Source organism: Paraburkholderia sp. SSBN10T (genome assembly GCF_056619545.1).
Genome location: NZ_JBWQQI010000027.1, coordinates 1 through 110,908, shown reverse-complemented (window position 1 = coordinate 110,908; position 110,908 = coordinate 1). Strand labels below are relative to the sequence as shown.

Annotated in this window: 89 protein-coding genes and 1 riboswitch; of the genes, 63 read left to right on the top strand and 26 right to left on the bottom strand. The window is 62.2% G+C overall.

The annotated features are described in order from the left end of the window. The 5 genes from AC1ECK_RS31245 to AC1ECK_RS31225 form a co-directional block, all read left to right on the top strand. Positions 1 to 1,087: dihydroxy-acid dehydratase domain-containing protein (locus tag AC1ECK_RS31245; protein ID WP_480326218.1), on the top strand; the 1,087-nt coding region annotated here is incomplete at its 5' end. A 277-nt stretch (positions 1,088 to 1,364) separates the two neighbouring features. Further along, positions 1,365 to 2,573, top strand: coding sequence for a porin (locus AC1ECK_RS31240; RefSeq protein WP_480326216.1), 1,209 nt, complete (start codon positions 1,365 to 1,367; stop codon positions 2,571 to 2,573). Positions 2,574 to 3,102: 529 nt separating this feature from the next. After that, positions 3,103 to 4,095: a TRAP transporter substrate-binding protein gene (locus AC1ECK_RS31235; RefSeq protein ID WP_480326214.1), complete on the top strand. Its 993-nt coding sequence runs from the start codon at positions 3,103 to 3,105 to the stop codon at positions 4,093 to 4,095. Between the two features lie 171 nt (positions 4,096 to 4,266). Then, positions 4,267 to 4,746 (top strand): TRAP transporter small permease, encoded by a 480-nt coding sequence (locus tag AC1ECK_RS31230; protein ID WP_480326212.1) that lies wholly within the window; start codon positions 4,267 to 4,269, stop codon positions 4,744 to 4,746. A gap of 6 nt (positions 4,747 to 4,752) precedes the next feature. Next, the gene (locus AC1ECK_RS31225; protein ID WP_480326210.1) at positions 4,753 to 6,105 is read left to right on the top strand and encodes a TRAP transporter large permease; all 1,353 of its coding nucleotides are present in this window, start codon (positions 4,753 to 4,755) and stop codon (positions 6,103 to 6,105) included. A 91-nt stretch (positions 6,106 to 6,196) separates the two neighbouring features. Here AC1ECK_RS31225 and AC1ECK_RS31220 read toward each other — a convergent pair whose 3' ends face one another. Beyond that, on the bottom strand, positions 6,197 to 7,009 hold the full coding sequence (locus AC1ECK_RS31220) for an NAD-dependent epimerase/dehydratase family protein (RefSeq protein ID WP_480326208.1): 813 nt from the start codon (positions 7,007 to 7,009) through the stop codon (positions 6,197 to 6,199). Between the two features lie 492 nt (positions 7,010 to 7,501). On the opposite strand from AC1ECK_RS31220, the gene AC1ECK_RS31215 reads away from it, so the two are divergent. From AC1ECK_RS31215 to AC1ECK_RS31140, 16 genes are all read left to right on the top strand, one after another. Beyond that, on the top strand, positions 7,502 to 8,146 hold the full coding sequence (locus AC1ECK_RS31215) for a response regulator (protein WP_480326206.1): 645 nt from the start codon (positions 7,502 to 7,504) through the stop codon (positions 8,144 to 8,146). A 307-nt stretch (positions 8,147 to 8,453) separates the two neighbouring features. Further along, positions 8,454 to 8,999 carry a fimbrial protein gene (locus tag AC1ECK_RS31210; RefSeq protein ID WP_480326204.1) on the top strand — a complete coding sequence of 182 codons (546 nt, stop codon included), beginning with the start codon at positions 8,454 to 8,456 and terminating at the stop codon, positions 8,997 to 8,999. 95 nt (positions 9,000 to 9,094) lie between these two features. Then, positions 9,095 to 9,871 carry a fimbrial biogenesis chaperone gene (locus AC1ECK_RS31205; protein WP_480326202.1) on the top strand — a complete coding sequence of 259 codons (777 nt, stop codon included), beginning with the start codon at positions 9,095 to 9,097 and terminating at the stop codon, positions 9,869 to 9,871. A gap of 36 nt (positions 9,872 to 9,907) precedes the next feature. After that, on the top strand, positions 9,908 to 12,724 hold the full coding sequence (locus AC1ECK_RS31200; protein WP_480326200.1) for a fimbria/pilus outer membrane usher protein: 2,817 nt from the start codon (positions 9,908 to 9,910) through the stop codon (positions 12,722 to 12,724). 35 nt (positions 12,725 to 12,759) lie between these two features. Next, the gene (locus AC1ECK_RS31195; protein ID WP_480326198.1) at positions 12,760 to 13,278 is read left to right on the top strand and encodes a fimbrial protein; all 519 of its coding nucleotides are present in this window, start codon (positions 12,760 to 12,762) and stop codon (positions 13,276 to 13,278) included. Between the two features lie 25 nt (positions 13,279 to 13,303). Then, positions 13,304 to 15,301, top strand: coding sequence for a DotU family type IV/VI secretion system protein (locus tag AC1ECK_RS31190; protein ID WP_480326196.1), 1,998 nt, complete (start codon positions 13,304 to 13,306; stop codon positions 15,299 to 15,301). Positions 15,302 to 15,515: 214 nt separating this feature from the next. Further along, on the top strand, positions 15,516 to 16,049 hold the full coding sequence (tssB, locus tag AC1ECK_RS31185) for a type VI secretion system contractile sheath small subunit (protein WP_480326194.1): 534 nt from the start codon (positions 15,516 to 15,518) through the stop codon (positions 16,047 to 16,049). Positions 16,050 to 16,095: 46 nt separating this feature from the next. Beyond that, complete coding sequence (gene tssC / locus AC1ECK_RS31180; protein WP_480326224.1) at positions 16,096 to 17,598, top strand: type VI secretion system contractile sheath large subunit; 1,503 nt, start codon at positions 16,096 to 16,098, stop codon at positions 17,596 to 17,598. Between the two features lie 118 nt (positions 17,599 to 17,716). Beyond that, positions 17,717 to 18,199, top strand: coding sequence for an Hcp family type VI secretion system effector (locus tag AC1ECK_RS31175; protein WP_480326192.1), 483 nt, complete (start codon positions 17,717 to 17,719; stop codon positions 18,197 to 18,199). 141 nt (positions 18,200 to 18,340) lie between these two features. Beyond that, positions 18,341 to 18,886 (top strand): type VI secretion system lipoprotein TssJ, encoded by a 546-nt coding sequence (tssJ, locus tag AC1ECK_RS31170; protein ID WP_480326190.1) that lies wholly within the window; start codon positions 18,341 to 18,343, stop codon positions 18,884 to 18,886. Positions 18,887 to 18,891: 5 nt separating this feature from the next. Next, positions 18,892 to 20,241: a type VI secretion system baseplate subunit TssK gene (gene tssK, locus AC1ECK_RS31165; RefSeq protein WP_480326188.1), complete on the top strand. Its 1,350-nt coding sequence runs from the start codon at positions 18,892 to 18,894 to the stop codon at positions 20,239 to 20,241. Beyond that, positions 20,238 to 21,572, top strand: a complete 1,335-nt coding sequence (gene tssL / locus AC1ECK_RS31160; protein ID WP_480326186.1) for a type VI secretion system protein TssL, long form — start codon at positions 20,238 to 20,240, stop codon at positions 21,570 to 21,572. The genes tssK and tssL overlap by 4 nt, the downstream gene beginning before the upstream one ends. 12 nt (positions 21,573 to 21,584) lie before the next feature. After that, positions 21,585 to 25,517, top strand: coding sequence for a type VI secretion system membrane subunit TssM (gene tssM / locus AC1ECK_RS31155; RefSeq protein WP_480326184.1), 3,933 nt, complete (start codon positions 21,585 to 21,587; stop codon positions 25,515 to 25,517). 35 nt (positions 25,518 to 25,552) lie between these two features. Continuing rightward, entirely contained in the window at positions 25,553 to 28,123 is a 2,571-nt protein-coding gene (locus AC1ECK_RS31150) for a type VI secretion system Vgr family protein (RefSeq protein ID WP_480326182.1), read from the top strand. Between the two features lie 90 nt (positions 28,124 to 28,213). Next, the gene (locus AC1ECK_RS31145) at positions 28,214 to 28,480 is read left to right on the top strand and encodes a PAAR domain-containing protein (RefSeq protein WP_480326180.1); all 267 of its coding nucleotides are present in this window, start codon (positions 28,214 to 28,216) and stop codon (positions 28,478 to 28,480) included. Between the two features lie 16 nt (positions 28,481 to 28,496). Beyond that, positions 28,497 to 31,922, top strand: a complete 3,426-nt coding sequence (locus tag AC1ECK_RS31140) for an RHS repeat-associated core domain-containing protein (RefSeq protein ID WP_480326178.1) — start codon at positions 28,497 to 28,499, stop codon at positions 31,920 to 31,922. On the opposite strand, the gene AC1ECK_RS31135 is transcribed toward AC1ECK_RS31140, so the two are convergent. The 8 genes from AC1ECK_RS31135 to AC1ECK_RS31100 form a co-directional block, all read right to left on the bottom strand. Beyond that, positions 31,827 to 33,227 carry a GlcNAc-transferase family protein gene (locus AC1ECK_RS31135; RefSeq protein ID WP_480326176.1) on the bottom strand — a complete coding sequence of 467 codons (1,401 nt, stop codon included), beginning with the start codon at positions 33,225 to 33,227 and terminating at the stop codon, positions 31,827 to 31,829. The two genes, AC1ECK_RS31140 and AC1ECK_RS31135, sit on opposite strands and share 96 nt — an antisense overlap. A 35-nt stretch (positions 33,228 to 33,262) precedes the next feature. Beyond that, positions 33,263 to 34,285, bottom strand: coding sequence for a fimbrial protein (locus tag AC1ECK_RS31130; protein WP_480326174.1), 1,023 nt, complete (start codon positions 34,283 to 34,285; stop codon positions 33,263 to 33,265). Positions 34,286 to 34,361: 76 nt separating this feature from the next. Continuing rightward, positions 34,362 to 35,444, bottom strand: coding sequence for a type VI secretion system protein TssA (locus AC1ECK_RS31125; RefSeq protein ID WP_480326172.1), 1,083 nt, complete (start codon positions 35,442 to 35,444; stop codon positions 34,362 to 34,364). 14 nt (positions 35,445 to 35,458) lie between these two features. Then, positions 35,459 to 36,505, bottom strand: a complete 1,047-nt coding sequence (tssG, locus tag AC1ECK_RS31120) for a type VI secretion system baseplate subunit TssG (RefSeq protein ID WP_480326170.1) — start codon at positions 36,503 to 36,505, stop codon at positions 35,459 to 35,461. A gap of 2 nt (positions 36,506 to 36,507) precedes the next feature. Next, positions 36,508 to 38,388, bottom strand: a complete 1,881-nt coding sequence (tssF, locus tag AC1ECK_RS31115; protein ID WP_480326168.1) for a type VI secretion system baseplate subunit TssF — start codon at positions 38,386 to 38,388, stop codon at positions 36,508 to 36,510. A 1-nt stretch (position 38,389) separates the two neighbouring features. Continuing rightward, positions 38,390 to 38,908 carry a type VI secretion system baseplate subunit TssE gene (gene tssE, locus AC1ECK_RS31110; RefSeq protein ID WP_480326166.1) on the bottom strand — a complete coding sequence of 173 codons (519 nt, stop codon included), beginning with the start codon at positions 38,906 to 38,908 and terminating at the stop codon, positions 38,390 to 38,392. Continuing rightward, complete coding sequence (locus tag AC1ECK_RS31105) at positions 38,905 to 39,741, bottom strand: type VI secretion system accessory protein TagJ (protein ID WP_480326164.1); 837 nt, start codon at positions 39,739 to 39,741, stop codon at positions 38,905 to 38,907. Before AC1ECK_RS31105 ends, tssE begins: the two co-directional genes overlap by 4 nt. After that, the gene (locus AC1ECK_RS31100) at positions 39,725 to 40,489 is read right to left on the bottom strand and encodes a TagK domain-containing protein (protein ID WP_480326162.1); all 765 of its coding nucleotides are present in this window, start codon (positions 40,487 to 40,489) and stop codon (positions 39,725 to 39,727) included. The genes AC1ECK_RS31105 and AC1ECK_RS31100 overlap by 17 nt, the downstream gene beginning before the upstream one ends. 317 nt (positions 40,490 to 40,806) lie before the next feature. Between AC1ECK_RS31100 and tssH the strand changes: the two genes are divergently transcribed. Further along, a complete protein-coding gene (gene tssH / locus AC1ECK_RS31095) occupies positions 40,807 to 43,491 on the top strand; it encodes a type VI secretion system ATPase TssH (protein ID WP_480326160.1) in 2,685 nt (894 codons plus the stop codon). Positions 43,492 to 43,536: 45 nt separating this feature from the next. On the opposite strand, the gene AC1ECK_RS31090 is transcribed toward tssH, so the two are convergent. Beyond that, positions 43,537 to 46,911, bottom strand: coding sequence for a hybrid sensor histidine kinase/response regulator (locus AC1ECK_RS31090; RefSeq protein WP_480326158.1), 3,375 nt, complete (start codon positions 46,909 to 46,911; stop codon positions 43,537 to 43,539). 449 nt (positions 46,912 to 47,360) lie between these two features. Here AC1ECK_RS31090 and AC1ECK_RS31085 point away from each other — a divergent pair, with 449 nt between their 5' ends. The 3 genes from AC1ECK_RS31085 (at position 47,361) to AC1ECK_RS31075 (ending at position 51,090) form a co-directional block, all read left to right on the top strand. Next, the gene (locus tag AC1ECK_RS31085; RefSeq protein WP_480326156.1) at positions 47,361 to 48,344 is read left to right on the top strand and encodes a LysR substrate-binding domain-containing protein; all 984 of its coding nucleotides are present in this window, start codon (positions 47,361 to 47,363) and stop codon (positions 48,342 to 48,344) included. 140 nt (positions 48,345 to 48,484) lie between these two features. Next, positions 48,485 to 49,456, top strand: a complete 972-nt coding sequence (locus AC1ECK_RS31080; protein ID WP_480326154.1) for an ABC transporter substrate-binding protein — start codon at positions 48,485 to 48,487, stop codon at positions 49,454 to 49,456. 521 nt (positions 49,457 to 49,977) lie between these two features. Next, positions 49,978 to 51,090, top strand: coding sequence for a porin (locus AC1ECK_RS31075; RefSeq protein WP_480326152.1), 1,113 nt, complete (start codon positions 49,978 to 49,980; stop codon positions 51,088 to 51,090). Between the two features lie 164 nt (positions 51,091 to 51,254). Here the strand turns inward: AC1ECK_RS31075 and AC1ECK_RS31070 are convergent, their stop codons facing one another. After that, entirely contained in the window at positions 51,255 to 52,298 is a 1,044-nt protein-coding gene (locus tag AC1ECK_RS31070) for an ABC transporter substrate-binding protein (protein WP_480326150.1), read from the bottom strand. A 464-nt stretch (positions 52,299 to 52,762) separates the two neighbouring features. Here AC1ECK_RS31070 and AC1ECK_RS31065 point away from each other — a divergent pair, with 464 nt between their 5' ends. The 14 genes from AC1ECK_RS31065 to AC1ECK_RS31000 all read left to right on the top strand — a co-directional run bounded on the left by AC1ECK_RS31065 (position 52,763) and on the right by AC1ECK_RS31000 (position 69,560). Then, complete coding sequence (locus tag AC1ECK_RS31065) at positions 52,763 to 53,770, top strand: LysR substrate-binding domain-containing protein (protein WP_480326148.1); 1,008 nt, start codon at positions 52,763 to 52,765, stop codon at positions 53,768 to 53,770. 383 nt (positions 53,771 to 54,153) lie between these two features. After that, positions 54,154 to 55,194, top strand: a complete 1,041-nt coding sequence (locus tag AC1ECK_RS31060; protein WP_480326146.1) for a Bug family tripartite tricarboxylate transporter substrate binding protein — start codon at positions 54,154 to 54,156, stop codon at positions 55,192 to 55,194. 136 nt (positions 55,195 to 55,330) lie between these two features. Beyond that, a complete protein-coding gene (locus AC1ECK_RS31055) occupies positions 55,331 to 56,194 on the top strand; it encodes an amidohydrolase family protein (protein ID WP_480326144.1) in 864 nt (287 codons plus the stop codon). Positions 56,195 to 56,423: 229 nt separating this feature from the next. Then, positions 56,424 to 58,463: a tripartite tricarboxylate transporter permease gene (locus AC1ECK_RS31050; protein ID WP_480326142.1), complete on the top strand. Its 2,040-nt coding sequence runs from the start codon at positions 56,424 to 56,426 to the stop codon at positions 58,461 to 58,463. Between the two features lie 130 nt (positions 58,464 to 58,593). Next, complete coding sequence (locus AC1ECK_RS31045) at positions 58,594 to 59,121, top strand: carboxymuconolactone decarboxylase family protein (RefSeq protein WP_480326140.1); 528 nt, start codon at positions 58,594 to 58,596, stop codon at positions 59,119 to 59,121. A gap of 145 nt (positions 59,122 to 59,266) precedes the next feature. Next, positions 59,267 to 60,517 carry an MFS transporter gene (locus AC1ECK_RS31040; protein ID WP_480326138.1) on the top strand — a complete coding sequence of 417 codons (1,251 nt, stop codon included), beginning with the start codon at positions 59,267 to 59,269 and terminating at the stop codon, positions 60,515 to 60,517. Between the two features lie 335 nt (positions 60,518 to 60,852). Then, positions 60,853 to 61,827 carry an ABC transporter substrate-binding protein gene (locus AC1ECK_RS31035; RefSeq protein WP_480326136.1) on the top strand — a complete coding sequence of 325 codons (975 nt, stop codon included), beginning with the start codon at positions 60,853 to 60,855 and terminating at the stop codon, positions 61,825 to 61,827. A gap of 73 nt (positions 61,828 to 61,900) precedes the next feature. Continuing rightward, positions 61,901 to 62,926 (top strand): amidohydrolase family protein, encoded by a 1,026-nt coding sequence (locus AC1ECK_RS31030; RefSeq protein ID WP_480326134.1) that lies wholly within the window; start codon positions 61,901 to 61,903, stop codon positions 62,924 to 62,926. A gap of 56 nt (positions 62,927 to 62,982) precedes the next feature. Beyond that, positions 62,983 to 63,876 carry an amidohydrolase family protein gene (locus AC1ECK_RS31025; RefSeq protein ID WP_480326132.1) on the top strand — a complete coding sequence of 298 codons (894 nt, stop codon included), beginning with the start codon at positions 62,983 to 62,985 and terminating at the stop codon, positions 63,874 to 63,876. Next, complete coding sequence (locus AC1ECK_RS31020) at positions 63,873 to 64,730, top strand: HpcH/HpaI aldolase family protein (RefSeq protein WP_480326130.1); 858 nt, start codon at positions 63,873 to 63,875, stop codon at positions 64,728 to 64,730. Before AC1ECK_RS31025 ends, AC1ECK_RS31020 begins: the two co-directional genes overlap by 4 nt. After that, positions 64,731 to 66,281 carry an acetolactate synthase large subunit gene (locus tag AC1ECK_RS31015; protein ID WP_480326128.1) on the top strand — a complete coding sequence of 517 codons (1,551 nt, stop codon included), beginning with the start codon at positions 64,731 to 64,733 and terminating at the stop codon, positions 66,279 to 66,281. A gap of 27 nt (positions 66,282 to 66,308) precedes the next feature. Beyond that, the gene (locus AC1ECK_RS31010; protein WP_480326126.1) at positions 66,309 to 67,205 is read left to right on the top strand and encodes a type 2 periplasmic-binding domain-containing protein; all 897 of its coding nucleotides are present in this window, start codon (positions 66,309 to 66,311) and stop codon (positions 67,203 to 67,205) included. 148 nt (positions 67,206 to 67,353) lie between these two features. Further along, entirely contained in the window at positions 67,354 to 68,664 is a 1,311-nt protein-coding gene (locus tag AC1ECK_RS31005) for an MFS transporter (protein ID WP_480326124.1), read from the top strand. A 151-nt stretch (positions 68,665 to 68,815) separates the two neighbouring features. Next, positions 68,816 to 68,972: riboswitch (FMN riboswitch) on the top strand. A 69-nt stretch (positions 68,973 to 69,041) separates the two neighbouring features. Next, complete coding sequence (locus AC1ECK_RS31000) at positions 69,042 to 69,560, top strand: 6,7-dimethyl-8-ribityllumazine synthase (protein ID WP_480326122.1); 519 nt, start codon at positions 69,042 to 69,044, stop codon at positions 69,558 to 69,560. A gap of 61 nt (positions 69,561 to 69,621) precedes the next feature. On the opposite strand, the gene AC1ECK_RS30995 is transcribed toward AC1ECK_RS31000, so the two are convergent. Beyond that, entirely contained in the window at positions 69,622 to 70,392 is a 771-nt protein-coding gene (locus tag AC1ECK_RS30995) for a DeoR/GlpR family DNA-binding transcription regulator (RefSeq protein WP_480326120.1), read from the bottom strand. Positions 70,393 to 70,677: 285 nt separating this feature from the next. On the opposite strand from AC1ECK_RS30995, the gene AC1ECK_RS30990 reads away from it, so the two are divergent. From AC1ECK_RS30990 to AC1ECK_RS30955, 8 genes are all read left to right on the top strand, one after another. Next, positions 70,678 to 71,538 (top strand): transketolase, encoded by an 861-nt coding sequence (locus AC1ECK_RS30990; RefSeq protein ID WP_480326118.1) that lies wholly within the window; start codon positions 70,678 to 70,680, stop codon positions 71,536 to 71,538. Then, positions 71,531 to 72,505: a transketolase family protein gene (locus AC1ECK_RS30985; protein WP_480326116.1), complete on the top strand. Its 975-nt coding sequence runs from the start codon at positions 71,531 to 71,533 to the stop codon at positions 72,503 to 72,505. The genes AC1ECK_RS30990 and AC1ECK_RS30985 overlap by 8 nt, the downstream gene beginning before the upstream one ends. 63 nt (positions 72,506 to 72,568) lie before the next feature. After that, entirely contained in the window at positions 72,569 to 73,366 is a 798-nt protein-coding gene (locus tag AC1ECK_RS30980) for a GolD/DthD family dehydrogenase (RefSeq protein ID WP_480326114.1), read from the top strand. An 85-nt stretch (positions 73,367 to 73,451) separates the two neighbouring features. Further along, positions 73,452 to 74,480 (top strand): ABC transporter permease, encoded by a 1,029-nt coding sequence (locus tag AC1ECK_RS30975; RefSeq protein WP_480326112.1) that lies wholly within the window; start codon positions 73,452 to 73,454, stop codon positions 74,478 to 74,480. A 100-nt stretch (positions 74,481 to 74,580) separates the two neighbouring features. Then, a complete protein-coding gene (locus AC1ECK_RS30970; RefSeq protein ID WP_480326110.1) occupies positions 74,581 to 75,522 on the top strand; it encodes a substrate-binding domain-containing protein in 942 nt (313 codons plus the stop codon). An 11-nt stretch (positions 75,523 to 75,533) separates the two neighbouring features. Then, on the top strand, positions 75,534 to 77,015 hold the full coding sequence (locus AC1ECK_RS30965) for a sugar ABC transporter ATP-binding protein (protein WP_480326108.1): 1,482 nt from the start codon (positions 75,534 to 75,536) through the stop codon (positions 77,013 to 77,015). 18 nt (positions 77,016 to 77,033) lie between these two features. Further along, positions 77,034 to 78,524 carry an FGGY family carbohydrate kinase gene (locus AC1ECK_RS30960; RefSeq protein WP_480326106.1) on the top strand — a complete coding sequence of 497 codons (1,491 nt, stop codon included), beginning with the start codon at positions 77,034 to 77,036 and terminating at the stop codon, positions 78,522 to 78,524. A gap of 36 nt (positions 78,525 to 78,560) precedes the next feature. Then, positions 78,561 to 79,349: a glucose 1-dehydrogenase gene (locus tag AC1ECK_RS30955; RefSeq protein ID WP_480326222.1), complete on the top strand. Its 789-nt coding sequence runs from the start codon at positions 78,561 to 78,563 to the stop codon at positions 79,347 to 79,349. 52 nt (positions 79,350 to 79,401) lie between these two features. On the opposite strand, the gene AC1ECK_RS30950 is transcribed toward AC1ECK_RS30955, so the two are convergent. The 10 genes from AC1ECK_RS30950 to AC1ECK_RS30905 are packed head-to-tail and all read right to left on the bottom strand — an operon-like array spanning position 79,402 to position 88,581. Further along, the gene (locus AC1ECK_RS30950; RefSeq protein ID WP_480326104.1) at positions 79,402 to 80,172 is read right to left on the bottom strand and encodes an SDR family NAD(P)-dependent oxidoreductase; all 771 of its coding nucleotides are present in this window, start codon (positions 80,170 to 80,172) and stop codon (positions 79,402 to 79,404) included. 19 nt (positions 80,173 to 80,191) lie between these two features. Then, the gene (locus tag AC1ECK_RS30945) at positions 80,192 to 81,283 is read right to left on the bottom strand and encodes a glycerol dehydrogenase (protein ID WP_480326102.1); all 1,092 of its coding nucleotides are present in this window, start codon (positions 81,281 to 81,283) and stop codon (positions 80,192 to 80,194) included. A 6-nt stretch (positions 81,284 to 81,289) separates the two neighbouring features. Further along, complete coding sequence (locus AC1ECK_RS30940; RefSeq protein ID WP_480326100.1) at positions 81,290 to 81,955, bottom strand: HAD family hydrolase; 666 nt, start codon at positions 81,953 to 81,955, stop codon at positions 81,290 to 81,292. Continuing rightward, the gene (locus tag AC1ECK_RS30935) at positions 81,952 to 83,457 is read right to left on the bottom strand and encodes a xylulokinase (protein ID WP_480326098.1); all 1,506 of its coding nucleotides are present in this window, start codon (positions 83,455 to 83,457) and stop codon (positions 81,952 to 81,954) included. The genes AC1ECK_RS30940 and AC1ECK_RS30935 overlap by 4 nt, the downstream gene beginning before the upstream one ends. Before the next feature lie 49 nt (positions 83,458 to 83,506). Further along, positions 83,507 to 84,454, bottom strand: coding sequence for an electron transfer flavoprotein subunit alpha/FixB family protein (locus AC1ECK_RS30930; protein ID WP_480326096.1), 948 nt, complete (start codon positions 84,452 to 84,454; stop codon positions 83,507 to 83,509). A 13-nt stretch (positions 84,455 to 84,467) separates the two neighbouring features. After that, positions 84,468 to 85,217: an electron transfer flavoprotein subunit beta/FixA family protein gene (locus AC1ECK_RS30925; protein WP_480326094.1), complete on the bottom strand. Its 750-nt coding sequence runs from the start codon at positions 85,215 to 85,217 to the stop codon at positions 84,468 to 84,470. Continuing rightward, positions 85,214 to 86,143 carry an MBL fold metallo-hydrolase gene (locus AC1ECK_RS30920; protein ID WP_480326092.1) on the bottom strand — a complete coding sequence of 310 codons (930 nt, stop codon included), beginning with the start codon at positions 86,141 to 86,143 and terminating at the stop codon, positions 85,214 to 85,216. The genes AC1ECK_RS30925 and AC1ECK_RS30920 overlap by 4 nt, the downstream gene beginning before the upstream one ends. Continuing rightward, entirely contained in the window at positions 86,134 to 86,907 is a 774-nt protein-coding gene (locus AC1ECK_RS30915; protein ID WP_480326090.1) for an SDR family NAD(P)-dependent oxidoreductase, read from the bottom strand. Before AC1ECK_RS30915 ends, AC1ECK_RS30920 begins: the two co-directional genes overlap by 10 nt. Positions 86,908 to 86,965: 58 nt before the next feature. Continuing rightward, positions 86,966 to 87,937: a shikimate dehydrogenase family protein gene (locus tag AC1ECK_RS30910; protein ID WP_480326088.1), complete on the bottom strand. Its 972-nt coding sequence runs from the start codon at positions 87,935 to 87,937 to the stop codon at positions 86,966 to 86,968. Next, positions 87,934 to 88,581 (bottom strand): glucose-6-phosphate isomerase, encoded by a 648-nt coding sequence (locus tag AC1ECK_RS30905; protein ID WP_480326086.1) that lies wholly within the window; start codon positions 88,579 to 88,581, stop codon positions 87,934 to 87,936. The genes AC1ECK_RS30910 and AC1ECK_RS30905 overlap by 4 nt, the downstream gene beginning before the upstream one ends. Positions 88,582 to 88,842: 261 nt before the next feature. Between AC1ECK_RS30905 and AC1ECK_RS30900 the strand changes: the two genes are divergently transcribed. The 5 genes from AC1ECK_RS30900 to AC1ECK_RS30880 all read left to right on the top strand — a co-directional run bounded on the left by AC1ECK_RS30900 (position 88,843) and on the right by AC1ECK_RS30880 (position 94,871). Continuing rightward, a complete protein-coding gene (locus AC1ECK_RS30900; protein WP_480326085.1) occupies positions 88,843 to 90,273 on the top strand; it encodes an FAD-binding oxidoreductase in 1,431 nt (476 codons plus the stop codon). 90 nt (positions 90,274 to 90,363) lie between these two features. After that, positions 90,364 to 91,341: a sugar ABC transporter substrate-binding protein gene (locus AC1ECK_RS30895; RefSeq protein WP_480326083.1), complete on the top strand. Its 978-nt coding sequence runs from the start codon at positions 90,364 to 90,366 to the stop codon at positions 91,339 to 91,341. A gap of 65 nt (positions 91,342 to 91,406) precedes the next feature. Then, positions 91,407 to 92,915, top strand: a complete 1,509-nt coding sequence (locus AC1ECK_RS30890; RefSeq protein WP_480326081.1) for a sugar ABC transporter ATP-binding protein — start codon at positions 91,407 to 91,409, stop codon at positions 92,913 to 92,915. Positions 92,916 to 92,933: 18 nt separating this feature from the next. Next, positions 92,934 to 93,932: an ABC transporter permease gene (locus AC1ECK_RS30885; protein ID WP_480326079.1), complete on the top strand. Its 999-nt coding sequence runs from the start codon at positions 92,934 to 92,936 to the stop codon at positions 93,930 to 93,932. A gap of 81 nt (positions 93,933 to 94,013) precedes the next feature. Further along, positions 94,014 to 94,871: an SIS domain-containing protein gene (locus AC1ECK_RS30880; RefSeq protein WP_480326077.1), complete on the top strand. Its 858-nt coding sequence runs from the start codon at positions 94,014 to 94,016 to the stop codon at positions 94,869 to 94,871. Between the two features lie 29 nt (positions 94,872 to 94,900). Here the strand turns inward: AC1ECK_RS30880 and AC1ECK_RS30875 are convergent, their stop codons facing one another. Together AC1ECK_RS30875 and AC1ECK_RS30870 are read right to left on the bottom strand one after the other, a co-directional pair. Then, complete coding sequence (locus AC1ECK_RS30875) at positions 94,901 to 96,235, bottom strand: SUMF1/EgtB/PvdO family nonheme iron enzyme (protein ID WP_480326075.1); 1,335 nt, start codon at positions 96,233 to 96,235, stop codon at positions 94,901 to 94,903. A gap of 132 nt (positions 96,236 to 96,367) precedes the next feature. Next, positions 96,368 to 97,024, bottom strand: coding sequence for a helix-turn-helix domain-containing protein (locus AC1ECK_RS30870; protein ID WP_480326073.1), 657 nt, complete (start codon positions 97,022 to 97,024; stop codon positions 96,368 to 96,370). Between AC1ECK_RS30870 and AC1ECK_RS30865 the strand changes: the two genes are divergently transcribed. Next, the gene (locus tag AC1ECK_RS30865) at positions 97,008 to 97,154 is read left to right on the top strand and encodes a hypothetical protein (protein ID WP_480326071.1); all 147 of its coding nucleotides are present in this window, start codon (positions 97,008 to 97,010) and stop codon (positions 97,152 to 97,154) included. The two genes, AC1ECK_RS30870 and AC1ECK_RS30865, sit on opposite strands and share 17 nt — an antisense overlap. Positions 97,155 to 97,321: 167 nt before the next feature. Here AC1ECK_RS30865 and AC1ECK_RS30860 read toward each other — a convergent pair whose 3' ends face one another. Continuing rightward, entirely contained in the window at positions 97,322 to 97,786 is a 465-nt protein-coding gene (locus AC1ECK_RS30860) for a universal stress protein (RefSeq protein WP_480326069.1), read from the bottom strand. Between the two features lie 313 nt (positions 97,787 to 98,099). Between AC1ECK_RS30860 and AC1ECK_RS30855 the strand changes: the two genes are divergently transcribed. The 3 genes from AC1ECK_RS30855 (at position 98,100) to AC1ECK_RS30845 (ending at position 100,980) form a co-directional block, all read left to right on the top strand. Beyond that, positions 98,100 to 98,789, top strand: coding sequence for a FadR/GntR family transcriptional regulator (locus AC1ECK_RS30855; RefSeq protein ID WP_480326067.1), 690 nt, complete (start codon positions 98,100 to 98,102; stop codon positions 98,787 to 98,789). 144 nt (positions 98,790 to 98,933) lie between these two features. Beyond that, entirely contained in the window at positions 98,934 to 100,448 is a 1,515-nt protein-coding gene (locus tag AC1ECK_RS30850; RefSeq protein WP_480326220.1) for an MFS transporter, read from the top strand. A gap of 202 nt (positions 100,449 to 100,650) precedes the next feature. After that, positions 100,651 to 100,980: a helix-turn-helix domain-containing protein gene (locus AC1ECK_RS30845; protein ID WP_480326065.1), complete on the top strand. Its 330-nt coding sequence runs from the start codon at positions 100,651 to 100,653 to the stop codon at positions 100,978 to 100,980. Here the strand turns inward: AC1ECK_RS30845 and AC1ECK_RS30840 are convergent. After that, positions 100,964 to 101,668: a helix-turn-helix transcriptional regulator gene (locus AC1ECK_RS30840; protein WP_480326063.1), complete on the bottom strand. Its 705-nt coding sequence runs from the start codon at positions 101,666 to 101,668 to the stop codon at positions 100,964 to 100,966. The two genes, AC1ECK_RS30845 and AC1ECK_RS30840, sit on opposite strands and share 17 nt — an antisense overlap. Before the next feature lie 884 nt (positions 101,669 to 102,552). Between AC1ECK_RS30840 and AC1ECK_RS30835 the strand changes: the two genes are divergently transcribed. The 7 genes from AC1ECK_RS30835 to AC1ECK_RS30805 all read left to right on the top strand — a co-directional run bounded on the left by AC1ECK_RS30835 (position 102,553) and on the right by AC1ECK_RS30805 (position 110,724). After that, positions 102,553 to 103,494, top strand: coding sequence for a dihydrodipicolinate synthase family protein (locus tag AC1ECK_RS30835; RefSeq protein ID WP_480326062.1), 942 nt, complete (start codon positions 102,553 to 102,555; stop codon positions 103,492 to 103,494). 12 nt (positions 103,495 to 103,506) lie between these two features. Next, positions 103,507 to 105,087, top strand: a complete 1,581-nt coding sequence (locus AC1ECK_RS30830; protein WP_480326060.1) for an aldehyde dehydrogenase (NADP(+)) — start codon at positions 103,507 to 103,509, stop codon at positions 105,085 to 105,087. A 119-nt stretch (positions 105,088 to 105,206) separates the two neighbouring features. Further along, entirely contained in the window at positions 105,207 to 106,139 is a 933-nt protein-coding gene (locus tag AC1ECK_RS30825) for an SMP-30/gluconolactonase/LRE family protein (RefSeq protein WP_480326058.1), read from the top strand. A gap of 294 nt (positions 106,140 to 106,433) precedes the next feature. After that, positions 106,434 to 107,612, top strand: coding sequence for an extracellular solute-binding protein (locus AC1ECK_RS30820; RefSeq protein WP_480326056.1), 1,179 nt, complete (start codon positions 106,434 to 106,436; stop codon positions 107,610 to 107,612). Between the two features lie 192 nt (positions 107,613 to 107,804). Next, entirely contained in the window at positions 107,805 to 108,884 is a 1,080-nt protein-coding gene (locus AC1ECK_RS30815) for an ABC transporter ATP-binding protein (protein WP_480326055.1), read from the top strand. After that, positions 108,881 to 109,759, top strand: coding sequence for an ABC transporter permease (locus AC1ECK_RS30810; RefSeq protein ID WP_480326053.1), 879 nt, complete (start codon positions 108,881 to 108,883; stop codon positions 109,757 to 109,759). Before AC1ECK_RS30815 ends, AC1ECK_RS30810 begins: the two co-directional genes overlap by 4 nt. Continuing rightward, a complete protein-coding gene (locus AC1ECK_RS30805) occupies positions 109,759 to 110,724 on the top strand; it encodes an ABC transporter permease (protein ID WP_480326051.1) in 966 nt (321 codons plus the stop codon). Before AC1ECK_RS30810 ends, AC1ECK_RS30805 begins: the two co-directional genes overlap by 1 nt. Positions 110,725 to 110,908 lie beyond the last annotated feature (184 nt).

Sequence of the window (110,908 nt, the reverse complement as noted above, 5' to 3'; positions counted from 1 at the left end):
TGCCTCGATTCCCGCACCCGATTCGCGCCATGCGCAGATGTCGGCGAAAACCGGCATGCGCATTGTCGAGATGGTGTGGGAGGACCTGAAGCCGTCGGACATCATCACAGCCGGCTCGATCGACAACGCGGTGACGACGTGCCTGGCGCTGTCGGGCTCGACCAATGCGATCGTGCACATGATCGCGCTGGCGCGCCGCGCGGGCATCGACCTGACGCTGGAGCGCTACGACGCCATCTCGCGGCACACGCCGGTGCTGGCGAACATCCGCCCGACCGGCGCGTACCTGATGGAGGACTTCTTCTACGCGGGCGGGCTGCAGGCGATGCTGGCCGAGCTGGGCGAGCTGATCGACCGCACGCAGAAGACGGTGAACGGACGCACGATCGGCGAGAACCTCGAAGGCGCGCAGATCTTCAATGACGACGTGATCCGGCGGCGGGCGACGCCGCTGCTGCCGGACAATGGCCTGGCGGTCTTGCGCGGCAACATCGCGCCGGACGGGGCGGTGATCAAGCCGGGGGCGGCCGATCCGAAACTGCACGTGCACACGGGGCGGGCGGTGGTGTTCCGGGACTACAACGACATGGCGGCGCGCATCGATGACGAGGCGCTCGACATCGACGAGAACTGCGTGATCGTGCTGCAGCATGCGGGTCCGGTAGGCGCGCCGGGGATGCCGGAGTGGGGCCAGTTGCCGATACCGAAGAAGCTGCTGCAAAAGGGCGTGCGCGACATGCTGCGCATCTCGGATGCGCGCATGAGCGGCACGAGCTACGGCGCGTGCGTGCTGCACGTGGCGCCGGAGTCGTTCATCGGCGGGCCGTTTGCGCTGGTACAGGACGGCGACCTGATTGAGCTCGACGTGCCGCAGCGCAGGCTGAACGTGCTGGTGCCGGACGAGGAACTGGCGCGCCGCAAGGCCGCGTGGGTGGCGCCGGCGCCGCGCTTCACGCGAGGCTACGGAGCGATGCACCAGGTGCACGTGATGCAGGCCAACAAGGGGTGTGACTTCGACTTCCTGCAGCGCGACGGTGCAAACGGAGCCGGTAGCTGCAGCAGCGCGGTCGAGCCGGAGATTCACTGAGTTAGCCGTGCGGCTGTTCGAAGCACAGTGCCTCAAACAGCCGCGATAGCCTCGAAAGGCATTCGGGAAAAGCGGGTTTTCGCAGCACGTTTTTAGCAGTCAGACCGCGCGCAGGAGACCAGGCGGCGAAGCAGATGATAAGGACTGCATATCTGACGATCGGCATATCGACGGATGTGTAGCGACCAGAGCGATAACTGGGTGCCGGATGGTGGCCAGGCAATTTCGTGCGGCATGACGTGCCGCCATAACTCCAACGACAACAAAGGATGATCAGATGAAAAAGAGTTACAAAGATGCCGGGTTAGCCGTCGCCGGCATGGCAGCCATGCTCGCTACGGGTGGAGCTTTTGCGCAGAGCAGCGTAACCCTGTATGGGATCGTGGATACGGGAGTGGGCTATCTGAGCAGCCAGGCGCCCTCGACCGGTGCGACCAAAGGCGGGCAATCGGTGGTCAAGATGCTCGAAGGGGTCTGGGGCGGCGAGCGCTTCGGCTTCAAGGGAAGTGAAGATCTGGGTGGCGGCACGAAGGCGATTTTCCAGCTCGAAGAAGGTTTCAACGCCGACACTGGGGCGCAGAGCAAATCCGGCCTGATGTTTAATCGTGCTTCCTGGGTAGGCCTGACCAATGCGACCTACGGTACGTTCACCGCAGGACGCCAATACACGCCGTACTACAACATGCTCGCGCAGTACGGCCCGACCCCGTGGCTAACCGGCGCCTTCGGCACCCATCCGGGGGACCTCGACGCACTCGATACCGACTACCGCATCAACAATTCGCTCCTCTACACCTCGCCGACTTTTGGCGGTCTGAAGCTGAGCGGCATGTATGCATTGGGTGGCGTGGCCGGCAGCTTCAACGCCGGGTCGACCTGGAGCGTAGGCGCGCAGTATCAGGCGGGTGCGGCTGGCATCGGCGTCGGCTTCGCACGCTTTAACAATGCGACGAGCGGCGGCGGCGCCTGGAGTTCCAGCTCGACGGCCTACTCGGGCACGGGTGAGCAGGGCGAGTCGAGCATCACGAACGGCTATCAGAATGCAGCGGCACAGCAGCGCTTCGCCGTAACGGGTGGTTATCAGTTCAACTCGCAATGGGATGTTTCGGCATCCTACTCGAACGTGCAATACATTGCTGGTCCCAATTCCGGCTTCTCGACGACGGCGATCTTCAATACCGGCGGTGCGGTGCTGCACTATCGCCCGGTCGTGTCGTGGGATCTCGCTGCGGGGTATAGCTACACGCGCGCCACGCAGGCAAATGGCGTCCAGGATGCCGCGAGCTACCAGCAGATCAACCTGACCGAAGTCTATAACCTGTCCAAACGCACGCGTATCTACGTGCTGGAAGCATTCCAGCGCGCCAACGGCCAGACTATCAACGGCGGCAAGGTCGTCACCGCGACGGCGGCCATCGGCGAGCAATCGGCTGCGTCGAGCCGCAGCCAGTTTGCGGCGACCGTGGGTATCAATCACCAGTTCTGATGCGGTAGCAAGGCGAGGGTGGCGGCGTTGGATGACACCGTCGCCCTTGCATCAAGACTTGCCGGCTCGTGGCAGGTGGTCAGCATAACTTGCGTGCTGCCTCCCGATCGGAATTCAGGACCTGCTCGTCCTTGTTCCAATCTGTAAGACATCAAGCGGTTTCGTCTGAGCGTTACCAGGCAATGACTGGATGCCAAACGATGCCGCCGGAGCCCCGCCGGGACTGGCCAGATCCCCCGTGAAACGCGTTTTCTGTGTCCTTGATCATCAACCTGAAGTACGGGTATGTCCTGGGCCGCAGCAGAGGAAGATATCAATACAATCCCATCTTGTCTTACAACATGGCGGCTTGTGCCTGGTTGTAAATCAGCAGGGGATAGATCGTAGCGACTGTGCCCATTCGAGAGTGAGGCAGGTATGTCAGTCCAACGCCGGCAGCCGTAGAGCGATTCAAGGTAGGGAATCCGGTGCAGGTTCGAATCGCGACAGACACAGTCGATTGATGATTCATATTTGAGGAGATCACACGATGAAAAAACGTTTCGCCCTGACCGGTGTGTCGACGATGGTAGCCGCCTCGCTTCTCGCGCTCAGCGCTGGTGCAGCGCAGGCACACGTCTTCCGTGTTGCCGACGTGCATAGCGACACCTTCCCGACCACCATGGCGCTGAAGTATATGGGCGATGAACTTGCGAAGGAGACGAACGGCCAGGATACCGTGAAAGTCTTCGGCAACAGCGCGCTGGGTTCGGAAAACGATACGATCGACCAGGTCCGGATCGGCGCGATAGACATGGTTCGCGCCAATGCCGCAGCGTTCAACGACATCGTGCCCGAATCGATGATCCCTTCGCTGCCGTTCCTGTTCCGCGACGTCAATCACTTCCGCAAGGTCATGTACGGCCCGGAAGGCCAGAAGATCCTTGACGCCTTTGCAGCGAAGGGCATGATTGCACTCACGTTCTACGAGAGCGGCGCGCGCTCGATCTATGCCAAGAAGGCCATTCACTCGCCGGCCGACATGAAGGGTCTCAAGGTGCGCGTGCAACCTTCCGATCTGATGGTTGACGAAATCAAGGCGATGGGCGGCACGCCCACGCCGATGCCCTTCGCGGAAGTCTATACGGGATTGAAAACGGGGCTGGTCGACGCGGCCGAGAACAACATTCCGTCGTATGTAGAAACCAAGCACTACGAAGTGGCGACGCAGTTTTCCGAAACCGAGCATTCGATGACGCCGGAAGTGCTGGTGTTCTCCAAGAAGATCTGGGACACATTGACTCCGCAAGAACAGACCGCGATCCGCAAGGCGGCGGCCGACTCGGTGCCTTACTACGTCAAGTTGTGGACGGCGCGCGAGAGCGAGGGCGTCACGACCGTGACCAAGGCGGGGGTGACGATCACGCCGGCCGCGCAGATCGACCGCGCCGCGTTCGTCAAGGCGATGCAGCCGGTATGGGCGAAGTATGAAAAGACGCCGGAGATGAAGCAGATCGTCAACGAGATCGAGGCGACCCAGTAAACCGTTCTCATAGCTAGCGCTGCCGGAAACCCTTGCGGAGCAATCTCGGGGTTTCCGGCGTTTGTCGTTGGCGGTCGTGTTGCTGATGAGTTTAGCGGCGTGTCTGCAGCGGTGTGCCGGCAGCTTCGTGTGAGCAGTCGCGGCTGCCCTGGAATGTACGAGGAAGAATAGATGAACTTCGTGAAACGCCCGCTCAGGGTGCTCGCTCGCATCGTGACAGTGGTGGCGGCGATTTGCCTTGCTGTGTTGACCGTGCTGGTGATGTATAGCGTGGTGATGCGTTATGTCTTCGACGACGCGCCCGACTATGTCGAACCGATTGGCCTGTTGCTGGTTCTCGTCATCGCGTTTTTCGGCGCCGCCCTGAAAGTGCGCGATGGCGGCCATATCGGCCTCGATTCGCTGGTCAAGAAGCTGCCGCCGAAAGGTCAGGTGGCGATGGCCGTGTTTCAGCAGCTTTGCGTGGCGGCCTTTTCGATTGCGGTGTGTTTCGGCGCATGGAACATGGCAATGACGACGTTCAGCGACCAGATTCCAATTCTCGGCTTGCCGGAAGCCGTCCGCTACGCGATTCCATTCACCGCCAGTGCCTGCACCATTCTCTTCTCAATCGAACATCTATTGGAACTCTTCGCGCGGAAGCGGGCGTGATCAATCATGGAACTTTTGATTCTTACTATCAGTTTTCTCGTCTTCCTCCTGCTCGGGGTTCCCGTTTCGTTTGCGTTGGGGCTGTCATGCATTCTGACTTATCTGCATGAAGGCCTGCCGGCGGCGACGGCCATCCAGTCGATGGTGTCGGGCATCAACGCGTTTTCGTTCCTCGCGGTTCCGTTCTTTATTTTTTCGGGAGAACTGATGTTGCACGGCGGGATCGCCGACCGCATCCTGCGCTTTGCCCAGGCGACGGTCGGACACTTCCGCGGTGGCCTCGGCATGGCCAATGTCGTCGCCTGTACCCTGTTCGGCGGAGTGTCCGGATCGCCGACCGCCGATACCTCGGCGATGGGCGGGGTAGTCATTCCGTTGATGAAGCGCGAGGGCTATAGCGCGGCTTACGCGGTCAACGTCACGACCCACGCCTCACTGGCGGGTGCGCTGATGCCGACCTCCACCAACATGATCATCTATGCGCTTGCCGCGCAGGGGATCACCGGGATTGTGGCCGGACAGTCGGTGAGCGGCGTATCGATCGGCGATCTGCTGTTTTCCGGCCTGATTCCGGTGCTGTGGGTGATGGGGTTCGTGCTGCTCGCCGCGTACTGGCAGGCGGTTCGCTACAGGTTCCCGCGCCGTCCCGATGGTTCGTCCGAACTGCCGAAATTTCCCGGCTGGTTCATGGTGGCGAAGACTTTCGTCGGCGCATTGCCAGGTCTTCTCGTTATCCTGATCATTCTGACCTGCGTGGCCAAGGGGATTGCAACCGCAACCGAGGCAGCTGCAATTGCCGTGGCGTATTCGCTGGTGCTGACCTTCGTCGTGTATCGCACGATGACGCTGAAGAAGCTTTCCATGGCGTTAGCCCGTGCAACCCGGACCACGGGCGTGGTGCTGCTGTTGATCGGCGTGTCGAACATGCTCCGCTTCCAGATGGCTTACCTGGAAATTCCGGACGCGATTCAACACCTGCTTGAACATGCAACGACCATCCCCTGGTTGATGCTGCTCTACATCAACATTCTTCAGGTGTTCCTCGGCACGTTCGTCGACATGGCGGCGCACATCCTGATCACCACGCCGCTGTTCCTGCCGATGGCGATGCACTACGGCGTGGGTCCCGTCCAGTTCGGCATCATGATTCTGCTGAACTGCTCGCTCGGCCTCGTTCACCCCCCGATCGGTTCGGTGCAGTTCATTGGCTGCGCGATTGGCGATGTGTCGATCGGGGAAACGACAAAGATTGCCTGGCCGTACTACCTCGCTATTTTCAGCGCGATCAATATTGTCACTTACGTGCCGATGTTTTCGACGTGGTTGCCGAGCCTGATCAACGGCCATCCGGTGTTCTGATTCGCTAGCGAAGAAGCCTCGCTTCGCAACACCGCTGTGCCGGTGCAACTCAGCATGGCCGCGTCGTTTCACGCGGCCATGCTGTCAGGCGTTAGCGCTGCGGATTCCTGCGCTCTTGCGGGGTGAAATCGAAGCTGGCGAAACTGCCGCCCTGATACCGTTGGGCGGTTGCATCGAGCGGGTTGGTTTTGGCGAGAATCTCCGCGGCGTAGTCTTCGGCGTTCTGGCGCGGCTGATAGCCGAGGCGTGCGGCATCGGCGTTGTCCCAGTAGCTGCGCGTATTGTTGGAGACGCCCCAGACCACCTGATAGCCGAGATCGGGCACGTTGATCGACTGTTCGATCAGATGCAGCAGATCTTCGAAGCCAAGCCACGTGCTCAGGTGACGGAACTCCGTCGGTTTCTCGACGCAACTGCCGATGCGGATACACACGCTTTCGATGCCGTGCTTGTCCCAGTACATCCGTGCGAGCGCTTCGCCCCAGACCTTGCTCAAACCGTAAAAGCCGTCCGGGCGGAAGTCGCAGTCGAGCGCGAGCTTGTCCTCCACAGGATGCATGCCGATGGCGTGATTGGAACTCGCGAAGATGATGCGGCGTACGCCGTGGCGGCGCGCGCCCTCATATACTTCGACGAGTCCGCGCAGGTTGTTCTCGATGATTTCGGGCAGTGGACGCTCGACGCTGGTACCCGCCATATGGATCAGCACGTCGACACCGGCCATGAGCCGGTCGACCACGGCCGGGTCGCGCAGGTCGCCGTGCATGACGTCTTCGCCGGCAACGAGCGGCTCCAGTGGACGCGAACCCGCCGCCGAACGCAGGTTGGCTCCGCGTTCGAGCAGGGCTTGGCGCAACACACGGCCAAGCTGGCCCGCCGCGCCGCTCAATGCAATTTTTTTCACAGGTCTCATCCTTGTCCAGTGTCTGAGCCAATCATTTCGATTGGCTGAAAAGTTGTCAAGCAAGCGGAATTTTAGCCGGGTTTTCTCCTGGCATAAACAAGAATGCCTGACGATGCATCTCGCCTCACAAGCAGAGAGTATGGCGTTCAGCGTCGATGCTCGTGCTGTCATTTGGCCTAGCTGAGCACTTTGAATCATCCTTGAACGCGGCGTTTCGGTCGGTCATGCCTCGAAGGGGGCGGTTCTATTCGCTACTCATGCAGGAATCCATATCACGACACTGTCTTCCAGTTTTGCCTACCTTATTGCGGTACATCCAGATGACTCGCGTTCTTTCGAATTTATTCGATATCTGTTCGTCGCCGGCTTTTGCATAGTCCACCGAAGTAGAAAAGACTGAATTGGTGAACCCGCAAGAGCCCAGGTTGCAATGCGACTGCAACAGCAAAGACGGAGGCGGCCGTTTCACACCGACCTGACCGTGGAGCGCAAATGAGGAAAATAAGAGTAGGTGTCGCCGACGATCACCCGCTCATTCTGCAGGGCGTTAAGCATCTTCTTCTGTCCAGTCTGGACATGGAGGTCTGCTTTCAAAGCGAGTGCATCGGAAAATTGCTCGACTTGCTGATCGAGATCCCGGTGGATGTTCTCATTTGCGACTACGAATTCGCGGGAGATCCGTACGCGGACGGTCTCAACCTGCTCGAGCGGATCCAGCGCATCGCTCCTGCAACGCGGATCGTGTTCCTGAGCTCGCATACTTCCGCATACATCGTTTCCGCGGCGCTAGACGCGGGCGCGGCCGGTTTCGTCGGCAAGGGGCGCGAGGACTTCGCGAATCTTGCAGACGTCGTTCGTGCGGTAAAGGGCCGAGGCGTCTACTTGCCTGGCTCGCTTGCGAACAAGCTGTTGTCCACAACGGGCCGCGCAGCGAGACGTGATACCCGTCTGGGTGGACTATCGGAAAAAGAGGCGACCGTTGTACGCATGATTTGCGACGGACTGTCGATAGGCGCTATCGCCGAGCGGCTGAAGCGCAGCCCGAAAACGGTTAGCAATCAAAAGAACGCTGGCATGAAGAAGCTCGGCGCAAAAAACGATGTCGAACTCGCCACGATCATGCGCGAGTTGTATTGAGCGAAATTCTTTGCAGCCTTCTGTTTTAAGACATGCGTTTCCAGTTTTTTGCTGATCTTTTCTGAAATTTTCTGTAGTTGTCCTCCTTGTTTTTCCTGTTCCCCGCTCACCGACTGTCATTGTCAGCCGGCGTGGCGATCTTCCTTTGTTGCCGTAGGTTTATCCAGGTCAGGCGCAATTTTGGGTATTGGCCCATTCACAGCGGTTCAGGCCGGCGGCATCATCCCTGTGCCTTGAAGACTTCTGGATGCCTCCGGATTCACAAGGGTTTGTAGTCTCGAACTTGGAAAAAATAGGAGTTGGATCAATGAGAAAGCAAGTCGCGCAACTGATGATCGCGTTGATGGGAGTGTCGGTGGCGCCGATGGTTTTTGCACAGGCCACGGAAGGTGCGGGCAAGGTCACGTTTAACGGTCAACTGATCGATGAAACCTGTGTGATCAACGCCGGCGATGAGGACAAGACGGTCACGCTGCCGACTATCTCGACGAAGTCGCTGGCCGCGAGTGGTGACACAGCAGGTTCGACGATGTTCACGATTTCGGTTTCGCAATGCCCGGCGACGATGAACGAGGTCGCTTCGCATTTCGAAACGACCAGCATGGATCCGGCAACTCGCAACGCGACGAACGTGGCAACGGCGACGCCGGCTGCCAACGTGCTCGTCCAGTTGCTGGAAAACGACGGCACGACTCCGCTGCTGCTCGGCAGCACGGGTAATTTCGTGGCGATCACGGGTTCGGGTGCTGCGCGTGGCGCAACGATGAGCTACGGCGGTCAGTACTACGCAACGGACGCAACCACAGCCGGTAACGTGACGGCTATCGTCCGCTACACGTTGGCTTACAACTAAGCCCTCAAAAGCTGAGTGGATCTCGGGCTGTTCCCTTAAATGGGAGGCAGCCCGGGGCGCAGTTCGTGTGTCCCGGTCAACTGGAATAGATTCGCATGCGTTCGATGAAGTCCCGTATTCTCGCTGTTGCCGCAGTCGTATGCGGCGTAACCGCCTTTGCCGCGCAGGCCGCTATTACCATTACAGGGACGCGCGTGGTTTACCCGGCTCAAAGCCGTGAAGTCAATGTTCGCCTGAACAATGTCGAGGATCGACCGGTCCTGGTTCAGGCATGGCTGGACGATGGCAATGCCGATGCCGCACCGAATGAGATCAAGGTGCCTTTCATGCTGCTGCCGTCGGTATTCCGGGTCGAGCCTCATCGGGGGCAGGCACTGCGCATCATGTTCACGGGTGCGGACATGCCGAAGGACCGCGAGTCGATCTACTGGCTAAACGTGCTGGAAATTCCGCCCAAACCCAAGTATGCGGACGAGCGCAACATGATCCAGCTCGCATTTCGCACGCGCATCAAGATGTTCTATCGGCCAGCATCGCTGGCCGGCGATCCGACTGTGGAGCGCGCCAGGCTCAAGTGGCATGTCGTGTCGAACGACAAGGGTGAGAACGTTCTTCAACTGGAAAATCCTTCGCCATACTACATTTCGATCGGAAAACTCGAACTGGATTCGGGTGGCAGGAAGATTTCCCTAAAACCTGATATGGCACCGCCATTCGGGCACGTCGACTTCGTGTCGCAATCGGGCAAGCTCGATATCAAGGCGCCAACAACGGTTTCTTACACGGTCTTGAATGACTTCGGCACAGAGGTCAAGGATTCAGCGCAGCTCGATGATGGCGTGCAGAAAGCTGAAGTACAGAAAAACCAATAACTGGGTTACCGAATGTCTGGCGTCCGAGATAGCAATATGGTGATCAGGCCAGTGTGCGGCCGACCTCCCTTTCGATGTCATCTATTGGCGTGGGCTGCGATTCTGGCGTCGGGGTGCTGGGCGTTGCCAGCCAGTGCCGCCGTAGACGCTTGCGAGGTCGACGGTTCCGAAGCGAACGCGGTTGGCAATTGTGTGCCGCACGAGCTGCTGCAAACGGTCGCCACCTCCGATGCGATGCCTGCCGAGGCTCCTGCGATCCGGTTGCCCGACGCGGCGCCCGTCGAGCCTCCTCAGGAAGTCGAGTTTAATCCGGCGTTCTTCACGGGCAGCGTCGCCGATCTGTCGCGCTACACGCACGGCAATCCGGTAGCTCCTGGTTTGTACCCACTCGATCTGTCCGTGAACGGCAAAGGGCGTGGGCGCTTCGAAGTTCTGTTTCAGGCGGTGCCGGGCTCGGATGTTGCCGCGCCGTGCTTCACGCTGTCCAGCCTCGACCGGATAGGAGTCGATTCCGATCGCGTAATTAAACGGCTCAACGAAGCGCAAACGGACGGCACGAACATTTCAGCGTCTTCGTCGTTGTGTGTTCCGTTGTCGCAGTCCGTGCCGGGATCGGTCGTGTCGTTCAATACATCCGATCTGAAGCTCGATCTGACGATTCCGCAGATCGAGATGCGCAAGGAAGTCGCCGGGTACGTCGATCCTTCGCGATGGGACAACGGCATCAATGCCGGTTTCCTGCAGTACAGTTTCTCCGGCTACACGAGCCACCAGAATAATACCGGCACGGATCTGGGCAGCGTCTTTCTCGGCCTGCAAACCGGGATCAACATCGACGGCTGGCGTCTTCGCCAGTGGTCCACGACGAACTGGCAAAACCGCTCGGACTCGGCCCATTGGCAAAGCGTCGCACTGTTCGCGCAGCATGACGTTACGGCGCTCAAGAGCCAGTTGACGCTTGGCGACAGTTCAACGAGCGGCGATGTTTTCGATTCCTTCAACGTGCGTGGCGTACAGCTTGCCAGCGACGATCGCATGTTGCCGGACTCGATGCGCTCGTATGCGCCGGTCGTGCGCGGCGTGGCCGACACGAATGCGCGCGTCACGGTGCGCCAGAACAACGTCATTGTGGCCGAGACCAGTGTGCCGCGAGGTCCGTTTGAGCTCAATGACCTGCCGGCGACCGGCTATGGCGGCGACCTCCAGGTGACCGTGACGGAATCGGATGGACATCAGCGAACCTTTCTCGTACCGTTTGCTTCGGTACCGCAGTTGCTGCGACCAGGCGTGTCGCGCTTTAATGTGACTACCGGCATCTATCGCGACACGCTGCTCGACGTCCATCCGTGGGTGGCGCAGGCTATCTATCAACGCGGTCTCACGAATCTGCTGACCGGGTATGCGGGCGGCCAGTTTTCTGAGGGTTATTGGGCCGGTCTCATTGGCGCCGCGCTCAATACCGAGCTAGGCGCTCTTGCGCTCGACGTGACTGCGGCCAGGGTGAACCTGCAGGGCATGTCCGGTGGAAATCCCGGCTACAGCACGCGGATCAGCTATAGCAAGATGCTTCCCGGGCCGAATACGAATTTTTCGGTCGCTGCGTACCGCTATTCGACTTCGCGCTTCTACAGCCTGCGCGATGCAATCCAAGCGCGCAACGGCACGGGGGGCAACGCGAACCTGTATGACTACCGTACGCGTAGCCGCCTGCAGTTGAATATCAATCAGCCGATCGGCTCGTCGAGTTCGATCTATGTCGCGGGCAGTTCACAGAACTATTGGGGCTCGGGGAAAGGCTACGACCTCCAGTATCAGGTTGGCTTCAACAGCTCGCACAAGCGGGTTGGCTATTCGCTGTATGCGCAACGCACGCGTCGGCAGAACTCGCAGATCAGTACGCAGGTTGGCGTGAACCTCACTATTCCGCTCGGCCGCGCCGACTCCAACAAGCGTCATGCGTTCGACTACCTGACCACTAATTTGTCGCGCAGTTCGGGCGGCGACAGCACGATCCAGACGACGGCTTCGGGCAACACGAGTGGCCCCACGCCGGTCAGCTACGGCGTCAACGGGTCGCGGATCATGTCGGGCGACAGCCGGACTGTGTCCACGGGTGCCTATGCGATGTACCGCGCACCGTTCGGCACGTACAACGGCAATGCGTCGATCAGCAACCAGACGCGTCAGGCGGCAATCAACGCCGACGGTGCACTGGTCGTACACAGTGGCGGTTTGACAATGAGCCCGCCGCTTGGTCAGGCGTTCGCGCTGGTCGAGGCGAAGGACGCGGAGGGCGGCTGGGTCATCAATGGCCAAGGTGCGCGAATCGACGGCAACGGCTATGCGGTGGTGTCGTCGCTGATGCCTTACCGCGTCAATACGGTGGCGCTCGACCCAAGCGACGTTCCCGTCGACGTCGAACTGGGCAACACGAGCGAGGAAGTGGTGCCGCGCGCCAATTCGCTCGTGAAGGTCAAGATCTCGACCGTACAGGGCAAGCCGATATTCGCCGAGGTCGAGGACGTCAGGGGTCATGCATTGCCGATGGGCACGGAACTGTTCGACGAATCCGGGAAATCGGCGGGTATTGTCGGCCAGGGTGGCCTCGCCTACCTGCGCGGCCTCGAAGGCCACGGCAAGTTGCGCGCCCGCTGGAGCACGGACCAGACTGATGAGTGCGTGATGTCCTACGCCATTCCGGACGACGGCGGCACCGGCAAAGAGCATTTGTCAAACGTGGCACACATCAAGCTGAGCTGCGACCCGTCGCTGATCTGGGCTCCATCCGCGAAAAGTGCTGCGAATCATGCTTCGGGCTCGAAGATTGCACCGTTCATGGGGGCCGGTAGATGAGGAATATTGTGAACTGCTTCCGGATTGCCGGCCTGATGTTTGGTATGGCAGCCTGCGCGATGCTTGCGCCGCTTGGCGCCATTGCGCAGACGTCCCCTTCAGTCACGCTCAATTTCACCGGCACCTATACCGCGACGACTTGCGCGGTCAGCTCGAACGACTTGACGGTGACGCTGCCAACTCTCTCGACCCGTTCCCTTTCCTCGGCTGGGGTAACCGCGGGCGCCACGGTATTCAACATCTCCATGCAATGCCCGAGCGGAGTGACGGGCGCGCGCGTGTATTTCGAAAGCGGCGGGGCGACTGACCCGACCACCGGCAATCTGAATCCGCAGGCCGTGAGCGGTTCGGCGTCGGCGACCAATGTGCAGGTCATGCTCGCCAACGTGGACGGTACGCCGATCAAGGTCGGCGATCGGAGCACGATGCAAGTCATTCCGATCACGTCGACAGCCCCGACGTCGGCTAACTTCATAGCGAGCTACTACGCAACCGGGCAGGCCACTGCCGGTGTGGTGAACACTTTCGTGACTTACGTCGTCGAAGTGCCCTGATAACGCATGGCAGCACTCAGGTTCGATGATCTCCGATTCACCCGTCACACTCTTACGCGCCACGGCGCTGCATGTCGCATTGCTGTCCAGCGGCGCCTCGATACCCGCGGTCCATCTCTGGCGAGCGCGCTGCATCACACTTGTCGAGGAACTGCGACAGGCCATGCAGGACGCGGAATCTCCGAAGACGGATCTCGACGAAGTGAGCCTTGCGCAATGCGTGTTGCTCGACGAGTTGACGTTGCGCTTGCTGCCTTCGGAGAGCCGTGGCGAGTGGCTGCGTGAACCGTTGCAGGTGCGCTTTCATGGCGTGCAAGACGGCGCTAAACGGGTCTGGGAACGCATCGACTCGTCGCTGCGCAACGGGCGTCAAGACCGCGCCGCGTTGGAGCTGTACGGGATCGTGCTGGACTTGGGCTTTGACGGTGGCCGCGATGACACGGACGCGTACCGCCTGCGCATGAGGTCGATGCTGGACCACGGCGCGCAGGCCGTCGCGTTATCCATATACGGGCAACGGCGCAAAGGACTCGAGAACGAAGCGATTCAGTTGGAGGCCGCGCGCGAACTGCCTGTCGTCCTCGTGGCAGGGCCTTATGCCGCAGCGGCGTTCGCGAGCGATCGAAGGTCTCGTCAGAAGGGTGCCGTTCTACGGCGCAACGGCGATGCGACGTGGCTGCTCGTCGAGACGCCGGAGGAACTGGCCGCCGCGATGACGACGGTGCAGGAGTCGCACCAGCGCTTGCCGGACGCCGTGCTGATACCTGTCATTCCTGACGGCAATTTAGACGAGGCCGCGATGCGCCGCGAGTTTTTGCAATGGCGGCACGCGCTCGACGAGAGCTCGCGCTTCCGCGCGTGTGTGCTGCCTTGCTACGTCGCAATCTGCGCTCGCCTCCGCGTGCACAGCGGTAAAGACACGAGGCCGCTTTGGTTCGGTAACCTGATCGACCTGTCAAACACGCAACCCCAAATCGACAACGTGCGGAAAAACGTGCTCGCGATCCGGTGTCAACTGGATCAGGCCTGGTTCGCAATCGGGCAACGAGGGGGCGTCGCGAGCGCGGCGCTCGGGCATGCGGTGTTCGACTGGCTCGAGGACGCGGCGCTGCTGTCGATACTCGCATCGCTCGCGAACACGGCGCCTTTTTCGCTGCGTGGCCTGCTGTTGGCCGACGTCAGCTCCACGCCGGCACGCACTGGCGCATGGGCGCGATGGCTGACAGGCAAGACGGGCCTGGAGCCACCGTCTATGGGGCTGAAGACGCAACCACAAGCGCAGCCTCAGCCGTTGCCTCTGCCCGATGTCATTCCGAGGCAGGCGGTCCGCGTCAGCACGAGAGAACGGCGCAGGCCAGTTTCTATTGTCCCCCACGCGCTTGCCGCCGTCGCTGCCGTACTGGCCATGTCGATCGGCGCATCGACGTGGAGGAACAGCCGGATGGTTGCGCACGTCGCCAGCGATCTCGACGGTTACCTGACCACTCCGGCAGCTCAAATGGATGCCAGGCGCGCACGCCTCGAAACGTTGCGCAGCCAGTATGACCAACTGGAACGCTACGCGAAAACCGGTGTGCCGACTGCGCTTGGCTGGGGGCTGCATCGAGGCGATGGGCCGCAGATCGAGCCGAAGCAGGCCATATCGACATGGAGTATGCGGTCGCCGGTTGTGACCATCGACGATCTGTCGCTGTTCGACAGCGGAAAGACCACCCTCAAGCCGGGCGCGGAGGCAAAACTGCGCACCGTTCTCGATCTGATTCGCGCGAATCCGGACAAGCGGATTCTGATCGCGGGCCATACGGACAACGTCGGTTCGAGCGCGGCGAATCTCGGACTTTCTGAAGCGCGTGCGCGAGCGATCCGTGACTGGTTCGTCGATAACGCTTCGTTGTCCGTGACGCGCTTCGCGATTCAGGGTTATGGCGACACGCGTCCGGTTGCCGGCAACGAGAGTCCGCAGGGGCGCGCGATGAATCGCCGCGTCGAAATCATCCTCGTTCCGGATTCCGAAGTGCATTGATAGCAAGCCTTCTGTGGGCCGCTATCACGATGCAATTGCTGTGAGCGGCATGGACTCGTCAGGCATGTCGGTTTACAAGGTGGCAATTTGGGCGATGGCCCATATCCGCGGGAAGCTTCGATGCTTAAGATCAATAGCATTGCAGGTCTGAATTTCGGGAGCGTGTCGCACTATCACGCCTCCATTTTATTGAGCGAATAACGTCAGCGTACCTATGGCCATCTCCAATAGTTCTCAAAAATTTATTGCGCGTAACCGTGCTCCGCGCGTCCAGATCGAATACGACGTGGAAATCTATGGTTCAGAAAAGAAGGTCGAACTGCCGTTCGTGATGGGCGTTCTCGCCGATCTGTCGGGCAAGCCACTCGAGCCGCTGCCCGTCGTCGGCGATCGCAAGTTCTTCAACATCGACATCGACAACTTCGATGAGCGGATGAAGGCTCTGAAGCCGCGCGTCGCGTTCTCGGTGCCCAACACCCTGACGAACGAAGGCCAGTTGATGGTCGATATCACGTTCGAAAGCATGGACGATTTTTCTCCCGCCGCTGTTGCGAAGAAAGTCGACGCACTGGCGCAACTGCTCGAAGCGCGCACACAGCTCGCCAACCTCCAGACGTACATGGATGGCAAGGCAGGCGCGGAGAGTCTCGTCAGCAAGGTGTTGAAGGATCCGGCATTGCTCGAGGCGCTCGCCAAGGCGCCCAAGCAGCAGCCGACTTCCGTCGGCGAATTGACAGCCAACGAATGATTTTCGCCTTTCAAGCGAAAACACAGTCCGAAAAATTGAGGAAATGATGGGCGAACGTCACTCGAAATCGCGCACCGCAGAAACGGCGGACGTAACCAGGCAATCCGATTTCAGCACGCTTTTGTCGCGTGAATTCAAACCGAAGACCGAGCGTGCTCGTGAGGCCGTTGAAAACGCGGTCCAGACGCTGGCGCAGCAGGCGCTGCTCACCTCGGTCACCGTCTCCGACGACGCGTACAAGAACATCGAATCGATCATCGGTGAAATTGATCGGAAGCTATCCGAACAGATCAACCTGATCCTGCATCACGAGGATTTCCAGAAACTGGAAAGCGCATGGCGCGGCCTGCATCACCTCGTCACGAACACCGAAACAGACGAGAAGCTGAAGATCCGCTTCATGGATGTGTCGAAAGACGACCTGCGTCGCACGATGAAGCGCTACAAGGGCGTGGCGTGGGACCAAAGCCCGTTCTTCAAGCAGATTTACGAAGAGGAATATGGACAGCTCGGCGGTGAGCCCTACGGTTGCCTCGTGGCCGACTATTACTTCGACCACACGCCGCCGGATGTCGACTTGCTCGCCTCGATTGCGAAGGTTGCAGCAGCTTCGCACGCACCGTTCATCGCCGGCGCCGCGCCTTCGGTGCTGCAGATGGATTCGTGGCAGGAGCTCGCCAACCCGCGCGATCTGACGAAGATTTTCGCGCAGAACCTCGAATATGCACCGTGGAATTCGCTGCGCAATTCGGAAGACTCGCGCTACATCGGTCTCGCGATGCCGCGTTTCCTGTCGCGTCTGCCGTACGGCGTCAAGACGAACCCGGTCGACGAATTCGACTTCGAAGAAGCGACCGACGGCGCCGATCACCGCAAGTATGTGTGGTCGAACGCGGCCTACGCGATGGCGGTGAATATCAACCGTTCGTTCAAGCAATACGGCTGGTGCACGCTGATCCGCGGCGTGGAAAGCGGCGGAGTGGTCGAGAATCTGCCGTGCCACACGTTCCCGACCGACGACGGTGGCATCGACATGAAGTGCCCGACGGAAATTGCGATCTCCGACCGCCGCGAAGCGGAACTGTCGAAGAACGGCTTCATTCCGCTGATCCATCGCAAGAACACCGACTACGCGGCGTTCATCGGCGCGCAGTCGCTGCAAAAACCGGTCGAGTACTACGACCCGGACGCAACCGCGAACGCGAACCTGTCCGCGCGCCTGCCGTATCTTTTCGCCTGCTCGCGCTTCGCTCACTACCTGAAGTGCATCGTGCGCGACAAGATCGGTTCGTTCAAGGAGCGCGACGAAATGCAGCAGTGGCTCAACGAATGGGTCATGAACTACGTCGACGCCGATCCGGGCAATTCGTCACAGGAAACCAAGGCGCGTCGGCCGCTGGCAGCCGCCGAAGTGATCGTCGAGGACGTCGAGGGCAACCCCGGCTACTACCAGGCGAAGTTTTTCCTGCGTCCGCACTTCCAGCTCGAAGGTCTGACGGTTTCGCTGCGCCTCGTTGCAAAGCTGCCGCTCGTGAAGGAAGCGGCCTGAGCGAGTGGTGGAGTGAGCGCCGTCAATCCGGTGAATGAGCGACGGGCAGGCGCTCACTAAATATTCCTGATTTCCACCGAGCATTTTTAAACCCAACCATGCACTAAGGAGTAGTTTCATGGCACAAGACATCTTTCTCAAGATCGACGGGATCGATGGCGAGTCGGAAGACTCTGTTCACAAAAACGAAATCGACGTTTTGAGCTGGTCGTGGAACGTTACGCAACAGTCCAACATGCACGTCGGCTCGGGCGGCGGCGCAGGCCGTGCAACGGTTGATGACTTGACTTTCGAGCACTACATCGACCGTTCAACGCCGAATCTGACGCAGTACTGTCTGATTGGCAAGCATATCGACGAAGCGAAACTCGTCGTGCGCAAGGCCGGCGGCAACCCGCTCGAGTACATCAAGCTGACGATGAACGATGTTCTGGTCACGTCGGTGAGCCCGTCGGGTGTGAGCGACAGCGAATCGCGTCCGCGCGAAGTGGTACGCCTGTCGTTTGCACGGCTGAAGCAGGAGTATGTGGTGCAGAACATTCAAGGCGGCAGCGGCGGCGCAATCACGGCAACGTTCGACATCAAGAAGAACAGCGCGTAAGTTTCGGGTCTTCCTGAATCGTGGCCTCGCCGGGTTTCCGGCGAGTTGCGTCACGTCTGCTGACCAGGATGCCGAGCACGTTGCTGGCATCCTGGTCAATTCATTTAGGGCAACGCGCACGATCGTCTTGATTCCTCTCCGATGGTTTCGAATTTTTTCTCCCGCGTCGCGATATGGCTGCCCGTCATGGGCTGGCTGGCCTTGGGCAGCGCGGGCATGTCGCTCACGGCATGCAGCACCACGCCTGCTCCCACCGTCAAGGAGCAGACCAATCTTCAGTTGCAGATCGTGGCAAGCGAAAACGTCAATCCGAACGAGTGGGGAACGGCGGCGCCAATCTTGGTACGGGTCTACGAGCTGAAGGCCGCAACAGCATTCACGAATGCCGACTTCTTCACACTGCAAAACGACGACAAGAAAGCCATAGGTGACGACGCACTGGTCGTCGACGAATTCATTCTGCGCCCCGGCGACGAGCGGGAAATCACCCGCAAGTCCAACCCGGCCACCACGGCAATCGGTGTGCTGGCCGGCTACCGGGACCTCGGCAAATCCGTGTGGCGCGACATTTACCGGCTGCCGGCAGGCCCGGATGCCGCGTGGTACCGGGTTGCTATTCCAGACAGGAAACAGGCGCTGACTATCCGGCTTGATCAGCGTTCTGTTTCGATTTCAAAGTCAGACTAATTGCGATGAGTTGGTATAACAAGGTCGTTTGGAGCGAAGGACTTTTCCTGCGCCCGCAGCTATTTCAGCAACAGGAACGCTATTTCGAGTACCTCTCGCATAAGCGGAGTGCCGTGCTGAACCCGTTCTTCTGGGGCTTCAGCCAATATGAAGTCGATCAGGAATCTTTATCGTTCGGAAAGCTCGTATTGAAGAGCGGATCGGGTGTGTTCCCGGACGGTACGCCGTTTGATGTCCCGGGCCATACACCGCCACCGCCGCCGCTGACGATTGCACCGGAACATCAGGACCAGGTGATTTATCTGGCGGTTCCGCTGCGTTTGCCGAACACGGAAGAAACCGCCTTCGCCGAGCAGAGCGGATCGCTTTCGCGCTATCTCGCCTACGACATGGAATTGCGCGACAGCAACGCGATCGGTCAGGGGCCGAAGCCCGTCCAGTTGGCGAATCTGCGTCTGCGGCTGCTGCCCGAGAAAGAGCTCACTCAGTCGTGGATCGGCATTGCATTGACGCGCGTGAAGGCGCTGCATGCCGACGGCGCCGTGTCGCTGCATAGCTCCGACCATATTCCGCCCGTCACCGGTTACGGCGCCAATCCGCTGCTGCGCGAATGGACGATGCAATTGCATGGCCTCGCCAAACTACGCGCCGACGCGCTGGCTGCCCGTTTGACCGGCTCCGATGGCCGCGCGGGCGCTGCGGCGGAAGTGGCCGACTATCTGTTGCTGCAAGTGCTCAACCGGTACGAACCGCTGCTCGATCACATCTGCCAGATCGAGGAGACTGCGTGCGTCGATCTGTATCGCGAACTCGCGATGCTCGCCGGCGAGCTGTCCACGTTCGTGCGTCCGCAAACCCGGCGCCCGCTTGCGGCGCCGGGTTACGACCATGCGCAGCTTTACCGGAGCATCAAACCGCTCGTCGATGAAATTCACTATCTGCTGAACCAGGTGCTGATTCGCGGTGCACAGCCGATTCCTCTTACCGAGCAGGCGCACGGCATCCGCACGGCCAATATGCTGCCGAGCGAACTGGCCGGCTACTCGAGCCTCGTGCTCGCAGTCGGTGCGCAGATGTCGCCGGAAGTGCTCCAGCAGCAGTTCCTCGCGCAGACGAAGATTAGCCATCCGCAGCGTTTGCCGGAGCTGATCCGTTCGCATCTGCCGGGACTGACGATGACGCCGTTGCCGGTGCCGCCGCGGCAGATTCCGTTCAATTCGGGTTTCATCTATCTCGAGCTGTCGCGCACGGGTTCATTCTGGGAGCAGATCGCGCGGCAAGGCGGTCTCGCCATGCATATCGCCGGGCATTTCCCGGAACTCAAGCTTGAGCTGTGGGGCGTGCGTCAAAAATGAATACCGATGCACAGGGCGACAGCTCGTTCGATTTTCTGTCAAATCCGGGTAATGCCGGTTCGGGCAACGACATGCCGTCCGCATTTCCTGCGGGGCGTTCGTCGACAGGAGGCGGTTTCGCCCCGGATCAGGCCGTGGATCCGACTGCGTTCGATCCGCCTGAAGATCTGCAGACGCGTCTCGAGCGCGTGCAGGCCGCCCGCAATCCACTGCGCGAAGCCGCGCAGCCGTTGCTGCGCATGCTGGGTGACATGCCGGCCTCGCTCGAGTCCCCGGCTGCGGTAGCCAGTTTGCGCTCGCTGCTCGTGCGCGAAGTCACCGCGTTCCAGAAAGTTTGCGACAAGGCGAATCTGCCGTGGAAGCACGTGGCAGCGGTCCGCTACGCTCTGTGCACCGCGCTCGACGAAGCCGCCAACCGCACACGCTGGGGCGGCGGTGGCGTATGGGCCGCGCGCAGCCTGCTGATTACGTTCGAAGGTGAAGTGGATGGGGGCGAGAAGTTTTTCCTGCTGATCGGCCGCATGGCGGCGGACCCGCAGGAATACGTCGACGTTCTCGAAGTGATGTACCGCATTCTGGGTCTCGGATTCGAAGGACGTTACAGCGTGGTCGTGGATGGCCGACGTCATCTCGAACAGATCAGGCAGCGGCTCCTGACGCTGATCAGCGGCGCGCGCGACACGATGCGCCTCGAACTGTCGCCGCACTGGCGCGGGGAAGCGCCGGGCAAGATGCGGCTTCTGAAAAGCGTGCCGGTCTGGGCGACGGCGGCTGTCGCGGCGCTGATCGTCTTCGCGCTGTTCGCCTGGTACAAGTATCAGTTGCTGTACATGAGCAACCCGCTCGAGGTGAAGATACGCGCGATCGGACAGCCGCCGAAAGTCCGGGCGCCCGTCGTCCCTCAGCGGTTGCGCCTGTCGATCCTGCTGAAGGACGAGATTGCGCGCGGCGAGGTGACGGTTGCCGAGGACGAGCGCAGCAGCAAGGTCGTCTTCAAGGGCGACCACATGTTCGTGCCGGGCCAAAGCCGCATTCGGCCGGAACTGGATCGGGTGTTGACGAAGGTCGCGCAGGAGGTGGCTCGCGTGGGTGGCAACGTCACCGTGACGGGGCACTCCGACAGCCAGCCGATTCGCACGGCGGAGTTTCCGAATAACCAGGTGCTGTCGGAAAAGCGCGCGGCGTTCGTCGCCGACGTTCTGAAGTCGCGCAACGTTCCCGCAGAGCGCATTACGTCGATCGGCAAGGGCGACACGCAACCCCTCGCAGACAACGCTACGGCGGAAGGCCGTTCCCGCAATCGACGCGTGGAAATCCTCGTCACGCAGTAACGGCAAAGGGCAATGTCTTACTTAAACCGCTTCTTCAAGTTTGCTTTTTCGCGCCAGACGCTGATGTTCGTGGCGATCCTCGTGGTTGCCGCAGCCGTCTGGTTTATTGGTCCGCTCGTCGCGTTCGGCGACTACCGCCCGCTCGAGACCGTGCTTTCGCGCACGCTGTCGATCATCGTATTGCTGGCGATGCTGCTGTTCTGGCTGCTCGGCTGGTCGCTCGGCCTCATCGGCGTCGCGGTGCTCGGCCTCGTGCTCTGGTATTTCGGACCGCTGCTCGCGTTCGACGACGCGCATCCGCTCGGGCCGACGTGGTCGCGCGTGCTGCTGATTTCGCTGCTGCTCGCGTGTTTTACGATCTATGGGTTGTATCGCCTGTGGAAGGCGATGCGCAGCAACGACGCGCTGCTGCAGCGCATCCTGAATCCGTTTTCGAGCAAGCCGGGTGCGGATCCGCTCGCGCGCGACGAAATCCGCGTGGTCAATTCCGTGGTCACGAAGGCCATCGAAAAGCTCAAGCGTTTGCGTGGCGGCCCAACCGGTCTGCGTCGCCTGCTGGAAAGCCAGCGCTATCTGTATGAGCTGCCGTGGTACATGGTGATCGGCTCGCCGGGCGCCGGCAAGACCACGCTGCTCCTGAATTCCGGCCTCGATTTTCCCGACGCGGACCAGATGGTCGACATGTCGGTCAAGACCCGCGTCGAAACGGTGAACTGCGACTGGTGGTTCACAAACGAAGCTGTCCTGATCGATACGGCCGGCCGGTACACGGTCCAGGACCCGGCTTCTCAGGACAGCGAGAACAAGGAAGACCTGAAACGTGCGAACGCCGCGGAGTGGCGCGGCTTTCTCGGCTTGCTGCGCAAGCGCCGCCCGCGTGCGCCGATCAACGGCGCGCTGCTGGTCGTCTCCGTCGAGGAGTTGTTGACGCGCGCACCGTCAGAACGCAAGTCACTTGCCGCGTCGATGCGTGCGCGGCTCGGCGAGCTGCGCCAGGACATGGGCATCCGTTTCCCGGTTTACGTGCTGGTCACCAAGCTCGATCTGCTGCCGGGTTTTGCCGAGTATTTCCAGTCGCTGACGGCGGAGAGCCGCGCGCAGATTCTTGGCTTCACGCTGCCTTATCAGGAAGAGGATACGGAATATCGTCGCGACGCGTTGCGTCTGAATTGCGCGGCGGAAATGCGCGAGCTGGAGCAGGGTCTCGAGGATGGGATCAACGCGCGGCTGCAGGAGGAATACGAAATCGACCGGCGCAGGAAGCTGTATGCGCTGCCGTCCGAGTTCCGCAGCCTGTGCGCCGAGCTGATCGAGCTGATCTCGCTCGTGTTTCTCGATTCGAAATACGACGACACGCAGTTGAACAGCACGCTGCGCGGCATCTATTTCACGAGCGCGGCGCAGACTCACGAAGTGATGCCGGCCGACCGCACGACGCTACTGCAACGCTTGCGTCGCGGACTGTCGGGCGTCTTCGGCGACACGACGGCGGGTCCGGCTTCAGCCGGCAACGGGGCGCCCACCGACTATCGCGGCTACTTCCTGCGCAACCTGTTCCAGCGGGTCATTCTCGCCGAAGGGCATCTCGTGCGGCCGAACCTGCGTTGGGAAATCCGTTTCCGCGTATTGCGCCTCGTCGGGCATCTGCTGTCGATCGTCATCGCAGTGTGGCTGATCGGCGCGCTGATCGTGAGCTTCGACAACAACCGCGATTATCTGAGCGCAATCGACCGCAAGACCGATGCCCTGGCCTCGCGCGTGCAGTCGCAACGCAAAGCGTCGCGACCCGGCGGGATGGGGCCGGTGTTGTCCGCGTCGCGCGATCTGCCGCAGTACCACGACCTGGACCTGGACAGCCCGGGAGTCGCGTGGCGCTACGGACTGTACACGGCGCCTGTCGTCATGGACGCGTCCAGCGAAACGTACAACAACCTGCTGAACCAGATGCTTCTGCCGCAGGTTGCAAGCCGGCTCGCATCGGTGATCGACACGCAGATTGGCGTGCAGGACGCGGAAGGCGTCTACCGCGCGCTGACGGTCTACCTGATGCTGTACGACCGCACGCACTACGACGCGAAAGCGATCAAGGCGTGGGTGCTCAGCGACTGGGAGCGCGCCGGCAGCGTCGCGCCGCTGGGCGACCGCAGGGTGATGGCGCGGCACCTCGACGCGCTGTTCGTCGACGGCGTGCCCGCGGTTCCCGCCACGGCTATGAATGCGGACCTCGTCAAGCGCGCCCGTGATTTTCTCGGCAGCAATCCGGCCTCGGGGCGGCTCTACGGACGGGCGATGGCGGCGATGGAGCCGGAGGCGCCCGAAAACGTCACGCTGATCCGTGCCGCAGGACCGCAGGCCACTGCGGTTTTTTCGCTGGCGAGCAGCTCGACGCTCGAACGCGGCATACCGGGGCTGTATACGTACGACGGCTATCACGAGGTTTTTAATAAGCGCTTGCCCGAATTTCTCGAGCAGGCGCAAAAACAGGACGCGTGGGTCATGGGCCAGGCGGATGCGTCGTCGCGGTGGGCGCGTGCGTCGAACGGCAATGTGTTGCGCGCGAACAGAGATGGACTCGCCGACGCAATCCGCCGCCAGTATCTGACCGATTACGGCAATTACTGGCAGCAGTTTCTCGACGACGTGAGACCCGTTTCCGGCAAGGGCGGCGGGCTTGCGCCCGACCTGCAGACGCTGCGCACGTTGGCCGCCCCCGATTCGCCGCTCGCAAGACTGGCGCGCACGGCGGCCCACGAAACGTCGCTTTCGGTGACCGACAGCGCGGACGATTCGTCGTCGCTCGCCAACACGGCGATGAACGCGGTTACGCGCCGCTCGAGGGCTGCTCGCGCAGCAAGCGCCGTAGCCGGCGCGGCGGCGGCGATCGGCCAGCTCGCGCAGCAGAAGATGGAGCAGGAGCTGGTCGACAACCGGTTCGCCGCGCTACGCGAAGTCGTGACCGGACAGGCCGATACCGGCGTCGGTTCGGGAATGGTCCGGGCGTCGACAGGAAACGGCGGCGCACTTCAGCTCGACGGCATCATCGGTCTCATCAACAAGCAGTACACGAATCTCGTGATGGCCGGCAACGTGCTCGCGACCCACACCATGCCGCCCGCCGAAGACCTTGGGTCCACGATGCAGCTCGAAGCCGAAAAGTTGCCGTCGCCGTTCCGCGCGGTGCTGGCGGGCCTCGCTTCGCAGTCGATGCAGAAGGTGGATCGCGGCGTCGGCACGCTGTTGGCGCTGCAGGTCGAGTCGAGCGTCGGCTCACAGTGCCGCCGGGCGATCAAGGGCAAGTATCCGTTCGCATCCAGCGCGCAGGAAGTCGATATCGACGACTTCAACCGTGTGTTCGCGGCAGGCGGCCTGCTCGACGATTTCTTCCAGAAGACGCTTGCGAGCCGTGTGGACACGAGCATCCGCCCGTGGCGCTACAGGTCGGTCAGCCCCGGCATGCCGCCGATGCAAGGTCCGAGCCTCGAACCGTTCGAGCGTGCCGCCGCGATTCGCGAGGTATTTTTCCGCGATGCGGGCGCGGGCCGCATGTTGTGGAAGACGGGCGTCAAGGTGATTTCGCTCGATCCGGAGATCACCGAACTGCTGCTCGACATCGACGGGCAGAGCATGCGTTACGTGCACGGTCCGGTCACGGCCTTTCCGGTTGCGTGGCCGGGACCGCGTGGCGGATCGATGGCTAGCATCACCGCGAATCCACGCATTCGGCCCGACACGTCGACCATCGTGATCGAAGGGCCGTGGGCGCTTTTCCGGCTGATAGAGCGGGGTCGTGTGACGTCGACGTCCTCGTCGAGCCGTTATGCGGTGGACTTCAACTTCGACGACCGGCACGCGGTGCTCGAACTGACGTCGGGCGGTCAATCGGGGCCGCAATTGATTGGTTTGCTGAAGGGCTTTCGTTGCCCGGGTAGCGGGAGCGTGGGATGAGTGTCTTTGGATGAACAGAATTTCTAGAGGAATGCATGTCAAATAATCCATTGAATAATTTGGGTGTTCAGAGCCGTACGGTAAGGGTATCGAGTGCGGCGATGCCGCAACTGCTGGGGCAGCCCGCGCTCGAGTTCATGTCACTGAGCGGCGAAGAGTATCTGGGCAAGCTGTTCAGCTACGATCTCCTCCTGCGTACGCCTGACGATTACGCGGTGCCGCTCGCCGCCAGCGCCAACATCGACCTGAAGGCGTTGCTCGGCAAGGAGATGACCGTCACGATCGACCTCGAAGCGCCGCCCGGCATAACTGACGCTGCCGATTCGGCTGTGCGCGAGATTACCGGGCTCATCGTCAAGGCGGAATATCTGCGGCGGGAAGGGCGCTACAACGTCTATCAGGTCGAGCTGCAGCCGTGGCTCTGGCTCGCCACGCTGACGACCGACTACAAGATCTTCCAGAACAAGACCGTCATCGAGATCATCGACGAGGTCCTGGCGGACTATCCGTATCCGGTCGAAAAGCGTCTCGACGTGAGCCGCTACGGCACGATCGGCGAAGGCCTGCGCAACGAGCCGCGTGCTTTCCAGGTGCAGTACGGCGAGACCGATTTCAATTTCATCCAGCGCCTCATGGAAGAGTGGGGCATCTACTGGTTCTTCGAGCATTCCGACGGCAAGCATCGGCTGGTGCTGTGCGACCATATCGGCGCGCACCGAAAATCGGCGAATCCGGCTTACCAGACGCTGGCTTTCCAGCCGCAGGACGGCAAGACCGACGCCGAATACATCAGTGCGTTCTCGACGGCCGAAATGTTGTGCACCGGCCACTATGTGACGAGCGACTTCGACTTCACGCGTTCGCGGGCCGATTTGCGTGCGATCAATCAGCAGCCTCGCGACACGAGCTGGAACACGCTCGAGCAGTACGCCTGGCCCGGCGACTACACCAATGGCACGCACGGCGAACTGCTTGCCCGCACGCGCATGGAAACGCTGCGCGCGCCGGGCACGCGCGCGAGCGGCGAGGGCAACGTGCGCGGTCTCGCGTGCGGCCAGACGTTCGAGCTGGCCAACTATGACTACACGGCCGCAAATTGCGAGTACCTCGTCATCGGTACGAGTTTCGAACTGACCGGCAATCCGGACGAGACGGGCAGCGACTACGAGTACACGTGCAGCAACAGTTTCGACGTGCAGCCGACCACCGAAGTGTTCCGGTTGCCGCAGGTCACCCTGAAGCCGCTCGTCAACGGACCGCAGTCGGCTATCGTGGTGGGGCCGCCAGGCAAAGAGCTGTGGACGGATGAATTCGGCCGCGTGAAGATCCGCTTCGCCTGGGACCGCTACGGCCGCAACATCGAAACGGATTCCTGCTGGGTCCGTGTGAGCCAGGCGTGGGCCGGAGCGAACTTCGGCGGCATTTACATTCCGCGTATCGGGCAGGAAGTGATTGTCGACTTCTGGAATGGCGACCCGGACCGTCCGCTGATCACGGGCAGCCTGTACAACACGCTTACGCCGCCGCCGTGGGAGCTGCCCGGCAATGCGACGCAGAGCGGCTTCATGAGCCGCTCGATCGAGGGCGGCCTACCAAACTTCAACAGCATCCGCTTCGAGGACAAGACGGGCGCCGAGGAATTCTCGATTCAGGCGGAACGGGATATGAACCGTCTGACGAAGTTCATGGAGTCGCACGTCGTGGGCATCGACTACACGGTCGGTGTGGGTGCCGCGCACAGCGTCTCGGTGGGCGGCGCGTTCACGAGCAGCGTGGCGGGCGTCTCGAGCTATGCGGTCGGCGGAGCGGAGTCCACGGTGGTGGGCGGCGCGCGCTCCGTCGCGGTTGGCGGCGCATCCGCGCATACGGTGGGTGGCGCCTATGCGCTGACCGTCGGCGGCGCGCTGTCTATCGTGTGCGGCAAGTCGTCCCTGACGATGACGGCGGACGGCCAGATCAAGCTCATCGGCAAGCAAGTCCGCGTTCAGGGCGAAGACAGGGTCGTGGTGCAGGGTTCGCCGCTGGAACTCAATCCGGGCGACGACGATTGTTGCGATGACTGCGGTGATGGTGGTGGCGGCGGATCTGTGCTTCCCGTGCCGATTGTGCCCGTCGTCCTGGGCATTCCGCCTGTGATTCCGTGTCTGCCGATCATTTTGCCGCCGTGTCCAACGCCGAGCGCAACGGATGAACCGACGCCGCCACCGGTGCGATCGGAGACGGAGGAACCGGAGCCGACACCGACGCCATCGGAGACGGATGAGCCGGAGCCAACGCCGACTCCATCGGAGACGGAAGAGCCGGAGCCGACGCCAACGCCGTCGGAGACGGAGGAACCGGAGCCGACGCCAACGCCATCGGAGACGGAAGAACCGGAGCCGACACCGACGCCATCGGAGACGGAGGAACCGGAGCCGACGCCGACTCCGTCGGAGACGGAAGAGCCGGAGCCGACGCCTACGCCGGAACCGACGCCGGAGCCAACACCGGAGCCAACACCGGAGCCAACACCGGAGCCAACACCGGAGCCAACACCGGAGCCAACGCCGGAGCCAACGCCGGAACCAACGCCACCGCCCCCCTCGTCGATCATAGAGGTTTTTTAACGCGACGTTTCGCCCCGCTGCGCAGCCGCCGTGCGCTTCCTCACACGGCGCTGCGCGGGCTATCCCGCTCTTGCAAGGAGAATATTCGTAATGTTTCCAGCCGCTCGCCTAGGCGATGTAATCGGACATGGCGGTGCGATCGTCACCGGCTCTTCCTCGGTCACGATCAATGGAATACCCGCGGCGGCTGTCGGCCTAAGCGCGGCGGTCTGCGCGCTGCATCCGTCGGCGCAGGCTGTGGTGCTCGGCTCGGGCTCCGTGTTCATCAACGGTGCGCCGGCAACCTTCGTCGCAGGTGTGACCTCGTGCGGCGCACCGATTGCTTCCGGCTCGCCGGATGTGCTGATCGGTTCGTAACGATGAGGATGGCGAAGTGACGACTGGAGTCGGTGGGATAGGCGGGGAGCTGGCCAGGCTGCCCGGTGTCGTATTGTCGCTGGCGAGCGCCGTGCCGGCCGTCGACCGTTGCCGGCGCCTTGGCGACGTGGTCGAACGGTATCGCATGCGTCGCGCGCTGTCGGGCATTCTGTGCGGCTCGGTGGATGTGATTGCAGGCAGCAAGGTTTGCTTTCCCGAGGACGAAACCGACTTTGTGCTTCGTGGCCGTTTTCCTTTCGAATGGTCCCGCTACTATTCGAGCGGGTGCGGCACGATTGGACTGCTTGGCGTCGGCTGGCGCACACGCTGGGAAATCACGCTGCGCAAGGTCGGCGATCAGCTCGTGTATGTCGACCAATACGGCAGCACGCTCAGCGTGCCGTTTCCCGAACCCGGCTCACAGGTGATTGCGTCGTCCGGGCAGTTGCACTTCGCGCATCTGCCCGGGGGACGCATGGTCGTCGCCGATCTGACGCCGCACTACTGGGTCTTCGGCAACTTCGACGCGAACGGGATTGCGCGGCTGAAGTACGTCGAGGATCTGCATCAGCAGCGCATAGGGTGTATCTGGGACGCTGAAGGCCGGCTGCTGCGCATGCGCGGCACCTGTGGCCACGAGTTGAGGATGCACTACGAGGCGAAGATGGGCGCACGCCTGAGCACGATCGAGTGCGTGGACGGCGGCCCGACCGGTGCGCTGGTCCAGTACAGCTACAGCTGGAATGGCGAGCTCACCGAGGTGCGCAATCGCATTGGCGAAGTCGTACACCGCTTTGCCTGGCAGGATGGCCGGATCGTCGAGGAGGTCGACGTGCTCGGCATGGCGACACGCTATGCATGGCGAACGATCGACGGCGTCGCGCGCGTGTACGAGCGCGTCACGTCCGAAGGCGCGCGCGACCGGTTCGCGTACAACGTCGACAGCCGGATCAGTCAGGTCACCGACGTTTTTGGCCACGGCGCGAGCTGGCAGTACAACGAGGGCGGTCATGTGCTGTCTCACATGGACTTCGACGGACAGCGCTACCGGTTCGACTATCGCGACACCGATGCGCCGGCTGCCATATGGTTGCCGGGCGAGCGCGTGGTTCGCCTCGAATACGATTCGCTGGGACGGGTCGCCGAGGAAACAGACCCGCAAGGCAAGACCTGCAGCACGCAATACGCGTTTGCGTCGCGCGAGCCCATCGCCGTGAAGATCAGCGACGGCCGCACGTGGATGTGGACGCGCAACGATCGTTTGCAGCCCGTGCATTATCAGACGCCGTCCGGCGATAACACGCGCATCGAGTACGGACTGGACGGCCTCCCTTCGCGTTCGACCGATGCCCAGGGTACTGCCACGACGTTCGCGTACAACGCTCGCGGGCAACTGGTCCAGCGCACGTCGATCGACGGAGGCACGACGCGCTACGAATACGACGTCAACGGCTTCGTGATCGGTATGACCGATGCGCTTGGCGCGCTCACGCGGATCGAACGCGATGGCCTCGGCCGGCCGGTGAGCGTCACGCGTCCGGATGGCCAGGTGGAGCGCCATGTCTGGAACGCTGCCGGCCAACGGACCACGTTCGTCGGTCCGGGCGGCCAGAGCCGCCACTGGTATCGCGACCGGCGCGGCAACGTGGTGCGCTCGGTCGACGAGGAAGGTCACGCAAGCGTGCGGCAGTACGATGCGCATGGCCGTCCTGTGCGCATCGAGGCCGCGAATGGCGCGGTGCAGATGCTGGAGTGGGGCGCGAGCCACTGCCTGTCGATCACCGATGCGGATGCCGTGGTGCGCAGCTTCGACTATACGAATGCCGGCCAGATCCAGGGCGTGACGTCGAAAGCGGGCACGCAGGAACGCCGCGAGACGTTCGCCTACGATGCCGTGGGACGTCTGGTCCAGCGCGAGACGAGGCACAATCGCTATACGTATTGCTATGCCGCACACGGCGGGCTCGAGATGATCCATCGCACACCTACGAAAGAAGGCGAGCTGCTTGGCATCGGCGCCAATGAAATCCGTTTCGAATACGATGCCGGCGGCCGTCCGGTCGCGGAGTACGGCGCAAACGGCGAATTGCGCCACACGTACAACGCCGCCGGCCGCCTCGTCGCGACCATGTTGCCGCACGGGCAGGAGGTGCGTACGCGCCGCTACGAGACCGGGGACATCGCACTCGTCGAACTGAACGAGCGCGAGGTGGCACGCTTCTGGTACGACGCAATGAAGCGCCAGATTGCACGCACCCAAGGCGCTCTGCGAACGCATACGGGCTATTCGCCGCTTGGCTTGCCGGTGTGGTGGCGCTCGGTGACGGGCGATGGCCATGCCGCGCCGGTTACCCCGTCCGAAAACGACCTGCAACTGTGGCGCGAAGTGGACTACAGTCTCGCCGACGCGATGGTCAGGACGAGCGGGCGCGCCGAAGGCCAGACCTGGTACGACTACGACCGGCGCGGGTGCCTGCTGCGGCGCGTGTCGGAGCAGCTTGGCATCGAGTATTTCAGCTGGGATGCGGCAAGCAACCTGCTCGATACGCCCGGAGGAAACTGGTTCCCTGCCGTCTACGCCGATCACCGTATACGGGAGTGCCGTGGCTATCGTTACGAATACGACGCCTGGGGACAACTGGTGCGCAGAAGCGGCCGGGATCACACGCTATCGCTCGACTGGGATGCGGAAGGGCATGTGATCGCCGCGCACCGCAAGAGCTCCACCGTGCGCTATCAGTACGACGCACTCGGCCGGCGCATCGCGAAGCGCGTCGAGGCGGGTTCCGCACGGGGCTCGCAGGCGCCGGTGCAGGACAAGGTCACGCGCTATCTGTGGCAGGGAGCCAGGCTCGTCCAGGAGCAGCGTGCGGGCGCCTGGCGGACGTACCTGTATCAGCCGGAGCCGGCAGGATCGACCGGCTTCGCGCCGCTCGCCTGCGTGGACCATACGCTGACCGATGACGGCAAGATCAAGGACACGCAGGTCTATCACTATCACACCGACTTCGCCGGCACCGCGATCGCGCTGACCGACGAAGCCGGCAAGGTGGTATGGCGCGGGCGTTATCGCGCGTGGGGCAATCCGGTTACGCATGAGTGGGGAAGCAGCGGTATCGTCGCGCAACCGCTGCGCCATGCCGGACAGTATGCGGATGAAGAAACCGGGCTTTACCACAATGGCATGCGTCTCTACGATCCGGACGCTGGCCGCTACATCAGCCCCGATCGCACCGGCGAAGGCGGCGTCAGCCCGTATCTGTACGCGCCCAATCCGCTGACCTGGTGCAATCCGCTCGGCCGCGCGACGCCGGGCAAGTACCCGTACGTCGCGGGTGCGGAGCCGTCACGCAGTGACGTCGTGCCTGAGCCGGCTCAGCAGATCGCCGGCATCGTCCAGCAGTTCGATGACGTACCAGGCTGGAATCCGTTCGAGTTCTGACACGAAGCTCAGGTGGAAGTCGAGCCAGTCGTTTTTCCGGTGTTGGGGGAGGCGGCTGGCATCGACGGCTTCGCGGTGCATCGCGGTTCCGCTGCCGTCGTAAACGACAACGGCAGCCGACGTTGCCGACGACAGCGTGAACCGTGTGCCCGGCGTCGCAGCGTGCTCGTCGAACACGTTCTGATGCAGGCAGACGCGAACGTCGTTCGCGCGCAGCAGCGATGCTTTCCACGCCGCTTCATCGGGACGCGGCGCGTGAGGTACGGGCAACTGGTGATCCAGCGTGGCCTGCTGGACGCCGCGCAATGCGAAGCTGATGCCGGCATAAGCCTCGTACTCGGTCAGCGTGCGCTCGGTGCCCAGTCCATACTTGCCGAAGTCCTCCTGCGCAGACGTTGCGCCGTCGACGCCGAGCAGCGCGCAATTGCGCCGGTACGCGCGGGCGCTGCGTTCCCCCCAGTGTTCCTCGATTTCGCCTTTTTCCTTTGCCCGGTCGGTGTGGTCGTCCCACATCTTGACGCGGTGCTGGCGCGTGTACTCGTGCCAGGCAATCAGACAGTGTGGATGGTACAGATCGTAGCCATGCGTGAACGCGCGCACGGCGATCGAAATCTCTTCGCCGAGGAAAAAGTAGTCGGGATCGTGCTGGACCACTTCGGCAAAATGACCGTCCGCGAACGCGAAATGCCCGCTGTAGAAGCGCGAGCGAACCGGGCGGCTGTGCGTTTGCCAGTCGGGCAAGCTTCTGCCGCGAAACATGACGACGCCTTCCCTGCCGAAGCGGTTAAAGCCCAGGATCTGCGGACTGCCGGGCCGGACAGTGTCGTTCTTCGGATCGTATCCCGGAAGATACGCGGTCAGCACCGGCTTCGGGCTTTCGTCGCGCAGCGCTTCCAGCATGTCGATCGCGAGCGTGTCCCATGCGTCGACGAAGCGGTGGTGCGAGTCGAGCTGCAGCGTGTAGCGTTCGCCGCCGTAGCGTTGCTGCAGCAGGTTGCGGGCCCAGCACGCGCCCTGCGTCTTCATGTGCGGCACGTCGATCAGTTCGATCTTTGCGTCGCGGTAGCCGAGGAACTGGATCGTCCAGTCGTCCGTCTTTTCCATCCGCCATTTGCCGAAGCCTTGCCGCCAGAATTCGGCCAGCGTCTCATCGGGCGCGTGCTGCCAGCAGACCACGATGCGCAGCAGATCTGGCTTCTCTGCCCTGTTGATAAGGTCGAGCAGTGTGGGGATCAACTGTGGATCGCGGTAGCTCGCGATCTGCACGAAGATCGAGTTCGGCGATTCGGCAGGCAAAACGGTCATGCTGGTGGTTCCGGTGAGTGTTCGTGGTCGTGAGGTCAGAGAAGGGTCATCGTGATCGTTGCGGTTGCCTGGATCTTGCCGGCCGTCGGCGTCACGCTTCCCACACGCAGCACCGTCGCGTTGAGTTCGAACGGCGACTGCATGCTGCCGCTCGGTGTGTGGACGAGCGTGCTGGTCGGATCGTTCGGCCTTAGGATCGTGCCGGAAGACACTTCCTGCAGGCGGATCGCGAGATTCGTCGCACCGGTGTTCCTGAGCATGCTGGCGTTGTCGGTATCGGGTGTGCCGGACAGCGCCGCGGTGATCGACACGGGCGGCGTCGGACCGGTGCAGAGCACGGTGAAGTTGACCGGCTGGGTGGGGCCGGCCGTGGTCGAGACGTCGCTCGGACCGAACGTGCCGAAGTCGATGTTCAGCGTGCTGGTGTTGACCGAGCAGCTCGGCAGCACCTTGACGTTGATGCTGCCGCCGTTGATCACTAGCACGGTCTTGCCGTCTCCGTCGGCCTGGCCCGAACCTACGAGACCAAACTGAACGTTTTCGTTGCTGCCGATGTCGCCGGTCTTGATCAGTTCGATCCTGAACTGGGCGCCCGCGCCGAAAAAGCTGTAGACCACCTGGTCTGGTGCGTCGGTGCCCGGCGGTATCGGGATGGTGAACGGGATGGTCGATGCGGTGCCGCTCCCGCGGACGTAACTGAGCCGGAAGCCGATGCCAGGCACATTGGTGTTGTAGACATCGGTCAGGCTGGAAGGTGTTGCTGTTGCACCGACGAGATTGATGACCAGCGTGCCGCCGTTCGTACATGTCATCATGGCCGTCCGAACGGGAAGTGCGGTGGACACGCCTGTCGCGATTACGGAACCGACCGGAAGGTCCGGATCGATCGAAACCGAGGCGTCCTGGAACAGGACGTTAGCCTGCACCTGCTGTTCGCCGGTGTCGCCGTCGTGCGCGATAGAAGTAATATCCTCGGGGCTAAGCTGGAGACAGGTTGCGGACGCAATACGCGAGATGCCGAAGCTGATCAGGAGAAGAAGCTGGACGATTTTTTTCATTGGAACCTGTTTCGTTGACCGGCGTACCGTATGGGTTGATGGGAATGAAGCTTGGGCTGTTCCGGCGCAAGCGGCGTCAGTTGTCGATCTCGTCCCATTGGGCAAGCAGGTCGGCCGGGATGATGTGGGCGAGTTCGGAGAAGCGCTTGCCGACCATTCGCTCCGACTGACGCAGAAGGACGATGACAGGGCTGCTCGGTTCGTTCTGCTCGAACCAGACGCGCGCCTCCTGAATGGCCGCGAGCACGCTCCAGCGATCCACGGGCGCAGCGGCGGTCATCGGCGCCGCGCCGGGCACGTCGGGCAGCGAGGCCGGCGCAATCGTGGCGGCTCCCGCGATCGTCACAGCGGCAGCCGCAGCAGCAGGCACGGCATCGCCAACAGGTTCTGCTGCCGGCTTTGCGGCGGCGGGGACCACCGCGCCGTTGCCATCGAGCTGGGATTGAGCGAACGGCTGCAGCATTTTCGACAGTGCGCCCAGATCGGGCGCATCGGCGCGGAGCGTCTCGTTACACCATGCGGCGATGCGCTCGATCAGGCGCTGCGCTTCGACGAATGCCGCGATCGTTGGGTCGCGTCGCGCCCACAACTCCTTGAGCAGGCGGTTGACCGATTCGGGCGCGAGCGCGTCTTTCTGCCGTGGCGTCGCAAAAGATTTTTCGATATCGCGCAGATGCAGCTTCAGGCCCGCGGCCCGCGGCATGGCGATGTCGCGCGTATCGCTCAGTGCGCCGTCGGGGTCGGCGAGAGCGGCGATCGCGTTTGCGTACATGACCGGGTCGCGCTCGTTCTCGAACACGGGCAGTGGATGAAGCGCTTCGCCATAGCGCTCGAACATGGCCTTCAGGATGGCCAGCCCGTCGCGCAAACCGACCGCGCCGTCGAGCCGGACCCGGCAGCGCAGCAGGGTCACGGCGAGACGGATGTCCTTCGTGCGCAGCAGCAGTGCGCGGCAATCGCGTTCGATTTCGGCCCAGTTGGCGGGCTGCGGCGTATCGACGAAATCGCCGTACTGTGCTTCGACTCGCGGGGCCGCGGCGGCTTGCAGCATCACGAAGGCCGGATCGTATTCGAGATCGGGGCCGCAGGGTGCGTCGGCGGAAACCGGTTCAAGCAGGTCCGCATAACGCAGGATGGCGGTGTCGGCATGGGTGTTCATACGGAACTCCGGGATCAGTCGTTGTACTGCTCGGGCTCGAAAACCATGCCGACGACCGGCCGGTCGTCCATGGATTCGCCGAGCCAGGTGGAATAGCCAAGCCTTTGCGATGTGTCGGCGCGAGCAGGCGGCGCCGCGCGCGGCTTGACGAGCAGCTTGACCTCCCACGCGTATTCGTGACCGACGAAGGCCCGCACCGCTTCGACGAACGTGGCCAGATCCTCGCCATGCGGGGTGAGGCGCAGGTACTGGTCGAGGTCGAGCGGACCCACCACGAGGCGGAACTTGTGCTGCCGGTCGGGGATCGCCTCGCCGAGCAGCGCGCCGTCGCCCATGATGGCCGCGGGTCCCGGCACGCCGATCCTGGTGTGCTCCGCATTGGACAGGTAGATCCAGTGCGAAACGAATTCCTCGACCATCATTTGCATACCGAAGTATTGCGACAGCGTCGCGGCCATGCCGTCGGGATTGCGCGCCTCGCGCACCAGGTGCGCCGCCGCGCCGTAACGTGCGTGTGCCGGCAGGCAGGAGCGCCGCGCTTCGACCGGGTCGACGCCGCTCAGGCTCGCGATATAAAACGAGAACGTCTCGTCGTCCGGCCGGTCGAGCGACGCGGTGGTTTGCGCCGACGCCCACGCGCGATAGAACTGCGATAGCGCGCGATGATGGAACAGGTCCGTCAGGTGAACGAGTGCGTGATCCTGATGGCTTTCCACACGGCTGTAGGCCAGCTCGGTCATGTGCAGCGGCAGCGGCCCCTGCGGGCCCCACAGGCCGAGACCGAAAAGGCGGATGTCGAGGCGGCCGTTGCGGGTGGCGAGCGACGCAATCTCGCGCGGCGCGAACGCCATGGTTGGCTGCTGTCCGATCCGCAACGGCTCTTCGCGCGGCAGGTGCGCGGTGCCCGGCAGCGGCATCTGCGAGTCGCGCGCCGAGATTGCGCGCAACAGGCTCAGGAAGCCGGACTGCCACGGCACGCGCGGATCGAACCAGGCGTCCAGCGCCTGCGGATCGAGCGGCGACACCGCATGTGTGGTGGCGGTCGTGTTCGGAGCGTCCATCTCTACACGGCTCCGCGTCCGCCCATGCGCGGTTGCCAGCGCGTGACGAGGCCGCGTTGCATCGAGCGGAGTTCGGTTTCGGTGAACACGTTGATCGAGACGTGACGGGCAAGGTAATGTTCGAGCACGAGGCCGAACAGATACGGACTGATGCCGGAGAAGCCGGTTTCGTCCACCGTCAGTTCGCAGCGCACGCCGCGCCCGTAGACCAGCAGCCCGTGGCCCGGCAGCCGCCGGACCACCGGCTCGGTTTGCGCGCCCACCAGCGCCTCTATCTGGCGGGCCTGGTCGCGCTCGCCCGGCGCGATGAAAAGGCGCAGCATGTTGCGCAGTGCCTGTCCGCCGCTGCCGTGATCGAGTTCGGCGAGCGGCATGTAGTTGAAGCTCAACTGGCGGATCAGACGCCAGGCCGTTTCGCCGCTCGCGTAAGGCGCGCGCGGTGCGCTCGGCGGATGCACGAGCCGCACGCCCTCGATCGGCACCGAGTCGGACATCGTGAGATCGGTCTTGCCGTTACGCGGAATGAGGCGCGGCAGATCGCGGTTCGTGACCCAGGCCTCGACCGACAGATAGCGGATGTCGTCGGGATACGGCGCTTCGGCCTGATCGACGAGCGATACGTAAACCTCAGTGCCGATGTACGGGGTACGGGTGCCGTACTTGCGGGCGTTGGTCGACAGCGCGCGCTGCTCGCGGCGCACCGAAAAATAGCGGCCATAGTTGCCCACGTCGCTGTGCAGCGTTTGGTAAAGCGGATTGAATTCGACTTCCAGCGACGTCTCGGCTTTCTGGCCGAACACGCGCGACACCGAAAAAATCTCGTAGTCGAGCGGGCGCGTGCGGTCGCCGAGCAGATGGAAATCGGTCTGTGCACGGTTGACTTCGACACGGTCGGTGCGCTTGCGGAACAGATTGACGACCGGCGTGCAGAACAGCAGGAAGCGCGACGCGTCGACGTGCGTGGCCAGTTCTTCCGGCAGACGGTCGAGCAGCAGCACGACCTCCGCTTCATTGCTGTCCACTTGCGCGAGCCCCGGCGCGAGCTGCGTCAGCGCAAAGAAATAGAAGCGCTGGCGGCACGCGAAGTATTCCTGCAGCAGATTGTGGCCGTGGAATACGTTCCACGGCAGCGGCAGCACGCCTTGGTCTGCCTGCAGGCCTTCGAACTCGACCGGCGTGTTGGCGACCACGTGCCCTTCGCCGCGCGCCGCGCCATGCGTGCGCACCACCGAAGCGACACTGCCGGCGTGGATCAGCTCGAACAGATGCGAAGCGATGCGTTCGTCGCCGCCGATGTAGACCGGCAAGCGGTCGAAGTGCGTCATCTGATTGAACTTCACTTCACCGGTCGTGCGCAGCCGTAACCGCAACGCGCCGCGCAGTTGCAGATGCGGCAGCAGGTGGCGGTCGGTGTTCGGGATGTCCGGCGGCACGGCCGTGAGTCTTGCTTCGGCAACCTCGATCGGCCACAGCGTCACATCCTGGCTGCTGCGGAATTCGCACGCTGTCTGCTCGCCGGGCGGGATCGCCGAGCGCAGCATGCTGTGGCGGGGTACCTTCAGGCCCTTCGTAAAATCGCCTTCGCGCAGGCTCGGCTGCAATTGCGCGACGGCGATCGACGGCGTGGGCGCGACGTAGTTCGGGTAGACCACTTCGAGCAAGCGCTGCGTGAAGCGCGGAAACTCGGCATCGAGCTTGATCTGCGTGCGCGCCGACATGAAGCAGAATGCCTCGATGAGCCGCTCCACGTAGGGGTCGGCGACTTCGATGCCTTCCATGCCGAGACGGCGCGCGATTTTCGGGTGCTGAGCGGCGAATTCGCCGGCCATCTCCCGCATATACGTCAGTTCGCGGCTGTAGTAATCGAGAAATTGCGGATCCATGTCAATGCTCTGCGCGTGAATCCAGATCGAGCGTGATGTAGTTCATCTCGATGTCGAATGCGCTCTGAATGCGGAATTCGAGGGGGTAGGGCGACCAGTGCATGAGCCCATGAATCTCGAACATCAGCTTGTTGTAGCGGACCGGGTCTTTGCTGTTGAGCGGCCGGATGCGCAGCGACTCGGGAAGCAGGCGCGGCTCGAAGCGGACGATCGCCGTGCGGATCATCTTTTCGACGGTTTCCCAGTTGCGCTCGGTGAGGTAGCTGCCGGACAGCGCGGGAATGCCGTAGTTGATCACCGAAGCCGCCACCGCCGGGTAGCGCGCCGTGTCCAGCTCGTCGTCGAGGCTCGTGGTGTTGAGCAGCAGGTTCAGGTCGCGCTGGATGATGCGGCGCATGCCGGCGCTGTCGGGTGCATAGGCGTCGGGGCGCTCGCTGCGCCGCGCGGGCGCATCGTCGAGCAGACGGTCGATCAGTGACGGCATGTACGCTTGCCGGTGCGGAGTGTCGGGCGAGCTCATGTCTGCTCGTCGTGCATGAAGCGGCATTCGTTGATTTCGAGCAGACCGAAATCGCCCTTGTCGGTGCTCCATGTTTTTTGGCCGAGCGCCATCACCGTGGTCTCGCCGACATCCTTCCAGGTGGTTTCGCGCGCGAGCTTGATGGCGTTCGGGCCGCTTTCCGAGCCGGGATAGCGCACCGGCAGGTAGCCGCGCAGCACCGTGGTGTCGCGCAGACTCACGACGGCGGAACGCCACACGAGGTCGGTTAGTGTGGCAACGGGGCCGAGCGTGAGCGACTTCATTTCGTCGAACGGCACCCAGCGGTAGCCGCCTGCGACAGCCAGCTCGCACACAGGTCCGAGCCGGCTATCGCTGTCGGTCAGCCACGTGAACGCGCCCATCTGCGTGCTTTCGCCGCGCGTCGTCGGTGCGTCGTCCAGGGCAGCGGCGCGCAGCTCGTCGGCGGCGGCGAGGTTGCCTTCACCAAGCTTCAGGTTGGCTTGCGCGAGCGTATTCACCCAGGCCGGCAGCGGATTGATCGAACCCGGCGTACGCAGGCCGGCGAATATTTCGGTGCGGAACATCTCGCTCTGGATCAGCCCACGATACATTTGCGCACGCGCTTCGCCCTCGGGCTCCAGCGTCGCCCATGTCTGCAGTTGCCGCAGCGCGCGCTCCCAGTCGCCGTCGAGGCACAGCAATTCGAACAGCAGCCAGCGTTCGCGCACACTCGACGGATGCCGGCGCACGCTGTCCATTGTCTGTTCTTTCAATTCGTCGAAGGTCTGCGTGTTCAGCAGACCGTGAAGCGTCGGGGCGTCCGGCGAGGACAGCTCAGTGGTGACTTTCATCTGGAGGCTCGAGTTCGTCGTATTCAATGGGATCAGGCATGGCCATGTGGCTGTCCACGCTGATCATGTGGTGTTCCTCACGCGCTAGCTGCGCGGCCTGGCCCGAGCGGCGCGCGGGGAGGCCGCGCGGCGCGAGCAGCGAGAGGATTTCGCGCCGTTCGTCCGCCTCGAAGAGCTGCCCGGCGCCGAAGGTGTCGAGGCTGTCGAGCAGCGTGTCGATGTTCTTGCCCTTCGTCAGCAGATCGAGCACCGATGCTTCGGCATGCGGATGATTCGCGAGGTCGGCGAACGCGTCCTGCGGCGCCGTGATGACCGGGACGTTGTGGTCCACGGTCGCCGTCTTCAGCTCGTGCGCGTAGCCGCTCTTCTGGCTCAGCAGCGCCTGCCGGTATTCGCGGGTGAGCGCGACGAGCGGATTGGTCTCGTCCACGTCGTCCGCGAGGAGCATCGAGGCGCTCTCCTGTTCGTCGCCGGCCGCGAACGGTCCGGCAAGCGCGATCAGGTCGCTGAAGTCCTGCGGTCCCGCGAGCACGGGCGCGACCGCGTCACGCTCGCCGGCGGGCGGATGGTCCGCGCAAGCGTCGCCGCCCCTGGTCATGCGCGCTTCGCAACCGGCAATCGCGGCGCCTGACGGAGCATCGGACGAAGCGGCCAGCACAGGCTCGACGGACATGACGGTCCTTGCGAGCATCCTGAGCTTGTCTGCTTCGAAGGGCGAGTTATCCCAGCGAGCGCGATACTCGGTCATGGCCGGCCTGATCGGTGAGCGGGAAAAATTCTGCCGGTGAAAGTTGCATTCGGGGAGACTCTCTTGCTACGGGAAATACAAAACCGCCGGCAAAGAATGCAGGCTGAGGTGCGCGCGATGACGATGAGTTGCGTTACGGAGCAGATGGTACTTCGCGGGTTGTGGGCGGAATATGGGCGATGGCCCAAATACAGGCTGGAATCGAGAGGCTATTCTTTGCCGCACGCTCCGTCCGGATGTCCTTTGGACGTTTTGGGACGCGTCCGCACGAGCGGATCCGGACATCAACTCCAAGCCTCATCATTTGCTACGTCATCATGTCTATTTCACGTCACGCGCTGTTCGGCAAGCTCGGCGCGACGCTCTTCAGGAGTATCGAATCCGCTACGACCTTTTCCAAGCTGCGCGGCAATCCGTATATCGAACTGGTGCACTGGCTGCACCAGTTGATGGCGCAGCCCGATAGCGACCTGCATCGCATCGTCAGGCACTGCGACATCAGTCGCGAACTGCTCGACCGGGACATGCAGGGCGCGCTGGCCGCGCTGCCGTCCGGCGCGAGCGCGCTCAGCGACTTCTCGCATCACGTGGAGACCGCGATCGAACGCGCCTGGGTGGTCGCGACGCTCGCGTTCGGCGACCGGCGTATTCGCGGTGCCTGGCTCGTGGCCGCGCTCGTCGAAACGCCGGAACTGCGGCGCGTGCTGTTTTCGATATCGCCTCTGTTCGCCAAGATTCCGGTCGACGGTCTTCACGACGCGCTGCCGGCCTGGATCGCCAGATCGCCGGAAGCGGACGATGCACCGTACGACCAGAGCGATTTTTCATCTGCAGTGCCAGGCGAGGCGTCCGGTGCGATGGCGGCGCCCACGAAGGGCGCGGCGCTCGCGCAGTTCTGCACGGACCTGACCGCGCGTGCGCGCGCTGGCGAGATCGATCCGGTGGTGGGCCGCGAGCTCGAGATTCGCACGATGGTCGACGTGCTGCTGCGGCGGCGCCAGAACAACCCGCTCCTGACCGGTGACGCCGGGGTTGGCAAGACCGCGGTCGTCGAAGGGCTGGCGCTTGCGATCACGGTCGGCGACGTGCCGCCGAAGCTCGCCGATGTGCGGCTCCTGAGTCTCGACGTGGGCGCCTTGCTCGCGGGCGCGAGCATGAAGGGTGAGTTCGAGGCGCGTCTGAAATCCGTGCTCGAGGAGGCGGTGAAGTCGCCGGCGCCGGTCGTGTTGTTCGTCGACGAGATCCATACGCTGATCGGCGCGGGTGGCCAGGCCGGCACCGGCGATGCGGCGAACCTGCTCAAACCGGCGCTCGCGCGCGGCACACTGCGCACGATCGGCGCGACCACGTGGGCGGAATACAAGCGGCATATCGAGAAAGATCCGGCCCTCACGCGCCGTTTCCAGGTGCTGCAGGTTGCCGAGCCCGAGGAACCGGCCGCCATCGACATGGTGCGCGGTCTTGCGTGTACGCTCGCGGAGCATCACGGCGTCGTCGTGCTCGACGAGGCGATCCGTGCGGCCGTCACGCTGTCACATCGCTATATTCCGTCGCGTCAGTTGCCGGACAAGGCGATCAGTTTGCTCGACACCGCATGCGCGCGCGTCGCCTTGTCGCAGCACGCGGCGCCGCGTGAATTGCAGCGAATTCGCGAGCGTCTGCAGGCCGCCCGCGTCGAGTCCGAGATGCTGAGCAACGAGGCGCGCATCGGTCTCGGCAACGACGGTGCACTGACACTCGTCAACGAAGGCATCGCACGGCTCGAAGAAGAGGAACGCACGATCGAGGCCGCCTGGCTGGCCCAGGCCGATGCGGCGAAAATTCTGACGAGCGCGCGCGACGCGCTCAAGGAGACGGCTGAAACAGACGCGCCGCCCGGCGTCGATAGGTCGGTGGACGCTTTGCGCGACCTGGAAAAGACGTTGTTGACCCTGCAGGCGGACAGTCCGCTCGTGTTTCCCGAGGTCAATGAGGCGATCGTCGCCGGGATCGTGTCGGACTGGACAGGCATTCCGGTCGGACGCATGGTGACCGACGGGGTGGCCGCCGTTCAGGTGCTGCCCGCGACCCTCGCCGCCCGCGTGATTGGCCAGCGTGAAGCGCTGCAGCAGATCGCCGAGCGTGTGCAAACCGCGCGCGCCGGTCTCGCGGATCCGCGCAAGCCGCTCGGGGTCTTCCTGCTCGCGGGGCCGTCCGGCGTCGGCAAGACCGAAACGGCGCTTGCGCTGGCGGAGGCGTTGTATGGCGGCGAGCAGAACCTCATCACGATCAACATGAGCGAGTATCAGGAATCGCACACGGTCTCCGGACTCAAGGGCGCTCCGCCGGGATACGTGGGCTACGGCGAGGGCGGCGTGCTGACCGAGGCGGTGCGCCGGCGTCCCTATTCGGTCGTGCTGCTCGACGAGATCGAGAAGGCACACGGCGACGTGCACGAGATGTTCTACCAGGTGCTCGACAAGGGCTACATGGAAGACGGCGACGGACGCTACATCGACTTCCGCAACACGACCATCCTGATGACGAGCAACGTCGGCTCCGAGCTGAGCGCAAGCTTGTGCGCGGACGAGATGCTCGCGCCCGATATGGACGGCCTGCGCTCGGCACTCGCGCCGGAATTGCTGAAGGCGTTCCCGGCCGCGTTCCTTGGCCGGGTGACGGTGGTGCCGTATCGTCCGCTTGGCCAGGAATCGCTCGCGCAGATCGTGACGCTGCATCTGGATCGCGTGGTCCGGCGCATGGCGGAAAACAACCGGATCGAACTGGCCTTTGCACCGGGTGTGGTCGACTACGTCGTCGGACGCTGCCTCGTGCAGGAAACCGGCGCGCGGCTGCTGATCGGTTTCATCGAACAACATGTGCTGCCGCGTCTCGCGCGGCAATGGCTCGATGCATTCGCCTCGAAAAACGTGCTCTCGCGTATCGAGATCGACGTGGCCGATGTCGCCGCGGCACCTGCCGACGCGTTGGTGTTCCGTTCGTCGAGCGAGGTGCAGCCGTAGTTGATCGCTTGGCGATAGTCGTGACGTGAGCGGTCGACTGACTGGTCACAGGACGCTGCTTTCATCGACCAGCCGTTTCAATTCTACGATCAGCGCATTGCACCGCTCTTCGAGGATCGCCCAGTCTCCCTGCTCGCACAGTGTCTGCAATGACGCGCACTCGCAGGCGGCATCGTCGTATCCCATGATCGACAGCGAGCCCTGCAGCCGATGCAGGCGGCGCCTCAAGCCCTGACGGTCGCGCGTCTGAAGCGCTTGCGCGAGTTCAGGCCACACGGCATTGCAGCTTTCCACGAACGCGCCGCCCAGTGCGAGATGCAGCGGGTCCGCGGGCCTGTGCTGCACGCCGCCTTTCTGCGTTGACGGCTGCGTCGCCACTTTCTGCGGGATCGCGCGCTGCACATCGTCGAGCGCGCGGCGCAGATCGTCGAGCGATATCGGCTTGTGCAGCGTGGTCGAAAAGTCCACTGCATCGGTGTCGATATCGGCTGCGGCGAGAGCGGTTGTTGCGATGACGACCGCCGTGGCGTCGAGTTTGCGGATTTCTCCCAGCAGTTCGATGCCATCCAGATACGGTATGTGGAGGTCAGTGAACGTGATGTCGGGGGGCTGTTTACGCCACTCGTTGAGCGCTTCGCGGCCATTGTGCGCAATGCGCACGCGCGTGTAGCCGAGCGTAGCGAGTTGATGTTCGATCAGCGTGCGGCTTACGGGGTCGTCTTCGACGACCAGCAAATCGAGGGCGGTATTTTCCGGCGCCGGTGCGGTCAGGTTCGATTTGCGCGTTGCCGCCGGCTCGGGTGGTTCAGGCGGGCTGAGCGCAGTGGTCCCGGTCAGTGCCGATAGCGCGGCCAGCAACGCACGGCTGGACAGCGACGTGACGTCGATACGATCGCCGTTGCGCTGCGGCGTGAGCGGGCAATCGGGCGCCGTGCGGATGGTGCCGAGAATCGGAGGCGGCGCGAGCTCGCCGGCGGAGGTCATCGCGTGGCGCGGATCCTGCACCTTCGCGACCAGACGCATCGTCGGCCTCGTCCCGGCATCGCTGCGCTCGTACACGGTGGCGCCCCACGCCTGAACGCGCTTTGCCAGCATGTCGCGCCACACGGGCTGATCGCATGCGATATCGACGCTCATGTTCGCAAGCTGCCGCGTCCCGCTCGCCGCTTCCAGCACCTTGAACGGCAATTCGACGCGGAAGACGCTCCCTTTGCCAGCTTCGCTGGCGAGCGTCACGCGTCCGCCCATCAAGCCGACGAGATTGCGGCACAGGAACAGCCCGAGACCGCTGCCGCCGAACCGGCGGCCGATCGTGTCGTCGGCTTGCGTGAGCGGCTCGAAAATCGTTGTGTGCAACTCGGCCGGAATGCCGATGCCCGTGTCGGCGACCTCGAAGCGCACCCACGCCTGTTGTGCCTCCTCGTGCAGCAACGTGACGGACAGCGTGATCGAACCCTCCTGCGTGAATTTCGCCGCGTTGCCGACGAGATTCTGCAGCACCTGGGTGAGCCGCTTTTCGTCGCCTTCGACCTGGATGTCAAGTGCTGGATCGCTCAGACAGTACAGCTCGACGTGCCGGCCGACAATGTTCGGCGCGAAGGTTTGTGCGCAGTGCTCGACAATCTCATTGATGCGCATTGGCGCAACACTGATCTTCAGTGTGTTTGCCTCGATGCTTGTCACGTCGAGAATGTCATTGGCGAGCGAAAGCAGGTTGTTCAGCGTGCGCTGGATCGTGCCGACGCGCTCGCGCTGTTCGGCCGCGAGCGACGCATGCCCGAGCAGCTCGAGGTTGCCGATCGCGCCGTGCAACGGCGTCCTGACCTCGTGGCTCATCATCGCGAGGAACGCCGACTTCGCGCGGTTCTCACGGTCGGCTGTCTGCTTCGCTCTCGTCAGCAGGATCTCGTTCGCCTTGCGTTCATTAATGTCGACGAGGCCAAGCAGGATCACGTTGCGCCCGAGGAACCGTGTGTGTGACGACGCCACGCCGAGATACGCCGTGCGGCCGCCGGAGATGACCCAGTCGATTTCTACGAATGTGTGCGCCGGACCATCGTTCGACGCAATCTCGGCTTCATACCGCTCATGCATGAGCCGGTTGTAGAACCGCTGGCTCGCGCCGGGGCGCGCCGAGTCGAGCATGCTCGTCGCGATCGCGTTCTCGAGCAGGACTTCGCCGCTGGGCAACGCATAGACCATGACGCCGATGGGAAGCGTATCGACGATCGACTGGTTGAACTGTTCCACTTCAATGGCTTTCTGCACCCGGAGCTGCAATGGAGTCGCGACATACCGGTTGAAATAGAGTGCGAAGACCCACAGCGACAGCATGACTGCGAGGTACAGCAGCATTGCGGTCAGATACCGCTTTCGCTGGCTGTCGAGCACGTCCAGCCAACCGAATGCGCTGACCGCAATCCATTCGGGGCCGGGAAGGCGCTGTGTGATGAAGAACGTGCCGTCGTGGTACTGCACCTTCATGTCCGGTGTCGCGCTCGCCAATTGTGGGCGGCTGGCGAGTAGCGTCTGAAGCAGATGCCTGCCGATATTGATCTGGCTGTCGCCGAGAGCCTCGCTGGCAGACGCGTCGAACAAGATGAAGCGCGACGCCGGGGGACCGCGCATCAGGTACTGCTGAAACTGATCAGTCGGCATCGACAGTGCGATGGTCGCCAGATGTTCGTCGCCGTAGAAGATTGGCAGGACGATCTGGACTGTCGGCGGGGCGGTTGACGCGCCCTGTGTGTCGACGGTGCCGGATTGAGGCGCCCACAACAGTTGTTGCGCCTGCATTTGCGCAACGGACTTGCCCGCCAGCAGCGAGTTCACCGAAGCCATTCGCGCGGCGATGAAGCGCTTTGCGCCGATGCGGCGCGCGTCGGCGAGATCGGTGTCGGGAAGCGGCGGGACAGCGGCGGCGAACGTGCCGTCCGGCGAAAAGACTTCCGCCGATAGCGTGATGCCTGGTCTTTGCGCGTCGAGGTCAGACAGGATCGACATCTCGCGGATGATCTGCAGCATTACTGAGAGCCGTTGGCTGTCGTCCGGCTGCGTCAGCGTGGTGACGATGGAAAAGGGCATGGACGTCAGGTCGTGGCCTGAAATCGCGGCGCCGTTGCCGGCAGTCAGAACCTTGCGATAGCGTTCGAGAGGCGGTGTCGATTGGCCGTCCATATGCCAGCGGCTTTCCAGCAGATCGACGAACTGCATCAGCCGGGCCGAAAGACGATTGGCTTCCAACGCGACAGTTTGCCGCTTCCCGCTGAAAAGCGTGATTTGCTGATCGCGATATTGTGTGAATGCATCGATGCCGGACAGGACGATTGCCACCGCAATGACAATGGACAGCACCGTGACGGAACCGAACAATATCCGTTTGTTATAGCGGCTAAATTTGGCTAAGGTCTGTCGTGGCATTCAGGAGTCCCCTTGATAGGGAATCGTTTTGCTGGCATTCGCGATACGCATGGCGTGCCAGATGTCATGGACATACGCTTGTTAGACGCATGATCGGAGGGTTTGCGCGGCTCGTGCTGCATCGCACGAAAAACCAGCATGATACCGGCGGTTGTGTAGGAGCGCTACATGTACCGCGTGGGCGGATGAGTTCGTTTATTGCATGCGATGATCGACTGGAACGCCACACTCAGCCAGCAACGGAATCCCCACGACGGCGCTGTCGACTTGCTGATAAAAGACAGCACACCAATCTCGGGAAAACCCGGCCATGGGCGGGAGCGGCTGGCACCTTACCAACGGTTACCCGTGGCTCGCTGCTCGTCGAGGTCGGCGACGCGGAACGGGCACAGGGGTAAAATGCTAGGTAAAGCACGGCAGGGTGGCCTGCATACGAATACGGAGACCTGATGAGTCAATTGGACTGGTATCTAACGGCGAATCTGAAAGCGCGCCACTTGCGTTTGATCGTAGCGGTGAATGATTTTCGTAATCTGAGTGAGGTTGCGTCGAACTCTTTCATCACAGTGTCTGCGGTCTCAAAGGCACTGAGCGAAATTGAAAGCGCGCTTGGTGTCAAACTCTTTGAACGTACCGTAAGCGGATTGCGGCCGACGGCATACGGTGAATGTGTTGTCCGTCATGCTCGTATTCTGCTCAGTAACCTGGGTCGCGTGGCGGAGGAGATCAAAGCGCTGCAGACGGGGCAGGCGGGCAAGGTCCATGTCGGCGCGTTGCCCGGTTTGATTCCCACGATCATGCCGAAGGCGCTCTCGCTTCTCAAGCGGCAGTCGCCGCATGCCAACGTGTCGATATTCGAGGGGCCGATGACGACGCTGTTGCAGGAGCTACGCCGGGGCGAGCTGGATCTGATTATCGGACGCCTGCCTAATCAATCGGTGATGGTCGGATTGCAGGGAAAGGTTCTCATGTATTCCATGGTCAAGCTGGTGACCGGGCCAAATCATCCGCTGGTTGGTAAAGAGAATCTGCAGTGGAAAGATCTCGAGGACTTCCCATGGGTTCTTCCTCCGCCTGGGTCGTTGCTGCGAGAGCCGATCGAAAGCACGTTTGCGCGTAATGGCATGTCTATGCCGCTCAACTACATCGAGACACTCTCGACTCATCTTATCCGAGCCTACATTCAATCTGAGGACGCGATCGCGCTCTACACGATCGATATCCAGTATCCGTACGCTGAGGTAAGTCCGATCCATGTCTTGCCGTTGGACCCTGGTTTTGTCAGATCTCCGCTCGGCGCCGCCTGGAGAGCAGACAAACCGCTCGTGCCCAGTGCGATGCTTATGCTGCGCTGTCTTGAAGAAGTCAGTCCGTTGCTGGTGTCGACCGAAGTGGAGGGTGTGGTTGCTGCAGTGAACGCAGAGCAACGGTAATTCACGCTTGCCGTCGACCCTCGTATATTCCCTGGGTTTTACCATCTGGTTAAAGCTGAAGTAATTTTCTTCAATCGACTGGATAGCAACTCGCTGGCAACATCCGGATCGCTCAATAGCTGGGCATTCAGGAGAGACGCATGTCAGCAAAGGTTCACCTCAAGATCGCAATCGCCGACCATCCGCAAACGTCAGGTGTCCGCAACGGCTCCATCCCCATCGAGGGCGTGGATGCCGAATTCGTCACTGTTAAACCGCAGATCGGGGCGTTCAGGCGGATGGTGCGTGACGTCGAGTTCGACGTTTGCGAGCTGGCGCCCACAACCTACATCATTGCCCGGGCATATGGCGCACCGTTTGTCGCGCTGCCGATCTTCGTGGTGCGGCGCTTTCACCATGGTGGCCTGCTGGTTCGTCCCGACGCCGGCATCAAGACTCCGAAGGACCTGGAAGGCAAGAAAGTCGGCGTGCGCGCCTACTCGGTTACGACCGGTGTGTGGACCCGTCAGGTGCTGATCGACGAATTCGGCCTTGATGCGTCGAAGGTGACCTGGGTTGTCGATGATGAGGAGCACGTCACGCAGCTCAAGCTGCCGTCGAACGTTATTCATGCGCCGGCGGGTAGCTCGCTGGCCGACATGATGGCCAAAGGCGAACTGTCTGCGGGCTTTGGCGCGAATGCGGGCATCGGCCGCACCGGTGCGCCCACCGGCGGGTGGAAGGAAGTCGAGGCCGACTATCCCGATCTGCTGCCCAATGCAACCGAGCTAGAAACCGAATACTACGCACGCACGGGTGTCTACCCGATGCACGGCACGATCGTCGTGAAGGACTCGGTACTCGCCGAGCATCCGTGGGTCGCGAAATCGATCTTCGACGCGTTCACTAAGGCGAAACAAGAATGGTTGGCGCGTCTTGATGCAGGCGAGGGGCTCAGCGCCGGTGACAATAAATATCTGAAGCTGCGCAAGATCGTTGGTCATGATCCGCTGCCTTATGGCATCGAAGAAAACCGCAGAACCATCGAGGCGCTCGAAGCCACGGCCTTCAGGCAGGGGCTCACGCCGCGCCGAATGTCCACGAGCGAGTTGTTCGTCGATCCCCGCGTCTGAATTCCAAACGGCCTGGCAAATGTGCCAGGTGTCGGCTTCATTCTGAGCGGACGGCGATCTGAGCAAGTAACCGGGCTATACGCGCGAATGCGAGTAGTTGCCCGAGTTCACCGCGTGCCTCACTTTCCGGCGCTATCCTGCGGCGTCGCCTCGAGTCATTCCCAGGATTGATCATATCCACCTGCTTCCGGCTCTTGCCGAAAGCAGGTATCTTGCTTTGTCCAATCGTCCGACCGACGCGATTTTCGAAATCGCGACCTGCCCGCGTCATCGTGTGAAGTGAATTCCTTCATGAGCCGCCTGCTCAAAACGCTTTGTTCCGGTTAGGTGGTGAGCTTGACCATCCACTCAAGCCTCGACCAGATTATTTCAATAGACCTACGGCGAGAAGCTGGCAAAAATTGTAGTGCTTCAAATCAATAGCCAAACCGGAGACAACGCGATCCAGCTCGAGACGACAATCGTCTCTGGTGTGCGACAACAGTGGATCGCGGATTACTATCAGGAGACAGAAGGAGACTATGAACTACAAGATCGCTTTGTGCGCTTGCGTGGCGCTAACATATATTGCACCGGCCGGGGCTCAGGAAGTAGGTCCGAGCACCGTCACCTTATACGGGTCAATCGATCAAGGCGTGCAGTATCTCAGCCACACCGCCACCGGCAAGACTACTGGCGACGCTTTCCAGGTGGGTTCGGGGATGGCGACTTCCTTCTTCGGACTTCGCGGTACGGAAAATCTGGGCAACGGTCTGCAAGCCATATGGAATCTGGAGGGCGGCTTTTCGCCACAGAACGGCACCTCGAGCCAAGGGGGACGTTTGTTTGGACGGCAGTCGTACGTCGGCCTTGATGGACCCTACGGCCGCCTGACCTTCGGTCGCCAATACACCATGCGGTTTTATGCCATCTCGGCCATTAATCCGTTCGGCGACGGTGCGCAAGGGCTTACCACGCTGGACAACGGAATTGCGAATCCTCGCGCTGATAACGCCGTCAGCTACCGCGTCCACCTCGGTGGATTCGAGGCGGGAGTGAATTACAGTTTCGGGCGTGATGCTGTTGCGGCGACCCCGGTTAGCGCGGTCGCCACCAATTGCCCGGGCGAAACGACTCCCTACCTGGAATGCAAGGAATGGTCTGCATTGCTTAAGTACACCGGAAAAGCCTGGGGTGCAGCCACTGCCTATGAGCGTAACTATGGCGGCACGTCGGCGACTTACGGCGGTCTCACCTCGCCCAAGCTTTCCGACAGCCGGTTCGTCACGGGCGGCTACTTCAACGTACGTGGCGCCAGATTCGGCGCGGGCTGGATCTTGCGCGTCGACGAAGGGATCTCGACGCCGAGGAGCAACCTGGTCTGGGTGGACGGCGCCGTGCCGGTGGGCACGAGCTTTTCCATCGACGGCATGCTGGCGGACCTCAGATATGAGCATTCCCCCAACAAGGCACTGGTAGAAGTATTGCGAGGTGTCTACACGCTGTCCAAGCGCACATCACTGTATCTGACCGGTGAGCACATACAGAACGGTGGCAAGCTTGCCTATGCGGCGAGCACCATGTTGCCGGTCGAAGCCCCTCCGCCCGGTGGCTCGCAGATTTCCGTCATAGCGGGTATCCTGCATCGGTTTTGAACGCGGTACGGTGGAGGTTCGCGTATCGTCGTGCTGCACCCCAAAAGTTGAACGCCGATTCAACCTTTGGGGTGGTTTTCATGGTGAAGTACGACAAGCTGGGCAGACAGCGGACTCTTAGCGAATCTCTGGCTGGAGACGTTGATGCAACGTCTCCGGTTGCATCACACGCCATTGTTCCGGGCTGGGCGTTCGCCGAGCAGCTTTGCCGCATCTTTGGCCACCGACATATCTGCCACTGCGTCGATAGGCTGCTTCTGCTTCAAGGTGCCGAGGCCAATCTCCATGTCCTGCAAATAGGCGATGTCGTTGCCGGTCAGCGAGAGATCGCTGGAGTAAGGTCGCTGGATCTGATTGAAGTTCCAGACTGCCTGTGCAGAGGCTTTGTCGAATTTCTTCTGGACTCGCCTGCGCGCTTCGAAGAAGGCGTCATGCGCTGCCGGCGACATCAGGTAGTCGTAGAGTGCCCCATGAGCAGCCATGACCGCGACCATTCCCTCGTGCTTGTCCCTGAGCGCTGAATCGGAAGCATAAGCGGTCTGGAAGATGCATCTGGGCAGCGCCTCCCACATGTTGGCGCCGCTGATCGGCACCAACCCGTTCTCGTCGTTCAGATGCGAGACGCTAGAGCAGCAGGCATCGGCTTCGCCTTTCACGACCGCTTCATAGCATTCATCGTTACTTCCTTTGTCGACGAAATTCACCTGCGAAGCGTCGATGTTCGCTTCTCGCAAGAGCTGCATCATCAGCATATGCAACAAACCCATGGCAGGGCCGACGGCGACCGACTTGCCTTTGAGATCGGCAAGCGTGCTGATGCTGTCGGGCTTCGCGAAGACCATCAGTGCGCACTTTCTCATTCCAGCACCGATGATCTTGACCTTGGCGCCTTGTGCGATTCGCGGTAGCACCATGTTGTAGCCTGACACCATGCAGACATCTGCGGCTCCTGCGGCGATCGCATCGAAGGGTCCGGTGGGCCCAGGAACCTCGACGATGAGCGCATTGGCACCGAATTGCCTGAGATAGCCTTGTTGATTCATCAACGTGTTCAGCGTCGCGTTTTCCAGGCCCGGGTTACTGACGACTCTTAGCTGGGTGGCGCTGGCCCTTGCGACATACGGCGCAGCAATTTGGCTCGCAGCAAGGCTCAGTCCGAAAAGCCCGGTGCTGCGCAAGAACCGGCGGCGGTTAAAAGTTTGCGTCATCTGAAGTCTCCGTACGCCGGGCAAATCGGCGAGGTGTAGTAAAGCCCGCCCCGGTTCCGTCGCCATAGCGAGGCCGTCGCGAACCGTGCGCGCCCAGACACGCCGCACGCGGACGGGAACCGTTCGTGTATCAACCTGGAGAGCACGTGCTTTGCTGCACCGTGTCCGGAGTCGTCAGGCGGCATGCGCATGGTGAAGGCCATGGGCGGACTATCATTAATTGCCAGCCCAGAATATCGGACTGCGAATTCATGGTCGATGAATCGTGTACACGTATGCCCTGCGCATCGTGACGTGCGTTGTTGCGCGTATCCGTGGCCGGACATACACTGCCTCTGGGATTGCGAGCAGAGAGGTCGACGTTAGCGGGAGAATCCGGATCTTGCATCCTGGTTGCGCTTCGGTCGATTGAATAAAACTACTTTAGACTTAACCAAATGGTAAAACCTGCGGAGGTACGCGACGTGTCGGAGCTCGATTGGTATCTCAAGATCAACGTGAAGGCGCGGCACTTGCGTCTGCTCGTGACGATCGACACATATCGCAATCTGACTCAGGTAGCCGATATCACTCACGTCTCCGTACCGGCCGTGTCCAAGTCACTCGCCGAACTCGAGCGGGGACTTGGACTGACGCTGTTTGAGCGTACTACGCATGGCATTGTGCCCACGGCGTATGGCGAATGCCTGATTCGACATGCGCGAGCGATATTGACTATCCTGCACCAGGCCACCGACGATCTGAAGGTCTTGAGCACGGGGACCGCGGGCAAGGTCCATGTCGGCATGCTGCCCGCCTCGGCTTCGGTGCTGCTGCCGCAGGCGCTTGACCTTCTGAAGCAGCGGTCGCCCGGTACCAATGTGATGGTGACCGAAGGGACCACAGCGTCGCTGCTGCCTGAACTTTGGCAGGGGCAACTTGACCTGGTCGTGGGGCGCCTGCCGCCAAAAGATACGCTTGGCAGCTTCGAGGAAAAGGAGCTTATCGAAGAGCCATTGACGTTGATGACGGGCTGTCACCATCCGTTGGCTCGCAAGAAGGTTCTGAAATGGTCGGACCTGCGTCCCTATCCCTGGATACTGCCGCCGCCCGGTTCGATACTGCGCGATCCGCTGGAGCGGGCACTCGAAGCGCACGAGGTGCCATTGACCAATAACTACATCGAGACGCTCTCGATTCACGTTGCGCGAGCTCACCTGAAAGTCTCCGATTGCATCGCCGTGATGGCCGGTACGCCTTTCAACGATACCTCCCAGGGTCTTCATACTCTGCCGTTGAGCCTGCCTCAACTGCTTCGGCCCGCGGGCGTGTTGTGGAACCGTAATCGCGGCCTGACGCCGAGCGCGGAACTGATGGTTTCGTGTCTGGAAGATGCCGCCCAGAGTCTGTCGACGGGCTCTAACAAAACGTCGCGCCGGGCGTCGACTCCGGCCAGGGCGAAGCGATTGCACCCATCCTCACGCGGGCGGTGAGCCGGTGGATGGAGCACTAGCCGCCTCCGGCATCGATCCAGCTACAAGGGGCGATCTGCCTAGACCATCCGGGTGCGAAGCCCTGCTTTGATGCCCTGAGTGCGCCGCCAGCGCCGGGCGTCTGCACCGGGGCATCCTGCCGTTCTTGCGACGGGTTCTGTTGGGTCGGCCGGAGTCTGTCATTATTCCTTCAAGCGACGCTTGAGCATTTGCTCAAGTCCAGCTCAGTTTTTATCAATTGACGCAAGGCGGTGCACTGGCAAAAATTCGGTGCATAGAGTCAATAATTAATAGCGAAAACGTGAACCACCATCGGTGGCGGCGGCCGTCTTCGGCGTGCTGTGATGATGGATCGCGCAACATTATCGGAGACATGCAGAACAATGAACTACAGGACCGCACTACGCACTTTCGCGGTGCTGATGGGTATTGCCACGACTGCGGTTGCTGGAGCGGCTCCTGGTCAGTCGGTTGAACAGTTTTATAGCGGAAAGACCGTAACACTTCTTGTCAGCGCCGATGCAGGCACACCAACCGATATTATCGCGAGACAATTTGCGCGCTTTTTCGTGAAGTACATGCCAGGGCACCCGCAAGCGGTGGTGATGAATGTGATCGGGGCCGGTGGCATGGTTGCAGCGGCTTCACTTCAGTCCAGACAGCCCAATGACGGCACCGTTATAGGTTTCCTTCAGCGTAATAATCTTTACATTCCGTTGCTTGATCCGAGGCAGAGCCGATTCGACCCGCGCAAAGTGAGGTGGCTCGGTAGTCTGAACAAAGTTGACTACTGCATGGTCGCGATGACCCGGTCTGGTGTAACCACCGCGGATGATCTGTTTAGAAAGAAAATGTTCAGCGGCGCGACCGGATTCTCCAACGAGGATCGAACCCTGCCGGCACTGCTGAACAAGTACCTCGGCACGAAGATAAGCATTGTTCCGGGTTATACGGGACGCGGCGAGGTCTATCTTGCGATGCAACGAGGCGAAGTCGATGGTTGGGCCTCGACCGTTGACGGACTGAAGCAGGGCGATCCGGTGCGGCTGCTGGCCAGCGGAAAGATGAAAGTGCTGCTGGAGCTTGGCTGGAAAAGTCCGCCGGAGTTCCCCGATGTTCCGAACCTGACCGCCTATATCACCAAACCGGAGGTGAAGGCCGTCTTCAATCTGTTCCTGTTGCCTTTCGAGGCGGGACGGCCAATCGCGGTCCCCGAGGGCGTGCCTCAAGATCGTCTTGCCGCGTTGCGTTCGGCTTTCTCAAAGACGATTGCGGATCCCGAGTTCGACGCGACGATGAAAAACGCCGGGTTTCCGGTCGATGCGATTGACGGGGGCGCAGTAGAACAGATCGTCAGCAAGTTGTACACCACGCCCGAACCGCAACTGGAGAGTGCACGCAAGCTCATCTTCAGTCCCGAATGACAGCAATCGACAGCAACCGGCGCGCGCGGGGCCCGGTTCCAACCCCGCGCGTTCCGGTCTGCTGCTGATATAGCCACGAGACTGTCATGCATCCGTTCTGGGCGTATGACGCAATGCTATTTAGAGGTGCGAATAAATGAAACATGAAATAATCGATATTCATCCACATATCATTTCGACGGACACCGTTCGCTATCCTATCGCTCCGCAGCATGGACATCGTTCGGACTGGTCTGCTACACGCGCGATCACGTTCGAACAGATGCTCGCTGAGATGGATGAAGCCGGGGTTGCGAAGGCTGCAATCGTACATTCTTCGACAACCTATGGTCACAACAACGCTTATGTAGCCGACTGCGTGGCGCAGCAGCCGAAGCGATTCACCGGTGTCTATTCCTTCGATCTGCTGGCGGCCGACGCACTCAATACTTTCGATTACTGGCTGGCCCATGGCATGGGCGGAATTCGACTTTTCACCGGCGGCGCGACGCATCAGGGTGATGGGAGCTGGCTGGTCGATCCGGCGACCTTCCCGATCTGGGAACGCTGTTCGGAGATCGGTATGACCATGGTGGTCCAGACGACGCTGACCGGTGTGCCGATGGTGGCCGAACTGGCGGCGCGCTTCCCTAACGTGAGGATCGCGGTCGATCACTGCGCCCGGCCGGTCCTCGAAGATGGGCCGCCGTATGCCGCCTGCGCGGAGCTGTTCGAACTGGCGAAATACGACAACGTCTATATGAAGATCACGCCACGTACCTTCGACCTGGCGCAGGCGGCACCGGGTGGAGCAGAGGCGTTTTTCCCTCACCTCGTGAAGGTGTTCGGCGCGGACCATCTTGCTTTTGGTTCGAACTATCCGGCTTCGGCGGGGCCACTCAGGAAGCTGATCGATCAGGGGCACGCCTGTTTCGCCTCGCTGAGCGAGGACGAGCGTGCCTGGGTCTGGGGCCGCACGGCCCAAATCCTCTATCCCGCTCTTTCTGGGCAGAGCCTGTAACGTGCCGAAGACAAAGGCGCGGGAGTGCCGGAAAGGGCGACCGTCAGCCACCGTCTCCTCACGTGCCTTCCCGGTCCCGTACCGGCCAGGTACTCGGGCGGCAACTATGCTTACGGTGGTTGCACCCGGCCTTTCGGAAGATGCACCATCTGCTACGATGCGCGCATCCTCGCCCCCAGCTGGCTGACAGAGTGGGCCTGCTGAGCTTGCTCGCTAATCTGGATGACTCATGGAATTTTTCAACGATGCAACGTTGGCGGCGGCAGGTCATGCGTTGTCGACGCTCTTGCAGTTCCACCGTCTGATCTTTCTCGTGTTCGGCGTCGTGGTTGGCCTGGCGATCGGACTGTTGCCCGGGATCGGCGGACTGACCGGCTTCGCATTACTGGTGCCGTTCACCTACACGATGGATCCCTACGCGGCCTTTGCGATGTTGCTCGGCATGGCTTCAGTCATCACGACTTCGGACGTGATCCCGGCGGTGCTGTTCGGCGTGCCGGGCCACGCCGCTTCGCAGGCGACCGTACTCGACGGTCTGCCGATGACCAAACGCGGCGAAGCTTCACGCGCGCTGAGTGCGTGCTACACGTCCTCGCTTTTTGGCGGGCTGATCGGAGCGGTCATCCTGGCAGTCTCCTTGCCTCTGGTCCGGCCATTTGTCCTCTCGATTGCCACCCCCGAGATGCTGGGGCTGACTATCTTCGGTATCTCGATGGTGGCGTCGCTATCGGGTAATGCGCCACTGAGAGGTATCGTCGCAGCCTGTTTCGGCATTCTCGTAGGCATGATCGGCACGAATGTCGAGACCGGGCAAATGCGCTGGACGGGTGATCTCCTTTATCTGCAGGATGGCGTTCCGCTGGTGCCGATCATTCTTGGCATCTTCGCGCTGCCCGAACTATGTGAGCTCGCTATCCGGCGTACGGCGATCGCGGGGAACATGCAGTTCAGTTCGCGCGAGGGAATGCGGCAGGGCGTGACCGATACGCTGCGAAACTGGTTTCTGGTTATTCGGTGCGGCGGGCTGGGGGCGCTCCTTGGCGCGATTCCCGGCATTACCGGCGCAGTAACGGACTGGATCGCCTATGGTCATGCAATGCAAACCTCGAAAGGTGCGAGGGAATCTTTTACCACAGGCGATGTACGCGGCGTTATCGCCCCGGAGGCGGCCAATAACGCGAGAGAGGGTGGTAGCCTGGTGCCCATCCTGGCTTTCGGTGTACCCGGCGGTGCAGCGCAGGCCATTCTTCTCGGCGCGATGATGGTGCACGGATTCATACCCGGCCCCGACATGTTGACCAAGCATCTGGACCTGACCTATTCGATGGTCTGGTCCATCGCTCTCGCCAATATCTTTGGCGCGGGCCTGTGCTTCCTGCTCAGTGGGCAATTTGCCAAGATCTCGACGCTTCGCTATACGCTCATCCTGCCCGTCATCATGCCCATCATCTATGTGGGTGCGTTCCAGGGTTCGCGCAACTGGGGCGATCTGTTCGTATTGCTGATTGCCGGGGTGATCGGCTGGACCATGAAACGTCTGAAATGGATGCGTCCACCGTTGATCCTCGGTCTGGTGCTCGGCGTGCTGATGGAGCGTTACATGACGATTTCCGTCATGCGATATGGCGCGCACTGGTTATTGCGGCCGGGCGTCATGGTTCTTCTCATGCTCGCTGCGCTGATCTTTCTCAATCCACTGTTCAAACTGGTTCGCAGAGGCGGTCTTGCACAGCTCAAGCCGAGTGGGAAAGTCAAACTCAAGCTCGAAGACTTCATGTATCTGTTCTTCATCGGCGTAGGGATTTACATGCTGGCGACCGCGCAGGGCTGGCTCTTCATGGCCAGAATAGGACCGACGGTGGTAGCAAGCATTCTCATCATTGCCGGGACGCTTAGTCTGGCGAACAAGGTCTTGGTTGCTCCGCTCCCTGCCCGGCCGGCGCATGGAGGCGGCATCCACATGGATGTAGCGAGCAGCAATGACGAAAGCCTGGCAAACCGAACCGTTTTGCTGCGGGCAGCGAGATTCTTTGGCTGGTTCCTCGCATTTCTCGCCTGCATGGCGCTGATCGGCATGATCCCGACCGTCCCGCTCATGATCGTGGCCTTCATGCGCGTCGAGGGGCGCGAGTCGTGGCGGCTCAGCCTGATTGTCGCGCTGTGCGTGACGGCGCTGCTCTACGGGATATTCCAGCAGATCATTCACATCCCTTGGCCGAGCAGCCTGTTGGGTCAGTTTTTCCCCATGCTGGCAGTCGGGGGTGCGTGAGGTTGCTGCGGAGTCGCGGGCATCCGCCAGACGCAGAGTGAATTTCTCGGGGCTGGAGTCGGATCGGTACGGGGCGTGTGCCGATGCGAGATCCTGCTTCGGCATCGTTTCATGGGAAGGAGAGGGCAAGATGGACAATCGACTCGAACGTATCGACCCGGAGAAGGCCTCCGATGAGCAGCAGAAAGTGATTGCGCGGCTAGGCGAAGGGCGAGGACGTATTCCTACGCCGTTCAATATCTGGCTGCACAATCCACATCTGGCCGAAGGGATGGAAATCATCGGCACCCATGTCGATCGCTCGCCCGTGCTCAGCGAAGCGGAGACCGAGGTGGCGATCCTCTCGACGGCGGTCTTCTGGAACGCGCCCTATGTGGTCGCCAACCACCGTCGCCATGCGCTGAAAGCGGGCATTCCCGAAGCTGTAATCAATGACATCATCGAAAAACGCCGCCCCGAACCGGTCGACGGACGCCTGGGCGTGGTTTGCGAAGCGGTTTGCGATATTCTTGCCGGCGGCGCGATCGACGACGCGCGCTTTGCCCGTTACGACGCCGAGCTTGGCCGTGCCGTGATTGCCGAACTGCTGATTACCGTAGGCTATTTCACCTCGGTTTCGCTCGCCATGACGCTGCACGCGCTGGAACCCAAGGGCTGATCGTTCATCCCGCGGCAGGAGACCTGAGTCCGTGGCGCGGGACCTGCCGCTATCGCGAATGGACGCCGTTTTTGCCGAACATAACCATGCATATCGACCCACGCTTTTATACCGCCGCGCATAAAACACAAGAGTGGGCCCCGGCATGACGCACGTATCCAAAACATCGGCGCTGGCGGTAGACGCGGATGCTGGCGTGTCCGCCCTGCTGGGCCAGCCGTCGTTCAGGCGGTATATGGCAGCTCGCGTCGGTTCCATCACGGCCCAGCAGATGATCTTGCTCGCGGTTAGCTGGCACATGTATGACCTGACATCGAGTGCGTGGGATCTCGGCCTCGTCGGACTTTTTCAGTTCATGCCTGGGCTCGCCACGACGTTTGTCGCAGGGCATTGCGCCGATCGCATGCATCGTGGCCGGATCGTCGCAGTCTGTCTTGCGGCCCAGGCCATCATAGCCGCGCTGCTCGCCGTAGCGACCCTCACGCATGTTGTGACGCGCGACGTGCTGCTCGGACTTGCGCTCGTCCTCGGCGCGATCCGGCCGTTTCAGATGTCGGGACAGCAAGCATTGCTGCCGATGCTCGTTTCGCCAGGGTTGCTGGCCAGATCGATGGCGCTCAGCACGGTCGTCCAGCAGATATGCGTGGTCGCCGGTCCCGCCTTGGGTGGTCTGCTGTTCGCGATTGGCATCAACGCCGTCTATCTGACCTGCGCCGCGCTTTTCTGCGTGAGCGCCGTGATGTGCGCATTCGTGCGTTACGACTACGTGCCGCCGCCGCGCGAGCCCGTCACGGCAGGAACGATCCTCGCGGGATTGCGCTTTGTGTGGAGCAACCCTTTGCTGCTCGGTGGCATCTCGCTCGACCTGTTCGCGGTTCTGTTCGGGGGCGCCACTGCGTTGTTGCCTGTCTACGCGAGACAGATCTTGCATGTCGGGCCGCAAGGACTGGGATTGCTGCGCTCCGCACCGGCCGTGGGCGCGTTCTGCGTGGGCCTCTTTTTGTCGCGGCATGCCATTCGGAGCGGTGTCGGCAAGAAGCTGCTGATTGCTGTAGCCGTGTACGGCATCTGCATCGCGGCCTTCGGGCTCTCACGATCGTTTCCCGTATCACTGGTGCTGCTGGCGATCGCGGGCGGCGCCGATACGATCAGCGTCGTCGTGCGGCAGACCCTGGTCCAGTTGGAAACGCCCGATCGCATGCGCGGACGAGTCTCAGCCGTGAACACACTGTTCATTGGTGCAAGCAACCAGCTCGGGGAATTCGAATCCGGGGCGACTGCGACCGTGTTCGGCGTGGTCGGCTCAGTCGTGTTCGGTGGCTGTGCAACGATCCTTGTCAGCGTTGCATGGAGTCGTTTATTCAAGCCGCTTGCCAGGCGCGATACCTTGCACTGACCGCCGCGACTCCGCGGCCACTCGCTCATCCTGATTGATCGCCAGGATGCACTGCGTCGCGAACCACTGCGACGCAGTGTCTGCGCGTCCCCCAAGCACACTTTCCATCGTCGCTTCTTCTGCCGTTTCCAGCATCAGAGCGCCTCATCAGCGCACCTATGACTTTACCAAATGGTTAAGTGCGCCGCCCTTTATTTCAATAGACGGAAAGCGCGCTCCGCAAGATCATGTAGCCAGCTAAATCTCCCGCACATCGATGCAGCGCGCCTATGTCGGCGCGTAGCTGCAACGCTCAGCGGGTCAATCGAATACGGCTATTCAAACAGGAGACCCCGTTGACCAGAAAAGTCCCGCTCAAGATTGCAATCGCTGAGCATCCACATACGTCGGCTATCCGTAACGGTTCCATTCCCATTGAGGGCGTGGATGCCGAGTTCATCACCGTCCAGCCGCAGATCGGCGCGTTTCGCCGCATGGTTCGCGATGTCGAATTCGACGTCTGCGAACTGGCGCCGACGACCTACATCATCGCCCGTGCCTATGGTGCACCTTTCGTTGGTTTGCCGGTCTTCGTCGTGCGTCGTTTCCACCACGGCGGCCTGCTGGTGCGTCCGGACGCCGGCATCAAGACTCCGAAGGACCTCGAAGGCAGGAAGGTCGGCGTGCGCGCGTACTCGGTCACGACCGGTGTCTGGACCCGTCAGGTGCTGATCGATGAATTCGGCCTGGATTCTTCCAAGGTGACCTGGGTGGTCGACGACGAAGAACACGTCACGCAACTCAAGCTGCCGTCGAACGTCATCCACGCACCGGCTGGGAGTTCGCTGGCGGAAATGATGGCCACGGGCGAACTGTCCGCAGGCTTTGCCGCCGCCGCAGGGATTGGCCGCACCGGCGCGCCGACGGGTGGGTGGAAGGAAGTCGAAGCCGACTATCCCGATCTGCTGCCCAACGCGACCGAGCTCGAGAAGGAATACTACGCGCGCACCGGCGTCTATCCGATGCACGGCACCATCGTCGTGAAGGACTCGGTGCTCGCTGAGCATCCGTGGATCGCGAAATCGATCTACGACGCTTTCGCCCAGGCGAAAAAGGAGTGGCTGGCGCGCCTCGATGCCGGCGAGGCCACGAGTGCCAGCGACAGGAAGTATCTCGAACTGCGCAAGATCGTCGGACACGATCCGCTGCCGTATGGCTTGCAGGAAAACCTCAAGACAATTGAAACGCTGGAAGCGACCGCGTTCAGGCAAGGTCTGACGCCGCGCCGCCTGTCGATCAACGAACTGTTCGTGGACCCGCTGGCCCGCTGAGAGGCTCGCAATTTTTCTTGCACGGGACTGGAGTAAGGCCTGACGTGCCTTGCTGCGGCCCGATGGAGACAACATGATTATCGATTGCCACGGTCACTTCACGACCGTCCCCGCTTCCTTCCGCGCCTGGCGTGCCAGGCAGGTCGAGTTCGCGAACGATCCGGCCAACGCACCTTCGCCCGACGACGCTCATGTGAGCGACGACGAAATCCACGAAGCGATCGGCAACGGCCAGCTCAGGCTGCAAAGGGAGCGCGGCAGCGACCTCACACTGTTCTCGCCGATCGCGGGCCTGATGAGCCACCATCTGGGCAACGAACGCACGAGCCTGGAATGGGCCGGGGTATCGAACGACCTCGTGTACCGCGTCACCGAACTCTATCCGGACAACTTCGCGCCGGTGTGCCAGTTGCCGCAATCGCCGGGTGTCGCGCCTGCCAACTCGATCCCGGAGCTGCGGCGCTGCGTCGAACAACTGGGTTTTGTGGGCTGCAACCTGAACCCCGATCCGAGCGGCGGCTACTGGACCGGCAAGCCGATGACCGATCGCGAGTGGTATCCGCTTTACGAAGCGCTCGTCGATCTGGATGTACCCGCGATGATCCACGTGGCGGCTTCGTGCAACCCGTGCTTCCACGGCACGGGGGCGCACTACCTGAACGCCGACACCTCGGTGTTCATGCAACTTCTGCAAGGCAACGTTTTCAAGGACTTTCCGACGCTGCGTTTTGTGATCCCACACGGTGGCGGCGCGGTTCCCTATCACTGGGGGCGTTATCGGGGCATGTCGCTCGAAATGTGCGACCGCCCGCTCGAAGGGCTGCTGGATAACATCTTCTTCGACTCCTGCGTCTATCACAAGCCGGGTGTCGAGCTGCTCACCAGGGTCATTCCTGCCGACAACGTGCTGTTCGGGTCGGAGATGATCGGCGCGGTGCGTGGCAAGGATCCGGCAACGGGCCAGTATTTCGACGACACGAAGCGCTACATCGACGCGTGCACGGCGCTCACCGACGAAGACCGCTACAAGATCTTTGAAGGCAATGCACGGCGCGTGTATCCGCGGCTCGATGCGCGCCTGAAAGCGCGTGGCAACTGAGGTCGGCGCCGGCCGAATGCAATGAATCAAGTATAGAGACAGGCACTGAGACACTCATGACTTCCCCAATTGTTGATATTCACCCACACATCATCTCCGACGACGAGAACCGCTATCCGCCGGCGCCCCTGTTCGGCAAGCGTTCGGACTGGTCGAAGGAACGTCCGACCACGGTCGAGACGCTGATCGGGTCGATGGACGCCGCGGGCGTGGCCAGGGCCGCTGTGGTGCATTCGTCGACCACCTACGGCTTCGACAACAGCTACGTGGTGGACGGTTGCGCGAAGTATGCGGACCGCCTGGTCGCAGTCGGTTCGGTCGACGTGCTCCAGCCGGACGCGCCGCAGCGTATCCGCGAATGGGTGGTTCAGGGCCTTGCCGGTCTGCGTCTGTTCACGGGCGGCAGCACGAAAGAATTCGACCCGAGCGAACTCGACGATCCGCGTTCGTTCCCGGCGTGGGAACTGTGCGGCGAACTCGGCCTGCCGATGTGCATCCAGACGGGGCCGATCGGTCTGCCGCAAGTCACGGCGCTCGCGAAACGCTTCCCGACGGTTGCGATCATCCTCGATCACCTGGGCCGGCCGGAAGTGGCGGACGGTGTACCGTATGCAGCCGCAAGGAGCCTGTTCGACCTGGCGCCGTTCGGGAACATCTATCTGAAGCTGACGCCGCGCATCTTCGGCGACGTGAAGAAGGAGAAGGCGAGCGCCGGGACGTTCTTCCCGCGTGTGGTGGAAGCGTTTGGTGCGCAACGGATGGCATGGGGATCGAACTATCCCACCTCGCCGGGCACGCTCGCAGAGATTCTCGCCACCGCTCAGGCAGGGCTGGCATGCCTGAGCGAAGAAGACCGCGCGTGGGTCTTCGGCAAGACTGCGCAGAAACTGTATCCGGCATTGGGTTCCGGACGAGATTCAGTGTTCAAGGACAAGAGAGAACTGGCATGAGCGATACCCGCCTTAACAGCATCATTCGCGCGTTGGAATCGGGCAAGCCCGCGTTCGCAGCGTTTTCCAAACTGGACAAGCAGAACGCCATCGAGATGAGCGACGCGCCGTATGACGGGCTCATCTTCGAGATGGAACACAACCCGTACGACGTGACGGCACTGGGCGACGCGCTGCAATACATGCTTAGCCGCAAGCAGATCGCCGAGTCCGGTTCGGTGGCGCCGCGCGTCACGCCGATTGCCCGTATCCCGGCCAACGGTGCTGAGATGAACCAGTCGTTTGCGAAACAGGTGCTCGATCGCGGCGCCTATGGCGTGATCTGGCCGCACGTGTCGACGGTGGAGCAGGCTTATAACGCCGTCGCATCGTGCCGCTATGCCCGGCCCAAGGATGCACCGCTGTATGAACCGAAGGGCATCCGTGGCGATGGGCCCGCCAATGCGGCGCGCTACTGGGGCTTGAGTATGGCCGACTACTACCGGAAGGCCGACGTGTGGCCGCTCGCACCCGAAGGAGAAATCCTCGTGGGCCTGATGTGCGAAAGCACCGAGGCGATCGAAAACCTCGACGACATTCTTGCGAATGTGCCGGGCATCGGCTTCATCCTGATCGGTGAAGGCGACCTCAGTCAGCAACTCGGCTATCCGCGTCAGTACGAGCACCCGGTGGTAGTCGATGCAATGCGTCAGATCGTCGAGACGTGTCACAAGCACAACGTGGTGGTCGGCAATCCGCACGTCAACGCGAAGAACCACAAGCGTCTGCTCGACGAAGGTTATCGTTTCCTGATCTCGGCTCCGCTGAAGAGCTACGGAGTGGTCGGCATGGCGCGCGAGATGGCGGGGTATTGAATGAACGGAGCTGAAAGCCTGGTTGCGACATTGGTCGATCAGGGCGTCGACATCTGCTTTGCCAACCCCGGCACGTCGGAAATGCACTTTCTGGCGGCACTCGAAAACCCGAAGATGCGCAGCGTGCTGTGTCTCTTCGAAGGGGTGGCGACGGGTGCGGCGGACGGCTGGTATCGGATGAAGGACAAGCCGGCCTCCACCTTGCTCCACCTCGGGCCGGGTTTGGCAAACGGGCTGGCGAACATCCATAACGCGAAGCGTGCGTCGTCGGGGATGGTCAACATCATCGGCGAACATTCAGCCTCGCACCTCAAGTACGATCCGCCGCTGAGCTCGGACATCGAAGCCATCGCACGTCCGCTGAGCCATTGGGTTCGCCGCGCGGAATCGGCGGACACGATTGCGTGGGATGCGTCGAGGGCGGTGGCGAAGGCGTCCGAACACCCCGGCCAGATCGCGACGCTGATTCTTCCGGGCAATACGTCGTGGCAACAGGCGGGCGCGCCGATCGTTCCGCCGCGCACAGAAACTTCGCGCAAGGCGCCGGATGCAGCGCGGATCGAACACGTGGCGCGTGTGCTGCGCTCAGGCGAACCCACGCTGATCATTCTCGCCAACAAGGCGACGCGTGGCGCTGCGCTGGAACGTGCAGGCAAGGTCGCAGCGGCAACGGGCGCGCGGCTGGGCTCACAGTTCTTCTCCGCGCGCATCGAACGCGGCGCAGGACGTGTGCCCATCGAGCGGATTCCGTATGCAGTGCCGCTTGCCCGTGAATTCCTCAAGGACTTCAGGCATATCGTCACGGTTGAGACCGTCGAGCCAGTCGCTTTCTTCAGCTATCCTGACAAGCCGAGCCTGCTGAAGCAGGAAGGCACGCTGGTGCATACGCTCGTTGAAGCGGACGAAGACAGCGCACTCGCGTTCGACATGCTGCTGGACGCGCTGGGTGCGCTCGGCGCAATCAGCACCGCACGGAAGCAGGAGCGCATCGAGACGCCCGTGCCGACTGGTGCGCTCAATCCGCTCAGCATCGCGTATGCGCTGGCTGCTGCGTTGCCGGAGGACTGCATTCTCGTGGACGAGTCGTTGACCACCGGCCGCGAGACGATGGGCTACACCAGGGATGCGGCGCCGCACGATCTGATCAACAACATGGGCGGCTCGATCGGCTACGCGACGCCGGTGGCAACGGGTGCCGCGCTGGCCTGTCCGGACCGGCGCGTGTTCTGCATGGTCGGCGACGGCAGCGCGATGTACACGATCCAGTCGCTGTGGACCCAGGCTCGCGAGAACCTGAACATCACGACGATCATCTTCGCCAACAACAGCTACGCAATCCTCAAGGCCGAGTACGCCAACATGGGCGCCGGCACGCCGGGCGAGCGCGCGTTGTCGATGATCGACATCGATCGTCCGCGGATCGACTGGCTCGCGATGGCGAAGAGCATGGGCGTGCCCGCCGTGGCCGTCGATACCGCAGAGGGCTTCCATAAGGCCATGGTCGACTCGACCCGCGAACCGGGGCCGAGTCTGATCGAGGTCAGGCTGTAAATCTATTCAAGGGTAAGGAAAGACACCATGACATCGACGATCACTGAGGTGCCCGTATTGCGCACCAATCTGGCGGACTATCCGGTCACCAAAGCGATGAAGGACGGACGCGTGAGCTCGGACCTCGTCAAGCTCGACTATTGCGGCCCGACCCCGGCACATAACGGCTTCAAGGCGATGGTCCGCGAAAACAGGTTCGATGCGGGCGAACTGGCGATCGTGACGTTCCTGCAGGCCAAGGCCTATGGCAAACCCTACGTGCTGCTGCCGACGCCGATCTCGGGCCGCTTCCAGCATCATTGCGCGGGCTACAACATCGACTTCGGCCATCTGGACCCGAAGGACATCGAAGGCAAGAGAGTGGGCGTGCGCACCTATACGCAAACCACGGCGCTGTGGATCCGCGGTATCCTGCGTCACGAATACGATGTCGATCTCGACAAGGTCACGTGGATGACGCTCGGCGACGGCCACCTCGCCGAGTACAGCGATCCGGGCAACTGCGAGCGCCTGCCCGCCGGTTCGTCGATCCCGCAGATGATGCTCGAAGGTGCGCTGAGTGCAGCACTGCTCGGTGAAGACATGCCGAAAGACCCGCGGGTGCGCACGCTTGTTCCCGATGCGCAGGCCGCAGCCAAAGACTGGTTTGCGCGCGAAGGCGTGGTGCCGATCAACCACATGTTCGTCGTGCATCAGGACGTGTCGAAGCAGCACCCGGAAGTGGTCCGCGAGCTGTACCGGATGATCGTCGAAAGCCGCGCGCTGACCGAAGGCGGCGTGCCGGCCGTGTTTCCGCCGATCGGGCTGGAAGCGAACCGCAAGGGCATCCAGCTCGCCATCGACTGGGCGCTGGATCAGAAGATCATCGCGCGGCGGCTATCTGTCGACGAGCTGTTCGACGACGTGACCGGCAGCCTCGGGTGAGTGATGAAAGATGGTGAGTGAGGGCCACCGGGGTTGAACCCACCGCGCTTGGAGGTGGCTCCGGCAATCACCTCACCATTATGCGAAGATAAAAGCGAAGCGCAGAAGAGCGCTCGGAAACGGAGAGAATAATAACGGAGATGAACGGATGGAGACAACTCGACTGAGCCGGCCGTCCCGCGAGAATCGCTGGAGCATTCTCGTGCTGCTTGCGCTCGGGTTGATGATCTCGTTTGTGGATCGCGCGAGCATGTCGGCAGCGCTCGCGGATCACCATTTCGTGCATGAATTTGCGCTGACGCATGTCGAGCGAGGCTGGCTCGGCTCTGCCGTCTTCTGGTCCTACGCTTTGCTTCAGTTGCCGATGGGCTGGCTGGTTGATCGCTACGGCGTCAAATGGCCTTACGCAATCTGCTTTGCGCTTTGGTGCGTGGCGGCAGCCGCCACGGGCATGGTCGGCACGCTCTCCGCGTTGATCCTCGTGCGCCTGATGATTGGCGCCGCTGAAGCCGTAGTGGTTCCCGCAACATACCGTTACCTCGCCAATAACTTCAAGGAAACCCAGAAAGGCACGGCGCTCGGGATTTATTCGATCGGCGGCAAGATGGGACCGGCGCTGGGTGCACCGATTGCGGCCTGGCTGATCGTCACGAGTTCATGGAAGGTGATGTTCATTGCCACTGGCCTCGTCGGGCTGATCTGGCTGATACCCTGGTTGCGGATGCTGCGGAACGATTTCCCGTCCGGCGCTGAGCTCATAGTTGCGAAGGAACGGGCGGCCTCGGTGCCGCTTGGCAATCTGTTGTCGAGCCCGGTGGTATGGGGCGGATTAATCACCAATTTCTGCTACAGCTATTTTTCGTTTTACTGCATGACCTGGATGCCGGCCTATCTGGTCGAACAGCGTGGTCTTTCGCTGAAGCAGTCAGGGCTCTATACCTTCGTAAGCTTCGCCGGCATTGCGATCGTGGCGGTGCTTGCGGGATGGGCGGCAGACCGGCTGATCGCGCGTGGCCACGATGCTGTGGTCGTGCGCAAGTCCTTTATCGTGGCAGGGTTTGTGGGTGGCACGACCGTCTTGCTTGGAGCCTATGCGCGCTCGCCGCAAATGGCCTTGTTCTGGAATGTGATGTCACTGTCGCTGCTGGGCCTCGTGACGGCAAATAACCTGGCGCTGGTCAAACTCACCCTGATCCCCAAGCCGGCAGTCGGTCTGAACACGGGCTTGCAGCAGGTAGCGACCAGTCTGGCAGGCGGGATCTCGGCTAGCCTGTCGGGCTGGCTGCTCCATTTGAGTGGCAGTTACACGCTACCCATGCTGGCCATTTTCGGGTTTCTCATGCTGGGGGCGGCCAGTGCGGTCGTGTTACTGCGGCGGAAATGGGCGCCGAAAGTTAATGGTCGCGGAACTGAACGGGGGGCGGCAGAGGAACTGGCGGCGGGTTCCCCCGGACATTAGTACGGTTCTCATCGTTCTAAAGAAATCAGCCCGTGCGGCGGGTCGCGCCACCGACTCTTCGCCGTTACAGCGGCACTGCCCCAGGATTTTGAGCCAGTTCACACGCAAAACCGGATCGTGATAGATTCCCGGCTGCGGCACTCAGTGCCGCACACGTTCTCTGGGCGGGGTGCAATTCCCCACCGGCGGTAATCGCGTCACAGACGCGTAGCCCGCGAGCGCTTGCCGCGTCTTTGGATGCGGCAAGGTCAGCAGACCCGGTGTGATTCCGGGGCCGACGGTCATAGTCCGGATGAGAGAGAGCGGGGATGCTGTTCGCGCTTACGCGCGACTTGGCCCCTGTGCGCCCTTTTTACTTTCACACAGGAGATTGCCAAGTGGCCCCTAGCTATCCTCAGTCCGCCTCACCCGCTCGTCGCATCGCCTTCATCCAGGCCTGCTGGCATAAAGACATCGTCGACCAGTGCCGGACCTCGTTCGTCGCGGAGCTTGCGCGCGCCGGATATGCCGAAGCGGATTGCGATTTCTTCGAAGTCGCCGGTGCGTTCGAAATCCCGCTGCAGGCAAAAATCCTCGCGAAAAGCGGTCTATATGCGGCGGTGGTCGGCGCCGGACTGGTTGTCGACGGCGGCATCTACCGTCATGAGTTCGTCGCCCAAGCCGTGATCTCAGGGCTGATGCAGGTGCAGCTCGAAACCGAAACGCCGGTACTTTCAGCGGTGCTGACACCGCATCACTTTCACGGCTCTAGCGAACATGTGCAGTTCTTCCGCGAGCATTTCGTCGTGAAGGGCGCGGAAGCGGCGCGCGCATGCGTCGACACGATCGCCAGGATCGCGGCGCTGCACGATGCGGCGCGTTCGGGTGCGGCTGCATCGGTGGCCCAGGCTGCCTGACGCATCGATAAAGCCGGCGCTTCAACAGCGCCGGCGGCGCGCTTTTACTTTTCGCTGCGACCTAGTGGTCGTCGGCAAAGATGATTTCGATGCCTTTGCCCGCGAGCCAATCCACGTAATCCTGCGAGAGGCCGCGGTCGGTCACGACCGTATGCACGCGGTCCATGGCGCCGAACGTCGCAAACTCGCGCCGCCCGAATTTCTGCGAATCGGCCAGCAGATAGACGTGCCTTGCCGCACCGATCATGCCGTGTTTTACGTGCAGATCGATGAAGTCCGGATAGGAAATGCCGACGTCCTTTGAGACACCGCCGGCGGCCAGAAAGAGCTTGTCGACGAACATGCCTTCAAAGAACGCCGACGCTTTTTCACCCGATACGGCAATCGTCTCCGGCTTGAACTGCCCGCCGGTCAGCATCACGCGGTTCGTCGGATCGTTGCCGAGCATCATGGCGATGTTCAACGCGTTCGTCACGATGCGCAGGTGCTGATGGCCGACCAGATTCTTCGCCAGCTCGGTGGTGGTCGCGCCGCAGTCGAGAATCACCGAATCGCCGCTTGCCACGAGGCTCGCCGCTTTGGCGCCGATCCACACCTTCGCGGCGGTGGGTTGCAGATGGCTCATGCCCGTGCCGTCGAACATATACGACAGCGTTTTCAGACGCACAAGGCCGTGCACGCGCTCGACCAGGCCGTCTCGTTCCAGGGCATCCACGTCCTTGCGGATGGTCGGCATCGATACGTCGAATGTCCGGGCCAGATCGGATAGCTTCGCGGTCTTCGTGTCCCGCACGTGCGCGTAAATGCTTTCCCAGCGAGTTTTCTGATCCATCTCTACCTTCCCTGTACGCGTGGCAGGCCGACTTTGAGCCGCTTCTGACCGCCCTGGTTGGAATTGCCATCGCATTTGATTTCCTTTGATTATAGCTCGACTTTCTCTTTGGAAAGTCCCTGCGGCGTCCCTGGTGCTCGCCCGGATCGTATCTCTGGGCTTGCCAGCAAGGCAACGTGCCCGTTTCATACGGACTGGCGATGGCGCCTGGGTAATCCCTGGTTAGAAATCAACAGAAACAACTTGACGGAGAGGCGTTGCAAAACGAAACTAAAAGCAATTCAAATGCAAACCAAAAGAAACATCATGGAAAATCCGCACACCCTTGCCGATGCCGCCTTGCGGGCCCATGCCCGCGAGATCCGCAAGAAGATCTGCGTGATGAATGCGACAGCCAGGAGTGGTCACACGGGCGGCGACATGTCCGAAGTGGACATCCTCGTGGCGCTCTATTTCCGCGTGATGCGCTACCGGCTCGATCCGCTCGTCTGGCACGACCAGTTCGTCTTGAGCAAAGGGCATGGCGTGGGCGGGTTGTATTGCTGCTTTAGCGAACTGGGCTGGCTGCCGGCCGCTGAACTGTCGACCTATCTGCGCGACGATTCGCGTCTGCCGGGCCATCCCGTGCGGCAGAAACTGCCGGAATTCGTCACGGTCAACACCGGCGCGCTCGGTCACGGCTTGCCGATTGCCGGAGGACTCGCGCTCGCCAAGCAGCGCCGCGCTGCCGGTGGCGACGCCGGGCGCGTGTTCGTGCTGACCGGCGACGGCGAGCTGGAAGAAGGATCGAACTGGGAGGCGCTGATGGCGGCCAGCCATTTCCGTCTCGACAATCTTGTCGTCATCGTCGACCGCAATCATCTGCAACTCGCCGACACGACCAAAAGCATCATGGATCTGGAACCGCTGGCGGAGAAACTGGCGGCCTTCGGCATGGAAGTATTCGAAACCGACGGCAATGATCCGGTCGGCCTGTCGAAACTGCTTGAAAGCCTTGATTTCAAAAATGGCAGGCCCAAGGCTGTGATTGCCCAGACGATCAAGGGCCGCGGTGTGTCGTTCATGGAGAACGTTGCCGCGTGGCACCACAAGTACCCGAATGAAGACGAACTCATCCTCGCATTGAAGGAGCTGGACCATGCATGAAGCGGCGGATTTGCGCGACGGCGTCGTCAGCGCTCTGTTCGAGCTGGCCGACGCGGGCGCAGACGTGATCGTGATGGTCAGCGATTCGACCTCGACCTCGAAGATCGGCGCGTTCCAGAAGCGCTATGGCGACCGGGTCGTCAATGTCGGCATCGCCGAGCAGAACATGGTTGGGATGGCGGCGGGGATGGCGCTCGGCGGGCACATCGTGTTTACCGCGAATGCCGCGCCGTTCCTGGTGGCGCGGGCCAACGAACAGGTCAAGAACGATATTTGCTACAGCAGCACGAATGTCAAGATGCTGGGCCTGAACGCAGGTGTCGCGTATGGCCCGCTGGCGTCGACCCATCACGCGATCGACGACATCTCGATCATGTGCGGACTGGGCAACGTGCAGATTTTTGCGCCGTGCGACGCGCTCGAAGCCGCGCAGATTGTCCGCTATGCCGCGAGCGTCGATGGCCCGGTGTATATCCGGCTCGACAACGCGAAGTTTCCGGTGCTGCACGAAGCCACGCATGTGTTCGAGGCGGGCCAGCCCGACGTGGTGCGGCAGGGCCTGGGCGACGCACGTGGCGGGAGCGTCGCAATCGTCGCGCTCGGCTCGGTCGTCGGCGAGGCGTTCGCGGCCTGCGAGGCGCTCGACGCGCACGGCATTGCCCCGACGCTGATCAATCTGTCGTCGATCCGGCCGCTCGATACCGCCAGGCTCGCGGAGATTCTCGCCGCACACGATGCGATCGTGACCGTCGAAGAGCATTCGCTGCATGGCGGCATCGGCGCGCTGGTTGCCGTGCAACTGGCGCGGCGCGGTCTTGCGCGGCGCCTGCGCATGCTGGGGGTGACAGAAGGGGAGTTCGCGCACTATGGCACTCGCGCCGGCATTCGCAAGTACTACGGGATCGACGCGCAAGGGATCGAGCGCGCCGTGCTCGAGCTGGTCAACACATCCGTCGCTGCCGCTTGAGAAGCCGGCGCGCACAGATCGAACGGCAAGGCGATCTGAATACACCGAATTCAGGAGACAAAAATGGCAACTCAGTACGACATGTCGCTGCGGCACGGCGTCGACTTCGATTTTCGCCTTGACGGCAAAGTGGCGGTCGTGACCGGTGGGCTCGGCGGCATCGCAATGGCGACCAACGAAGCACTGATCGGCAAAGGCGCACGTATCGCGATTCTGTATCCGCGTTTCGAGCAGGACAAGGTGAGTGCGGCGCTCGAAACGCTCGGCGCCGCGCATGCGGCGGCGTTTCCCTGCGACGTGGGCAATGAAGACGATGTCGCCGCCGCCATCGCCGCCGCGGCGCAGCACTTCGGCGCGCTGCATCTGCTCGTCAACGCGGCGGGCACGATCACGTTGACGCCGGCCGAAGACATCACGCTCGACGAATGGCGCAGGCAGATCGACGTGAATCTCACGGGGCCGTTCCTGTGCTCGAAGCATTTTGCGCGGCATGTGTTTGCGCGCGGACATAAGGCGAAGATCATCAACATCGCGTCGCAGGCCGCGACCGTGGCGATCGACCAGCACTGCGCGTACACCTCGGCGAAAGCCGGGCTGATCGGCATGACCAAGGTGATGGCGAAGGAGTGGAGCAAGCGCGGCATCACCGTGAATACGGTCTCGCCGACTGTCGTGCTGACCCCGATGGGCGCCGCGGCCTGGGAGGGGGCGAAGGGCGAACGCATGAAGGAGCTGATTCCCGCCGGCCGCTTCGCTTATACGGACGAGATCGCCGCGGCGATCGTGTTTCTTGCCTCCAACGGCGCGGACATGATCACGGGCGCCGACCTGATGATCGACGGCGGCTACACGATCTGCTGATGGCTGCGCTCATACGGGTTCCGTCAGCGGCGTTATCCGCACGTTCCGCACCATTCGCACGTTCCGCACGAGAAGGAGACGATTCGTGAACAAGCCCATCGAAACCCGCGTCGGTCTCTCCGAGGCGCCGGCGGGGCAGTCCAATCCGGGGCTCCGGACGGCGCCTTCCACGCGGCGCGTCTGGCTCGATCTGCTGCTCGAGCAGGGTCCGCTGATCAGTCTGGCGCTGCTATGCGCGGCGATGTCGCTGATGACGTCGTCGTTCCTGTCCGTGCGCAACCTGCTCAACGTGCTCGACCAGATCACCGTGCTCGGCATCATGGCGCTCGGTATGACCGCTGTGATCATTATCGGCGGGATCGACCTGTCGGTTGGGTCGGTGCTCGCACTCGGCATGATGGTGATGGGCTGGCTCGCGAATCACGCCGGCCTGCCGTTCGCCATTGCGATTCCGCTCAGCATTGCAGTCAGCGCGCTGTGCGGCCTCGCGTCCGGCCTGCTGATCGTCTTCATGCGGCTGCCGGCGTTTATCGCGACGCTGGCGATGATGTCGGTGGCGCGCGGTCTTGCCAACGTGATTACCGACGGCGAGCAGATCGTCGGCTATCCGGACTGGTTCACGGCGCTCTCCATCGACCGGCATTTCGGCTTTCTCTCGGCTACCGTTGCATTGTTCGTTGCGTTGATCGTGATCGGTTTCGTCGTGCTCAAGTACCGCACGTCGGGCCGCTCGCTGTATGCGATCGGCGGCAGCGCGGAAGTTGCGCGCCTCGCGGGCATCAAGGTGCGGGCGGTGACGCTTGCGGTCTATACGCTGTGCGGCGCGCTTGCGGGGCTGGCGGCCGTGGTGCTGGCGAGCCGGCTCGACTCGTCGCAACCCAGCGCCGGCACCGGTTACGAACTCGACACCATCGCAGCCGTCGTGATCGGCGGAGCCAGTCTCGCCGGCGGCACGGGGACGATCGTCGGCACGGTCGTCGGCGTGCTGACGATCGGCGTGTTGCGCAACGGTCTCAATCTGATTGGCGTGTCGCCGTTCATCCAGCAGATCGTGATCGGCATGGTGATCGTGCTTGCGGTGGGAGTCGATACGCTCAGGCGCCGCAATGCCTGAAGACGCAATGGCCGCCAGACGTTCGGCGCGTATCGGTCATGCGGTGAACTAACCATTCATTACCCAGATGCTTTGTTCTAAAAACAACCAGGAGACAATCATGAATCGACGTACTGCCCTTGCTTCGTTCGTCGCCCTCGCGGGGGCGTTGAGTATCGGCCTTGCCAGCCCCAGTGCGTTTGCCGAGGGTACGAAGACCATCGGCCTCGCGGTCGCGAATCTGCAGGCGGACTTCTTCAACCAGATCAAGCAGTCGGTGGAAGCGTATGGCAAGCAGAAGGGCGTCACCGTCATTACGGTCGATGCGAAGGGCGATGCGGCGACCCAGGTCAATCAGATCCAGGACCTGCTGACCCGCAACATCGACGCGCTGATCTATATCCCCGCAGGCGCGACGGCAGCCGGCGTGCCGGTGCGGGCCGCCAAAGCCGCAGGGGTGCCGGTGATTGCGGTGGATCGCAACGCCCCCGATGCGCCGGGCGATACCTTCATCGCAACCGATAGCGAAGCCGCGGCCGAGCAGCTCGGCAACTGGATCATCAAGCAAACCAAGGGGCACGCGACGCTCGCGGAACTCCAGGGTCAACTGGGTACGACACCTGAACTGGCCCGCGAAAAGGGCTTCTCGAAGGCCATCGGCAAGGACACCGGTATTACGGTGGTGGCGCGCCAGCCGGCTGACTGGGCGCAGGACAAAGGCTTCTCGGTCGCCCAGGACATGTTGCAGAAGAACCCGAATATCGACGTGATCTTCGGCCACGCAGATGCCATGGCGCTGGGCGCCGCGCAGGCCGTCAAGGTATCGAACCTGGGGCACAAGGTATTGATCGCCGGCTTTGATGGCGATCAGGCCGGCCTGAAGGCGGTGCGTGACGGCGTAATCGATGTCACGATGACCCAGCAGACGCAGCGCATGGGTCGCATGGCCGTCGACTCTGCGCTCGAACTGCTGGCGAAAAAGAAGGTGCCCGCGCAACAGTTGCTGCCTGCTACCTTGACGACCAGGGAAAACGTCGGGCCGTTTATTGCCAACCATCCTTAAAGGCGGACGCGATGCATGCCGGACTGATTGTGCGCGGTGCGGGCAAGACGTTCAATCGCAACATCGTGCTGGGCGGGATCGATCTCGATGTGCCGCCCGGGACGGTTGTCGCGTTGCTGGGCGAGAACGGCGCGGGCAAATCGACACTCTCGTCCATCATTGCCGGTGCGTTGCAGCCCGATGCCGGCACTGACATGCACTGGCAAGGCAAGCCGTATGCGCCGCAATCGCCGCGCGATGCACTCGCCAGCGGGATCGGCCTGATCCATCAGGAAACACGGCTGCTACTGGATCTGTCGATTGCCGAGAATGTGTTTGTCGGCCGCCTGCCGATGGCGTATGGCAAGGTCGACCGTGCCGGGATGATCCGCCGCGCCGAAGAACAGTTGCATCGTCTCGGCCTCGATGTGTCGGCCAAACGTCTGGTGCGCACGCTGCGCGTCGCGGCGCAGCAGCAGGTTGAAATCGCCAAGGCGCTCACGTTGGACGCGCGCCTTCTGATTCTCGACGAGCCCACCGCCGCGCTCGGCGGCGCGGAAACCGACCGGCTCTTCGAGCAGATTGCCAGGCTCAAGGCGCAAGGTGTCTCGTTCATCTATATCAGCCACCGGCTCGAAGAGATTGCCCGCGTGGCCGACCGCATTGTCGTGATGCGCGACGGCAGGCTGATCGCGACGCATGAAACCGCCGATGTCCCTGTCAAGACGTTGATTGAGCAGATGGTGGGCCGCAAGGTCGAACGGCTTTTCCCGGCGCTGGCCGAACCCAAGCCCGAAGCGCTGCTGGCCGTGCAGTCGCTGACGTCGGCGCAAGGCGCGTTCCAGGACATTTCCTTTGCGGTGCGGGCCGGCGAGATCTTCGGGATCGCCGGAATCGTCGGCGCGGGACGAACCGAACTGGTGCGCGCGATTGCAGGCGTCGATCCGGTGTCGAGCGGCAGCGTCTCGGTCGAGGGCCGGGTGCTGCGCCTGAACGGTCCCGCCGATGCCATTCGAGCGGGACTCGTGCTCGTTCCCGAGGACCGCAAGGCGCAAGGCGTCGTGCTCGCTCACTCGATCGAAGACAACCTGGCATACGGCAGTCTCGATCGCTTCGGCCGCAAGGGCTGGTTGCGTCCCCAGCAGGTGCGTGAATTCGCGGATGGGCTGATCTCCAGGCTGGGTGTCAAAGGCCGCGCGCAGCAACGTGCTGGAAGCCTCTCGGGCGGCAATCAGCAGAAGGTGGTGATCGCCAAGTGGCTGGCGCGCGATCCGAAAGTCGTGATTCTCGACGAACCCACCCGAGGCATCGATGTCGGTGCGCGTGCTGCGATCTATGAGGTGATCGCGACGCTTGCCGCGCGCGGCGTCGCGGTGGTCGTGGTCAGCTCCGATCTCGAGGAGGTTTTAGGGTTGTCGCACCGCTTGATGGTATTGGCCCGCGGCGTGTGCCAGGGCGTGCTCGCACGCCATGAAGCCAACAGCGTCCGCGTGATGGAACTTGCGACCGCCTGACGATAGGAACGAAGCGCAATGAAGCATAAGCAGGCAGATCCGGGACGGATTCTCGCGATCGATCAGGGAACCAGCGGGACGAAGGCACTGATCTTCGACGCCCGAGGCAAGGTTCATTCAAGAGGATTCACCGCGCTGCAGAGCGCACACCCGCGTCCGGGCTTTGTCGAGCAGGATCCGCAAGCGCTCTACGAGTCGGTGTTGAGTGCGACGGCACAGTGTCTGGAACGCTTCGACGGCGATCCGGCGCAACTGGCCGGCGTGGCGATCTCCAACCAGCGCGAGACGGTCGTGCTGTGGGACGCAGCAGGGCAGCCGCTCGTGCCCGCGGTGTCGTGGCAATGCCAGCGCTCACTGGGAATCTGCGAGAGGCTGCGGGAGCAGGGCATGGCCGAACGCATTGCCGAAACGACGGGCTTGCTGATCGACCCGTACTTCTCCGCAACCAAGCTGATCTGGCTCTACGAAAACGACGCACGCGTGCGTGCGGCGCTCGACGCAGAAACTGCGCGCTTCGGTACCGTCGATAGCTGGCTGCTGTTCCGCCTGACAGGAGGCGCGTCGTATTTGACGGACTATACGAACGCCTCGCGCACGATGCTGTTCAACCTGCATACGCTCGAATGGGACCGCGCGCTACTCGACGAATTCGGTTTGAGTGGTCTGCGCTTGCCCGATGTGAGACCTTCGACAGCGGATTTTGGCGTGACGGACTTCGGCGGACTGCTCAAGCAGCCGTTGCCGATTGTTTCGATGATCGGCGATTCGCACGCGGCTGCGGTAGGCGAGGGGTGCTTGCGGCCAGGGCTCGCGAAAGCGACGCTGGGCACCGGCTCATCGCTGATGATGAACGTGGGTGCAGCGCCTCAGACCGCGGCGAGCGGGCTGGTCTCGACACTGTGCTTCGGCGCCGCTGGGCGCGTCGATTACGCGATCGAGGGCATCGTCATCAGCGCGGGATCGACCCCTGCCTGGCTGAAGGAGCAACTCGGCCTGTTCGACGATTTTGCGGCCGCCGAGCAGGCCTTTTGCGATTTCGAAAACGGCGGCGTGTATCTGATTCCGGCGTTTGCGGGGATCGGCTGTCCGCACTGGAAGTATCCGGGTGGTGCACAGATCGTCGGGCTGAATTTTTCGAGTTCGTGGCAACACATTGCACGCGCCGCGTACGAGTCGATCGTTTATCAGATCAAGGACGTCATTACCGTGATGGAGCAGGCGGCGCAACTGCAACTGGTCGAACTGTTCCTTGACGGCGGCCTCGTGCAGCGGCCGTTCCTGTTGCAGTACCTCGCCGATACGCTGAACCGTCCGGTCAGTACGCTGGAGATGACCGAAATCTCCGCGGCCGGCGCGGCGGCGCTTGCATCGCTGCAACTGGGCCTGATCGGCGATCTCGACGCGAATCGCAGCGAACGCACCGTGTTGCGGCGCGCGGAGCCCGGCCCAGGCAGGGAACAGGCGGCGCGTAATCACGAGCAATGGCTGCGCTGGATCGCGCGGCTTTAGGCATGGACAACATCTGGAGATGGAGCAATCGTGAGCATGGAAATCCGCCGTTTTGAGAACAAGGTTGTGGTGGTCACCGGCGGCAGCCGGGGCATCGGTTTAGGTATCGCCGAGCGTTTTGCACGTGAAGGCGCGAAGGTTTGCGTGTCGGCGAACGAGAAAAGCGTCTTCGACGCCGCGGCGCAATTGCGCGACTCGGGGTTTGACGCGCTTGCGATCGAGACCGACGTGACCGACAAGGCCCAGGTCAAGGCGCTCTACGAGGAGGTGGCCGCGAAACTCGGCGAAGTGGACGTGTCGATCCAGAATGCAGGCGTCATCACCATTGCGAAACTGCCGGATCTGTCCGAGGCCGATTGGGACAGAGTGCTCGCGGTCAACACCAAAGGGGTGTTCCTGTGCTGCCAGGAAGCTGCGGGTCGCATGCTGCGTGCAGGCAAGGCGGGGCGTCTGATCAATACCGCGTCCGGCCAGGCGCGCCAGGGGTTTGTGTACACGCCGCATTACGCGGCGAGCAAGTTTGGCGTACTGGGTATCACGCAGAGTCTCGCGAAGGAACTGGCGCCGACCGGCATCACGGTGAACGCGTTTTGTCCCGGCATTATTACGACGGACATGTGGGCCTATAACGATGAAGCGTGGGGCAAACTGCTCGGCGACTATAAGCCCGGCGAACTGATGGCGGAGTGGGTGAAAAACATTCCGATGGGCCGGGCCGGCACGGGGGCCGATGTCGCGGGGTTGGTGACCTTTCTCGCCTCCGATGACGCGTCTTATATCACCGGGCAGACCGTCAATGTCGATGGTGGGATGTTCATGTCGTGAGATTCGCGGCATAGACGCACTCTGATCGAATCGATCGCTCGACGGTCGGTTTTCAGACGCCGGTTACGTATCCGCCGTCGACCGGCAGCGTCACGCCTGTGATGAACGACGCTGCGGGGGAAGCCAGAAATAACGAAGCGCCGACGAGGTCGTCCACTTCGCCCCAGCGTTTGAGTGCGCTGCGTGCTGCGATCTTGTTGGCGCTCGCGGGGACTTCCCACAATGCCCGGGTCATATTGGTCCGGTGGTAGCCCGGTGCGATCGCATTGACACGTACGCCGGCTATGCCGAATGTATGCGCGAGCGCGCGTGTCAGGCCGAGTATGCCCGTCTTGCTCGCGCAATAGGCAGGCACCTCCACATCGGCGATGTAGCTGAGCATAGAGGCTATGTTGAGGATGGAGCCCCTCGAGCGTTCGAGAGCGGCGCGGGAAGCCATCGAAAAACGCATCGCTGCCGTGAGATTCACATCGATGACTTCGCGGAACACGTCGTCGAGAAACTCATCGGCCGGCCGTGCGACGCCCGCGGCGTTCACCAGCACATCCAGTTCCTTGAGATCGCCGACGAAGGCATTGATGTCATCGACATTGCGCACGTCGAGCTGCTCGAAGCGGATCCCTTCGAGCGTGCGATCGGCGCGCAAGGCGTCGAGCTTCGCCGGCGAGCTCCCTGTTGCGATGACCTGGGCGCCGAGAGCGGAAAAACCCTGCGCAATGGCGAGCCCTATCCCGCTCGAAGCGCCGGAAACGAGGACGGTCTTGCCGTCGAACAAACCTGGTCGAAATGCGTCGACTTCCTGTTTTGCAGATTCATGTGCCATGTTGTTTGTCGCTCCTCGTTCAAGATGCGTTGTCGAGCCGTGCCGAATACCGGTCCATCGACTTCAGTGCCGCAACCACCAGCGGTGCGTCGACCGGATACGGCTCGTTGTGGATGATCTCGCCGGTACGGCAGGCGCGTTTCGCGACCGTCGCGAGCGCGGCTTCGTCGTCGATGTCGACGTTCACGTCGCGAAGGCGTGTCGGTAAGCCGACTGCACGGCAGAACTGGAACACGCGCTGTCGTTCGTCGTCGGGGACTGCCGACAGGAACAACGAGGCCAGTACGCCGATGGCGACCTTCTCCCCATGCAACAGGCTGTGTGACGAAGGCAGGTCCGCCAGCCCATGATGGATAGCGTGTGCGGCCGCTACGCCGCCTGATTCGAAGCCGATGCCGGAAAGCAGCACCGTGGCCTCGAGAGTTGCGTCGAAATCGGGCGTGACGATCTGCGCCTTGCAGTCGTCGACGGCCTGCACCGCGTGCGCGAACAGCGTGTCGCGACAAAGCCTGGCGGCTTCGAACGCGAGCGCCGTGCCACGTCCGCCGCACAGGTTGCGGGCGTACGCGCGCCTGCAAGCGTCGGCTTCGTAAAAGGTGGCGAGCGCGTCGCCGATTCCGGCGATAAAGAAACGCACGGGCGCACGCACGATCAGGCTGGTATCGAGCAGCACAAGATCCGGATTGCGCCGCACAAAGCGGTCGCGTACGACGCGGCCGCCTTCATCGTAGATCACGGCGAGTGCGGAGCAGGGCGCGTCGGAAGCCGCAATGGTCGGCACGCAGGCGAAGGGCAGGCGCAGATCGTCGGCTGCGGCGCGACCCGTGTCGACCACTTTGCCGCCGCCGAAAGAGACGACGATGTCTGCGCCGCTTTCGCGTATCCACTCCGCCGCCGCGGCCACGGATCGTTCAGTGCAAGTGGCGTTCACCGCGCGGACCTGAAGCGTCACGTGTTCGGCCCTGGAAAGCGCAGGTTCGAGCAGTGCCGCGACGTTGCTATCGACGAGGCAGGCCGCACGCGTGCCAAGGCGGCTCAATTCCGTGTCGAGGGAATCGAGCGCGCCGGCGCCCTGGACATACCGTGACGGGAAAATGCTGGTTCTGAGCATAGTGGTCTATAGAGAAGAGATCAGATCGTTTTCAAGCGCCGCGGCGAGTTCGCTCGCCGAGCGAACAATTCGTGCGGCCGGCGGGAAGGGGGCCGCGGCGGTGTCGTCGACAGGCCATCCGAATACACGCATGCCGGCGGCGATCGCCGCACTCGCGCCGGTCGGACTGTCTTCCACGACCACCGCTTCGTCCGGCGTGACGCCTAACAGATAGGCGGCGCGCTCGTAGGCCTCGGGATCGGGCTTGCCACGTCGCACGTCGTTGACGCTGACCGAAACCAGTTGTGGCTCCTGCAGGCCGAGTGCGAGAAGGTTGGCTTCGAGCAGCATGCGGGACGCGTTCGACACGATGGCCTGCGCCGTGCCGGTTGCACGGACCGCGTGATACACCTCGAGCGCGCCCGGGCGAGGCTCGATATCCGGCGCTTCTTTCAGATAGCGCTGCGCGCGATATTTCGACCATTCCGCGTAGCCGGTGTCGATGCCAAAGCGCTCGCGGCACAGCGCGTAAACCTCCCACCCGGTCTTGCCGAAAATCAGCGGATGCAGTTCGTCGCCGGCCATGATGCCGTGATGAGCCAGGGCGGCGAGCAGCGTCCTGAGATGCAGCGCCTCGGTGTCGGCCAGGGTGCCGTCCATATCCCAGAGGACAGCTTTGATGGAATGGGTCATGCATTAGCCTCGGAGAGACGATCCAGCTCGTCGTAAAACTGTTGAGAATGGGTATAGAGCCGTTCGAAGAGCGGCATCATGCGGTCATAGGTGTCGCTTGCCCGTGGGTCGGGCAATACTTCGCGCTCGAAGCGCACGAACGCCTTGACCGCGTCGCCAAGGCTCGCAAATTGACCGTGAGCCGTGGCGGCGAGGATTGCGCAGCCGATCACGCCACATTCCACTTCTGCCGGCACGAGAATCGGCGTGCGGTACATGCTGGCCTTGATGTCGAGCCACAACGCAGCCTTCGCTCCGCCGCTCGCCGCAACGAGACGTTCCATGCGCACGCCCGCGGATTCGATCAGGCCAATATGCCGGCGCACGCCGAACGCGACCCCTTCGAGTACCGCGCGGTGCAAGTGCGCGAGGCCATGTTTCGCTGTGATGCCGAAGAACTGGGCGCGCGAATTCGAATGCTCGCCAAGCCGTTCGCCGGTCAGATAGGGCAGAAAAAACAGTCCATCGGATCCGACGGGCGCTTCAGCCGCCTTGTGTGCAACGGCCTCGTAGCTGAGCGTATTTTCGTGGAAGGCCCTGCGGGCCCAGCGCATGGCGTCGCCACCCGAGTCGAGCAGCATGAAGCGTCCCCATAGGCCTTCGCAGGTCACGAGATTCGACACCTCCGGGTGCAACATCGGCGTGTCTGCGATCACTGTAATGATGGAGGAGGTGCCGGTGATATCGGAGCCGAGACCGGGTGCATGGACACCCGAGCCGAGCACCGAGACGGGGTAGTCGGCGCCGCCGACCAGCACGGGCGTGCCTTCACGCAATCCGGTCGCGCCGGCTGCGGACGCGCTGACCGTACCGAGTATGTCGAGGGGGGAACGGATCGGCGGCAGCTTGACGCCGTCGAGTCCGAGCGCATCGAGCATGGTTTGCGACCACGTGCGGGAAACGGGGTCCATCAGGAACGATGTCGACGCATCGGCCCAGTCGCAGGCCCGTTCGCCGGTCAGCCGGAAATTCACGTAGTCCTTCGGCATGAACACCGTGGAGGCCCGTTCGTAGACGTCGGGTTCGTGTTGCCTGATCCACTGCAGCTTGAAACCGGGCCACGCCGGCGTGGCCGGGTTGGCCGTGCGACTGAGATACGACGCGGCGTCGTGCCGGGCGCGGAAAGCGGCGACTTGCGGCGCCGTGCGCTTGTCGTTCCAGAGCGGCACGGTTTCGCGCGTCAGTTCGCCGTCTGCGTCGATGAGGACCGTGCCATGCATCTGGCCACATGCGCACACCGCTGCGATGCGCGTGGCGGCATCGGGGACGTTCTGAAGCACCTGGCGGATCGCGGTGACTGCGCCCGTCCACCAGTCCAACGGACGCTGCTCCGACCACCCGTAGCGGGGAACGATCTGCTCATGTTCATGTGCGGCCAGACTTCGTATTGCGCCACGCGAGTCGACGAGGGCGGCGCGCACGCTGCCGGTTCCCACATCGATGGCCAGGTAGAACGTCTCCATGATTTCTTCTTGGAAGTTGTGCGGTTGGGTGCCCGTTCAGGGCGGCGTTTCAGCCAAGTGCCTCGACCAGTTCCGGCACGATTGCGAACAGATCGCCCACGAGGCCGTAGTCGGCTACACCGAAAATCGGCGCTTCGGAATCCTTGTTGATGGCGACGATCACCTTCGAATCCTTCATGCCCGCCAGATGCTGGATCGCTCCGGAGATTCCGACCGCGAAATAGAGTTGCGGCGCGACGATCTTGCCCGTCTGTCCAACCTGGTAGTCGTTGGGCACGTATCCCGCATCCACGGCGGCGCGGGATGCGCCGAGTGCAGCGCCGAGTCTGTCCGCGAGCGGCTCGAGCACTGTTTTATAGTGTTCGCCGCTGCCGATGCCTCGACCACCGGACACAACGATGCCCGCCGAAGTGAGTTCGGGACGGTCCAGCTTCGTCACCTCCCGGCTGACGAACCGGGACTTGCCGGAATCCGGCGCCGCTTCGATTCTTTCGATCGCCGCGCTACCGCCCGACGTTGCGGCCGCGTCAAAAGCGGTCGTACGGATGGTGATGACCTTGACGGGATCGCCCGATTGAACCGTTGCAATTGCATTGCCCGCGTAAATAGGACGCTCAAACGTGTCCGCCGAGTTGACCCCGGAAATCTCACTGATCTGCGCGACGTCGAGCTTCGCTGCGATACGCGGCGCGATGTTCTTGCCATAAGCGGTTGCAGGCGCCAGGATGTGCGAGTAGTTCTTCGCAATCTGCAGGACGGTCGCACCTACATTCTCGGCCAGCCCGTCGGCAAGCTGCGGCGCATCCGCGAGCAACACTTTGGTCAGGCCCGGTATGCCGGTGGCCCGGTCAGCCGCTTCTTGCGCGCCGTAGCCCGCAACGAGCAAATGGACGTCGGTGTCGGCAAACATGGCAATCAGCGATGCGGCCGTGAGGGCACTGAGCGTTGCGGCCTTGATCGATGCGTTGTCGTGTTCGGCAATTACAAGAATTGTCATTTGTGCGTTTCCTTCACAGCACCTTTGCTTCGGTTTTCAGTTTTTCGACCAGCGCTTTTACGTCCGGTACCTTCATGCCCGCGGTGCGCTTCGGCGGCTCGACGACCTTCAGCGTTTTCAGGCGCGGTGTCACATCGACAGCGAGGTCTTCCGGCTTGAGCGTCTCGAGCGGCTTCTTCTTCGCCTTCATGATGTTGGGCAGCGTCACATAACGCGGCTCGTTCAGGCGCAGATCGACGGTGACCACCGTGGGTAGCGTCAGCGACAGTGTCTCCACGCCGCCGTCGACTTCCCGCTTGACTGTCGCGCGGCCGTTTTCGATCGTCACGCTGGAGGCGAATGTCGCCTGCGGCAGATCTGCCAGCGCCGCCAGCATCTGTCCCGTCTGGTTCGCGTCGTCGTCGATCGCCTGCTTGCCGAGCATAACCAGTTGCGGCTGTTCGCGCTCTACGATCGCCTTGAGCAGCTTTGCGACGGCAAGCGGCTGCAGGTCCTCGCCCGATTCGATCAGGATCGCCCTGTCCGCGCCGATGGCCAGTGCCGTGCGCAGTGTCTCCTGCGATTGGGGCACGCCAGCCGAGACCGCGATCACCTCGGTGACGACGCCCGCCTCCTTCAGGCGCACGGCTTGCTCCACTGCGATTTCATCGAAGGGGTTCATCGACATCTTTATGTTCGCCAGATCGACTCCTGTTCCGTCCGCTTTCACGCGGATCTTCACGTTATAGTCGGCCACGCGCTTCACTGCTACCAAAGCCTTCATCCTGCATTCCCCGTATGGGTTACCCGCCACGCATGTCCGGTCTGAGCGCGGTACATTTCAAAGCCGTTGGCGGCCTCATGGACGATCCGCGCATCGATGGTCCCGGGAGGCACCGTGTTGAAGTCGAAAAGCCCGTAATGGTGGGCAATCAGGCTTCCGGCACGGCCTGCCTTGGCCACCTCGACGGCCTCGTCGAGCGTGAAATTGCCGGGTACCCCGTTTCCGCTGCGTTCGGCATCGCGCCCGTTCACTGGCAGAAGTGCAACGTCGGGCGCATGCTGCGCCAGATTGCCCGTGAGGCCGTCATACGGCACGCAATCGCCCGAGTGATAGAGGCGCACGGCGGCAACGTCGATCACATAGCCGAGCCACGGATAACAACTATTGGCGTCCATGTCGACGGTTTCGTGTGCCGAAGCGATTGGCGAGACGAAGCAGTCATGCAACACCTCGACGCGTTCACCGGCATTCACCGGAATCAGGCGCTCGATGCCGGCACCGCTACGCTTGAGCGCTTCGTCCATCGACGCCGCGGGCACGACAAATTTCACCGTCGGGAAGCGCCTCGCGATCGGTTGAAGCGTGCCCGGATCCATATGGTCGGTGTGCCGGTGCGTGCATAACACGAGGTCCAGCCTGTCCAGCGCCGCGGGGTCGAGTGGTGGGGCCATCATCCGCGTATGCGGAAAATGCGTCCCGCGGTATTTTTCGGCAAGCGAGTCCGACAGGTACGGATCGATCAGCATCCTGAACCCGTCAGCGTCGATCAGGAAGCCGGCTTGTCCGAGCCAGTACAGCACCACTTCGCCGCGCCGTGGCGCGTGCTCCGGATCGGCAAGCCGTTCCGCCAGCGTGGCGCCGAACGTTTCGACCCGGATGCGGGCAGGCGAGCGCACGGCCACCGGGGGCACGGCGCTCACCAGCATACGTAGCCGCCGTCGGCGAGAACGATCGAGCCGGTCATCAGGCTCGCGGCGTCGCTCGCAAGAAAGAGGATCACCGATGCGACTTCGTCGACACGTCCGAGACGGTTCATCGGCGTACCGCCGACCCAGTGGCGGAACATTTCCTTGTCCTCGTAGACGTACTGATTCATTTCGGTGTCGATGTAGGTCGGTGCGACTGCGTTCACGCGCACCCCGCGCGCGCCCCACTCCGCTGCAAGCGAGCGTGTCAGGTGATGCACGCCCGCCTTCGACGCGTTGTAGTTCGCCTGTTCCTGGGGGCGGTTGACGATAAAACCGGACATCGAGCCCACATTGACGATGCTGCCGCTGCCACGCTCGAGCATGCCCTTGCCGAACGCGCGACAACACCAGAACACGCCGTTCAGGTTCACGTCGATCACTTTTTGCCAGACCTCGTCCGGCATCGCTTCGGCAGGATGATTCGAGATGGCAATGCCCGCGTTGTTGACGAGGATGTCCACGCGGCCGTGGCGTGCCACGACTGCATCGCTCACGCGTTGCGCCGCGGTCGGGTCCGTGACGTCGAGCAGTTCACCCTCGACGCTGTGTCCTTGCGCCGACAGCCTCGCGACCGCCGCATCGAGCAATTCGCGATTCATGTCGGTTAGCACGACAGTCGCGCCGGCCTCCGCCAGCGCTTCGGCCGTGGCGAGGCCGATGCCGCGCGCCGCACCCGTGACGACAGCGATCCGGTCGGAGAGTCTGAATTTATCCAGATACATCGGTTGAATCCTTCGAAAGTGTTAGGCCACGTCTTTTTGCGCCGCCGTTGAAGTGCTGTCAAGCGACCGGCTGCGCCGCCCCCGGCTTGCCGGCCACTTCAGCGACGCGGCAAATCTCGTCGAAAGCGGGTCCGCGCGACGGGATGTCCGCGTGAAATACCTCGGCAATGACTCGCGTCCACCCGTAAATGAAGTAGGTCCAGCCATCTTCGACCTGAAGCTCGCGGGTTTTGGCCTGGGCGCGCGCCTGGTCCAGAAAGATCAGGTCGCCGCGATAGTTCAGATCCCATGCGATGGCCTGCCGCGGAAATACCGCGGCATCGCTCAAGGGCGAGCCGGGCGCATCCTTGCCGAGTCCGGTGGCATTGATGACGAGTGCACCGGGCGAAAGCCGCGAGAGAACCGCATCGTTGTCTTCCGGGTGCGGCGCGATCACGTATTCGCACGGTACGCCCAGGTCGAGTTCGCGATGGATCCGTTCGATCTCTTCCAGCCGTGCCGGGGAGCGGTTGGACACGATTACCTTCGACGGCCGGTCGGCGTCGCGGCTGGTTTGCATCAGGTGCCAGGTCAGCGCGATCGTTGAACCGCCGGCGCCCATCGAGAACACTTCTGCTCCGGTGCGCGCAAAGTGTCCGGGCGGAAGAAAGCCGTCGAGCGCAAAACCGGAAGTGATGGGATCTTTCGCATGACAAACGAACTTGCCGTCGCGTTTCGACAGGCAACTCGTCTCGCCCATCATCAGCGCGTGAGGATCGATTTCATCGAAAAGATCGTGGCACGCGGCGTACAGGTCGATCTTATGCGTCGTAACGAGTGCCCCGAGGGAGAGCGGGTCGTACTTCAGGAAGTCGACCGCATCGCGATACGCCTGTGCGCTCGAGTGGGGCTGGAAGTCGATGCCCTTGATCTCGACATCGCCAAGCCCGAGATGGCGGGCCCATGCGGGGAACACCCGCATGATCGAGCTCTGGGCGGTCGTGACGCCGATGAAGTAGAACGTGGGCGTGGTTGCCGGCTTATAGCTCATCGCGTCACCCCTTCTGTGGCCGCTGCGCGTTCAAGCAACGCGTCGATCTGCTGCTGCGAGCGTTTCTGATACAGCGGGTTGGCGACACTGCGCCACGAGCCGGCGCCGTCGTCGACGACGCGAAGCTTCATGCCATTCGATTTCTCGATGATGGCGTAGTCCTGTCCCGAGTCGGCCGGATAACAGAACAGCATGACGAAGTCCTCGTCGCCGAGGTTGACCGACCGGTGGATCCAGCGCGGTGGTACGTAGCAGGCCGTGTTCGCGCGAATCTCGATGACACGTGTTTCGCCATCGGGCGATTCCAGCAGCATCAGGCCATAGCCCTTGAGACCGAAATAGAGTTCCGGGCGGTCGATGTTCGCGTGAATATGACCGCGCGTCATGAAGTATTCGTCGCCGATCTTGCCGGGAGCCATGCGCGTCACGCCGGTGATGAGGTCGCCCGGATTGCTGCTGGGGCGGTGATCCGTGACTTCATAGACGATCTCGTTGCCTCGGCTTGCCGCTAGCGCGTCGAATGCGGCGGCGTCGGCGTACAGGCCCTTCAGATCCACCAGGCGTTTCTGGTAGCGCGAATCGGTACCGACCAGAAGGCCGGTTTCCAGATCCACGTCGAAAGAGCGCGGTTCAGGCCATTCCATCAGATGCATCCTCCTGATTGTGGTTTCCCGCGAGTCGCGGTAACGTTACTTTTAGTAATGATAACGTTTGTTTTTCGCAGATATATCCGGGTTTTCCCGGGATAAATCGCGCTGTACCTAAATATAATGATAGTGTTACTATCGTTTTCAATATGAGCAACTAAAGAAAATGTTGCTCCGGTTGCAACCATCGCGACGCTGGATGCGGTCCAGCCGGACGAGACGCTCCGCCGTCGCGAGCAACAAAGCAGGAGACATTCGATGCAAGTCAGCCCAGCGCCGGACGGCGCCACGGAGTCTGGAAAACACGCCGCCGTCGAGGCGTTGCGCGCGGCACTGGGTGCCGAAGTCGTGAGCCTGCCGGCGGAATTCGCCGGACGGAAAAACGCGGACTCGAGCCGCATGCCGTGCAACGAACCGCTGGCGCTGATACGCCCGAGAACTACCGAACACGTCGCGACCGCGCTGCGAATCTGTCACGCGCACGGACAGGCCGTCGTCACGCAGGGTGGCCTCACGGGTCTTGCCGGCGGCGCGTGCATGCTGGGAGGTGAAGTCGCGCTTAGCCTGGAGTTGATGAACGGCATCGAAAGCATCGATGCCGTCGGCGCAACCATGACCGTGCTGGCCGGCACGCCGCTGCAAACGGTGCAGGAAGCCGCCGACGAGGCGGGCTTCATGTTTCCGCTCGATCTGGGTGCGCGCGGCAGTTGCACGATTGGCGGCAATCTTGCGACCAACGCGGGCGGCAACCGCGTGATCAAGTACGGCATGATGCGCGAGCAGGTGCTCGACATTGAAGCCGTGTTGTCCGACGGCAGCGTGGTGGGCGGTCTGCGCAGAATGATCAAGAACAATACCGGCTACGATCTGCGCAATCTGTTGATCGGCAGCGAAGGCACGCTCGCGGTCATCACGCGCGCGGTGCTGCGCCTGAGGCCAAAACCGCGTGCGGTATCGACAGCGTGGTGCGGCCTGCCCGGCTACGACGCCGTTACGACGTTGCTGCGCCACGCACAGGAGCGGCTGCCTGCCGGCGTATCGGCCTTCGAGGTGATGTGGCCGGGTTACTACGATTTCGTTCTGTCGCGCTTGCCCGAATTGCGCGCGCCGCTCGAGGGTAAGCACGCGTACTACGTGCTGCTGGAGAGCAGCGGCGCCGATCCTGAACGACAGACGGCCGCGTTCGAAGAGTTTCTGGCCGACATGCTCGAAGCGGGGACGATCTCCGATGCGGCGATCGCCTCGTCCGACGCCCATGCTGCGGCTTTCTGGGCGATTCGCGATGCACCGGGCGAGTATGGGCGGCTGATTCCCGGGCGCGTCTCGTTTGACGTCAGTTTTCCGATCACCGATGTCGGCGTCGCCGCGCATCGCTGCGAGGCGCGACTGCGCGAACGGTGGCCGAACGCGACGATCCTCGTGTATGGCCATCTGGGCGACGGCAATCTTCACATCGTCGTGCAGGAGCCCGACTGGCCGTCGACCACCGCGGCCGAGGTCCAGCAGGTGGTCTACGGCGTGACCGGCGAGATGAACGGCTCGGTGTCGGCGGAGCACGGCATCGGCACGAAGAAACTGGGCGTGCTGGCGCTGTCGCGCACACCTGCCGAACTGACGGCGATGAGAGCCGTGAAGGCCGCGCTCGACCCGCTGAATCTCCTGAATCCAGGGAAGCTGCTGCCGGCATGACCGATTTGTTGTGGGCCGGTGGTTTTGCCGCCGGTGCAGGACGATTGCAGGACCGTTTGAACCGCGTAATAACCTAAAAAAGGAGGAGACATGACACGTCTCGTTAAGCATGTGATGTGTGGGATGGCGCTGGCTGTCGCGGGCGTGATGGCGACGAATCCGGCGTTTGCCGCCGACAAGATCAAGGTCGGGATCTCGATGAAGGTGCTCAACGCGCCGTACTTCGCAGCGGCGATGGAATCCGCGAAGGCGCGCGCCACCGAACTCGGCGAAGACGTGATCGTCGCCGATGCGCAGGGCAAGATGGGCAAGCAGATTTCGGACGTCGAGGATCTGGTCACGCGCGGCATCAAGGTGCTGATCATCGACCCGGCCGATCCCGAAGGTCTGGTGAACTCCGTGAACGCCGCAACGGCTGCGGGCGTGAAGGTCGTCGTAATCGACAGCACGCTCGATCCGAAAGCCAAGTATCTGACGCTCGTGCAGTCGTCGAATAGCGAGAACGGGGCGCTCGTCGGCTCGTGGGTCGTCGACAACATGGGCGACAAGCCGCTCAAGATTGCACTGATCTCCGGCGAGAAAGGCAACCCGGTCGGCAAGGAGCGTCGTGACGGCGTGATTCAGGGCATCGTCGAGGCGCAACTGGCCAAGACCGGCAAGGCCAACATCCAGATTGTCGGTCAGGGCTGGGGCAACTGGTCGGACGAAGGCGGCCTGAAGGCGATGGAAGACCTGCTGGTGGCGAACAAGGACATCAACATGGTCCTCGGCGAGAACGACAGCATGGTGCTCGGCGCACGCCGGGCGATCGAAAGCGCGGGCCGCCAGGGTATCACGCTGGTCGCCGCCGCCGACGGCCAGAAGGAAGCGCTCGCCCTGATCAAGGAGGGCAAGTATGGTGCGACGGCGTTGAACGATCCGGCGCTGGTGGCCCGCACCGCGGTCGACATCGGCGTAAAGGCGGCGCAGGGCCAGGTGACGAACGTGCCGAAGATTTCGTATACGCCGTCCGCTGTCATCTACAAGGGCAACGTCGACAAGTACTACAACCCCAAGGCGATTTTCTAGGCCGGGTGGGAACACTTGCATACGCGCCGGCCATCTCGGCGCGTATGCAAATCGGAGACTGTTCAATGATTCCGTTCATTGCCCTCAGCGGCATTGACAAGCGTTTTGGCGGCATTCACGCCATTGAGAACATCGACTTCGATGTCTTCAGTGGTGAGGTCCATGCGCTCGTCGGCGAAAATGGCGCGGGTAAATCGACTCTCATGCGAGTGATCGGTGGTGGCCATCAGCCGGATACGGGTGTGATTCGCATCGAGGGCCGCGAGATTGCGTTTCGCAATCCCCATGCGGCGCTTGCCGAAGGGATTGCGGTGATTCACCAGGAAACTGCACTGGCGCCCGATCTGTCGGTTGCGGAAAACGTGTTTCTCGGCACCCTGCCCGCCGTGATCGACTGGCGTACGTTGCGGACCAAGGCGCGCGAGCTGATCGCCAGTCTCGGTTTCGACATCGATCCGGCCGCGCTCGTCGGGACGATGTCGGCTGCACAATGCCAGGTGATTGAGATTGCCAAGGCGTTGAGCGGGCAGTTGAAGCTGCTGGTGCTCGACGAACCCACGGCCGCCCTCGCTCCATCGGATGCCGACCGCTTGCTCGAGATCGTGAGGGAGCTGCGCTCGCGCGGCGTCGGGATTGTCTATATATCGCACCGGCTCGAAGAAGTCTTTGCAATCGCCGACCGCATCACCGTGCTCAAGGACGGCAAACGTGTCGATACCGTCGTACCCGGGGCGATCACACGCGACGAACTGATTCGCAAGATGGTCGGCCGGCCGCTGTCCGTGCTGTTCCCGCAACGGCACGCGAGCATCGGCGACGAAGTCCTGAAAGTGTCCGGCCTCACGCGCGGCGAAGCGGTGCGCGATGTGTCGTTCACGCTACGGGCCGGCGAAGTCGTCGGTCTTGGCGGCTTGATCGGCTCCGGCCGAACCGAAGTCGCACGGCTGATTTTCGGCGCGGACATCCGGGACTCCGGCACGATTGAACTCAGGCAGAAGACCTTGAACGTCCGTTCGCCGATGGCGGCGGTACGCGCCGGGATCGGCTTCGTACCGGAGGATCGCAAGGGTCAGGGGGCGGTACTGTCGATGCCGATCCGCATCAATGCGACACTCGCCGCGCTGAAATCGGTGAGCGGCCCGCTGGGCTTTCTTGCCTTCGGCCGCGAGCGGGCCTATGTGACGAAACTGATGGAATCGCTGCGAATCAAGGCGCGTTCGATGGATGCCGACGTGTCCACGCTGTCCGGCGGCAACCAGCAGAAGGTGGTACTCGCCAAATGGTTCCATGCAGACGGCGACCTCATTATCCTCGACGAGCCGACGCGTGGCGTCGACGTCGGCGCGAAGGTCGAAATCTATACGCTCATCAACCAGTTGGCCGAACGCGGCAAGGCGGTACTCGTGATCTCGTCGGAACACCAGGAATTGATGGGTTTGTGCGACCGTATCCTCGTCATGGGAGATGGCCAGATCCGCGGCGAACTTGAACCCGGCGACTACAGCGAGGAGCGGATTCTGTCACTTTCGTTGCGCCGCGCCGAGAGCGAGGCCGGCACACTTTCACATGTATAAAGTTCGGAGACTCACATCATGAACCCCAGCGTTGTCACTTCGGATTCGCGTCGGGCGCAGTCCGGCCACTCACGCGTCAGACAATGGTGGTCGGTCGCGCGCCGTTTCAACACGGTGGCGATTCTAGTTGTCCTGATCATCGGAGCTTCATTCATCTCCGACGACTTCCTCTCGGTGGCGAACCTCTCCAACATCTCGCGCCAGGTTGCGGGAGTCGGCATCATGTCGGTGGGGATGCTGCTCGTCGTGTTGACGGGCGGTATCGATCTGTCGGTGGGCTCTGTTGCGGCGTTGGGCAGCGTGTTGTCCGCGATGTTGATCCCGGACCATGGACTGACTTTCGCGCTGATCGCTACGCTGCTTGTTGGTGGGCTATGCGGTCTTGCGTCGGGCGTTCTCGTCGCCTGGTGCCGGCTGACGCCGTTCGTCGTCACGCTGGCGATGATGACGGTTGCGCGCGGGATCGCCATGATTGTCGCAAACGGCTCGCCGGTACTCGTCGACGATTCCGGTCAGGCGCTTCTCGACTTCGGTCGTCATTCGTATCTCGGCATTCCAGGCCCGACCCTTGTCACGCTGGTGGTTTTCGTGATCGGCGGGGTCGCGCTGAACCGGATGCGTGCCGGCCGGGTAGTTCGCGCGATTGGGTCTAACGAGGAGGCGGTGCGCCTCTCCGGCGTGCCCGTTGCACGTCACGTGCTCGGGACGTACGTGAGCTCCGGACTGCTGGCCGCCATGGCGGGCATCATTTCCACTTCACGGGCGGGCGTCGGTGCGCCGACCGTGGGAGTCGGCGACGAATTGACGGTGATTGCCGCCGTCGTGATCGGCGGCGCCAGTCTTGCCGGCGGCAAGGGCGGCGTGCTCAATACGCTGATGGGTGTGCTGATTCTCGGTGTGATCGGCAACATCATGAACCTTGCGAGTGTGCCCGGGTATCACCAGCAGGTTGTCATGGGGATCATTATTGTCGTGGCGGTACTTTTGCAGCGGGGCGCACGCTTCTGGCGCCGCTGACTCTTCCGTTAAACTTCGTTTCTGGGGTTGGTCACTCTGGCGTCGCAGAGGCGCCCTGAATACTGAGCGAAGGAATACTGCGTGCCCGATTACAACATCCTCGAACTGATCGACCGCGCCCGTCCGAACCTTCGGCGCGGCAGCCGGCAGGTAGCCGACTACATTCTTGGGAATCTGAACGCCATCCCGGACATCAGCCTGGCGGATCTCGCGCGCCTGGCGCAGGTCAGCGAGCCAACCGTGCTGCGGTTTTGCTCGACGATCGGCTGCAGCGGTTTTCGGGAGTTCAAGATCCGGGTTGTGCAGAGTCTCGCGCTAGGCGCGCCCGCGGCCCATTCCGTGCTCAATGGTGACGACGATACCGAGACCATTGCAACCAAGATTTTCGATTACACCATCACCAGCCTCGACTGGGCGCGCAAGAAACTCGATTTCGCTGCGATCGGGCGGGCAGTCGATCTGTTATCGCAGGCAAAACGGATCGAGTTCTTCGGCTTTGGCGCCTCGGGGATTGTCGCTCTGGACGCGCAGCAGAAATTCCCGCTCTTTGGCGTGCCGTGTGTCGCGCATCAGGATTCGCATCAGCAGTTCATCGCGGCCTCGATGCTCAAGCCAGGGGACGCTGTCGTCGCAATCTCGAACACGGGCTCGACGCGCTCGCTTATCGAGGTGGCGCGCACGGCAAGGGAGCGTGGCGCGGGCGTGGTCGTCATCACTGGATCCAACAGCCCGCTCACGCGCTTTTCGGACGTCGCGGTGATTGCCGAAACCCTTGAGAATACGGATGTCTACACACCCACGACCTCGCGTCTGGCGGCGCTTGTCATTGTCGATATCCTTTCGACGAGCGTTGCGCTGCGCAAAGGCGAGCAGCATACGCTTGAAGTGCTCGATATGAAAAAGCATCTCGCCGACATGCGTTCGTCTGGAATGATCTAGTGTTCCGCTCCAGAGTTGCGGTTAATTCGTCATTCCCCCACGCACCGAAACCCCGCATAAACATACTGATAATGCGCCTGAAACCAGTTGCGAAACTCAGGCCGCAACATGCATTGCGCGGTGCGCGCCGAGCCGCCCTTCAGCACGTAGTGCTGCCCGTCGAAGAAATTGGCGGAGTACCCCAGGTAGAACGGAAACGGTTCGAAGCCAGGCAGCGCGTCGAATAGTGTCGAGGTCCATTCCCAACCGTTGCCGAACTGGCCTTCCACGCCGAACGTGCTGACGTTGTCCGGATGTGCGTCGACCGCCTGCGGATCCCAACTGCGAAAATCGAAGTTGCCCGAAGCCGCGTGCGGCGCACCGTGCGCGGCGCGTTGCCATTGCGCTTCGGTCGGCAGCGCTTTACCGGCCCAGCGGGCATACGCGCTGGCTTCCGCATGGCTGACGTACACCGGCCAATCGAGCGGCAAGGGGATTTCCTCGAACATCGTGCGCAGCATCCACTCGCCGTCGCCGTCGCGTTGCGACCAGCCGGCCGGCCGGGTGATCCGCTCGCTTTCCTTCCAGGCCCAGTCCTTGTCTTTCCACCATGCGCGCTGCCGGTAACCGCCGGCGAGCAGGAATTCCAGGTACGCGCCGTTCGTGACCATGTAGCGGTCAATCGCGAAGGCCGGCACATCGACACGCAGTTCGCCGAACTCGTTGTCCCAGCCGAAGCGTCCGCTATCGCGCGGCATGCCGAGCAGCGTGGGGCCGGCCGGCACCTGGACCATCCCGGTGTGATCGGGCGCGCTCGCACGAAGATCCTGGCGCGGAGCCGGGTTGTCGGCGCGGTCTTGAGCGTCACCGTGGTCAGGGGCGATCTTCTGCGCAAGCGGCAACTGATGCAGCATGTACGCGAGGGTCTCGGCGTGCATCAGGCGATGCTCGATGGCCACATGCAGCAACTGCTCGGCCGCGCCAACTGGCGCGCCTTCCGCTTGCGGCTGCCCGTCGATGCTCAATGCCGCCAGTTCGCGATCGATCTGCGTGCGTGCCTGCTGGCCGTATTCGCGCACGACGTCGAGCGACGGCCAGTCGCTGGGCACGTCGGTGGGCAGCTCGCCGTCGACGGGATCGATGCCGAACGCGAACAACTGGTCGAGCGGCGCATCGAAGGCGGGGAGCGAACACAGACGCTGATCGAACAGGTTGCGGTCGAATGCTTCGAGATGGCCGATGTAGAAGACGATCCGGTGACGCTCGCGGATCGGCCGTTCATACAGATACTCGGGTTTGACGATGGAGAAGAGGGCGTCGCTAATGTGACGCGCGTCGATCAGGCGCTGGACTAGCGGATGATGCGGGGCGGGGTCGCGATTCATATCGCCGGGTCTCCTTGAGGAGGACAGTTTGAAGACTGTACCTGCTCGCAGGACACATGCCAAGACGGCGGTTACGCCCCGGGGCGCAGATTCCCGCAGCACGGCTGGCCGCGCCGCGGGGCGCCACGTGGACTACACGTGGCGCAGACCTTCGAGGTCGACGATGCGGATGAACTTTCCTTGCGTGCCGATCAGGCCGCGCTTTTGAAAGCGTGACAGGGTGCGGCTCACCGTTTCGAGCGTGGTGCCGAGATAGCTGCCCATATCTTCACGCGTCATGCGCAGATTGAATTCCGCCGACGAATAGCCGCGTTTCGCGTTGCGCTCCGAGATATCGAGCAGGAACGCGGCGACCCGTTCTTCTGCCGACAGGGAGCCAAGCACCATCATCTGCGCGCTCTCACGGACGATCTGCTCGCCCATTAGCTTGTGCAACCGCTCCTGCATGGAGCCGATTTCGCGGCACAGATGCTTGAGCGCGACGTAGGGGATGATGCAGACGGTGCTGTCTTCCAGCGCGATCGCGCTGCTGGCGTGCTTGTCCTCGCTGATGCCGTCGAGACCGAGCGCCTCGCCCGCGAGGCGCAGGCCGGTGACCTGCTCGCGGCCGTCGCGGTGCGACATGGTGGTTTTGAGCGAGCCGGAGCGTACCGCATACAGATTCTCGAATGCGTCGCCGGCCCGGTAGAGCCTGTCGCCGCGCCGTACTGCGCGCGCGCTGCAGATCAACGCTTCGAGCTTCGGCAGCTCTTGGGCCGAGAGGCCTTGCGGCATGCACAGTGGACGCATCGCGCAACTGGAGCAGCGCGCGGCGCTGCGCGCGACGGGGCGCATGGGACGGGCGGGGACGACGGGAGCGCGGCGGGTTGCGGGCGGAGTGACGACGATGGGCGTAAGCATGGTGTACGACCGGTTGTAAGGAAGTTAAACCATTGTCCTCCTGTGGTTATCCGTTGTTTTGCGACAAAGTGACGCGTCACTGCGCCGCGCCTGTTTGCGCAGCGTCACAAGGCCGCGCAGTTGCATCCGGCCCCGGGAACACCGGGCCGCGCATGCCGTCACGGCGGCCCGGAATCATGCCGTTGCCTAAGCCGTGTGTTCCTGTCCGGCTGCCAATGGAATCAGCAGGACGGGCAGGGCCGCCTGCCGGACGCAGCGTTCGGCGACGCTGCCAAGGAACAGCCGCTGCACGCCGCGGCGCCCGTGCGTGCCCATCACCAGCAGATCGGCATTGAATGCGGCGGCGGCCTTCAGCACGACCGCTGCGACGTCGTCGAGCGAGGTCGCCTCGCCCACCGCCACTTCCCCCGCGACGTTGCGGGCACGCATGGCCTGATTCAGTTCGACGCCGAGTTGCTTGCCCTGTTCGACCAGTTGGTTGCGCAGGATAGAGGGGTCGTAGCCGGGCGCCTCGAAATACATAGGGGTGTTCTCGACAACGTAGAACGGCTGGAGCACGGCCCCCATCGAACTGGCCAGGCTCAGGGCGGCTTCGAAGGCGCGGCGGGAAGTGTTGCTGCCGTCGACCGCTACGAGGATACGTTTGTACATGGTTGGACTCCGCGTCGGAAGGATTCGGGACCGGCTGCGCCCAATGACGACTGATTCGGCGCTTCCTTAGACAACTGTTTGGGCAACCGATTGCTGGTGCCAGCTTAAAGGATGGCTGAAGAACCTACCTCTTCGTCAGGATGTAAATCAAATACTTGTCAAATTTATATAGATAGGGTCATATAGTCATTGCGCCGCCCAGCCGCCCTCAGCGGGTGTTTTTGAGGCCTTTGGGCCGATTTTTGCGCATCTGTGGCTCCTTGTTTGCCTTACAATCATGGCCTATTCAGACAAGCCAAACCTCCCAGCGAAGATGAACGAGCGCAAATCGACGGGCTTGCCCGACAAGATCTACGGCGACATCCTGAACCGCATACTCGAAGGCGAGTACAAGGAAGGGGAGCGCTTGCCTACCGAACACGCACTCGCCGAACGCTTTGAAACCTCGCGGCCCACCGTGCGCGAGGCGCTCGCCCGTTTGCGCGCCGACGGCATCATCATTACGCGCCACGGCTCAGGCACCACGGTCGCGCGCCGGCCGGATCCGGACGTGCGCCGCTTCGCGCCGCTCGAAACGCTCTCCGATATCCGTCGCTGCTACGAATTTCGCATCGTCACCGAAGCCGGCGCGGCTGAACTGGCGGCGCAGAAAGCCGAACCGGATGACGTCGCCGCCATCCAGCACGCGTGGGACGAACTGGAGCGCATCGTCGAAACCCAGGGGATCGGCGCGAAGGACGACTTCGCGTTTCACCTCGCGGTCGCGCGGGCCTCGAAGAATCCGTTTTTCATTACCGTGATGTCCTTCATCGAAGAGCAGATCGTCTTCAGCATGAACCTGTCGCGCAACCTCTCGCTGGTGAAGACGCTCGAGCGGCAGCGCCTGGTGCAGGCCGAGCACCTTGCGGTGCTCGAAGCGATCCGCCGCAAGGACGGTCCCGGTGCCGGGCATGCCATGCGTGCGCACCTAGAAAATGCGCTTGAGCGGATGTTCGGTTCCTGAGTTGTTCCCTTCCCCCGGGCCGCGCGAAACGCGGCCCGTTTTTTTAATCGGTCCAGCCTCGTGTCTGGCTTTCTCGCGCGCTGTGCCGCGTTGTCCGAAGTGAATCTTCCCCACCCCCTGCCTTTCCGCGATGCCTTGCTGGCGATGCTCGGCATCGCGCTCGTCAACATGCTGGTCGCGCTCGACCAGACCGTAGTCAGCACCGCCTTGCCGTCAATCGTGTCCGAGTTGCGCGGCTTCGAGTTCTACGCGTGGATCGCGAGCGCGTACCTGCTGGCCTCGGTGGTGACGGTGCCGGTATTCGGGCGGCTCGGCGACTATTTCGGCCGCAAGCGTTTCGTGCTGGCGGCGGTGATCGTCTTCACGGTGGCCTCGCTGTTGTGCGGAGTGGCGCCCAGCATGCCGTTTCTGGTGATGGCGCGCGGCCTGCAAGGCGTGGGCGGCGGCATGATGGTCGGCACCGCGTTCGCCTCGATTCCCGATCTGTTTCCCGATGCCCGCGCCCGGGTGCGCTGGCAGGTCATCATGGCGGCGGCGTACGGCATCGGTACGGCGGCGGGGCCGTCGCTCGGCGGCTGGCTGAGCCAGCAGTTCGGCTGGCGTTCGACCTTCCTCGTCAACCTGCCGGTCGGCGTGCTCGCGTTGTATTTCATCTGGGCGCATCTGCCGAATTACCGGCGTGCGGTGAGCGGTGCGGTGCGCATCGACTGGGCTGGGGCCGCGCTGGTGGCGCTGGTGTTGGGCGGCCTGCAGACGTTTATCGAAGCCGTGCCGAAGTCGGGTCTAACGACCGGCAACCTGCTGCTGGCGGCCGTGGTCGGCGTCGGCGCCGCCGTGCTGCTGATGTGCGAGCGCCGCGCGACGCACCCCATCATTCCGCTCGATCTGTTCCGCGACGGCCAGCTCGTGACGCTGTTCACGCTGTCGCTGCTATCGGGCTTCGTGATGTTCTCGCTGATCTTCTTCGCGCCGCTGCTGCTGCAAGGCGGCTTCGGCCTGACCCCGCAACAGGCTGGGCTGCTGGCCACGCCGATCGCCGCCTGCATCGCGCTTGGCAGCGTGATCAATACGCGCATCGTGATCCACTTGCCGAAGCCGACGCTGATTCTTTCGATTGGTTTCATGTTGCTGGTGGTCGCGTCGGTCGGCATTGCGCTCGCCACGCCGGCCACGCCGCATCTTTACCTCGAACTGGCGATGGGCGCCGTCGGTATCGGCCTCGGGTTCATTCTCAACAACCTGAACGTGTTCGGCCAGGAGATTGCCGGGCGCGAGCGCTTCGGCATCACGACTGCGCTGTTGCAGTCCACCCGGATGGTGGGCGGGATGCTCGGCACCAGCATCGTTGCGACGATCGTCAACCGGCGCTACGAAGCAGGAGTGGCCGACGCCCTGCGGGTGCTCGGCGAGCCGGTGGCCTCCAGATGGCTGCCGAAGTTGTCTGACCCGCGGATTCTGATCGACCCGAGCCTGCGCGATACCCTGCTCGGCGAACTGGGACGGGCGGGACTGGCTGGCCCGGCGCTAGTGGAAGCGGCGCGCCAGGTGCTGGTTCAGTCGATTCATATCGGCGTGGTTCTGACGGGTGTTGCCGCACTCGTAGCGGCTTTTGTCGTGCGCAGAATCTCGCATATCACTTTCAAGCGCAGCGGTAATTAAAAAGCGGCGTTTTTTACCTCTTTTCAAGGGCTGCTATCCGGCGGCCCGGAAATAATTTCTCGATTTTCCAGATTAAAAAACGCGCAAAAATCGCTATGCGTGTTGGGTCGGATTTGCACCTACCTACCTGGATAGGTGTGTGGTGGTTCAGGGTCAATCAAAATTCAGACAAATAACACCCAATCAACCTGAGAGATCTAACATGGAATTACTGGAAAATCATTGGAAAGCACCCGTCACCATTCAAAACCGCACGGTTGACGCTGCAGACGAGACGCCGGCCACGGTCGATCGCCACCTGATCATTGCTTACCGCAAAATGAAAAAGGAAAGCCAGCGGCGTTTCTGGGCACGCTTTGGCGTGACTCAATCGCGCGGCAGCCGGTTCGAGTCGGGCGCGGAAATTCCGCCGCCGGTTTCGATCCTGCTGGGGCTTTACTTCCTGAAGACGATTTCTGACGGCGATTTAGGGCGTGCCGAACGGGTGATTTACAGCCGCGATGCCGCTGCTTTGCTTAACCCGGGTCAATAAGACCCATTTGTGCAGCAATCACGGCCGCCGCGCGCCGCGAATTCACTCCGAATTTCGCTCTGATATTCTTGACGTGGAAGTTCACCGCAGCTTCCGAGCAACTGAGAATATGCGAAATTTCCCAGGTGGATTTGCCGCGCGCGGTCCATTTCAGGCATTCGCGCTCGCGCGGCGTCAATTGCGGCAGCAGGCTTTGCGCGTGCGAACGGAGATGGCGGCGGCTCGTGTCGATGACCAGATCGCGCAGCAGGACGAGCTTGGGCAGCACGCTGTCTATCTCCGTCCAGAACGCGTCGGTTGTGTTGAAGTTGTTGGCGAGACACAGCATGCCGGCTTCCTGATTCGGTCCGTGGATCGGCAGCGAAACGCCGGAACGCAGACCATGCAGGCAGGCCAGTTCGTACATCTCCTGCTGCTGGCGCGTCGAGAACAGTTCCGGCGACCAGATCAGCGGCGCAGCGCGCGTCAGGCAATGGCTCACGACCGGATCGATATGCATGAAACCGTGCGCTTCGTAACTCCGCCACCACGTTTGCGAGTACGTACTGCGCATGTAGGCATCTTCCAGGCGCATGCCGGGGCGCGGCAGCATCGCGATCAGAACCCGATCGAAACCCCAGGTGCCTGCAATGGTGGTGAGCGCGTCGAACCACGTCGCTTCGTCTGGGGCGTCCACCAGTGGCGACATTTGCTCATTAAAATGTAGCGACACTTTCGTTCTCTCAATCGCAGCGGCCCGGCCGCAGGTTTCGCCGACGCGAACTCGCGACCGGCATGGTGTTGGGCAGCAATTTATCACCGTTTATTACTAAGCGGCTCAAAATGCGAAGTCTGATGCTAGTTGTTCCGGTAGCCAGATTCTCTGCAACGGCGTAAAGACAGCAAAAATATCCTCAATGGGCCAACATTTGCCCAATCGGATGCTGACCAGCCCCGCGCTACTCAAGCAGGGCGGGCGTTGCTTGGCAGATGTCAAATCTGCGCCGCCGCAGACGATTTCCACTCGATTTAACCTCGGCGGGACGGGCTTGTGCGCTGGGCGGCGCCTCAATTGCATAGCGTGGGCATCGCCTATAAACCCTCCATTTTTCAATGAGGGCCAAATGATTTGCTACCGGAACCGCTCAGTCACAAGCGAAGCTTTGCCACAAAATTAATTGGCTGATCCGGTTAGAGGCGCTATTTTAACTTAATAGAGTCTTGATTCAGGCGGCTGAAATAACAATAAAGTTTTAGTTCTGCCTGTTTGATTAATTTGCTAATTGTTCCGCCTGGCCGATCGCAATGCGGCCTTGCCGTCCGGTTCTCAAATATCGAATCGAAATGGCGCCTCGATTGATCGTGCAGCGTTTTATATGTTGTCATACGAAAATCGATCGCTTCAAGAAATCAGAACGCCCCTTGCGCACGCTGCATCGCACCCGGGAAGCCGATGAATTCAAAGATTTCCTTTGCCTTTCTGGCGGCTGACTGGGCAGCCTGACTGGCGGGGCGCTCCCTAAATGTTGTTTGACAACATTGCTGGGCGGGTGCTACCTTGGCGTCAATTCTTCGATACCGTCTTGAGGTGCCATGAAAATCTCCCCCATCCACGAGAGCGAGTTCGCCTCGACCGTCATGGCCGTGCCGCCGCTGGCGCGCCGTGCCGACCTGTCGCTCGACGCGGCGGAAAACCAGAAGCTGATCCGACACATCGAAGCGGGCGGCGTGCGCACGCTGCTGTACGGCGGCAACGCAAACCTTTACCACGTGGCCGTGAGCGAATACCGCGAGCTGCTCGACATGCTTGCTGAAAGCGCAGGTCCGGAGACCCGCGTGATCCCGGCCATCGGTGCGGACTACGGCAAGATGCTCGATCAGGCCCGCATCCTCGCGCAGACCTCGTATCGCACGGCGATGGTGCTGCCGCTGGCCGGCTTTACGACCTCCGAAGGCGTCGAGGCGGGCCTCACGCGCATCGTCGACGCGGCCGGCATGCCGCTCACGCTGTACATCAAGAGCGAAAACTATGTGGACGTGGACACGCTTGCGCGGCTGGTGGAGCGTGGCACGCTGATCGCGGTCAAGTACGCGATCGTGCGCGAGAATCCCGCGGACGATGCCTATCTGCGCCGCCTGCTGCAAAGCGTGCCGGCCGCGAAGGTGGTGTCCGGCATGGGCGAGCGGCCGGCGCTGGTGCATCTGCGCGAGTTTGGCCTGGCGGCGTGGACGACCGGCTCGGGCTGTATTGCGTCGCATGCGGTGACGGCCATGCTGCAGGCCACCAAAGCGGGCAACCTGAGCGAGGCGCAGCGTATCTATGACGCCTTCATGCCGCTCGAAACCTTACGCGACGACATCTCGCTGATCCGCGTGCTGCACGATGCTGTTACATTCTCGGGCATTGCCGACATGGGGCATATGCTGCCGCTGCTCAGTTCGAGTCCGGCGGAGCATCATCCGAGTATCGACCAGGCCACCCAGGCGCTGCTCGCGTTCGAGCGGCAGTTTGCCGGCGCGGCAGTGTCACGTTAAAGGAATTTCACGATGCAGATCACTGGAGAGATGTTGCTTGGCGCATCCGCTGTACGCGGAGCCCGTGGCACGCTGTACGCGTTCGACCCGGCGCGCAATACGGAACTTGAACCGGCGTTCGGCGCAGGCGGCACGGCGGAAGTCGAACGCGCCTGCGAACTGGCGGCCCTGGCGTTCGACCCTTACCGTTACGCACCGCTCGAAACGCGCGGGCGTTTTCTCGAAGCGATTGCCGAAAATATCGTCGCACTCGGCGATGCGTTGATCGAGCGGGCGCATCTCGAATCGGCTTTGCCGAAAGCGCGTCTGGAAGGCGAACGCGGCCGCACGGTGGGGCAGCTCAAGCTGTTCGCCGCACTGGTGCGCGAGGGGCGCTGGCTGACCGCCACGCTCGATTCCGCGCTGCCCGAACGCAAGCCCCTGCCGCGTGCCGATCTGCGTCTGCAAAAGATTCCGGTCGGACCGGTGGCCGTGTTCGGCGCCAGCAATTTTCCGCTGGCCTTTTCCGTGGCCGGCGGCGATACGGCCTCGGCTCTGGCGGCAGGCTGCCCGGTTGTCGTCAAGGCGCACCCAGCGCATCTCGGGACCTCCGAACTGGTGGGACGCGCGATCCAGAAGGCGGTAGCCGACAGCGGCTTGCCCGAAGGCGTGTTTTCGCTCGTCATCGGCGCGGGCAACGAAATCGGCGAGGCGCTCGTGAAGCATCCGGCGATCAAGTCGGTGGGCTTTACCGGCTCGCGGCGCGGCGGTGTCGCGCTGGTCGAGATTGCCGCGAGGCGTCGTGAACCGATTCCCGTGTTCGCCGAAATGAGCAGCGTCAATCCGTTCTTCGTGTTGCCCGGCGCGTTGGCGAAGCGCGCCGAAGCGCTTGCGAACGGTTTCGTGGATTCGGTTACGCTTGGAGTCGGTCAGTTCTGCACGAACCCGGGTCTCGTGCTGGTGCTCGAAGGGCCGCACACCCGCGGCTTTATCGAAGCCGCCGCGAGCGCGCTTGCCGGCAAAGGCGCGCAGACTATGCTGACAGCGGGCATCGCGGCCGCCTATCAGGGCGGTGTGACGCAGCGCGCCCAGCTCAACGGCGTGCAAAGCCTGGCGCAAGGTGCGTCTTCGGAAGCGCATTGCGCGGCCTTGCCGGTGCTGTTCGAAACCACGGCGGCGCAGTTCCTCGCCACGGCGCCGCTCGAAGACGAAATCTTCGGGCCAACCTCGCTGATCGTCACCTGCGCGGACATCGCGGAGATGCTCAAGGTAGCCGAGCATCTCGAAGGCCAGTTGACCGCGACCCTGCAACTCGAAGCCGAAGACTATCCGCTGGCGCGGCAATTGCTGCCGACGCTCGAGCGCAAGGTGGGGCGGATTCTGGCGAACGGGTTCCCGACGGGCGTCGAAGTCTGTCACGCGATGGTGCATGGCGGCCCGTTCCCGGCCACCTCCGATGCGCGCGCAACCTCGGTTGGCGCGACGGCGATCGAGCGCTTCCTGCGGCCGGTCTGCTATCAGGACTTGCCGGCCGAACTGCTGCCGGAAGCACTGCACGACGACAATCCGCTCGAACTCTGGCGCTTGCGCGACGGTCAGTTCGTACGAGGCTGAGCATTGGGTGACCGCTTGCCACAGGGCCATGGTGAGTGGCAGGCTTTGGGTCTCGCACCCGTGCCCGTGGTGTGCAACGCACCGCGGGCAACAATCCACAAGCACCCGAAGGACAAGGCATGACCGACACCAACCGACGCTATCCCGACCCCGCCATTCGCATCCTCGATCCGCGCTTCAAAAACTTGCGCCTTGCCTCGGCTTCGGTCGAATGCCTGTATCAGGGCGCGCGCTGGTCGGAAGGACCGGTGTGGTTCGGCGACGGGCGCTACCTGTTGTGGAGCGACATCCCGAACAACCGCATCCTGCGCTGGGACGAACAAAGCGGGGCGGTCACGCCGTTTCGCCAGCCTTCGAACAACGCCAACGGCCATACGCGCGATCGCGAGGGGCGGCTCGTGAGTTGCGAGCATCTGACGCGCCGGGTCACGCGCACCGAGTACGACGGCTCGATCACCGTGCTGGCAGACCGGTACCGCGGCAAGCGTTTCAATTCGCCCAACGACGTGATTGTGAAGTCGGACGGCTCGATCTGGTTCAGCGATCCGACCTTCGGGATCGACGGCTTTTACGAAGGCGAGCAGCAGGAGCCGGAATTGCCGGCCTGCGTGTATCGCGTGGATGGGCAGAGCGGCGAGGTGTCGATGGTGATCGACGACGTGCTCGGACCCAATGGCCTCGCTTTCTCGCCCGATGAATCGATTCTGTATGTGGTCGAATCGCGCAGCGAGCCGCGCAAGATCCGCGCCTTCGACGTCACGGGCAACACGCTTTCGAACAACCGCGTGCTGATCGACGCGGGGCCGGGCACGCCGGACGGATTCCGGGTCGATATTCACGGCAACCTGTGGTGCGGCTGGGGCATGGGTACCGACGAACTCGATGGCGTACGCGTCTTCACGCCGCAAGGCGAAGCGATTGGCCATATCGCCTTGCCGGAGCGTTGTGCGAACGTCTGCTTCGGCGGCCGGCATCGCAACCGGTTGTTCATGGCAGCGAGCCACGGGCTGTATTCGCTGTATGTGAACACGCAGGGCGTGAAGGGTGGGTGACGCACACACAGCTTCGCGGCTGGTGTGCATCGGTATGTTCGCTGGCGCGTCTCAAGTTGCCTGACAAATTATCGGGGGCCCAGTCGGCAAGCCCAGCGTTGCCCTCGGGAATTCCCATCAAAGCTTTGTATCAGAAGGGTTCTGGCGAGACAGGCTGAAGCGGTTGGGTCATGCGGCGGCCTTGAATTTGCTTGACATCGACAGTGGGCGTTCGCTATGTTGCATTGAGAGACACGAACCGCCCGCATCGCGATTTGACCGGCGGACTTCCATACCAAGAAGCGAGGAGACGGAATGACTTTTTCTGGCAGCTTGTCAGTCAGGTTAGCGGGTATCTGCGTCGCGGTAGGGGTAGCTTTGGGGACGACCTTCGCGTCGCCGGCGTACGCCGATCCGGTCACGCTCAATATCGTCGATGTGGCGGGCGATCTCCAGTTGACGCAAAAAGGCTTCGAAGCGTTCAAGGCGAAGTACCCGAACCTCGTGGCGAACATCACTTACACCAACGCGCCTGCGCCGCAGTTGCCCGGCAAGATCAAGGCGATGCAGGCGGCCGGCCGCTCCGATATCGATCTGGTGCTGACCGGCACGGACGCGCTTGCTGCCGGCATCGAACAGAATCTGTGGACCAAACTGCTGCCGGATCAGGCGGCCAGCTTCCCGGGCCTGCTCGACAACTACGCACCCGGTCCGCGCAAGATGCAGGATCTGGCGCAGGGCTTCGGGCTCGAAGTGGCGTATATGCCGGCTGGGCCGTTGCTCGAGTACAACCCCGCGAAGGTCAGCGATCCGCCCAGGACGCCGGAGCAGTTGTTGCAGTGGTGCAAGGCGCATCCGAACAAGCTGATCTATGCGCGTCCGGCCAACTCCGGTCCGGGGCGCACGTTCCTGATGGGCCTGCCGTATGTGCTCGGCGACAAGGACCCGCGCGATCCGATTCACGGCTGGGACAAGACCTGGGCGTTCCTCAAGCAACTGAACGATTGCGTGCCGTATTACCCCGGTGGTACGTCGGCGGTGATGAAGGAGCTGGGCGAAGGCACCCGCGACATGACGGTCACGGTGACGGGCTGGGATATCAACCCGCGCGCGCTCGGGATCGTGCCGGCCGATTTCCGCGTGCAGGGCCTGGACAACATGACGTGGGTCAACGACGCGCACTATATGGTGATCCCGAAGGGCGTGCCGAAAGAGAAGCTCGACATTCTCTACAAGCTGATGAATTTCATGCTGCAACCGGCGCAGCAGGCGCTGACCTATGACGATGGCTATTTCTATCCCGGGCCGGCAATCAAGGGCGTGACCGTCGATCAGGCGCCGGCGCATAGCCAGGAAGTCCTGAAGAAGTACGGGCGGCCGGAATACACGCAAATGCTGGCCGCGCATCCGCACGTGCTGCCGCTCGATGCCGCTGCGATGGTCGCCGCGTTCCAGAAGTGGGACCGCGATATCGGCGCGCAGAAGAGTCAGTAGCCGGGGGCAGGGTGCTGATGATCCGCGCGGCGGTGCTTGAAGCGCGATGAAGCGCCGACAGTATCAGCTTTGCGTGGGATTGGAGTAAACGCTAAGGCGCCAACTCTGGCCGACACGCCAACTCCAGGCGACGGCTTTGGATGGGATCGGAGTAAGTGCTAAAGCGCCAACTCCGATCGACAGGAACCCGCCATGAAACCTCATTTTGAGCAGTTGCGTCTCGACTCGGTGAGCCGCAGTTTTACCAGTGCCGAGGGCCACGCCGTGGCCGCGCTGCAGGGTCTCGACCTGGACATCCGGCGTGGCGAATTCATCGCATTGCTCGGGCCGTCAGGCTGCGGCAAGTCGACAGCGCTCAACTGCATTGCGGGCTTGCAGCCGCTCACCGGCGGCGGCATCTGGCTCGACGACACGCGCATCGACGTCCTGCCACCCGAAAAGCGCGGCTTCGGCATGGTGTTCCAGAACTACGCGCTGTTTCCACACATGAGCGTGCTCGACAACGTCGGCTTCGGTCTGAAGATGCGCGGCGTCGCGCGCAGCGAAGCGGTCCGCCGCGCCCGCGAGGCCTTGCAGCTCGTGCAACTGGTCGGGCATGAACGCAAGCTGCCGGGCCAGTTGTCCGGCGGCCAGCAGCAGCGTGTGGCGATTGCGCGGGCCATTGTGATCGAACCGCCGCTCGTGCTGATGGATGAGCCACTGTCGAATCTGGATACGAAGCTGCGCATCGAAATGCGCGCGGAGATTCGCCGCATCCATAGCCAGCTCGAACGCGCGACGATCTACGTGACGCACGACCAGGACGAAGCGCTGTCGATGGCCGATCGCATCGTCGTGATGAAAGAAGGCGTCGTGCAACAGGTGGCCACACCGAAGGAAGTCTATGGGCGGCCGAAGAACCTGCATGTCGCGCGTTTTATGGGTTATCGCAATGTGATCGGCTTCACGCTCGAGGGGATGCAAGGCGACGCCGTGGCGGTAAGCGCAAACGGTGTGCGTCTGCTGGGCATGCCGATGCACGGGTTTAACGGCAAACGTGTGAGCGTGGCGCTGCGTCCGGAAGATATGGAGCGCAGCACGCCGGGCGCGGAAAACGCATTCGACGCTGAAGTGATCACGGTCGAATACGGCGGGCGCGATTCGCTGATTCGTGTGAAGTCCGCGTTCGGCGAACTGTGGGCACGCGTGGCGGGCGAGTTCGCGGTGGGCGAACGCATGACGCTGCGTGTGCCGCCCTCGCGCACGCTGGTGTACGACGGTGATGCATCATGAGCGCCGGTACGTTGTCGCCGCCGCTCGCTCCGCGCGACGCCAAGGGCTGGCTGGTTGCGCCTGCGCTGATCTTTATCGTCGCGCTGTTCATTTATCCGTTTGCGTATGGGCTGGTGCTGTCGTTCCAGCCGATGAACGGCGGTGGGCTGTGGGCGAACTACGTGTCGTTCTTCACCGATACGTCGATGTGGCCGACCATTCTAGTCACCTTGAAGCTCGCGGTGCCGGCGACGCTGATCAACGTCGGTGTGTCGATTCCGGTGGCCTTTGCGTTGCGCCGCAACTCGCCGTATCAGAAGCTCGTCACCACGCTACTGGTGATTCCCGTCACGTTGGGCACGGTGCTGATTGCCGACGGCATGCTCACGTATTTCGGTCCGCACGGCTGGTTTCCGCAGGCTTTGCAGGGCTTGCATCTGTACACCGACGAAGTGCGGCTCACGCACAATTACTCGGGTGTCCTGATTTCGCTGATCGTGTCGGGCTTTCCGTTTGCGTTCCTGCTGACCTTGTCGTACGTGACGGGGATCGACCCAACCCTGGCCAGCGCCGCCGCCACGCTCGGCGCAAGTCCGTGGCAGCAGTTTCTGCGCATCTACCTGCCGTTGCTGGTGCCTGGGTTGACGATGGCGGCGTGCCTGTCGTTCGTACAGGCCTTCTCGGTGTTTCCGTCGGCGGTGCTGCTCGGCGCACCTGCGGGACCGACGCGTGTCATGTCGATTGCCGCAGCCGAGGCCGCGTTTGAAAACTACGACTACTCGCTCGCCTCGGCCATCGCCATGGTGATGGGCTTCGTGCAACTGCTGGTGGTGGCCGGCATGCTCGGTGCGCGCCGTTTCTTCTACAGCGGTCCGGTGACGGGAGGGAAGGGGTGATGACAAGCGATCGTCACGTCACGCCAGCCTGGCCCACATCCGCCAAATCGCAGACGCAGGCCCAGTCCGGCGAGCGCGAAGGCGATAGTGCGGGCCGCAATCGCGGCGTGCAACCGGAGCGGGCCGTCAAGCAGCGCACGGCGCTTGTCGAACGCGTCTGGAAAGTGCTGGTGTGGGGCGCGATGGTGTTTTTCCTTGTCAACGTCGTGCTTTTGATCGCGACGGTGGCGGTCAACTCGGTGGGCACGCGCTGGTTCGGCACGCTGTTGCCGCAAGGCTTTACGCTTCACTGGTACGCGCAGGCATGGAGCGACTTCCAGTTGGCGAGCGTGCTATGGGTCACGGTCGAAGTGGTCGGCGCGGTGGTGATCCTGTCGATCCTGCTCGGCGTGCCTGCCGCGTATGCGCTGGCGCGCGTGCAGTTCCCCGGCAAACGCTTCGCCGTGCTGGTGTTCCTGCTGCCGCTGATGGTGCCGCCGGTCACCTACGGCATTCCGATGGCGACCGTGATGTACAAGGTGGGTCTCGCCGGCACGCTGTCCGGTGTGATTCTCGCGAACCTCGTGCCCGCGCTGCCGTTCGTGATTCTGGTCATGACACCGTTCATCGAGCAGATCGATCCGAACCTCGAGGCCGCGGCGCGCATCTTCGGCGCCAATACGTTTCGCTATTTCCGCTATGTGCTGCTGCCGCTGCTGGTGCCCGGCATGCTGGCTGCGGGTTTGCTCGTGCTGGTGCGCACCATCGGCATGTTCGAGTTGACCTTCTTCACGGCCGGACCCGGCACGCAGACGCTGGTGGTCGCGCTGTACTACGCGGTGTTTTCGACCGGCGTGCGCGCGCCGCAATCGATCGATGCAATGGCGATGATCTATATGGCAATCACGTTGGTGTGGGTGCTGATCGCACTGCAATTCGTGAGCCCGACGCAGATCGTTTCACGTGTGAAGGAACAGAAGCGCTGAGCCGGACGAGCGGTCAGCGTGTTGATTAACGGGCTTTGTAGCCAGGACTGAAGCTGGAGAGCGTGTTGTGACCAAGAGAAAGACCCCAGAAGAATTGCGCAGCCACCGCTGGTATGGCGTAAACGACCTGCGCTCGTTCGGCCACCGCTCGCGCACGGCGCAGATGGGCTATAGCCGCGAGGAG

Coding starts and splice junctions, on each gene's coding strand:
- AC1ECK_RS31240 (WP_480326216.1), top strand. CDS start 1,365: ATGAAAAAGAGTTACAAAGATGCCGGGTTAGCCGTCGCCGGCATGGCA.
- AC1ECK_RS31235 (WP_480326214.1), top strand. CDS start 3,103: ATGAAAAAACGTTTCGCCCTGACCGGTGTGTCGACGATGGTAGCCGCC.
- AC1ECK_RS31230 (WP_480326212.1), top strand. CDS start 4,267: ATGAACTTCGTGAAACGCCCGCTCAGGGTGCTCGCTCGCATCGTGACA.
- AC1ECK_RS31225 (WP_480326210.1), top strand. CDS start 4,753: ATGGAACTTTTGATTCTTACTATCAGTTTTCTCGTCTTCCTCCTGCTC.
- AC1ECK_RS31215 (WP_480326206.1), top strand. CDS start 7,502: ATGAGGAAAATAAGAGTAGGTGTCGCCGACGATCACCCGCTCATTCTG.
- AC1ECK_RS31210 (WP_480326204.1), top strand. CDS start 8,454: ATGAGAAAGCAAGTCGCGCAACTGATGATCGCGTTGATGGGAGTGTCG.
- AC1ECK_RS31205 (WP_480326202.1), top strand. CDS start 9,095: ATGCGTTCGATGAAGTCCCGTATTCTCGCTGTTGCCGCAGTCGTATGC.
- AC1ECK_RS31200 (WP_480326200.1), top strand. CDS start 9,908: ATGGTGATCAGGCCAGTGTGCGGCCGACCTCCCTTTCGATGTCATCTA.
- AC1ECK_RS31195 (WP_480326198.1), top strand. CDS start 12,760: ATGTTTGGTATGGCAGCCTGCGCGATGCTTGCGCCGCTTGGCGCCATT.
- AC1ECK_RS31190 (WP_480326196.1), top strand. CDS start 13,304: ATGATCTCCGATTCACCCGTCACACTCTTACGCGCCACGGCGCTGCAT.
- tssB (WP_480326194.1), top strand. CDS start 15,516: ATGGCCATCTCCAATAGTTCTCAAAAATTTATTGCGCGTAACCGTGCT.
- tssC (WP_480326224.1), top strand. CDS start 16,096: ATGGGCGAACGTCACTCGAAATCGCGCACCGCAGAAACGGCGGACGTA.
- AC1ECK_RS31175 (WP_480326192.1), top strand. CDS start 17,717: ATGGCACAAGACATCTTTCTCAAGATCGACGGGATCGATGGCGAGTCG.
- tssJ (WP_480326190.1), top strand. CDS start 18,341: ATGGTTTCGAATTTTTTCTCCCGCGTCGCGATATGGCTGCCCGTCATG.
- tssK (WP_480326188.1), top strand. CDS start 18,892: ATGAGTTGGTATAACAAGGTCGTTTGGAGCGAAGGACTTTTCCTGCGC.
- tssL (WP_480326186.1), top strand. CDS start 20,238: ATGAATACCGATGCACAGGGCGACAGCTCGTTCGATTTTCTGTCAAAT.
- tssM (WP_480326184.1), top strand. CDS start 21,585: ATGTCTTACTTAAACCGCTTCTTCAAGTTTGCTTTTTCGCGCCAGACG.
- AC1ECK_RS31150 (WP_480326182.1), top strand. CDS start 25,553: ATGTCAAATAATCCATTGAATAATTTGGGTGTTCAGAGCCGTACGGTA.
- AC1ECK_RS31145 (WP_480326180.1), top strand. CDS start 28,214: ATGTTTCCAGCCGCTCGCCTAGGCGATGTAATCGGACATGGCGGTGCG.
- AC1ECK_RS31135 (WP_480326176.1), bottom strand. CDS start 33,227: ATGACCGTTTTGCCTGCCGAATCGCCGAACTCGATCTTCGTGCAGATC.
- AC1ECK_RS31130 (WP_480326174.1), bottom strand. CDS start 34,285: ATGAAAAAAATCGTCCAGCTTCTTCTCCTGATCAGCTTCGGCATCTCG.
- AC1ECK_RS31125 (WP_480326172.1), bottom strand. CDS start 35,444: ATGAACACCCATGCCGACACCGCCATCCTGCGTTATGCGGACCTGCTT.
- tssG (WP_480326170.1), bottom strand. CDS start 36,505: ATGGACGCTCCGAACACGACCGCCACCACACATGCGGTGTCGCCGCTC.
- tssF (WP_480326168.1), bottom strand. CDS start 38,388: ATGGATCCGCAATTTCTCGATTACTACAGCCGCGAACTGACGTATATG.
- tssE (WP_480326166.1), bottom strand. CDS start 38,908: ATGAGCTCGCCCGACACTCCGCACCGGCAAGCGTACATGCCGTCACTG.
- AC1ECK_RS31105 (WP_480326164.1), bottom strand. CDS start 39,741: ATGAAAGTCACCACTGAGCTGTCCTCGCCGGACGCCCCGACGCTTCAC.
- AC1ECK_RS31100 (WP_480326162.1), bottom strand. CDS start 40,489: ATGACCGAGTATCGCGCTCGCTGGGATAACTCGCCCTTCGAAGCAGAC.
- tssH (WP_480326160.1), top strand. CDS start 40,807: ATGTCTATTTCACGTCACGCGCTGTTCGGCAAGCTCGGCGCGACGCTC.
- AC1ECK_RS31090 (WP_480326158.1), bottom strand. CDS start 46,911: ATGCCACGACAGACCTTAGCCAAATTTAGCCGCTATAACAAACGGATA.
- AC1ECK_RS31085 (WP_480326156.1), top strand. CDS start 47,361: ATGAGTCAATTGGACTGGTATCTAACGGCGAATCTGAAAGCGCGCCAC.
- AC1ECK_RS31080 (WP_480326154.1), top strand. CDS start 48,485: ATGTCAGCAAAGGTTCACCTCAAGATCGCAATCGCCGACCATCCGCAA.
- AC1ECK_RS31075 (WP_480326152.1), top strand. CDS start 49,978: ATGAACTACAAGATCGCTTTGTGCGCTTGCGTGGCGCTAACATATATT.
- AC1ECK_RS31070 (WP_480326150.1), bottom strand. CDS start 52,298: ATGACGCAAACTTTTAACCGCCGCCGGTTCTTGCGCAGCACCGGGCTT.
- AC1ECK_RS31060 (WP_480326146.1), top strand. CDS start 54,154: ATGAACTACAGGACCGCACTACGCACTTTCGCGGTGCTGATGGGTATT.
- AC1ECK_RS31055 (WP_480326144.1), top strand. CDS start 55,331: ATGAAACATGAAATAATCGATATTCATCCACATATCATTTCGACGGAC.
- AC1ECK_RS31050 (WP_480326142.1), top strand. CDS start 56,424: ATGGAATTTTTCAACGATGCAACGTTGGCGGCGGCAGGTCATGCGTTG.
- AC1ECK_RS31045 (WP_480326140.1), top strand. CDS start 58,594: ATGGACAATCGACTCGAACGTATCGACCCGGAGAAGGCCTCCGATGAG.
- AC1ECK_RS31040 (WP_480326138.1), top strand. CDS start 59,267: ATGACGCACGTATCCAAAACATCGGCGCTGGCGGTAGACGCGGATGCT.
- AC1ECK_RS31030 (WP_480326134.1), top strand. CDS start 61,901: ATGATTATCGATTGCCACGGTCACTTCACGACCGTCCCCGCTTCCTTC.
- AC1ECK_RS31025 (WP_480326132.1), top strand. CDS start 62,983: ATGACTTCCCCAATTGTTGATATTCACCCACACATCATCTCCGACGAC.
- AC1ECK_RS31020 (WP_480326130.1), top strand. CDS start 63,873: ATGAGCGATACCCGCCTTAACAGCATCATTCGCGCGTTGGAATCGGGC.
- AC1ECK_RS31015 (WP_480326128.1), top strand. CDS start 64,731: ATGAACGGAGCTGAAAGCCTGGTTGCGACATTGGTCGATCAGGGCGTC.
- AC1ECK_RS31010 (WP_480326126.1), top strand. CDS start 66,309: ATGACATCGACGATCACTGAGGTGCCCGTATTGCGCACCAATCTGGCG.
- AC1ECK_RS31005 (WP_480326124.1), top strand. CDS start 67,354: ATGGAGACAACTCGACTGAGCCGGCCGTCCCGCGAGAATCGCTGGAGC.
- AC1ECK_RS30995 (WP_480326120.1), bottom strand. CDS start 70,392: ATGGATCAGAAAACTCGCTGGGAAAGCATTTACGCGCACGTGCGGGAC.
- AC1ECK_RS30990 (WP_480326118.1), top strand. CDS start 70,678: ATGCAAACCAAAAGAAACATCATGGAAAATCCGCACACCCTTGCCGAT.
- AC1ECK_RS30985 (WP_480326116.1), top strand. CDS start 71,531: ATGCATGAAGCGGCGGATTTGCGCGACGGCGTCGTCAGCGCTCTGTTC.
- AC1ECK_RS30980 (WP_480326114.1), top strand. CDS start 72,569: ATGGCAACTCAGTACGACATGTCGCTGCGGCACGGCGTCGACTTCGAT.
- AC1ECK_RS30970 (WP_480326110.1), top strand. CDS start 74,581: ATGAATCGACGTACTGCCCTTGCTTCGTTCGTCGCCCTCGCGGGGGCG.
- AC1ECK_RS30965 (WP_480326108.1), top strand. CDS start 75,534: ATGCATGCCGGACTGATTGTGCGCGGTGCGGGCAAGACGTTCAATCGC.
- AC1ECK_RS30960 (WP_480326106.1), top strand. CDS start 77,034: ATGAAGCATAAGCAGGCAGATCCGGGACGGATTCTCGCGATCGATCAG.
- AC1ECK_RS30955 (WP_480326222.1), top strand. CDS start 78,561: ATGGAAATCCGCCGTTTTGAGAACAAGGTTGTGGTGGTCACCGGCGGC.
- AC1ECK_RS30950 (WP_480326104.1), bottom strand. CDS start 80,172: ATGGCACATGAATCTGCAAAACAGGAAGTCGACGCATTTCGACCAGGT.
- AC1ECK_RS30945 (WP_480326102.1), bottom strand. CDS start 81,283: ATGCTCAGAACCAGCATTTTCCCGTCACGGTATGTCCAGGGCGCCGGC.
- AC1ECK_RS30940 (WP_480326100.1), bottom strand. CDS start 81,955: ATGACCCATTCCATCAAAGCTGTCCTCTGGGATATGGACGGCACCCTG.
- AC1ECK_RS30935 (WP_480326098.1), bottom strand. CDS start 83,457: ATGGAGACGTTCTACCTGGCCATCGATGTGGGAACCGGCAGCGTGCGC.
- AC1ECK_RS30930 (WP_480326096.1), bottom strand. CDS start 84,454: ATGACAATTCTTGTAATTGCCGAACACGACAACGCATCGATCAAGGCC.
- AC1ECK_RS30925 (WP_480326094.1), bottom strand. CDS start 85,217: ATGAAGGCTTTGGTAGCAGTGAAGCGCGTGGCCGACTATAACGTGAAG.
- AC1ECK_RS30920 (WP_480326092.1), bottom strand. CDS start 86,143: ATGCTGGTGAGCGCCGTGCCCCCGGTGGCCGTGCGCTCGCCTGCCCGC.
- AC1ECK_RS30915 (WP_480326090.1), bottom strand. CDS start 86,907: ATGTATCTGGATAAATTCAGACTCTCCGACCGGATCGCTGTCGTCACG.
- AC1ECK_RS30910 (WP_480326088.1), bottom strand. CDS start 87,937: ATGAGCTATAAGCCGGCAACCACGCCCACGTTCTACTTCATCGGCGTC.
- AC1ECK_RS30905 (WP_480326086.1), bottom strand. CDS start 88,581: ATGGAATGGCCTGAACCGCGCTCTTTCGACGTGGATCTGGAAACCGGC.
- AC1ECK_RS30900 (WP_480326085.1), top strand. CDS start 88,843: ATGCAAGTCAGCCCAGCGCCGGACGGCGCCACGGAGTCTGGAAAACAC.
- AC1ECK_RS30895 (WP_480326083.1), top strand. CDS start 90,364: ATGACACGTCTCGTTAAGCATGTGATGTGTGGGATGGCGCTGGCTGTC.
- AC1ECK_RS30890 (WP_480326081.1), top strand. CDS start 91,407: ATGATTCCGTTCATTGCCCTCAGCGGCATTGACAAGCGTTTTGGCGGC.
- AC1ECK_RS30885 (WP_480326079.1), top strand. CDS start 92,934: ATGAACCCCAGCGTTGTCACTTCGGATTCGCGTCGGGCGCAGTCCGGC.
- AC1ECK_RS30875 (WP_480326075.1), bottom strand. CDS start 96,235: ATGAATCGCGACCCCGCCCCGCATCATCCGCTAGTCCAGCGCCTGATC.
- AC1ECK_RS30865 (WP_480326071.1), top strand. CDS start 97,008: ATGCACAGTGGACGCATCGCGCAACTGGAGCAGCGCGCGGCGCTGCGC.
- AC1ECK_RS30870 (WP_480326073.1), bottom strand. CDS start 97,024: ATGCGTCCACTGTGCATGCCGCAAGGCCTCTCGGCCCAAGAGCTGCCG.
- AC1ECK_RS30860 (WP_480326069.1), bottom strand. CDS start 97,786: ATGTACAAACGTATCCTCGTAGCGGTCGACGGCAGCAACACTTCCCGC.
- AC1ECK_RS30855 (WP_480326067.1), top strand. CDS start 98,100: ATGAACGAGCGCAAATCGACGGGCTTGCCCGACAAGATCTACGGCGAC.
- AC1ECK_RS30850 (WP_480326220.1), top strand. CDS start 98,934: ATGCTCGGCATCGCGCTCGTCAACATGCTGGTCGCGCTCGACCAGACC.
- AC1ECK_RS30845 (WP_480326065.1), top strand. CDS start 100,651: ATGGAATTACTGGAAAATCATTGGAAAGCACCCGTCACCATTCAAAAC.
- AC1ECK_RS30840 (WP_480326063.1), bottom strand. CDS start 101,668: ATGTCGCCACTGGTGGACGCCCCAGACGAAGCGACGTGGTTCGACGCG.
- AC1ECK_RS30835 (WP_480326062.1), top strand. CDS start 102,553: ATGAAAATCTCCCCCATCCACGAGAGCGAGTTCGCCTCGACCGTCATG.
- AC1ECK_RS30830 (WP_480326060.1), top strand. CDS start 103,507: ATGCAGATCACTGGAGAGATGTTGCTTGGCGCATCCGCTGTACGCGGA.
- AC1ECK_RS30825 (WP_480326058.1), top strand. CDS start 105,207: ATGACCGACACCAACCGACGCTATCCCGACCCCGCCATTCGCATCCTC.
- AC1ECK_RS30820 (WP_480326056.1), top strand. CDS start 106,434: ATGACTTTTTCTGGCAGCTTGTCAGTCAGGTTAGCGGGTATCTGCGTC.
- AC1ECK_RS30815 (WP_480326055.1), top strand. CDS start 107,805: ATGAAACCTCATTTTGAGCAGTTGCGTCTCGACTCGGTGAGCCGCAGT.
- AC1ECK_RS30810 (WP_480326053.1), top strand. CDS start 108,881: ATGAGCGCCGGTACGTTGTCGCCGCCGCTCGCTCCGCGCGACGCCAAG.
- AC1ECK_RS30805 (WP_480326051.1), top strand. CDS start 109,759: ATGACAAGCGATCGTCACGTCACGCCAGCCTGGCCCACATCCGCCAAA.